The following is a 115,343-nucleotide window of genomic DNA, read 5'->3' as shown; positions in this document are numbered from 1 at the left end:
TCGTATTAAACCTAAGCCATTAAAGAGATCGTTAGGATTTTTTCACAATATTGACTATCTGCACCATGGCATCCCGAGCGGAGCGGCTCACTCCTGCGAGTTGGAAGAAGCCGTGGATCACCCCAAGATAACGGCGGCAATGGGCATTTACGCCAGCCTCTAATAGATGTCTAAATAGCTGCTCCCCCTCATCGACAAGCGGATCAAACTCAGCGGTGATGATATGGGTTTCGGGTAAGCCTGCTAAGTCATCGCGGCGCAGTGGACTGGCTTCAACGTCGGTTCTAGGGTGCCAATCGAGGTACATATCAAATCCCGTGAGCAAGGTATCGCGGGTGATAATGTATTTTTCGCCATTATCACTATAACTCTGGCTTTTGGCAGTCGCATCGAGCATAGGATAAATAAGTACTTGTTTTTGTGGCAACCATTGCTCTTTGGCTTTTAAACGCAGGCAAGTGACTAAGGCTAAATGGCCGCCCGCGCTGTCGCCCATTAGGGTGATATTGTTTTTATCGCCACCCCATTGTGAACAATGTTGATAGATAACCTCGGCGGCATGGAAGGCATCGTCGTGGGCGGCGGGGTAAACGTGTTCAGGAGCGAGGCGATAATGAACGGCAATGACCAATGCTCCTGCATCATTGGCGAGTTTTCGCAGTTGCTGATTATGGGTTTCAACACCGCCGCTGACAAAGCAGCCACCATGGTAGTAAATCACTACAGGTAAATTGGTTGCCGCCGAAGGCTTAAATAAGGTGAGTTCTGCGCCATCGATTGAAACTGAGCGAACCTCAAATACCTCTTCAGGTTCACCTGCCAGTACCGTACTGGCAATATAACCTTGGCGACGTTCTGCTATTGTTTGGGCCCGCACCGATGGACAACCTGCTGCAATAAATTCGCCGACTAATTGTTTAATTCCTTCTTCCAAATAGAGTTGGCTCATTTTGTTCTCCTAAAATTCGATTGTATTACTGCGCCGTACCGCTGCGGTAAATTGCGTCGCTTGCGGGAGTTTATCCCTCGTATCATACAAATGGTAGTGACCTTGTCAGGCCTTATAAAAAATAAATGGTAATAAAATTACCATTACAATTGACTGTTAGTGTTAATGCGCTTAAATTTCCGCCTAAATCCGGCTGTCAGTCTGGTTTTAACTGAATAACGCTTTTTTTGTGAAATTAATTTTCAAAAAAGTAACATTAAAGTGTTATTTATGGATTAGTGACGCATGTGGTCGTTCTCGGTTATTTTGGGGATTGGCGACATAAGCGGTAAAACTGAACAAAAACTCTCTTACGATTTCATTCTCCATTTAGTAGGCATTTCTGTGGCAAAAGCACCCAAAACATTGCAGCAGCGCATGAGTATCGTGGCGCTGACTTGGCCTATTTTTATCGAGACCTTGCTGCAATCCTTGCTTGGAATAAGTGACATTTTTATGCTCAGCAACTATTCCGATAATGCGGTTGCTGCGGTTGGGCTCACCACTCAGTTGATGTTTTTTATGATGGTGATGTCCATGATGGTGAGCACGGGCGCGAGCATTTTGATTAGTCAACACAATGGTGCGGGACAACCGCAGCAGGCGATTGATATTGGTGTTGCAAGCATTGCTTTGAGTCTCGGCTTAGCCGTGGTGATGGGCGCCTCAATGTTTTTAGGTGCTAAGAGCATTATCGGTTTATTCGCCCTTGAGCATGAGGTTGCAGGCTTTGGATACGATTATTTAGTCATTTGCGGCAGCTTGAGCATAGGGCTAGTGATGAACATTGCCTTCGCCGCTATTTTGCGTAGTTATGGCTTTACCCGCTCGGCCATGTTAGTCACCTCGAGCACGGGCTTGATGAATGTGTTAGGCAATTATATTGCCCTGTATTCTCCCTTTGGTTTGCCTGTATACGGGGTAACAGGGGTGGCGATTTCTACTGTGACCAGCCAGATTATCGGTGCCTTTATTATGCTGATGGTGATCCGGCATAAGCAAATCCCGCTGCCGCTGCAACGACTTAAGCTCTTACCGCGCAGCACTTATTGGCGCGTGATGCGCATTGGCCTGCTTAATGCGGGTGAGATGCTGTCTTACAATATGGCGCAAATGACGATTATCTACTTTATTAGTCAGATGGGCACTTTATCGCTGACGGCTTATACCTATGGTTTGAACATTAGCCGTTTTATCTATTGTTTTGCAGTCGCACTCGGGCAGGCGACGCAAATCCAGACTGGATATTATGTGGGTAAACAATGGTTCGATGAAATCACCACTCGGGTGCAGCGTTACTGTTTGGTGGGTTTTATTGCTTCATTGACCATAGTATTGCTCTTCTACTGGCAGCGATTCGTTATTGTCGGCTGGTTGAGTGAAAACGAAGAAGTTATCCAACTAACAGCGTTATTGCTCGCAGGTTCCATCGCCCTTGAAACCGGACGAGTGTTTAATCTGGTGATTATCTCGGCCTTAAAGGGCGCTGGTGATGTGGCATTTCCCGTGCGGATTGGTCTCTTTAGTATGTGGGGCATTGGCGTGTTATTGGCTTGGTTCTTTGGCTTGCATTTAGGTTATGGCGTGTTGGCTGCTTGGCTTGCCGTTGCGGCAGATGAGTGGGTGCGTGGATTGATTATGGTGCAGCGTTGGCGCTCGGGTCGCTGGCAGCGTTTTACGCGTATTCCGCCAGTAACCCCAGCTTAACCTGTTCTGATATCAAAAGGTCAACGCTTATTGTTTGCCCCATTTACCCGATTTCAGCAGTTCATTTTTAAATTGTAGATACCTTGGGTGCCCTTCATAGGTTTCGATTTCCATAGTGCTATAAGGGGCAAAAATAGCCCCTGGAATTTGGAATCCTCTAGTAAGAACGTCTTCTAATGAAGGCATAAAACATTCTTTAATCGGGTCAAAATGGATTTTATAACTGGCATAGCCGCGCTCAATAAATCTATCGGTTATGGTTTTGAATAGCTGTCCAAAAGGTGTATTGAGCGTCTCTGGCGTGGAGTAATAAAAGCCTTGTCCGTACCAGTAGAGTAATAAGGCGGTACCTGCATCGCAGAGTGGATGTTCGATAATCGCCCTGACTATGTCGGGATCATCGTCATCCCAATTCAAGTTGGCCGCGACAAAATGCACTTCCTCCATACTTTGTAAGTCACTGATACAGGTGATTTGTGTCGCCGCTTTGCCAAAGTAGGTACTGTCTTGATGTAAAAAGTCGTAATCGGGATCGGCGAGTAATTTGGCGAGTTGTTGTTGATTGGCAAAACAGCCAAATTCTGCGCATTCATAGGCGCGAATAAATTGTTCTTGTGAGAGTAATTTAGCCAAGGGAATCCTTTCTTTTTATAGAAAATACAGTTTATAAAAAAATACAACGCCAGCCTTTACGTAGTAAAAGGCTGGCATAGAAGAAAAGGAGCGTAAAACGTTACGCTTGCTGTTGCAGCAGGGTACGGCACAGCTTAATAAAGTCCGATGAAGTGACTATACCGAGCACTTTTTTATCGGCATCGACGACGGGCAGGCAACCAAGTTTGTTCTCGATAAAATATTCCACCACAACGGTTAAAGGCTCATCGGCAGTTAAGTGCTGGAATTCTTTTTCCATAACAGTGTTAATCGGTGTGTAGCGTTCTTTGCGATCGAGTGCCCCTTGGCCGTATTTATTGAGCATAGACAGCACGCTGGCAATCATTTTTTTGTGGGTGAGTATACCTACAAGGGTGCCATCGGTTTCAGAAATGACGGGCAGATGGCGAACATTACGGGTTTGCATGAGATGATGGGCATCTTTTAGGCTGGCGCCATCGCTAATGCAGATGGTGTTTTGGCTCATAATATCGCTGACTTTCATCATATTAAATTCCTTCCTTGCGGTTCGCGAGCATCTGTCTTATGCCCTATAAAACGGGCTGAATTGAGCGTAGTTCGATGTTAGCAGCTTCTTCGCCCACTGTGCTAGTCCTGCATCAATAAAGTAGAACGTCTAGTATAACCATTTGAATTGATAGAGATCCTAAATGGATTATTAGGATGTCACCAATATGTAACAGTTATGTCCCACAATCTTGGCCTCATTAGACCTCATACCTGTAAATGTGAAGCGTAATCTAACAAGGGAATAATAATGAATCGTACCGTGACTCGTCGTGATTTTCTGGCTATGTCGGCCAAAGGTGTTGGCGTTGCTGTTATTTCCTACGGCTTGATGGGCTGTAGTGATAATGATGATAATGCTGTCCCCGCGCAATTTCTTCATGGGGTAGCCAGCGGCGATCCAGCCCATGATGCCGTTATCCTATGGACTCGTGTAACACCCGAGTCACAAGGTGATGTGAAAGTGAGTTGGCAAGTGGCGAGTGATGCGGCGTTTTCACAGTTAGTCACTACGGGGGAAACGGTGACTAATGCCAGCCGTGATTACACGGTTAAAGTGGATGCCCGTGGTTTACGTGCAGGGCAACACTATTTTTACCGCTTTAAGACGGGGGATAAAACTTCAGCGTTAGGTCAAACCCAAACTTTGCCAGAAGGTGAAGTCAGCTCAGTAAAGTTAGCCGTACTTTCTTGTTCTAATTTCCCTGCGGGTTACTTTAACGTGTATGAGTTAGCGGCGGCGCAGGACGATTTAGCTGCTGTGGTGCACTTAGGGGATTACATTTACGAATATCCTCGCGGTGGTTATGCCAGTGAACATGCGGCAGAATTGGGCCGAGAAGTGCTTCCCGCCAATGAGTTATTGAGCTTAAGCGATTATCGTACCCGTTATGGCCAGTACCGCACCGATGCGAGTTTGCAAAAATTACATGCCAAAGTGCCTTTTATCACGGTATGGGATGACCATGAAGTGGCTAACGATACATGGCGTGATGGCGCAGAGAATCACAACGAAGATGAAGGGGATTTTACTGCTCGTAAAGAAGCGGCATTACAGGCTTATTTTGAGTGGCTGCCCATTCGCCCATGGCGTGAAGGCAACCATGAGGAGATTTACCGCAGCTTTAGTTACGGTAATTTAGTGGATCTACATATGCTCGATACTCGCGTGTTAGCGCGGGATAAACAGCTCGATTATGCTGATTATATGGATGCCACTACAGGCACCTTTGATGGCGAGCGTTTTCTTACGGATGTGACATCGACCTCGCGTACGTTATTAGGTTTGACACAGTTATTATGGTTGCAAGGTACATTATTACAGGCAACGGGTAAGTGGCAGGTGTTAGGTCAGCAAGTGTTAATGGGTAAAATGTCATTACCTGCGACGATTGCGACTCAGCAGATGAGCATTCCCCAATTTGCTATGTTAGGGGCTTTAGCTAAGTTAGCGGCGCGTGCAGCGGCCAATGATCCCACCTTAACGGCCCAAGAATTACAATATCTCCAAGCCAACCAAGCCTTATTAACTCCAGAAGTGATAGCCCTGCTGCAATTGCCATCGATTCCCTATAACTTGGATGCCTGGGATGGTTATGCCTATGAGCGTGAAGTGATTTTAGGTACGGCTAAATCGAAAAATCTCAACCTAGTGGTGATTGCGGGTGATACCCATAACGCTTGGGCGAGTGAGCTTAAAGATATGAAGGGCGATACTGTTGGTGTGGAGTTTGCGACGAGTTCGGTATCCTCGCCGGGGCTTGAGTATTATTTGAATCTCCCTGCAGAACAGATCCCGGCAACCGAAGCGGCGATTGTCGAGTTAGTGCCAGATCTTAAGTACACCAACTTGAAAGACCGCGGCTTTATGACGCTGACATTCACTCCCGATGCGGTGCGCAGCGATTGGCATTATGTGGACACGATTTTGTCGAAGGATTTCCAACTTGCAACGGCGCGTAGTTACAGTGCGGTGACGAAAGCGGGTGAGCACACGATTAATCCTGTGAGTTAATGCCTTGGCGTGTTCTATGTTGGCTACCTTAGGGTGGCCTTTTTTGTTAGTTTCATCCTAAAAATACAAAATAAATGGCTGTTACCGCCCAAGTTCTTATTATTACTGCAGCACTGCGGTTTTTTTTGGTATAAAATTCGCTCCCAAAATTCGGCGGCTGCCTACACTTGCTAGGACTCTTGTGAAGAGAATGCTGTTCTCGTGTTTTGGACGCCGAACAGACCTACTAGGTAAAAGCATTCGCTTTAGCCACCTGAAAATAAATAATCGCGATGGGGACGGTGTCATGTCAGAAAAGTATTTTGTTACCGCACAGCAACTGCTGGAAGATTCATTTTTATTAGCTTCACAAGTGTATGAGAGTGGTTTTCGTCCGCAGTTTATCGTGGGTATATGGCGTGGCGGTGCTCCAATTGGGATTGCAGTTCAAGAGTTTTTCGATTTTAAACAAGTAGAAACTGACCATATCGCCGTGCGTACTTCCTCTTACTATGGTATTGGTACCGACAAGCAAAGCAAAGAAATCAAAGTGCATGGCCTGCATTACATCGTTGAAAATGCAAATGCCAGTGATGGATTATTGATTGTCGATGATGTGTTTGATTCAGGCCGTAGCATCCATGCATTAAAGGAAAAGTTAAGCCAGCTTATGCGCTTAAACATGCCACAGGATATCCGTATTGCTTGCCCTTACTACAAACCGAAAAATACCGCCGTGCCTTTAAAACCAGATTATTACATCCACGCTTCTGAAGATTGGTTAGTGTTCCCCCATGAAGTCACGGGATTAACGCCTGAAGAAATTGCTGAAGGAAAAGGTGATTTAAAGAATATTCAGCACCTTTTCAAATAATTTTAAAATTCATATCAATACAAATGCGTTAGCGGTCGCCGTTAGCGCATTTTTGCTTATTTAGGCCAAACTTGCCAAGCTAGTATGTGACTGGATTTGAGAAATGTTAGGCCGCAGAGTTAAATTGACCTTAGTGGTATTGCAAAGCAGAGGTCGTGATGTTCAGTGTCAGAACGATAGATGAATATGTGAAGCTAACATGAATATTTTCACTCGAGCGATCTTTCTAGGCTGAAATCAAGTAAACTGCGCTCCTTTTGTTTTATGATGAGCGTTTGGTTCGCTTGATAAGACAAACGTGACAAGCATCATTTAGGAAACAGAGCAGAATGAGCAAGGGTAAAAAATACGATTTTCGCGTAACACAGGGCGATAATGGTTGGAAAACTGAAATCACACGTCGCATGACATCCACTAAAACCGTAGTGTCTAAAAGTCACGATGGTTTTGCGACCGAAGCCGAAGCACAAGCTTGGGGCTTAACTGAATTACAAGTGTTTTTAGGTACGTTAACTGAGCGCAATAAACGTCGTTCAGAGAAACAAGCTAAAGCAAAATTAGCGGCAGCATTAGCGGCTGAAGCGGCAACTGATGCCGATGATCTTGATGAGGATGATTTCGACGAAGAGTAACACTCATTCGTTTATTTTTGTCTTATCAGCGAGAGTGACCCTAAAGCGGCATTGATGCTCTGGATGAGTCATTCTGGCTATCAACAATAAAAGGCGGATCTTAGGTTCCGTCTTTTGTGTTTTTGTTCTGCGCTAATTTGTTCTGCTCTACATTGAGCTGATAGCCTCATTTCACCTCATTTCCTCTTTTTAGTGCGCTCCCGAGTATTTAGCTTGTTCTAGTCTATTCAATATCGATATCGCTATTACCTTGTTTTGATAACACTTCAGCGTGATTACGTATTCTATACCATTAATAATTAACGATAATTATTATCATTTGATTTACTTGGATTCGGGTCTGTGTTCATATGTAGGGAATTCGAACGCACGTTTAACTTTTTAACGGTAAGGACACTCCTATGAAACGACTTCAATCCAGTTTATTGCTGTGTTTGTCAGTTTGGACCTCCATGAGTTATAGCCAGACCCTAGATACAGAGGCGTTGCGATTGTTACAGGTGTCACTAGACGATTCGACGTTAAATACACAAACTCAGTTAACCAATACGAAAAGAGCTTTAGCATTAGATCTAAGCCATCAATATGCGCAGCTTGAACCTATTTTACAGATGGAAATAAACCAGTATCAGCTAGCAGTGAATGCTGATGCAATCCTATCCCAACATACGCTTAATAGTCAGGTGATGACCAAAGCCGATGCCTCTATCCGCCGGGCGAAAGGGCTAAACTTAAGTGCGCAAGCGGATTCGTTGGTACAAGTGCGTTTGGCAGATGCGACTATGTTAGGGGCTTGGCAGCAAGGAGAATTGCCCTTATTTGCCTTTGAACCTGAGGGAGACGAGCGTCAGTGGGATTATATTGAAGCCTTTGATATTTATGGACAGGTGCATCAGTTAGATGTGTATAACCTGCCGCAGCCAGTGTTTGTGGTTGGTATTGATAGTAAAAAAGCCTTTATTGCTGGATTAAAGGTGATGCGATCTACTTTTGCCGAAGCACAAGTTAAACAAGGTGACAGGGCCTTTTTGAACCGTTCATCAAGTAAAGCGGTCGCCGATAAACCGATTTCAACTACAGTGATCAAGCAGATATCTTTGAAGGATGATCATGAACCTTGGATTTCTGGGGCTGCCGAGATTTATGCCATAGTGACAGGAGTTGACCCGAGTCGCGATAAACCAGTGCTCGATATTGTCGAAATGCCCTATTTAGATTATGCAGATACGACTTATTATCCAAATCAAGTCATTATTCATTGGGAGCGTTATCGCTGGGCTGCTGCGGATGTGATTTTAATGGAGCACGATGATGGCACTAACTATAAAGTGCTGGCGACTAAGTTGTTGGAAGCGGCTGAGCAGATCTTAAAATCGATCCCAGATCCTGAAGCTCAGGGCTATGCACTGATCCCACAAATCACTAATGGTATTCTAAGTGCGATGCCAGATGCGTGGTTTACTAATGACGATGATTTTGTCGACGTATATTACACATTACAAGAAGGGCTGGATTATCCTAACTTGAATGGTGCTAATGGCAATGCGATGACGACTTTTTCCCCGCTTGTTATTCAACCTAGGCATTAAAAACTTACGGCTATCCCGTCCTAAGATAGATAAAAGCGGATCCGAAGATCCGCTTTTTTGTAAAGTGAATGCGAGCCTAGCTCAATCTATGCACTTTACGCTTTTAGTTTAAAACTGCCTTGCATAATTGCCCAGTGGCCTGGGAAGCTACAGAAAAATTTGTAATCTTCCGCGGCATCCATTCCTTCTGTACTAAAGGTGATTGAAGTTGATTCACCGCCGCCTACCAATCCAGTGTGTGCTATTACGCGAGTATCATCAGCTTTTACATAGGCCGCATCGGCACCGGCACTCATTCCATCATTAGCGGCACCTGCCATATCAGCGGCTTTTGTTAATACCCAGTTATGGCCCATGGCAGCCTTTGGTAGGGTGCCTGTGTGTGTCAGAGTGAGGGTGACTTCTTTACAACTCGCAGGGACTGACAGTTCTTTTGTGTCAAATTGCATTGCATCAGTGGCAGCAATCTTCAACTCACATTCATTGGCACTCGCTTGACTCGCGACGAATAATCCTAAACCTAAAAGACTCACACTGGTTAGGTTACGTAAAGAGGTGCTCTTTGCTTTCATCTGGTACTTCCTTATTTAAACAAGGGGAAGTTGAGCCGTTTTGGCTCAACCATGCGCTGAAATAATAGCCAATTTGTATTAAATGGGAATGAATTAGTTTAGTAAATTATGTATATACAACTTTCGACTGAAAGCCGCGCAGTGCGACAATCTGTCGCACAAATGAGTGCCTAGTTAGGGACTTCGTGGCGGTAGGGGATGGCTCTTTGTGCGCCTTGGCGAGTCACCGTTATGGCGCTGGCGGCATTGGCAAATCCCACGGCAGCATCAATCGACATTCCCTCACTTAACCCGACAACTAAAGCACCATTAAAGGTATCACCCGCCGCAACGGTATCAACGGCTTGTACATTGATGGCGGGTACGAGCCCGGTAAAATGAGGACTGCTGATATAAGCACCCTTTGCCCCTAAAGTGATAACCACAATACCTACGCCCTGTTGATGCAGCAATTGTGCGGCGAGATGCGCATCATCGAGGTGATTAATCTCGACGCCAGTCAGTGCCGCGGCTTCGGTTTCATTTGGGGTAATAATATCCACCCACTGAAGATAATTAGGTCCTAATACTTTGGCTGGAGCAGGGTTTAATACTGTCGTAACGCCCAGTCTTTTCGCCATTTGTAGTGCTTTTGCTACCGTCGTCAATGGGGTTTCTAACTGGATAAGCAGGTACTGTGCATTCGCAAATAGGGCATAATAATTTTCTAAATCTTCAGGTAACAGCTCCGCATTAGCACCTGCGGCAACGCCAATGGTATTTTCACCGTTGTCACCGATAAAAATCATGGCCGTTCCAGTACTCATATTGGATGTTTGAGTGATCCCTTCTGCACTAATGCCGTCTTTTAGCCAGCTTTGGAGCATATCATCGCCGACGCTGTCTTTGCCTAAGCGACAGATAAAATCAATGTGCGTATCTGGCTTGGCTAAACGTGCGCAGGCAACCGCTTGATTTGCTCCCTTACCACCGTGTTCAAGACGGTATTCTCGGCTCATCAAGGTTTGTCCTGCGGCGGGTAGGTATTCAAATTTCATCACATGGTCGGCATTGGCACTGCCGATAATGAGTATTTGACTCATAGACGATCCTCTGTCGATGTTATTTGCGATTGAGATAAGTGGGGTCATAAACACTGACACTTTCTACGAGCAAATCGACAAAACCTTGCCTATCGAGCCCAAATAATACCGTAGCATTGGCGGCTTTACCTGTAAGCTGATAGCGATCAACCACTGTCATGCCTAGGGTCAACTCACTTTGGGTTTCAATACTGACCCAGCAATCTTGCGCTTCAAATAGTTCAGGTTTAAGCAACCAAGCAATAGTGCAGGGATCATGCAGTGGCGCGCCAATAAAGCCCCATTTAGGATCTCTGTGGTAAATCATAAAGAAATCCAATAATTCGGCGACGCACTGAGCAATGGGATTTTGAATCGCGCGAATGCGCTCAATATCTTCATCCATGATCTGCGCCTGATGGGTTACATCGAGCCCACACATGGTAATGGGAATACCTGATTTGAATACAATATCGGCGGCTTCGGGGTCGACAAAAATATTAAACTCGGCGGCTGGGGTCCAATTACCGACACCGGCTGCGCCGCCCATTAGCACTATGCGCTCAATCTTATGGTGTAACTCGCTATGACTCGCTAGTAAAAGGGCGATATTAGTCAGCGGCCCTGTGGGAATTAATGTGACAGGTTTTGTACTGTGGCGAATTTGCTGCGCCATTAACTCCACTGCGGTAATGGGTTGAGGGCTAAAACTTGGATTAGGTAATACAGGACCATCGAGTCCTGTTTCCCCGTGAACATTGTCGGCAATAATCAGTTCGCGGGCTAAAGGTTTGATCGCACCACCGGCCACAGGGATATCACCGCGATTTAACAGCGTTAAGATCCGTAAGGCATTATTGAGGGTTTTATCTGGGGTTTGATTGCCTGCGCTAGTTGTGACGGCAAGGGGAACAAGCTCTGGGTGAGCTAAAGCTAATATAAGCGCGATAGCATCGTCATGGCCGGGATCGCAATCCAGAATAATAGGGCGAGTCATACTGTTACTCCTTTAAACAGATACTGTGGTGCATTAGAGTAGCATGCTTAATATTTTGAGGAAGTTAGATTATTCGACTCAAGAGGCAAAGTGTGAACTTTTGCGCCTTTTCGCGATAAGCTGCTAGAATCGCGCGCATTTTATTGCTGTAAAAATTGAGTGCTGTAAAAATTGAGCGATACAACAAATACAAGGAAATAGTAATGCGAGCTAATCGAATCTCTTGGCCAATGGCTGTGCTAGCGGGCATGGTTGCTGTACAACTCGCAGGCTGTAGCGACCCTAAACCTACGGCTGTAATTGAAAGCAATAACGAATCATTAGTGCAGTTTGATAACGGTAAACTCATTCAATTGAAGGAAAAACCGAGTCCACAATACCGTCATATTCCCTGTGATTTACCCACGCTAGCCTCCGTTATAGCAAATAATATGGCTATTGCAGCTATCACCCAAAATGGCGATGTGATCACTTGGGGTAACAGTTTTAGCGGCGGCGATAGCCGTGAAGTGACAGATCAACTTAAAGATGTCATCCAAATTGTGCCAGTTAAGGACGGCTTTGCTGCGCTGCGTAAGAATGGCACTGTGGTGTACTGGGGTAATGCGGGGAAATTGAGCCTCGACAAAGCACTACAAAACCGCATGACCAATATTACCAAGTTGTTCGCCAATCAAGAGGCCATTGCTGCTCTAGATGCCAATGGCAAAGTACACACTTGGGGTTATGGCCCGTATGGTGGTAATAGCTTACATGTGCAGGATCAGCTTATTGATGTAGTTGATATCGTTGCTGCAGGGCGAAGTTTTACGGCACTAAAAAAAGACGGTAGTACTGTGATTTGGGGAAAAATTGAAAGCTCTACCAATATGAAAAAGCTGCTACCGCAACTTAAGGATGTCGTCAGCGTCGAGTACACTCATGGTACCTTTGCTGCTTTGAAAAAGGATGGCACTGTCGTGACTTGGGGGCATAGTAGTGATGTTTATCCTATTCGCGGTGCGTTACAGGATGTGGCCAGTATTACGACAAATCGCTGTGCCTTTGCCATCTTAAGTCCTACGGGCGAGGTGCACTTTTGGGGTAATTCAACGAACTGCGGTATCGATTGGCTCAAGCAAACGGGTATTAAAGGTGTGAGCAGTATTGTTAGCGTAGATACAGGTTTTTTGTTATTGCGTGACAATGCTGTACCGCAAATTATCGTCGACGATACTGACTACGCTTATCTGTATGGTTTTCATTATGCCCAAGACATTCTCAATCAATATTGGCAGGAAGGGAGCCGTATTATCAACGGGCAAGCATCATTTGTGTTTATTCGCCCAGATGGTAAGGTCGTGCCAGTAGGCTATCGAGCTAATCTCGAAAATGTCCAAAAGTTAATAGCAAGCATTCCGCGATTAACTTGGTTAGGTGCAACAGATGATGGTTATGTCGGGCTCAGTGAAAAAGGAGAGTGGGTATCTTGGTCGATGAATACCGATACGTTTGCTACATCTTCTGTAAAGGTTGCCGATTCACTCGTGATTAAGCCCCTCGATTTTTCGGCTCCAACACAATGTGAAACGCAGGAGCAGCGTCAGGACATTTTGAGTAAAGAAAGACCAAAGCCTGAAGTTAAAATGTGGTCGTTTAGCGAATAGGTGCTTGTTTGAGTTTAATGGACTTTCATCCGTATAGACGTCTATAATGCTCGCGCTTGATGTAGAGTAGATAGGTATAAAGAAATGAATGACGTTTCTTTAGCCCTATATATCAAATTTTTAGTCAACCTTCTGAGGTGCTTGCGTGCTCAGGCCGCGAGATAATCGGGAAGCCAGTGAGATTCTGGCACTGCCCCCGCAACGGTAAAAGGTGAGAGAAGACCGCGTTTGATAAGTGAGTTCAAGACAGAACCCGATAATCAGAATGTGAAAGGTCAGTCTCGCGTTAATCCAACTTTTAATGGATTAACATAGCCTAAGTCCGGAGACCGGCCCTAAAGGTGTTTTTGAGATTTCGGTGGGCAGATCTCAAAATGCGATAATCACCGTCAGTATTTACGCTTAATCAACGGTATCGTGGCGTCAATGCCCCGTTTTCCTTGTAGGAGTTAAAGGTAAAATGGGAACAAATCCAACTAAAATCGCGCTGCTGATCGGCAGCCTTTGCAGTTTTTCAATTATCGCGCCCGCTCTGGCGGCCGACGATACCCATACCGCTAGAGTCGATGAGCATCTTGTCGTGATTGGCCGTACAGACAATACCCCGCTAAACATTGCTGCCAATGTGAATGTGATTGATGCCGCTGCAATTGAAATGAGCGGTGCAACGAGTTTGACTGATGTACTACGCGGTCGAAGCGGTATTCAAATTTCGGATAATAATATTGGGACTAGCTTTGCGATGCGCGGTTTTAGCGCCAGCACTGCTGTTAACAATACACTGATTTTACTCGATGGCCGTCGTCTGAATAATATCGATATCGCTGCGCCAAGCCTCAATGCGATTCCGCTTAACCTTGTTGAACGTATTGAGATTTTATCGGGCAGTGCGGGTGTGCTTTATGGCGACCAAGCTGTCGGTGGGGTGATTAACATTGTGACTAAGTCACCCGAAAATACTAGCGGTAGTGTGCAATTATCGGGTGGCAGCTTTGATACCTATGAAGGTCGCGGTGATATTTCTGGCGCCATCAATAAAGACTGGCGTTACTTTTTTACAGGTAGCTACAACCAAGGTGATAACTATCGCAAGCATAATGCCAATGAAACTGGCTCGATTTTAGGCCGTATTCAATATAAAACTGATACAGATGCTTTCTTTGTTGAAACCAGCTATTACGATGATGACCGTGAAAATCCCGGTTCACTTACCAAAGATCAATTTAAACAAAACCCTCGTCAATCTTCCAATAAAAGCGAATATGTCCATGAGATGACCACCGCGGCGCGCAGTGGTTATGAGCATCAGCTTAACCCAAATTGGGCCTTAGCGGCGGATCTGGATTATAGCGATACCTTAGTGACCTCGCTGAACTGGGGGGCTGGTAGTCATAATACCCGTTCACTCTTAATGTTTAGTCCTAAGGCCTTAGCAAATTACACCACTCGCCAAGGTGAGCTAAATCTAGTGACAGGTTTAGATCTTAGCCGTGGTAAGGCCGACTATAACACTATGGCGCGTAGCAATGTGCAAGAAATGCAAAGTGCTTATGTACAGGCCACAGTGCCATTAAGCCACAGCTTAAGCTATGTGGTAGGTGGACGTTATGCGCGGGTGACCGACGAGTTAGTCGATGGCAATGTCTATCCAAATGGTATTGATTTAGATGAGGATGCGACCGCATTCGAGTTCGGTCTAAACTATCGCCCAAGCGCCGAGCACCGATTCTATCTACGCGGCGATGAAAACTTCCGTTTCGCTAAGGTCGATGAGCAAGCCTACACCCCGAAAGATGTCTATGGCCTAAAGCCGCAGACGGGCCGCTCCTATGAGGCGGGTTGGGATTGGACTGTTGCTAGCCAAAGCCTGCGCGTAAGCTTATACCGCCTCGATTTAGAAGATGAAATTGTCTTCGACCCCAGTGCGGAAAAACCTGTTGGTGGTAGTTTCCAAGGCGCGAACGTCAATGCCGATGCCTCACGCCGTTATGGTGCGAGCGCAGACTGGGATTGGCAGATCACTCAAGCACTGCAATTAGGGCTTGAATATAACTATATCGATGCCGAATTTACCGATGGGGTGAATGATGGTAAAGCACTGTCTTGGGTGGCAAAACATACTGGACGTGGTTATATCAGTATGGATTTCGCCGAACATTTCCAAGTGTTTGCCGAGGCGATTTATACGGGAAATCGTTTTATTGAAGGCGATAATGCTAATGAAGGCGATAAGCTGGCAAGTTACGTGCTTGGTAATTTAGCCTTAAATTATAATCGTGATGCTTGGTTAGCAAGTCTACGCGTCGATAATTTGTTCGATAAAGAATATGTTAGCTCAGGTTATTATGGTGGTGGTTTGTGGGATAGTTATTATTCTGGCCGAGGTCGTGATATCCGTCTAACTTTAGGTTATCGCTTCTAATCACTTAAAAAATATATTTAGCCACCTTTAAATCATTTTTAAGGTGGCTTTTTTACGCTTAAATTATGCCTATTACTTAAGTGCAGATTGATTGTCTATATCATCAAATAAATAGTTGAAAACAAGATTTGATTCTAATGTTTCGATTGTTTCTACCGTAGATTTTTTCATTGTTTTATAGGATGCAACGATCCCATGTTTACCCAAGGTGACTTCAGAGTTGACCTTTTTGCCAGTGCCTACTTTAGCACCATCAACATACCAATCAGCATCGACATTGCTAGTCAGTGTGACGACTGTAGACTTCAGGCCAAGTTTGTCATTGAGCATAGACTCGATTTTATTGTTATATGACGGTTTAAAAGTCATATTAACTTTATAGTGTAATTCACCATTCATATTCATACTTGCATCAATTACTTTATATGATAGAAGAACACTTTTATCGCTAAGGAAAGGATCTGAATTGATAGTGTTTTTAACAGTATATTTTTCAGTGTCTTTTAAACAATCATTTATAGATTGAAACTTAGAACAGGTCATTGAGCTTTCTAAGTCAATAGATTTAACATTTTCAGCACTTGATAATTCAGTTATAATTCGATTTACGATTTTCTTTTTTAGTGAGGAAAGTTGTTCTATTTTCTGTAAGCGTTTACTATTGATAATGTCGTACTGTTTTAATATTTCTTGATAATTTTCTTTATTTTTAATTTCATCACTGACAGATTGTTTTTCAAGTGAGTCAATGTTTTTAACTAAGGTTTCAATTTGTTTGAAATAATTGCTAGCGTTATTATCTTTTAAAATTGCATTCGGTAACTCTAATATTGCCTTATTATAATTCTCTTTTTCATTTTTAATATTTGTAAGTAGTAATTTGTAATCATACTCATTTTGTTGATGCTCAGATAATCGATTATTTACAGATATCAACAAATTATCAATGTCAAATTCTTGCTTGATCTCATTTACAGCTTGGTTTTCAGTTGTTGTTATCAATTCTATGGCAAACGAGTTACTTACAAAAAAGTATAACAAAGCAATTGTAAATTTACTGTATCTCATCTTTCTCTCCGTTAAGTTATCTGAAACAGTCAAAACGCTTGCCATTTCTGAGTTTTGAGCAAAAAAAACGCATTTTATCCATAATACTTAAGTTAATTTTTCTTTTCAAATAGATTGTTTTTGTTGATTTTAGTCACATTTGATTGTTTTTTGATATGAGTTTAGCGTGTAATTGTGATCTTTTGGTGGTTTTAAACTTATTTTCTTTGATTGTTATTCAGCATTAATTTGAATATAAGTTATTTTTTAGGAAGTTAGTGGTTATTTTTCAATGCGTTATGTTTATTTGTGCTGATGTTTTTAGCTTTTGTTTTTTCAGGATAGAGTTCAGTTTAGCCGTTTATTTTTGATTAGCTTTTAGGGTTGCTGTTATCGCTGTATTTGTGTGCAGATGTTGAGCAACATGGGCTGTAACTTAACTATAACCAAGTTGGTTTTGTTGTAGAAATGGTGTTGAGGTGTTTTACTTAATGGTATGACTAATGTGGATCGGGTATAAGTTAAAGCCTTTTAAAACAGTGGATTACAAAAATTTTTTTTTGTGCGGTCACTTTGAGTTACCGACGACCATATTAATTTATGGTTATCTTCATTACACAATCAATGACTAAGTGCTGAAATTCTTTGAATTTTGGGTATGATATGGATCGTAATCGAATCATCTTAATTTTTAGTAAACAGGTGAAAAGTGTCTTATGACTGATCTTGAGCAACAGGTTTTTACTCAAGTTAGGGCGATCATCGCAAATGAAGAGCAAGTGATTGGCCGGAGAGGAATTCTCATTCCCCTTAAAAAAGCGATCCTTGCCGAAGGCGATATTCGTAATGTGATCGATATTATTTCGAGTGACCCTGCATTGGCGGCACATATGTTAATGCGTAGTAATTCTGCGCAGGCGGCCGTGGTGGCAAATCACAAATCTCGCTCATTAAAAGAAGCGTTGATCCGTTTAGGGCAGGTCAATATTTATCGTTATGCTTTCACTTTCTACCTTAAAGAACGCCTCGATGAGCTACCGCAGCCCTATAAAAAGTTAGTTCAAGGTTATTGGAAATTAACAGAAAGTATTGCGATTGATGCGGTAGACAGTTTGGTGGGTATGGAAGGCGTTGAGGTTGATCCCGATGAAGTACAAACCTTAGCGCTCTTTAGTGTTTTTGGCCAAATTATTGCGCTCACCGCATTTGCTTACCTTAATGCTAGTGCTGAGCAATCTTTCCCATTAAGTGTAATTAAGTCATTGATTGATAAACAGCAGCAAACCTTAACCATAGAAGCATTCGAATCATTAGATTTAGATCAAGATCTGCGTCAAGAATTTATGATTGCCCATAATCTACGTCAGACTCGAAATCCCAATTCTCCAGGGTTAATTCTGCGCCGTATCTTATCTATGCGTGGACTATTAATGAATCCGCTGTAATTTTTAGATTTGATAGCATATTAGCCCAATAAAAAGCCTGCATTCGCAGGCTTTTTATTGGGCTTACTACCTGAATCAATTAGATTTATGCTGGCGGGATAAACCTTCACTCGCCACCAGTTGTAACCAATTTTGGATCAATGCTGGGTTTGCGCTGTGGCGGCGATAGGCGCCAAATAGCGGGCGTTTTAAGCCTTCTTGGCCGAGTTTTACCGTAGCGAGACTCAGTCCATGTCCTTCATTTATCGACCAACTTGGCAGTGCGGCTATGCCGTCTTTACAGGCGATGCGTTGCAATAACATCATGGTTAAATCACAGGTTTTTTGCTCGCCTGCCTCTATGCCCGCAGGCTCTAAAAAGTGGCGATAAATATCTAAACGCGTCAACGGCACCGGATAACTGATAATAGGCAAGTGTGCTAATTGCTTAGGGGTGACATAGGCTTCTTTTGCTAAGGGATGATCTTTTGCAACCACTAACTTCACTTCAAAATCAAACAAATGCTGGTAGGCGAGTGAATGCCCAGGCACAGGATCTGAGGTTAATACAATATCCAGTTCACCCATTTCTAGGGCATTGAGCGAGTCGAACAGGTGACGGCTCGACAAGTCTAACTCGGCTGCCGGATGATCTTGCCTAAATTGCTCCATCACAGGCATTAACCAGCGAAAACAGCTATGGCACTCAATGCCGACGCGCAACTGATTGGTTTCGGTTTCTAGCCCATTCTTCAAATCTGTCTCGGTTTCTAACACCTTAGGCAAAATCTCTTCGGCCAGATGCAACAGGCGTGCACCTTCTTGGGTGAATGACAGTGGCTTACTCTTACGCACAAAAATGGGTGAGTTAATTCGTTGTTCCAACTCCTTAATCTGGTGGGAGAGGGCGGATTGAGTGACAAAACGTTTTTTGGCCGCGCCCGCCAAACTGCCGCTTTCTTTCAGGGCCATTAAAGTTCGCAGGTGTCTTAGTTCGATCATGTTCACTCCAAGTGAATTTCGCTCATGTTGTGCTTGAAATCAATTCGGTTGCTGGGATAGAGACTAACACAATAAACTTCTAGACGTCCAGACGCCCATTGTTATTTATCAAGGCTGAAATGCTGAAAAGTGCCAAGAGAAAACAATCTGGTGGGTGCAAGTGCCGAATATGGCTTATCTCAAATAAAGGAAGATATGGTATGCAATTAAATAGTCTTGGGTTTCCCCGTATCGGGCGTCGTCGTGAATTGAAATTTGCCTTAGAAAAATACTGGCGTGGTGAGAGTACTCAGGCACAATTGCGTGAAGTGGCGAGTGAACTTCGCCGCACCCATTGGCAGTGGCAAGCTGCTGCTGGCATTGAGCAAGTTCCCGTAGGTGATTTTGCCTTTTATGATCAAGTGCTGACCTTAAGCGCGACTTTAAATGCCATTCCTGAGCGTCATCGTGGTGAAGGAGCAATCGATCTCGATACTTTATTCCGTGTTGCCCGCGGCAGAGCGCCAACGGGCCAAGATGCGCCAGCCTCTGAAATGACCAAGTATTTCAATACTAACTATCACTATCTGGTACCTGAGCTCAGCCAAAACCAAGAGTTTTCGATTGCCTATGAGCAGTTCTTTGATGAAGTCAGCGAAGCGCAAGCACTAGGCTATAAAGCCAAACCTGTGCTACTCGGTCCTGTTAGCTACTTGTACCTAGCTAAAACTGTGGGCCAAGAGTTTGATAAGTTAAGCTTATTACCCAATTTATTAACTGCTTATGCTGACATTTTGGCGCGTTTTGCTGCTCAGGGAGTGCAATGGGTACAGCTCGATGAGCCCATTCTCGCATTGGAATTGGATGGCGAATGGCAAGCGGCGATCACTGAGGCGTATCAAGCCCTCAGCATTACGAAGGTGAAGATCCTTCTTACCAGTTATTACGGCGGTATCGCACACCATCAAGCGCTGGTATCGGCCTTGCCGGTCGCGGGGTTGCATGTCGATTTAGTCACAGCGCCGGATCAATTGGCGGTCTTTGCCAATGCGCTTGGTCAAGATCAAATTCTGTCGGCGGGTGTGGTCAATGGTCGCAACGTGTGGGCGGCAGAGGCGGATTTGATTGCCGAACGCATAGGCACGGTTGCCCGTGATCTCGGAGATCGCTTGTGGATCGGTACTTCTTGCTCACTCCTGCACAGCCCTGTGGATTTAGAGGTAGAAGCCACGCTTGAGCCCGCTCTGCGTCAACAACTCGCGTTTGCGAAGCAAAAATTACTCGAACTGGCCAATGTGCGCCAATTGCTACTGGCACCTGAATCGGTCGCGGCAAAAGAGATTGTGCAAACCTGTTTGGCACGCCGTGAGGCGAAAGCGCAGGCCGCCGACAGTCAAGTGATTGCTCGCGTTGCCGCCTTGACATCTGCCAATTATGAGCGCGTTAGTGATTTTAGCGTACGCCAAGCTGTGCAGCAGCAGAAGTATCGTTTACCTCTGTTGCCGACCACTACCATTGGCTCCTTCCCACAAACACCAGCAATCCGTGGACTACGCAGTCGCTGGCGCAAGGGCGAGCTGAGTGATGCACAATATACCGAGCAATTACAACAAGTCACCCGCGATACTATCGACCGCCAGCTTAAACTCGGTATCGATGTACTGGTTCATGGTGAGGCCGAGCGTAACGATATGGTGGAATATTTTGGTGAACAGCTTGCGGGCGTTGGCTTTACTAAAAATGGTTGGGTGCAAAGTTATGGCTCACGCTGTGTTAAGCCGCCGTTGATCTATGGTGATGTTAGTCGTCCAAAGGCGATGACGGTTGATTGGGCCGAGTTTGCCCAAAGTCTCACCGACAAGCCTGTAAAAGGCATGTTAACTGGCCCTGTGACGATTCTGCATTGGTCATTCGCCCGTGAGGATATCGGCCGCGATGTGATTGCGACTCAGCTGGCGCTGGCGATCCGTGATGAAGTGGTGGATTTACAAAATGCCGGTATTGGCATTATACAAATCGATGAGCCCGCCTTCCGTGAAGGTCTGCCATTGAAACAAAGTGAGTGGCAAGCCTATTTAGATTGGGCGGTGAATGCCTTTAAACTCAGCGCTGCTGGTGTAATTGATGAGACTCAAATCCACACCCACATGTGTTACAGCGAGTTTAACGATACAATTGCCGCGATTGCTGCCATGGATGCCGATGTGATCACTATCGAGACTTCGCGTTCACGGATGGAGTTACTCAACGCCTTCGAAGACTTTGAATATCCCAATGAAATTGGCCCCGGTGTGTATGACATTCATTCGCCAAACACCCCAAGTGTGGAGGCCATGGTGCACTTAATCGAGAAAGCGGCGCAAAAAGTGCCCGTAAGTCAACTGTGGGTCAACCCAGATTGTGGCCTAAAAACCCGTACTTGGGATGAAGTCGAACCCGCCTTAAAAAACATGGTCGATGCCACCCGCGAGCTGCGTCGCCGACTAGGTTAATTGTTCACTTATTGATTATCAATAATATCAATAAGATAGAAGGCGGATGTTTATGCATCCGCTTTAATCCTTGAGTTATCGACTTACCATGTTTCGCCTGTTTGAGGAATATAGACCCCGATAATCTACAACCCGTCGATTCGGTATCGCACTAAATTGGCATTACAGCCTAAGCACCACTCAACCGTGTTTGCCTTGTAACTATCTACACAGATATTTGCAAATCTTTACCTGTTAACGACATTTCCTTCGTCTACTGTCTTTTATTAACTCTATATACTACCTACATAATTTAATCTTTCTACGTGAGCAATATGCTTGCGGCTTTTTAGTTTATTGGATGTGAATATACCGATGAAAAAATCCTCAAAGCGTAAACTGCTGATTGTGATTAGCGGCCTTATTATCATTGGTGGGGGAGCATTTTCCCTGTGGTATAAACCAGAAACACCGCCAGCCTATGTTACAGAAGCGGTATATATCGGTGATATTGAAAGTACAGTGCTTGCAAATGGTACGTTACAGGCATTAAAGCAAGTCAGTGTTGGTGCACAGGTGTCGGGGCAGATTGACAGTTTGTTTGTACAGTCAGGTGATGAGGTTAAGCAAGGCGATTTAATTGCTCAAATCGACAGTTTGGCACAACAGAATACGATCAAAGAAGCTTTAGCCTCGCTGAAAATTATCAATGCACAATATCGTGCAAAGCAAGCACAAATACAGCAAGCCAAACTTGAGTTTGCTCGTCAACAACAAATGCTAGCAGATAATGCTAGTTCTCGAGCGTCTTATGAAGCGGCAGAAGCAACTTTGACTGTTTATCAGGCTGAAATAGAACAATTAGAGGCTCAAAAACAACAGGCTGAAATTAAAGTTGATAGTGCCAAAATTGATTTAGGTTATACCAAAATTACCGCGCCTATGGATGGCACCGTTGTATATTCTGCTGTCGAAGTTGGGCAAACCGTTAACGCGAATCAAACGACACCAACCATAGTTGAAATGGCACAGCTTGATACTATGACCGTCAAGGCTGAAATATCAGAGGCTGATATTATCAACGTTAAACCTGGCCAAGCTGTTTACTTTACGATTCTTGGACAACCTAATCGTCCCTATCACGCGACCATTAGGGCAATTGAGCCGGGACCGACTTCGATGGAGAGCAGTAGTAGTTCAAGTTCAAGCTCAAGCACGACAGAAGCTATTTACTACTACGGTTTATTTGATGTGAAAAATCCAGATCGTACTTTACGTATTGGAATGACAACCCAGATTTCAATTGTGCTTGCTAAAGCAGAGAACGCATTACTCGTGCCTTCACAAATCTTACGGATTAAGCCAAGGGATAAGCAAACTGCACCGCAGCTAGATAAAGACAAAGATACGCAGTCTAGCGAACCTAAGCGTCATCGTGGGCCTCAGTATCAAGTACCAGTATTAGTGAATAATCAAGTGCAATACGTGGATGTCACCGTAGGTATTAACAACAAAATTAATGCCGAAATTACCTCAGGTTTAAATGAAGGCGACTTAGTTGTGCTGGGTATGCCCTCATCGGAAGAGAGTAGCAAACTGCGCCGCCCACCTAGTGTGAGGTTTTAATTGTGAGTGCCACATTACTTGAAATTTCAGGTTGCTATCGCACTTTTCAGGCGGGAGAACAACAGCTTACCGTACTAAAAGATGTGAACTTAACGATTGAACGTGGCGAGATGGTTGCCATTGTCGGCGCCTCTGGTTCGGGCAAATCGACCCTAATGAATATTCTTGGCTGCTTAGATAAACCGTCGAAGGGGGCGTACTTTATCAATGGACAAGATACCTCCACCATGGATGCCGATGAGCTAGCTCAATTACGGCGTGAACATTTTGGTTTTATTTTTCAGCGTTATCATTTGCTTAGCGATCTTACTGCGATAGGTAACGTGGAAGTTCCTGCGGTTTATGCAGGTAAAGAACGAAGTGCCAGAAAAGACAGAGCCGAACATTTATTAACTCGCTTAGGATTAGGTGATCGACTCGATCATAAACCTAATCAGCTCAGTGGTGGTCAGCAGCAGCGGGTCAGTGTGGCGCGTGCGTTGATGAATGGCGGTGATGTGATCCTTGCTGACGAGCCCACGGGGGCGTTGGATAGCCACAGCGGTGAAGAAATGATGCAGTTGTTGCAGGAGCTTCACAGCGATGGTCATACCATTATTATCGTGACCCACGATATGAATGTGGCCCAATATGCCGACCGGATTATTGAAATTAAAGACGGCATTATTATCAGTGACGAACGTAAAACTAAGGCACCAAAGCAAGTCGATACGGTTGTCACTAAGATAAATAGCCGTATTCGAGTGGCCTCGTGGGATAGATATGTTGAAGCGTTCAAAATGGCGCTACTTGCCATGTCGACTCACAGATTACGCACCTTTCTCACTATGCTTGGCATTATTATTGGTATTGCCTCGGTTGTTTCCGTCGTTGCATTAGGAGAAGGTTCCCAGCGAGAAATTCTTAATAGCATTAGCTCAATGGGGACTAATACGATTGATATTCGCCCAGGCTTTGGGTTTGGTGATCGCCGTTCAGGAAAAGTGAAAACCTTAATTGTTAAAGATGCCGATGCATTGAAACACTTACCTTACGTTGACAGTGTTACACCAACCGTTGATTCAAGTATGACGTTGCGTTATGGCAATAAAGCGGTTACCACGGTCGTGAATGGTGTTGGCCCAGAGTTCTTCAGGGTACGAGGTTATGAGCTGGCTATGGGGCAGTTCTGGGATGAAGATAGTGTTTCATCGCTTGCTCAAGATGCTGTGATTGACGATAAGGTTCGTAAAGAGTTATTCCCTCGTAGTTCACCTATTGGTGAGGTGATTTTTATCGGGAATCTACCCGTGCGGATTATTGGTGTGACTGAACCTAAAGACAGCGTATTTGGTAAAAGTGATTCACTGAATGTGTGGCTACCTTATACAACGCTATCGGGACGTATTGTCGGGAAAAACTACCTGAATGGTATCACCGTAAGACTCAATGAATCGGTGCCGAGTAATGCCGCTGAACAGGGCATTATAACTTTGCTGAAAATGCGCCATGGAATAGAGGATTTTTTCACTATTAATACGGATGCAATTAGACAGAATATTGAAAAAACGACGGCAACGATGACCTTGCTTATCTCGGCAATTGCGGTGATATCCCTGATTGTGGGCGGGATTGGGGTGATGAATATCATGTTGGTTTCGGTAACCGAACGTACTCGTGAAATTGGTGTACGTATGGCAGTCGGGGCGCGTCAGAGTGATATTTTGCGTCAGTTCCTGATTGAAGCTGTGTTGGTCTGTTTATGTGGTGGCACTTTAGGTATCGCCTTGGCCTATTTAATTGGCGTGGTGTTTGCTCAAACGGGAGGTAGTTTCCAAATGATTTATTCCACTACCTCGATTGTCGCTGCTTTTGCCTGTTCGACGTTAATCGGTGTGCTATTTGGCTTTTTACCCGCCCGCAACGCGGCGCGATTAGATCCCGTTGACGCCTTAGCAAGAGAGTAATAACACCATGAATAATCTAATATTAAATCGTAAAATTATGTTACGTACTTGCGCCATCGCTGTAGGTGTTGCATTACTCGGCGGCTGCGGTAGTTTTATGCGCTCAGACTTTGAGCCCCCCGCGTTGACGATACCAAGTCATTGGCAGCATACACAGGTCAACGAACAGGTGAGAGTTGATCCTTGGTGGCAGCAGTTTCAGCAGCCAGATCTTAATAAGTTAGTAAGCCAAGTCCTAAGCAGTAACAATGACTTAGCCCTTGCAACCTTGACACTACGTAAGGCGCGTTTACAGGCAGGGCTTGCTCAAGATGCACTTTACCCGCAGTTATCCTCAAACCTTTCTGCATCGCGCAGTAACCCCCTAGATGGTGGCGAATCAACCAAGAGCTATCAGGCCAAGCTTTCAGTCAGTTATGAAGTCGATTTATGGGGAAAAGTCTCGGCAGAGATGGATCAAGCTCAGTGGTCGGCATTAGCGAGTGCGGAGGATAGAGAAAGTACCACTCAAAGTTTAGTGGCAACTACAGCATCGCTTTATTGGAAGATGGGCTATTTAAATCAAAGGATTGCTTTAAGCAGCCGTAGTATTGACCACAGTCGACAAACACTGGCATTAACCCAGCGTCAGTATGATTCTGGTGCGGTGACTCAAGTCAATGTGTTAGAGGCCAAGCGTAGCCTAGCGGGACAAGAGGCATCCCATAGTCAACTTATTCAACAGTTAACGGAGGCGGGAAATGCGCTTGCCATTTTACTGAATCAAGCACCTGGAGAGGCTTTCGTTGAGATTAACGCCTTACCTGATGTTGCTGTGCCGGAGATTGCCGTGGGGATGCCAGCGGATCTATTGGTGAGACGCCCTGATGTGAAGGCATCTTTATATCAATTACGTTCAGCACTCGCCAGTAAAGATGCGACTTATACCCGTTACTTTCCGAGTTTGAGTTTAACCGGCAGTGTGGGGGAGTCGACCTCAGAGTTAAAAGAATTATTGCGCAATCCCGTGGGTAGTTTAGGTGCAGGCTTAGTGTTGCCATTTTTACAGTGGAATCAAATGCAAATTAATAACGACATTGCTGAAATTGATTATCAAACTGCAGTCGTAAATTACCGTAAGACACTGTATTCCGCCTTTGAGGATGTTGATAATGCCATCTCGGCTAAGCAGCAATTTGCTTATCAAGGAGACAAATTACAGCAACAGTATAATGCTGCGGTAGCGGTCGAGGCCATTTATGAAAGCCAGTATCGCCATGGTGCGATAGGTATTCAAGATTGGATTAATGCCCAAGAAAATCGACGTGCAGCGGAGGCGTCTTTGCTCGAAAACCGCTATAACCAACTGACGGCCCAAGCAACGCTCTACCAAGCCCTTGGTGGGAGCGATATCGCCCCAGAGATTGCTCAGATTTCTAACTAATTTTGTTTTTATGGGTAATACTAATCGTATTAATGATAGCTATGCTCATGCTGCTGGCGATCATGTGTTGGTTAATGTCGCTAATTTATTACAGGGAGTGTTGAGGGAATATGATGTAGTTGCACGTTGGGGAGGAGAGGAGTTTTTATTGCTGTTACCCAACACGGATATAATAGAAGCGAAAGTCGCTGAGCGATTACGCGAAATTGTGTTGTGCAGGCATCAGCCCCGTGACCACACGGGGCGGTGCAGATATTAGCTTTGCAGTATCTTAAGTGGCAGGCTAAGCATATCGTCACCTGTTCCAGCTAAGTGCCAGATAATACCTACTAAGGCGCCGACAGTCAGTAAATACCAGATAGTTGAGAAGATTTGCCCATATCTATCGAGAGGTAGTAAATGGCTTTGATGGCGAGTTCGCCATTCAAAGATAATTTCCAAACTGCCTATTAACAGTAAAAAACCGAGTAATGCTAAACCAAAGGTGTAGCTAACATAAACGCCAAAAGCGGCTCCTACCGCACAGGCGATAAGCCCCATTACACTGTTCATTGAAAAGCTAATACTTTTTAAAATATGGCCGCCATCTAATGGCAAAATAGGCAATAAATTAAACAAGTTAAGTAGAGCATTAAAGGCTGCAAGCCCCGCAAAAAACACATTGCCCGTAGCGTGGTAGGCAATCAATGAGCCTATAGACATGAATAAGCCAAAAGTGGGCCCCATGATGGATATCACGACATCTTGCCAACGTGTATTAATTTTTTCATCGGAAAGAGCGAGCCCACCCATAAAAGGGATCAGGTAAATTCCCTTGGTTTTCATCCCAAAATACTTCATCGCGCGGATATGGCCGTATTCGTGAAATACTAAACAGGCGATCAATGCCAGTGCAAACTGAAACGAAAATAGCCAAGAATAGGCAGCAACACTGGCTCCGGCTAGTGCCACTTTAATTACTTTGGCACTTTTTAATAATTTAAATCCAAGGGATGCCAGCCCAACAATGCTTAACTTTTGTTGTTTAACGATAGGGATTTCAGGATGTTGTCTTTCGATATCTTTTTCGGTACGTGTTCCTTGGGCTATGACTTCATCATCCTGTAGCAGGCGATAATCGAACCGAAATGGCTGCCAAACTAAATCGGTTTCAAGGCGAATGATGATTTTAGCTTCGAGGGAACTTTGTTCTCCGCCTTCGGGAACCAGTGGGCTGTTAAATTGGCTGAGTTCAAATTCATGTATTCTGAGTCCGCCATTATCAATAGAGGCAGATTTTTGTGAGACTAAGTTGTTGTCCCAGAATAGTTGCTGCCATCCTGCGAGGGAGCCTTCTAAACGCAGTTGTTTGCCTAAGCAGTCAATCTTAAGTAGTTCCAATTTGGGTTCCATTTGTTCGTGTATCTGAGGGTGGTTTTTACCTAAGGCAATCCGTTACTGTAATTCGTATTGCTGGACCAGAAAACATGGCGTGTGCGCCGTTAATGCAATTTCGGTTCTGACAAATTATGCCTGTGAATTTATAGCGAGGATATTAGCTTTTAAGATCCAAGCGTTTTTTAGTGCAAAAAACTAGCATATATCCCATGACGTCAAAATCCCAAAGCATGAACAGATAGCTAAGATGATTAATATCAATCTATTCATCTAGGGTGCGTACGATTTCTATTCCTTGGCTAATCGTGGTGAAGGCAAGTTTAGCTACGCAGCAGTGTCCTAAGGCTTTGGCATGGTTTTGCACCCATTTGATAAATTCTGTTAATGGTAGCAGTTGCTCCTGTTGGAGTAATGTGGGGAGTTCACCGATAGGATCTTCATAAACAGTGCGGGAATTTGCATTGATATAGTAGCGGTGGCCTTTACTATCAAGCAATTGATCTTTATCAGTAAAGTGATGCTGATAAAGGCAGGCTAGCTCTAACCAATCCCGTTGGTGGGCAAGATAAAGCAGTTCATCATTTTGAATGAGCTTAACTACGGCGGGCCATTCAATGTCCGACATCTTGACGCTGGTCATTATCGCTCCTGTGACGAAAGTCCAAGCCCTAAAGTGTGAGGCCATAGCTGAGTCGCATGACAATATTGGGATCGAATAAAACAATAGGAGTCATGCCATTGCTAGGCAGTATGCCATGCTTAGATTGGATTAATATAGACGTAAGCGCACTTACGTCTATATTGGCTATTAGCTTGGTGTGGGAGTCTTGGCTTTGGCGTTATAGTCGAAATTAATTTCTTGGTTAATATTAGCTATGCAACAAGTTCCATGTTCCCTTGTTGTACGATGATTGGCAGGTCCTATATGAAACTCCACATTAAGGAATACGTGCTTAAGGGCCTCAACACGGTATTTTTCATAATAGCCTTCGACTTCTTGTTTAAGTGTATCGAACTCAAGTTCTTCCCGAGACCGCTCATTTAAAATGCGATTTTTCTCATCGAGCATCATCTTTATCTGCTCAACCATCACGGGATCATCTTGCCATTCTGATTTGGGTGGTAGCTTATTGAGGCGAGCTTCGATATCTAAACTGGCGACCACCATCGCTTGAACACCTTCTTCAAGCAATTTCAGATTTTGTTTTAGCTCAGCTTGTTCCATTGCACAATAAAGTTCTGTTTTTGTGCCTGCGGTCGCACCTATGACAACAGCTTTAATACCTTTTTCGGCTTGGGCTACACCACCCACCAGATCGCCACGGCGTCCACTGGCATCGCTTACTGTTAAGCTGGCGGCAGTTTTAGTATTACTGTGTAATAACTGTTTGGTAATGAGGATATTACCTTTAGCAATCAGTTGAGAATACTGAACAAATTGTGCACTGATTTGCCCTTGGGCATTGATCTTTGTCGAAAATTCATTTGCTTTAATCTGTCTGCCGATAATGCCTTTGCTTACAGTAACATCACCTTCTGCATCTAAGGTGGCTGAATCCACAAATCCCATTACGGTAATATCACCAGAGCTTTTGACTAGCATGCCCTCATGTACATCACCCGTAATTAAAATACTCCCCTTAAAGGTGACATGGCCTGTACTGATATCCACATCTTTGAGCTGCAGTACATCATCCACATTCATACCCGTTCGGGTTTCTACGGGTTGGCCTGCAACTGTCGCGATAAGTTTATTGGGATCTTTGGGGTGAAAATCAGTTCCTGTCCCAGCTTGCAATACATTATCTTTGCCCGGCTTTTGTTTGAGCACTTCGCCTTTAATATTGTAACCAGGAGTGCCTTCTGTCGCGGGATGTTTGACCATCAATATATCATTGGGTTTTACCATGATCATTGAGCCAAGATTACGCATATCTACGGTACCATCAGCGCGCTCTTGTGGTTGTAGTAAGCGTTCCCGAGCGAGGGCCACCTTACGTTCTAATATGGCATTTTTCCCATTAATGGGGATCTTACCTTGTGCAATCTCTCCTTGACAGCTTTCACCTGGCTTGAGCTTACTGAGTTTTTGCATTAATGCTTGGATCTTGAGTTTACTCAATCCCATACATACATTGTGTTTTTTGAGTTGAGTGAGGATTTCAGGTAAATCAACGGCTTTACCACCCCAAGCGGCTGTAAGCGTCATGCTGGCGTGCATTTTATCTGGGCTGATGTCAATCGTAACACTGCCGTTACGCCGTTCTGCTATTTCAGCAAATAGTTCAAATTTACCATCCTCTTGATGGCATAGAGCATTAATCTGAGTGATAGTTTTATTGATGGAAGGCTCTAGTGGAAACAGGGATGAGAATTCTGGTAAGGACAAGAGTTGCATGATGTCTTCACGGGTAACAGGGCCGTGGTTATTTGGGATAACACGCAATTCCGCCTTTGTTTTATCACTGCTTAACTCAAGAAGTTCAGGTGGCAACATAGAGAGCTTCCTACCAGTTTGTTTTATTATTGTTGGAAATACTGTTTCGAGTATAACAGTAGAGACTTTGTGCAAAGAAGCCTTTTTGACGCTAAAAACAGCAAATGTTGTTTTATTGTTTTTTTAGTCTATGTGCTGGTTTTTAAATAGTTTTTTATACGATATGTTTGACGTTATGCAGTGTAATCTCTGGCGGTTTATCTTAAATGAACACATTTTTCGAGGGTTATGCTTATTTTTAACTTAACAAATATTTTATATTTCAATAGTTAAAAACCTATGTTAGGTGCGATAAAACAGCGTCAATGCTGCATTAGTTGTAGCAAATCGATGGGTGAGCCGTTTCACAAATCAGTGCAAATGTTTTTAAGCGACCAGAAGATGCTGCAACGTGTTTCTTTCGGTCGCTTAGGTAGAGACTTATTGTTGCTGAAAGTAATACAGCTTGTATTTATTGTTTTCGGCGGGGACTGTTAACTGGCCAAATTCTGCTTCAATGATATCAGAGTAAGGTAAGTGGCGATTGGCAACAATTTGCCAAATACCGTTATGCTGTAATTGCTTTGCACTGTCTGTAACGAAATTTTTCGCTATATTAGTTGTGCTAGTTAGACCATCGTGAAACGGTGGGTTAGAGATAATACCGTTAAATTTTCCTGTGGTTTGAGCGAGTCCATCAGAGGGGTAAACTTTAGCTGTCATACCATTGGCTGCAAGCGTGAATTCACAAGATGCTAACGCCATGGCATTAATATCAATGCATTCCAAGGATAGATGCGGTTGTGCCTTGAGTAAGGCGGCGGCAATCACACCAGCACCGCAACCAAAATCGAGCACTCGACCTGAGAGTGTGGGCAGGTGTGATAGCAATAATTCTGTGCCGAGATCTAACCGTTTTTCACTAAATACCCCCACTAAGTTACAGATACTGATCTCACCCTGTGGCGTGCTGAGTTGATACTGGCTGACCCAGTCGCTGAGTTTCATTGCCGGGGCGCGGCCCTCTAAATTGCTACCAAATAGCAGGCAGTGGCGGGCGTTATCGAGCTTCATCCCCGTCGCAAAATACTCAGGCAAGAGTTTAACTAAAGACTTAATGCCGCCTTTGTTTTCCCCAACCACTAACAGTTGGCCGTTAGGCACAAGATAGCTGGCGGCGAGGTTAAACAGATAAGGTGCGAGGGGTTTAGCCTTGGGGAAGTAAACGATAACCGTATCGTACTTTTCTGGTTTAATTGGGTCTTGATGTGGCAATTCGTGGCCGAAGTAGCAACGCAGTTTTGAATTCGCGTGCGGCGCTAAGTGTAAATAATGGTGATAATCCAAGGCGAGGGCATCGACCGAGGCCGCGACATCGAGCAGGGCTTTGGGCAGTAGATCGGCTTCATGGTTGAGCACTAACACTTTATGTTGGTTTAGGCTGTCTTGATTGCGAATGATAACTTGCGATGGATTGGTTAACACAGTGACTCACACCAATAGATTGAAGTGTGGGCATTATACCCGTTATTCGTCATTCAGCCAGTTTGCATCCAAGAGTTTCAGCAAAGGGTGATAAAAAAGGCAACGCTATTATGCAGTTGCCTTTAGTGTCAGGTGTTGAAGGACCAAAAGCTTAACTTTTGGATTTCTTCGGTTTTGGCAATAAACTTAAGATCTTATTGGCAATATCTGTATTGTCCTGATGGCCGTTAAACAGCTCTGATGCAGGACCTGCAGCAAAGACTTGTACATCTGTACCTGTGTGGCCGTCAGTTGTCCATCCTGTATCTGTACGTTTATCGATAACATGGCGGATCGCGATGGCCATGGTTTCTAACCCCTGCATTCTGGCAACATTTAATTTGGTCACTTCTTCTTCGCTAAGCTCAAATCCTAAACCACGGGCGAGATCAGCTTGCCATTCATCTCCGCTAATGGCGGCTAAAGCTAAGGTGTCTGAACTGGCGGAAATATTTCGCAGAATTTCGGGATTCCAGTTGTAGTTACCATTGGCACCAATCGATAGACCTCCAGTATTGTGGTCGGCGGTAATGACCATTAGCGTGTCTGGATTTTGGCGAACAAATTGTTCAACCACTTCAATGGCATTAGAGAACTCATCCATTTCCCCCATCACAGTCGCTATGTCATTATTATGGCCCGCCCAGTCGATTAAACTCCCTTCGACTAAGAGTACAAACCCTTGTTCATTTTGTGAGAGTAAACTAAGGGCTTTCTGGGTTAAGGTGCTGAGTTTTTTAGCTTCTTTTTCATCAATGGCCCAAGGCAATTGCACCTCGGCAAACAGACCTAACACTTTAGGTTGAGTGATAGTGGCGAGATCATCAAAACGGGTGATGTGTTGATAGCCTTTAGCTGTAAATTGCGCTAGCAGCTCGGGTGAAAAATACTTTTGACCGCCACCTAAAAATACATCGGCATTAGTTTCTAAATAACTGAGTGCTATCGCATCGTAGTTTTTACGGCTTTCATTATGGGCCAAAAATGCCGCTGGCGTGGCATGGTTGATTTGTGATGTAACAGCTACGCCTGTGCTTAAGCCAAGGGATTTGGCTTTTTCGAGTATGGTCGGTAGTGGTTGCTTTTGAGTATCAACTGAAATCGCCCCATTGTAAGATTTAACGCCAGTGGCGAGCGCGGTTGCGGCGGCCGCAGAGTCGGTAACATAGCCACTGACACTGGCGGGATAGGTACTCGCCATACCCACCAGTAAACGGTCAAATACGGTTTGTTCGACTTCTTCGGTATCTGGATTATCTTTGTAGTAACGATAGGCGCTCGTATAAGCAGGCCCCATACCATCACCTATCATAATGACGATATTTTTCGGGCGAGATGGCGCTTTTGTTGGGCCTGTTTCGATGTTTGCCCAAGTCGAAGTCGATAGCAATAAGCCTATGCCGAGCAACAAGAGTGGCGCTTTGGTGAAACTCATATCACATCCCTAGAAAGTGGCTTGGCGCTAGCTAATTCATAGCGCCTTAGAACAACAAACTCTTATAAGTTAACATATTAGTTCAATCAAGCTGAGGCTTTAACGCGCGCCTCAATAGCATCCATTAACCTGCCAGTGATGTCGACATCAAATGCCGCTTGGATTTCACGGATACAGGTTGGGCTTGTCACGTTTATCTCAGTCAGCTTGTCACCAATGACATCTAGCCCGACAAAAATCAGTCCACGTTTTTTAAGCTCAGGACCAATGGCACGGGCAATCGCCCAATCGCTGTCGGATAAAGGCTGGGCTACACCGCTACCGCCAGCAGCTAAGTTACCACGGGTTTCGCCTTTCATTGGGATACGCGCCAAGGCGTAAGGCACTGGCTCACCATCGACCACTAAAATGCGTTTATCGCCTTGGGTTATTTCAGGGATAAAGGCTTGCGCCATGGCATATTGTTGACCATAACTGGTCAAGGTTTCGATGATGACACCAAGGTTTGGGTCATCCTGCTTCACGCGGAAAATCGAGGTGCCACCCATGCCATCTAAAGGCTTAAGAATAATATCGCCCTTCGCTTGGTGGAAAGCGCGGATACGTTTGGCATCACGGGTTACGATCGTTTCTGGAGTGAATTCGCTAAACCAGGCGGTAAACAGTTTTTCGTTAGCATCACGCAAACTTTGTGGCTTGTTAACGATCAATACGCCTTGTTCTTCGGCGCGTTCAAGCATATAAGTGGCGTAGATAAACTCAGTATCGAATGGTGGGTCCTTACGCATTAGGATCACGTCGAGTTCGCTCATCGGCGTGTCTGTAGCTTCGCCGAGTTCAAACCATTTGCTCGCATCATTGAAAACAGTTAACGGGCGCATATTGGCCATAGCCACACCGTTGACCATGGCAAGATCGGCCATTTCCATATAAAACAGCTGATAACCTCTTTCCTGCGCGGCCATTAACATGGCAAAACTGGAGTCTTTCTTAATGTTGATCTCACTGATGGGGTCCATCACTATGCCGAGTTTTATCATTAATCTGTTCCTTATTTGTCGCCGTTCGCAGGCAAAAAAGTATTAATTAGGTATTGCTTGTCGATCAGCCTAAATCACCGAATCTAAGTTGCAGTGCTGTAATGGCGGTGAGCGAGGCGGTTTCGGTGCGTAGCACTCTGGGGCCAAGTAACACATCGGTAAACTGATAGGTTTCTGTCATGGCGATTTCTTCCGCCGACAAACCGCCTTCAGGGCCAATTAATAAACGCACGCGGGTATGGGCCAAATCTAAGCCATTGATACCGTGTGCGGCACGTGGATGCAGATTGAGTTTAAGTGCCGAGGTAGGCTCACTGCACCAATCGTGTAAGTCCATTGCTGGGCGAATCAGGGGTACTTGGCTGCGTCCCGATTGCTCACAGGCGCTCACGACGATTTTCTGCCATTGTTGAATTTTTTTCTCTAGGCGTTCACCGTTGAGTTTCACGCCGCAGCGATCAGAAAACAGCGGCGTAATCGTATTCACGCCAAGCTCGACGGATTTTTGAATGGTGAACTCCATTCTATCGCCACGGGAAATCACTTGGCCTAAGTGCAAGTTGAGTGGCGACTCTGATAAATTTGCCTCACAGGAGAGCAATTTTACTGTGACATGCTTTTTACCTGTATCAACAATTTCAGCAAGATAATCATTGCCATCGCCATTGAATAGACTGATATTTTCACCGTTGCCCATGCGTAACACTTTGCCGATATGGGCCGCGCCATCTTCGTCTAAGTTCAGCAGTTGATTGATAGCTAATGGCTGAGGTTGATAAATTCTTGGGACTCTCATTGTCGACCTTACTCGGCTAATTGTTGACGCTGTGGTGGCGCATTACAGGCATTCTGCACAAAGGGGTTATGGTTGCCTTGAACCTGCGCTATGGCGTTATCGCGTTGGCACTCAATAGTATCAACTGGATAGGTTTTATCCCATGCCTTAAACAATTTTAATTGGCTAGAGGCAATTTTAAGACCATAGGTCTGCTGCATATACAGGTAGGTTCTGGCTATCTTACCGCGGGTATTCGCGGGTGGCTGTACCTGACGATTCTTAAAGTCGACAACTATAGCACATTGACCATATTGATTGGCTTTACCGTTCCATTCGCTAAAACGGAAATTACTGCGATCACCATTCACTTCACCTATGGCGGGCACTAAGTTGTGCATGTCTGCCTCCATCTTATTAAATTCATTGCTGTTATCGGCGCAGTTTTTACGACCACCCTTTTGCCAGCATTGGAGTTGATGGCCAAATTCCCAGGCGGGCACTATGTGCTCCCACTCGATACGGTTAGCACGAGTTTCCTGTTTACGGACTTGGTAACCACAACTGGTGAGATCGGGTTTCCACGATTTGCCTTTAATCTGAATGTCACAGCCGCAATAAAAGCTGACTGCGGGCAGCATACCTTGACGATTGCCAGCATAAAGCGTCTGCGACTTAGTTTTCGCTTGGCTGAAACTATTGGGGTGTGATGGTGATGCACTTGTGGGGACAGATAGGGTCACCGACCAAGTGATGAAGCACAGCAAAAGTCGCCGTGAATAAACGGTTAAAGAGGCTTTGTTCAACATTTATCCCAAAATAACAAATACAACGCGAGCCTCTGGCTCGTCTTTTATGGCGTGATGGTAAGGGAAAGACGGTCGCTTATGCAAATTGAGTCGTACTTAGGGGTGTTTAAGCTAAAAGTGGTTAGGCCAAGATTTAATTAGATAGCAGTTAAATGGGTCTTACAGCGTTTACAGATATAACGACTTTCACCGCGCAGAACCTTGTTATGGCGGCGAATACTGAGGCGTATTGGTCCGCAGGCACAGCGATATTCAACCTCTTTGCTTGCAACTGAGGTGGTGTTGAAATTGTGGGTAGTCTTTGGATTGACCTTAAATACCGTTAGCATCAAAGATTGCCATTCTTTACCGTGGGGTTTGGTTTTACCAAAAAGCTGAAAACACAGTAGATGACAAATTTCGTGAGGCACGACCTCTGTCAGAAAAGCTTCGCTGTTTTCCCGCAGTAATACGGGATTGAATCTTAATCTGTTCTGCTGTAAATGGGCTGTGCCTGCACTTTTTCCCCTGAGCGTAAATTGCGTTATTGGGCGAGGGAATGCACGTTTAAGCGTCATTTCGGCCGTTTGATAACAGGTTTCAATTCGCTCTAGTACTTGAATTTGTAGTGTCGAGAGTGGACGTGATGAACCGGTGAAAATATGCGCCTTTGCCGGATCTTGTGCTGGTGGACTCATTATCACCTGGAACTTATCTTGGCTTTGGCCTAAGGCTGAATACGTCGATTTTGTTAGCGGTGCAAGGGCTTCACTGCTGCGACGGCGTAAGGCATTGAGTAAGTCAGCGGGTTTCAGCATAGGGTGAGCTTTGGATCTCGTCGGTTAAGGTAAAAATTGCGTGCTTAAATTGGTCAATTAGAAGCGTTCGCATCATAGCGAACGCTATCTAACAATGCCAGTTTCAGTCAGTTTCAGGAAGTGTGGCTTTGTTATAAACTCGCCGCCGCTTGCATCACCATGGCCCGCACTTGTTCAACGATCACTTGCTCGGTATCTGCGTCATAGCCTTTGACTCTTGGTGTGTGAATGTGGCCGACCTTGGCATGGCTATTAAACTTTTGCTGCAAGACTATGGCGCGATAGGAGATTTCATTAGAGAGATAACCGCCGCCAGAGCCTTCGACTGAGGTTTCGTTTTGCAGTTCGTTTAATGATGTCGCGCTAAATTCACCGCGGGCAAGGGTTGTGACAGTATGGTTATCATTGACTTTCCATTGGCCATCTTTGACTTGCATGGCGGCGACGGGCAGTGAAAATTCCACAAATTCGGGGCCGATAAAATCTTTGCCATTGAGCTTAGGGGTAACGGGCGCGGTTTTCGTGCCGCCAGTGAGTACGTTTTGGTTATCGGGTGCCGCTGCGCTGCGATTGCGAGCAGGGAAGCGTTCGATATCAAAATCAGTTCGGCCCATGCTAACGGTGAACACAAATTGGGTTTTAGGATCACGATAAATCGGGCTCAATAGCGATTCGATAAGACCTTGGTCAAAATCTTCAAAACGTACAGGGATCATAGCGGTTTCGATTTGCGCCGTTTTCCCATTAATTTCAAAGCGAAAACCATCCAAGGCGAGGGCAACTAGACCGGAAGGGTTACTCTGGGTGATATCTTTGTCGAGGAAGAAAGGATCGAAACCCGTGAGGAATATTTTGATTTGGATATCATCACCATATTGAATATCGCTAAACCCCCGTGAGGCTTTTTCAACCGCACTCATTAATATGTCTTGTTGCCAATCGGCCATTTTAAAGTTGGCGCTGGTGGTTTTTAGACTATTAAGCATGGAAAGGCGAGCCCAGTATAAAGGTCGGTCGTCAAAATGCCCTGACTGTACATCGCGGACAGCTTGTTGCCACAATCTGTGCCCTTGGCGCGCTGCTAAGTGGGTGGCGTCAACTTCGTTTTTCTTTGAGCTCAGTTGAGCCAGACCATCGTCAAGTGCTTGATAGCGAGTGACTACGTCGCCTATGGTTTTTTCGGCTGTGGGTAGGCGGGAAACTTCAACGTCACCAAATAACTGCACGGCACTGGCTGTAGTCATTAAGCTGGTGGTGAGGATGAGTGTTAACACTGGCTTCAACATGTTTGGCTTCCCTGTAGTGATTAGACGTTATTCATTGGAAATAATGATTATTTTTTCGTGTAGATAGGCTCTTATGCCAAAAAGTATGCACTACAAGCTGAGGGTAATAAAGTTAAGCCCAGTGATCTTTGTGATCTTATACCAATATCTTCTATCACAAATCATGTGGATCTGGCATTAATCCATCTGCAACAGTGCAATAGGGTCTAGTCTGCCTCTTTTTTGCCACAATTGGTCAGCAGTTTGCTAGGGCATGCCGTAGTGCTAAGTGATAGCCTTAATCACTTTTTTAGTTTGTTGGATTGTTTGTTTTTTCAAGGAGATTTTATGCGTTTGTTCGTCATCTCGGCGGTATTGGTGATGTCCTCTATCTTAGTTTTCCCTGTTTTTGCTGCTAGCTCGCCCCAAAAAGAGTGGCAAGAAACCCGCAGTTGGGATGCCAGTTTTACTCAGCACCAAGCTAAAGGCGTGGTGGTGTTATGGAATGAAAATAAACAACAGGGATTCACTAATAATCTTAAACGCGCCAATCAAGGTTTTTTACCTGCATCGACGTTTAAAATTCCCAACAGTTTGATTGCTCTCGATTTAGGGATGGTGAAAGATGAGCACCAAGTTTTTAAGTGGGATGGTAAAAATCGTGATATTGCCGCCTGGAATCGTGACCATAATTTGATTAGCGCCATGAAGTATTCGGTTGTGCCCATCTACCAAGAGTTTGCTCGCCAAATAGGTGATGCTCGCATGGGGAAGATGATCGCTGTTTTTGATTATGGCAATGAGGATATCTCAGGCAATTTAGACAGTTTTTGGTTAGATGGAGGTATTCGGATCTCAGCCAAAGAGCAAATCGATTTCCTACGTCGGCTTTATCATAACAAGTTGCATGTTTCCGAGAGAAGTCAGCGTATTGTTAAGCAAGCCATGCTGACTGAAGCCAATAGTGACTATATTATCCGCGCAAAAACGGGTTATGCCGTAAGGGCCGAACCGAGCATTGGTTGGTGGGTCGGTTGGGTAGAACTCGATGATAATGTATGGTTTTTTGCAATGAATATGGATATGCCATCAGCGGATGGTTTGTCACTGCGCCAAGCCATTACAAAAGAAGTACTCAGGCAGGAAAAGATTATCCCTTAATCAACTGTGTTATGGGTGACAGATGAAAACAAAAAGCCTAGTGGGATAATCTAGGCTTTTTGTTATTAATGGGTAAACCCTTAGCCCATTAACGATTGCAGGCTTTCTTGGCTGCTAAAGCGTTTTACAAAGAAGTCCAAAAACACGCTGATATTGGTTGCCAGTTGGCGTCGACTCGAATAAACCCCATAAACCTTAAAAGGTTCAATCGGCCATTCCTGTAAGATTGGCACTAGCTGTCCATTGGCGAGTTCTGTCTTACAAGCAGAATTAGATAGCATGGCAATGCCAAAATCATCCATGGCTAACTGCTTTACCATGATAGGGCTATTGACTCGCACCTTACGTTGGAAGTTCACCATAGTTTTTCGTGGGCCTTTGCCGAGGGGCCAGATAGGTGCTGAGCGTGAAGTCCCTAATAAAATGCCACTGTGCTGACTGAGTTCCTGTGGTGTTGCGGGCGTTCCCCTGAGTTTTAGATAACTCGGACTTGCGACTAAAATGGGCTGGCGTTCAAACAATAATCTTGCCACTAAGTCCGATGATTGCAGTGGACCATATTTGATAGCGATGTCATATCCTTCTCCGACTAAACCTATATCATTGTCAGTAAACTGGACATCTAATTCCACATTGGGATATAAACGCATAAATCCGCTACAGAGGTTAGCGATTAATTCTTGGCTAAATGATACCGGGATTGCAATTCGTAATGATCCTGACACATCATCGTGAGTATTCTCGATAACTGCCTTGGCCGCTTCTACCTCATTGCGAATGGAATCACAGTGTTGATAAAAGAGTGCCCCGACTTGGGTCAAACTCAGGTTACGGGTGTCGCGCTGTAATAATCGTACGCCAAGTTGTTCTTCAAGCTGCGCGATTTTGCGACTAATGGTGGATTTTGGGTGGCCGGTTTCACGTGCAGCTTGGGAGAATCCCTTTGCTCTAACTACGGCTGCAAATAGCATCATACCGTTTAAATCTGGCATGTTTTTCCCACTGTCTCATATATGGAACATAGCGTCTTATGCAGTTTAATGGCATTTGGCGGGATAACAAAGTTATATTTATTGGCTAAAAATTTTCAGAGGCTAAGCAGAGGATCTTTTGATGACCAGCAAAAATCAGCCCACACACATGACTCAAGCCCAAACGCCCGACCCGCTTTTTTTACAAGCCGAGCATTTGGCAAAGGATTTTTCTCTGTTTCCAAAACACAGCAAACAGAGTTTAACGGAAGAAATTAAAGGTCTTTTAAGTGAAGATGCCATTCAGGCAAACTTAAAAGATTTAGCATCATTAGATGTTGATGGTTACGTTGCTAAGGTGATCCTGCCGACTCAAGATAAAGGTCGCCCAGGGGCTAAGCGTATCATCGCCGATCTTAAAGGCCGATTGATCACTGAAACTCACTTAGGCTCTTTTTACAGTGCCGAAATTGAGCTTAATTTCGGTTCTCGTACTCGCCGTGTTGGTTTTATCGCTCAAGAGCGCACCACAGCGAACGGTGCTTGGATGCCTGAGCATCACTACGCTGCCTGTAAAGCAATTCGTCATTTTGCCGAATTGTCTATGCCAATTATCTATTTAATTGATACCCCAGGAGCGGATGCTGGCGAAATTGCTAACAGCCAAAACCAAGCTCATTCTATTTCTAAGGCGATTGCCGAGAGTGCTAACGTTGACGTGCCTACAGTCGGTATCGTTATCGGTGCGGGTTATTCAGGTGGCGCGATTCCATTAGCGGCGGCGAACATCCTGTTATCGCTGCGCGATGGTATTTTCAACACGATTCAGCCACAGGGTCTGCAAAGTATTGCCCGTAAGTACAATTTATCTTGGCAAGAATGCGCAAAATCTGTTGGTGTATCGCCAGAAGAGCTTTATACCTCCGGCTGTATCGATGGCATTATCGATTTTTCACCGAGCGATCGTGATGAGCGTCAGCATAACTTGCGCCGCGCTATTATCAGTAGTATCGAAACTGTTGAACGTGCCGCAATGAATTTTGTGCGTGAATCTAAGGATTTACGTGAGCATTATGACCGTAGTTTAATGCGTTTCCTTAATCCATCTAAAAACCTGATGGCATTAGAATTGAACGCAGAATTGGCGGTAGCAACCAGCCCAACCAATCACCATAACCTGTTCGGTAGTGCCTATCGCTATCTGCGTTATCTTACGTTACGCAGTCGTATTCATTCTATTTCTCAGGAACAATATGGCCGCTTGTCGCGGGTCAGTGTGCCTGAAGGCGACTTGTTAACGCGCATCCAGCAAGAGCAGGATCGGGTATTCCAAGCTTGGTTGTCTAGCCCCGATAAATTGGTTTATGACGAAGATTTAAACAAGCTTTGGGCTAACTTTGTTGCTAAGCGTGATGAAGTATCGACCGAACGTAATATGTTGACCCGTTTAATTTTGGGTGAACCAAAAGAAAACTATAAAAAAGCCCGTAAGGCGCTGTTATTTAACATCGGTTGGTCCTTATATCACCGTTGGAAGAGCAATGCGGCCAATAACTTTAAAGGGCTTATTCAGCATTTAGAAAATCTACCTAAGTCAGTCACTCAAGCTAAATGGCCTGAGTTGAACCAGTTGACTGTGCTGGATGTGGTGGTAAACGAAGAACTGCGTGAAGATTTTATATGGCAATGCCATAACATCCTGATCTTTAACTCACTTTACGACAACGTGGTGGGCAGCTTAGCGTCAATCGCTAAAGAAGCTATGATGTCTAAGAGTTTGTCACGTAACTCAGTGAACAATCTACTGCATAAGTCAATTGACCATGCACTGTCGACGCAGGACACCGCTAACGATAAAGCCAAATTTTACAAGTGGCTTAAGTACTTTATGGGGCAATCTAACCGTGCCGACTTGTTGGTACGTGTAGAGCAGTGGAAGAGTGTGGGTTTCCCACAGCTCAATGACAGTTTGTTCGTGGTGCTGACTTACTTCTTCGAGCGCCTACTACCAGAATATTTTGATAGCGAAAGTGACACTAGCAAATACACTGGTGCAATAAACCCTGTGCGTATCGGTCGCCGTAAAGACTTCTGGAACCGCTTGACCATGGGTTATCAGGATCTATTGATCCAAAAAGTACTGCGGGACGAAAAGCGTAAAGGCAATATGACATGGGAAAATGTCATCAAGCAATTCTTTACCCGTTTTGATGAGATTAACGGCGACAAAATGTCGGCTAACTTATTGAACTTCCCAGGTTTCCGTTTATCGATTGAAGATGCTTTAGATAAAGGAATACGTCCTTGTGGTCTAATCACTGGTATTGCGGATTTTAAAGAGAAAGGCCAAAAAGTCCGTGTGGGCGTGGCTGTCTCTAACACCGCATTCCAAGCGGGTGCCTTCGATATGGCGAGCGCCGAGAAATTCTCTGCGCTGCTGATTGAGTGTGCTAAGCGTAAGTTACCTGTTGTGTGCTTTATTAGCTCTGGCGGTATGCAGACGAAAGAAGGCGCGGCAGCACTTTTCTCTATGGCGGTAGTCAACGACCGTATTACCCGTTTTATTCGTGATAACGAATTGCCAGTATTGATGTTTGGTTTTGGTGATTGTACTGGTGGTGCACAGGCGAGTTTTGTGACTCACCCATTGGTACAAACTTACTATCTGTCTGGCACGAATATGCCGTTTGCAGGGCAAATGGTGGTTCCTGCTTACCTGCCATCGACGGCAACGCTGTCTAACTATCTGTCTAAAGTTCCTGGCGCAATGGCGGGCTTAGTCCATAACCCATTTAGTGACACGTTAGACAGCCAGTTAGCAAGTATCGATCCTTTGATGCCGATGCCAACTGCAAACATTAACGATGTGATTATTAATGCACTCTCGACACTGGTGGTTGAAACACCCGTTGAAGAAGATGTTATCGTACAAAGCGATCCTCGTAAGTTAATGAAGCCAATCAATAAAGTATTGGTTCATGCCCGTGGTTGTACGGCGGTTAAACTGATCCGTAAAGCGCACGATAATAATATCAATGTGGTTTTAGTCGCCTCCGATCCTGATATGACATCAGTGCCAGCAGATATGCTTAAAGACACCGACAAGTTAGTTTGCCTCGGTGGTAACACCTCGGATGAAAGTTACTTGAACGCATATTCTGTATTGAAAGTGGCTGAGTATGAGCAAGTCGATGCACTGCACCCTGGTATCGGTTTCTTATCTGAAAGTCCGCAGTTTGCTGCATTGTGTGTGAATAACGGCGTTAACTTTGTTGGCCCTAGCGTGCATTCAATGACCACTATGGGTAATAAGTCGAACGCGATTAAAACGTCTCAAGCGCAAAATGTACCAGTCGTGCCAGGTTCTCACGGTATTCTGACCAATGCTGAGCAAGCGGTTAACGTGGCGAGTGAAATTGGTTATCCAGTGCTGCTGAAAGCCGTACAAGGCGGTGGTGGTAAAGGTATTCAGGTTGTTAAACGCCCTGAGGATATGATTGGCCTATTCCAAAAGACAGCGACCGAAGCGGCTGCAGCTTTTGGTAATGGCGACTTATACTTAGAAAAATATGTGACCTCACTGCGTCATATCGAAGTGCAGTTATTGCGTGACAAGTTCGGCAACGCCAAAGTGTTAGGTCTGCGTGATTGTTCGGTACAACGTAACAACCAAAAAGTCGTCGAAGAATCTGGCTCAACCATGTTGCCGGATGAGCTTAAAAAACAGGTGTTGGATTACACCCGTGCTTTAGGTGATGCGACTGATTATATGGGTGCTGGTACTGTTGAGTTCATCTATAACTTAGATGCAAACGAAGTGTACTTCATGGAAATGAACACCCGTCTACAGGTAGAGCATCCAGTAACGGAAGCCACTTCTGGTATCGATATTGTGAGTGCACAGTTTGATATCGCTGCGGGCCGTTCAATCGAGCATCTAGAGCCGAAGGAAATTGGCTATGCGATGGAAGTACGTGTGACTGCTGAAAAAGCGGCGCTCGATAGCCATGGCATACTGCAGCTTATTCCAAATCCTGGCAAGATCACTGAGTGTGTATTCCCAGAGCATCCTGATGTGGAAATTATCTCAATTGCTGCACCTGGCAAAGAAGTCTCGCCATACTATGATAGCTTGATTGCGCAAATCATTATGCGCGGTGAAAACCGTGAAGATGTGATTGCCAAGCTGCATGCTTATCTGGATAGCGTAGTGCTGAAAGGTATCGCAACTAACATTCCGTTACTTAAGCTAATCTTAAATGACGGTACCTTCAAAGAAGGCGTATACGACACTAACTATCTACCACGCTTTATGGCTGAACTTGATATTCCTGCGCTTATCGCAGAAATGGAAGCGGCAGCTGAAACAGTGGGTGTTGATACAGAGTCTTTACGTGTGGGCGAAAGTAACGAATTGAAAGTATTAGCCCAAGGCGCGGGTATCTTCTATACCTCTCCTGCACCGGGTGAGCCTGATTTCGTGAAAGAAGGTGATATTGTTACCGTTGAGCAAACCTTAGCGTTAACTGAAGCGATGAAGATGTTCTCGCAGGTCAACTTGGCTGGCTTTAACCGTCAAGGCGCCATACTTTATCCTGAGGATCAGAAGTATCGCATCGAGCGCATTCTGAACAGCAATGGTCAACAAGTGTCTCAAGGTGATTTACTCTTTGTGGTATCGCCCGTCGACGCTTAAACGCTAAATAAAATCTGATACTCCGAATACCCGCCTTTGGCGGGTATTTTTATCTAATTTAACCAGTATTACCATAAAGACTTGATGGTCACTCGGTATTAGTGTTGGATTTTATACTGACCAAATCTTGGGGTGATGCCCTATTTTGCTTCAAAGGATGTGCTGTCGATAAAATGCCTACCTTATTGTTTTAGGTAATGCGTCATATGATGAGCATTCTTGCTAAGTCTTAAGCCGTTCGAGGTCATATTTTTAGGCGATTTAGCTTATATACAAGGCATAAAAAACCGGAAAAACATCAATATCATTTGCAAAGCTATATTTTTAGGTATTTTTATTGATTGTCTAAAATTTAGGCTAAATTGGTTTATTTGGTTGTTTTTGTTTGTATTTGTGCAAATTTTTTTAAAATTTACCACGACTTTATCGTGAAAAATTGCAAGAGTCATTTGCGCAGAACTGGGTTCCAATTTACAATATGCGCCTAAAATAATCTGATGTGCGGTGTGTCGGTGGTTTGTCGCATACTCCGTCTACTTCTTAAACTAATCATTAAAGTTGAATCATGACCGAATTATCCAAATACAGAAACATTGGTATCTTCGCTCACGTTGACGCGGGTAAAACCACGACCACCGAGCGTATTCTTAAGCTAACTGGTAGAATTCACAAAGCTGGTGAAACACACGATGGTGAATCTACAACAGACTTCATGGTTCAGGAAGCTGAGCGCGGTATTACCATTCAATCAGCAGCAGTAAGCTGTTTCTGGAAAGAACACCGTTTCAACGTTATTGATACCCCAGGGCACGTTGACTTCACCGTTGAAGTTTACCGTTCTCTGAAAGTACTCGACGGCGGTATCGGTGTATTCTGTGGTAGCGGCGGTGTTGAGCCTCAATCAGAAACTAACTGGCGCTATGCGAACGAATCTGAAGTTGCTCGTATCATCTTCGTAAACAAGTTAGACCGTATGGGTGCTGACTTCCTGCGTGTTGTTAAGCAGACTAGAGATGTTTTAGCGGCTAACCCACTGGTTATGGTTCTGCCTATTGGTATCGAAGACGAGTTTAAAGGTGTTGTTGACCTATTAACCCGTAAAGCCTACATATGGGATGATTCAGGTTTACCAGAAAACTTCAGTGTGACAGACGTTCCAGCTGACATGGTTGATCAAGTTGAAGAATACCGTGAAATGCTGATCGAATCTGCTGTTGAGCAAGATGACGATCTGATGGAAGCCTACATGGAAGGCGAAGAACCATCGATTGAAGACCTGAAACGTTGTATCCGTAAGGGTACTCGTACAATGGCTTTATTCCCAACATACTGTGGTTCTGCGTTCAAGAACAAAGGTATGCAACTGGTTCTAGACGCTGTTGTTGATTACTTACCAGCGCCAAACGAAGTTGATCCACAGCCTTTAACTGACGAAGAAGGTAACGAAACTGGCGAACACGCTATCGTTTCTGCCGATGAGCCATTGAAAGCGTTAGCGTTCAAAATCATGGACGACCGTTTCGGTGCTCTGACCTTCGTACGTGTTTATTCTGGCCGTTTGAAGAAAGGCGATACCATTCTTAACAGTGCGACTGGTAAGACTGAACGTATCGGCCGTATGTGCGAAATGCACGCAAACGACCGTATCGAAATTGAATCGGCTGAAGCTGGTGACATTATCGCTATCGTGGGCATGAAGAACGTGCAAACGGGTCACACTCTGTGTGATGTTAAGCACCCATGTACATTAGAAGCCATGGTGTTCCCTGAGCCAGTAATCTCTATCGCAGTAGCGCCAAAAGATAAAGGTGGTAGCGAGAAGATGGCTATCGCTATCGGTAAGATGATCGCTGAAGATCCATCTTTCCGCGTAGAAACAGACGAAGATTCAGGTGAAACCATCCTTAAAGGTATGGGTGAACTGCACTTAGATATCAAAGTTGACATCCTGAAGCGTACTTACGGCGTTGAGTTGATCGTAGGTGAGCCACAAGTGGCCTACCGCGAAACCATTACTCAAATGGTTGAAGACCAATACACCCACAAGAAACAATCTGGTGGTTCTGGTCAATTCGGTAAGATTGAATACATTATCCGTCCTGGTGAGCCAAATTCTGGTTTCGTATTCAAATCTTCAGTTGTGGGTGGTAGCGTTCCTAAGGAATTCTGGCCTGCAGTTGAGAAAGGTTTCGCGAGCATGATGAACACGGGTACTATCGCTGGCTTCCCAGTGTTAGACGTAGAGTTCGAATTAACTGATGGTGCTTACCACGCAGTTGACTCATCAGCTATCGCGTTCGAAATCGCTGCTAAAGCGGCATTCCGTCAGTCTATCGCTAAAGCTAAGCCACAACTTCTTGAGCCAATCATGAAAGTTGACGTGTTCAGCCCAGAAGACAACGTGGGTGATGTGATCGGTGACTTAAACCGTCGTCGTGGCATGATCAAAGACCAAATCGCAGGTGTGACTGGTGTTCGTATCAAGGCTGATGTACCGTTATCAGAAATGTTCGGTTATATCGGTACTCTACGTACAATGACTTCTGGTCGTGGTCAGTTCTCTATGGAGTTCTCACACTACACACCATGTCCAAACAGCGTAGCTGAAAAAGTAGTTGAGCAAGTTAAAGAGCGTAAAGCTGCTGAAGCTAAGAAGTAATTCTTAACTCAACACGAATAGAGACCGCTGCTAAGCCTAGGCTAGCAGCGGTTTTTTTATGGGCGTACATTCTGGTAGACGGTAGACGGTAGACGGTAGACGGTAGACGGTAGACGGTAGACGGTAGACGGTTTCTAGGATTCGGTCTTTTGTTTACTCAATTCCAGCAGCGCATTGGCAGCGGGTGTTAAGGGTAAACTCTGGCGCCAAATTAGTGCGAGATCCCATGTCATAGCGGGCTGCATTGGTTTGAAGATTAATTTGCTGCTAGTGAGTTTATGACAGATAGGCTCAGGTAAAATGGCAACGCCCATATCGGCCTCCACCATAGCCGCTAGAAAATCCCACTGACCGCTACGAAAGGCAATATTCAATTGCACACCAGCCTTACGACTGAGGCGGTTTATCAGCTTAGCGAGGGAGAAATCCTCGTTATAAAGGATAAAAGGATAGGGTTCGAAATCTTGCCAATTGATTTGGGATTTATCGGCTAGAGGATGTCCCTCTGGCAAACAAGCGAGTAATGGATACTTGGTTAAGGGTTGATTGACTAGCTCTGTTTCATGGGTTGTTGGTAGCGCAGTAAAGGCGATATCTAAACTGTTATTCAGCAGTGCCTGCTCGCAGCCAAATCCACCGTATTCATACATCTGCAGTTCAATACCCGGATAACGCTTACGATAACTCGTCAGCAGACCGATAATCAGACTGCTCATCATAGGACATACACCTAATCGCAATCGCCCTGATTTGAGTCCACTTAAGTTACTCATGTCTTCTTGTAGCCTATGCCATTGGCCTAGGATCTCTCTCGCACTATGTTCAAAAAGCTGTCCAGCTTGGGTTAGCTCTACCTTTTGATTGTTACGGATCAGCAGGGTTTCTCCTAGACTTTCCTCTAACCTTTGGATGATCTTGCTAAGCGTTGGTTGGGTGATAAAACATTTTTGTGCTGCACGGGTAAAGTTTTCGGTTTCCACTAAGGTCAGAAAACACTGTAAGGTCTTGATTGGAATATTCATGCTTAAATGGAATCCATATTATGGCATTAATTCATTTTACTGATGATAGCCTAAGTATTACTTTGACCTTGTTAACAAAACAGGGGAATACCGATGAAATCAACTTCAAGTCTATGGGTAGGTGCTTTGTGGCAGGCGGCTATGCCTGTGGCAAAGGATGTACAAAAAGTGAAAGTGACACAAGCAGCACAAACGGCTTCAGTGGGTAATTTGCATAAAGCAAAACAACAAGTAAACCCAGCCTAGGCTGGGTTTTACTTTTTATTATCATTACGCTCTTTCCTGCCCCATTTACCTTTCCTGACACTCATATTTTCTCTGCGCTGTATTCCAAGCATTTAGCGGCTCTCATCAAGGTGTAGCTATCACAACTCAGTTCACCAAGGCTTTGAAAGTAAAAAGCCACTGAATATCAGTGGCTTTTACGGGCAGGGGAGTATCGTCTATTAGTTTGAGAACTTATTCTCGACTAAGGGTGCTTTATTTTCTGCCTGAGCGACATGGCACTGGGTACAGAAATAATTTTGTCCGTTTAAGGTGCCTTTATCATCAATAACGTGTGATTTAGCAACCGGTGTTGCTTTCATTCGCTCAGCTTTTTCCCAACTATGGCAGCTTAAGCAACCATTTTTATCTAAGGTAATTTTGTAATCATCTTTGTGAGGGATAAGCGGAGGTTGGTCGCTAAAGCTACGTTCGAGTGCTGCGCCACGAGTAGGAAAAACGGGCATAGCATCGGCGGGGCGAATATCGGTAATTGCTGAAGTACCAGCGAGTGAATTGATGGTAACAGGTGCTGAATTAGTGTCTGCTTTCTGGCCTGTGCAGCCGCCGATAGCGACAACAATGGCAGCTAAGGTGAGTATTTTTTTCATTGGTCATTCTCCGCCTTGGTGGCAATGTGTTGACGAATATTGGGTAATGTAGATTCTGTGGATGATTGAGTATTAGAGTGAGCGTTAGCAAAAGTGAAACGATGCTGATAGCTAAATACACGCTTGGCGCAGACATCGATACAGCGGCCGCATTGGGTGCAATCTTGGCTTAAGATCACCGGGTTTTGTCCTTTAAGTGCAGTTTTTAACACATGTCTTTCAGGACAAACGGCAAAACAATCCATGCAGTTGTTGCAATCTTTGGCTTGCAGTGCGGCGATCTTAATTGGACTGAGTTTGCCCAAGAGACCAAACAGGGCTCCCGCAGGGCAAAGATGGCCGCACCAAGCGCGCTCGACGATAAATAGATCGAGCAGGAAGATAGCCACAAGGAGCCACAAGCTACCGACAGTGCCAAATAATATTGCTCGATACAGTACTGGGACTGGGTTAATCCATTCCCAAACCGTTAAGCCTGTTATCAAGGGCAACAAGAGTACCAGTGCGAGTAGGTAATAACGTAAATTACGAGGTAGTTCACTAGTGCGAGGTAGATTAAGCCGACGTCTTAGCCAACTCGCGGTATCTGTAACCAAGTTAACTGGACAGACCCAACTGCAAAATACCCTTCCTCCTGCTACGCCATAAAATAAGACGATAATCCCAGCACCAATAAGCAGGCTAAATTCAGGGATATGTCCCGTCATTAGTACCTGCAAAGCCACTAAGGGATCGGCCAGAGGGACAGTATCAAGCAATAGACTTGCCGATAGGTTACCTTTGAGAATCCAAATACCTGCGACAGGCCCTAGTGCGAATAAACCGAAAAGACTTAGTTGCACTAAGCGGCGTAGCAGCAGATATTTATGGGCTCGCCACCAACCTAGTTCCGCAACTGCAGCCGCGGCAAAAGGTGTTTCCAAGATATTTGTGCTCTTAGATTGAGGCGCTGGTGTCTTCATCTTCATAGCACTAACCCCTTGTTTAACATCTCTAGGGTGGTTTCTTCTGTATTGATGTAAGTATCGTGCTCTGCGGTTTTTCCTAGGGCTAATGCCGTAGGTAGCACCTTGATTGCTGCGATATCGAGTACACAGGCATGTTCACATTTGCCACAGCCAGTGCAGGTATCGCTGTTGACTGTGGGTAAAAACATGGCGTGGTGATCGCTTTGGTTGTTGCGCTGGCGCTCTAAGGTGATGGCATTGTCGATTAACGGACAAACCCGGTAGCAGACATCACAGCGTAACCCCTTAAAGTTAAGACAGTTTTTCTCATCTATCAGTACCGCAATGCCCATTTTTGCATCGTTAATGTGTTCAAGCTGAGGATCAAGCGCACCCGATGGGCAGGCTTTTATGCAGGGAATATCCTCACACATCTCGCAGGGAATGCGCCGTGCGGTAAAGAATGGCGTGCCAGTGGCAGCGCCATCGAACCAGCGTGCCAGCGATAGTGTGTCGTAGGGGCAAGCCTCAACACATAAACCGCAGCGCACACAGGCCGAGAGAAAATCGCCTTCTTCAAGGGCACTCGGCGGCCTGCAAGCTTGAGGGGCGAGCTGGCCTTGGCTTTTTGCCGTAGCCGTTAAGCCTAATCCCACGAGTCCCATCACACAGCCAGCCTTCGCCGTCGTTGCCAAAAATTGGCGACGGTTGACTTGTTTGGCTGTGAATGCACTCTTAACTTGCTGACTCACCTTAGACTCCTTAATTGCTATCAAATGAGCTAATCGCTATCAAAAATGAGGGCTTAAGCCTTCATCACTTTGACTGGGCACTTCTTAAAGTCAGTTTCTTTTGACAGTGGATCGGTTGCATCCAGAATCAACTTGTTCACTAACTGACGCGCATCGAAGAAGGGCATAAACACTACGCCGCGTGGCGGTTTGTTACGGCCTTTGGTTTCAACACGGGTTTTGACCTCACCACGGGGAGAGGCGACAACTACTTCATCACCACGTTGTAGACCACGAGCCTTGGCGTCTTCTGGATGCATAAAGATTTGTGCATCGGGATAAGCGCGATAGAGTTCAGGCACCCGTGCTGTCATCGAACCTGTATGCCAGTGTTCGAGCACGCGGCCAGTTGACATCCACAGATCGTATTCTGAGTTCGGCTCTTCCGCTGCAGGCTCATAGGGCAGGGCGAAAATCACTGCTTTACCATCTGGTTTACCATAGAATTTAAAGCCTTCACCTGCTTTGACGTAAGGATCGCTACCCTCAACGAAACGGCGCAGGGTTTCTTTACCATTGACCACTGGCCAGCGCAGACCGCGGGTTTCGTGGTAGCGGTCAAAGTCGGCTAAATCATGGGCATGGCCACGGCCAAAGGCGGCATATTCTTCGAAAATGCCTTTTTGTACATAAAAACCAAAGTGCTGACTTTCATCGTTTAATTCAGCCTTGCAATCGGTTGTTGGAAACTTGTTGATCACGCCGTTGGCAAATAGCACTTCAAACAGGGTCTTATCTGCGTATTCTGGCTGTTTGGCGATAAGCTCTGCAGGCCACACCTCTGACACGTTAAAGCGTTTCGCAAATTCCATTAATTGCCACAGATCGGATTTTGCCCCTTCTGGCGCTTTGACTTGTTGATGCCACATATGGGTGCGGCGCTCGGCATTACCGTAGGCCCCTTCTTTCTCTACCCACATTGCCGTTGGCAGGATTAAATCCGCCGCCATGGCAGTTACCGTAGGATAAGGATCGGATACCACGATAAAGTTTTCAGGGTTACGGAAGCCCGGATACATTTCTTCATTGATATTGGGGCCTGCTTGCATGTTATTGGTACACATTGTCCAATAACAATTGAGCTTACCGTCTTTGAGCATACGGCTTTGAAGTACCGCGTGGTAACCCGGTTTTGGTGGAATCGTGCCTTCAGGCACTTGCCACATTTTTTCAGTAATAGCACGGTGCTTATCGTTATCCACAACCATGTCAGCGGGTAGACGATGGGCGAAGGTGCCGACTTCACGGGCGGTGCCACAGGCAGAGGGTTGACCTGTTAATGAGAATGGGCTGTTACCGGGAGTCGCGATTTTGCCCGTCAGTAAGTGGAGGTTGTAGAGCATATTGTTTGCCCATACGCCACGTACGTGTTGGTTAATCCCCATGGTCCAAAGACTCATAACCTTCACCTTAGGATCGGCATAGGCTTTGGCTAAGGTTTCGAGTTTTTCAGGCTCCACACCACTCATCTTAGCCGCGTATTCCAGCGTATAAGTGCTGACGAACTTAGCGTACTCGTCAAAGCTAATTGGGGTTGATTTACCATTGCCAGGGTTTTTGGCTTTCTTCTCTAATGGATGATCTGGACGCAGACCATAGCCAATATCATCAACACCTAAGGCAAATTGAGTATGTTTAGTGACAAAGTCAGTGTTTACAGCTTTGTTTTGAATGATGTAGTTGGCGATATAGTTGAGGATCACCAGATCTGATTGCGGATGGAAAACCATAGGGTTATCGGCTAAGTCGAAGCTGCGATTCTCAAAGGTAGAGAGTACATGTACGCGGCAACTCGGACTGCTTAAACGGCGATCAGATAAACGTGCCCACAGGATCGGGTGCATCTCGGCCATGTTGGCGCCCCAAAGCACAAAGTGATCGGCGGCTTCTAAATCGTCATAGCAACCCATAGGTTCATCGATACCAAAGGTACGCATAAAGCCAACCACAGCCGAGGCCATGCAGTGGCGCGCGTTAGGGTCGATATTATTGGTTAAAAACCCCGCTTTATGCAGTTTGGAAGCGGCGTAACCTTCCCAAATCGTCCACTGGCCTGAACCGAACATACCGACAGAAGTCGGGCCTTTAGTGGCAATGCTGTGTTTCCACTTAGCGGCCATAGTATCAAGGGCGACATCCCAGCTAACAGGGGTAAACTCACCTTCTTTATGGTATTTGCCGTCTTTCATCCGTAGCAGTGGCGTGGTTAATCTGTCCTTGCCGTACATGATTTTCGACAGGAAGTAACCTTTAATGCAGTTTAAGCCACGGTTAACAGGGCTTTCTGGATCACCCTTAGTGGCAACGACTTTACCCGCTTTAGTGCCGACTAATACGCTACATCCTACGCCGCAAAAACGGCAGGGCGCTTTATCCCATTTGATATTATCTGACTCGGCGGCTTCAACCATTTTCACGGGAAGCGTCACGCCAACGGCCGTCGCAGCGGCAAGGGCTGCGTTGGCCTTGAGAAACTCGCGGCGACTTATGCTCATAATATTTCCTCACTCATTTGTTCTAAGGGTTCTACTTGGTGGTAAATCAAACTGGCGGATAACACGCCGGACAGGGCATTAATAGCTTCAACATTGTCGAGAATGGCTTTTTGACTACTCCCTTCAAGGGTGACAACCAATTTACCTTCAGGTGTGATGGCATGAATATCACAGCCCAATAAGGCACTAATATCTGCTTCAACCTGCTGCAAGGCATTGGGGGCTGCATGTACCACAAGGCTAGTAATATGGTATTCCTGACTCATCGCGGGTGACCTTTAGGTGGTTTTGACTCAGTTGCGAAGATTTTAAAGGACAACTAAGTGCTGATTTCTGCGAGTCTAGACCTGATAAAAAATGTGGGTATACCTCACAAGAGGTATTGAAAGCGATAGTCGATCGGGATCAAAGTTTTTCGAGTGATCTAACTCCCAGTTTGATATTTAAGCGGTTAGTTCTGTTGTCACTGGTGGCGATGTCACTACGTCGTAAGTGTTATGCCCAGTATTGGGGAGGGGAATACTGGGCATTACGAAGTTGGCTCTCTAGGTATGGATGGCGCATTCACATTGCTTAGTATATAAGGCATTAATACCCCGTTAGTTCCATATAACCCACACCAGTATGGCTGCCGGTGAGTTGCACAGGGCCTTCCCAGTAAGGGGTTGAAAGAGGCATGGCGCTATTAGGGTTTAGTGGTCTAATCGTAAGGTCAATATTCTCACTTGGGATTTTAACTTGCCAACTAACAGGATAGTTGCCATTGACGGTTGATTGCCATTCGAGTGGCGTCATTTGAATGCCATTGGGGTGATCAGTAGAGTTAATATTGCGGCCTGTACCATCTTGAAACATGCGTCTTGCACTATAAAATGCTGAAATAGATTTATTCCCTTTTGATTCATGCGGTAACTCATCCCGTAATTGAAATAACATCAGTGCAGAACCATCGTTTAGTCGTAGGGCAAACCAGTCCCAACCCTGTTGGTTTTTAGTGAGAAATTGTGAGCTCCATTCCCTATCGAGCCAACCTTTACCCGTTACGTGCTCCACTTTGCCGTGACGGATAATTTCACCTGAAATATCAATAAAGGGCTGACTGTAATAATAGGAGGCAACTTTACCGTCACGGCTTTTTATGCTGTAACCGTTATCACCTTGATATTGCAGAGGTGCTTGGCTATCAAGCTTAAGTTGATAACTAAAATCTTCATTTTCGACGCTTAATATTGCGGGGAATAATGTCGTATTCTCACTCTTCCATGTCCAGTTATCTAAGCGGATCTGATAAGGGATTGCTTGAACATCGGCAAGCTCTTTGTGGTGGCGTGACCATTTTTCGTGAGCCATGTGAGTATGGTTTGAGGTTAAGGCGCTATGGGCGAAATATAATTGCCGACTTGCCCAAGTCGATTCATTTTCCCTATGGGCATTTGCAGCATTAAGGGCAATTCTAAATTGTGTCCACTGGGCGCCGAGTGGTTCACCCTGCTCTGTGGTTAGGTTTGCGGTCAGATACCACCATTCTTGCCTAAAATCATTATGGGCTAAGTGATCTCGCGGAAACTCGAAACGGTAACCTTGGATGACGGGCGCAAAGGATATCTCGCTATTTGAAGACGCCTTACCTGATGTACTGCTTAGCACATTCCCCATAGATTTTGAGGGATTGTTCTGTGTGGCTGGGGATTTATCGCAGCCAGTTGTCAGCATTAGCCCTATCAGAACATAAAATATGGTTTTGGCTATTGTTGGGTTCACTCGCGTTATCAGCTGCCTCGTTTTTGGCTTTTTCATCATAAAGTTTCCTGCTGTAAACTCGCCACTAAGGGTTTACGGGTTTGCCAATATAAGGGTAGAAGTACGGCCAGAGTGCAGGTAATGAGCGCAATAAGGATAGCATGACCGTAGGCGAGCCAATCCCAAATCATATGGATTGTCCAACCAAAGGCTTGCAGCGTGATTTTATGGATAAGCAGATACCCTAAAAGCGCGCCCGTTGGCATTGCGAGTAAACAGGTAATAAGTACCACAATCAACATTTGGACAAAAACCATTATACGTAATGCTCTTCGGCTTACGCCCAATGCATATAGTCGGGCCAGTGGCGCCTGCCTTGCCTGCGTTAACATTAAGCAGGCACTAAAAAGCCCAATAGCCGCCACAATTAACGTCAAACTGTTGAGCACTAAGGTAATCGAAAAAGTGCGTTTAAACATCGCAATGGCTTGGGTTTTGATTTTGGTCTGGCTGTAGATTTGTGCTCTTGATAATTCAAGCTCTTGTGCTAATTGGGCTTCGAGTTTATCAAGGTCTGTATCGCTTATCTTGGCTTGGTTTTTGCCATAAAAACTTGCCGCGAGGCTAATAGGTTGTATCGGTAATTGTGCTTTTTGCCACAGGTTTTGACTGATAATGACTTCATTTCGGGTATTGCCGTGATCATAGTAAATTCCGCCAATAATCAGCTTGTTATTATCCGATAGGCCCGTTTTATCGAGCACGTCAAGCTCGGCAGTATCCCCAAGTTGTAAACCATATTTTATCGCGAGAGGTTCACTAATCAGTAAATAGGGTTTTTCAAAGTAGGATTGCCAAAGTGTGGGTAAACTTTCTTTAAGTGCACTGGTATAACGCACTGAATAATCATCGCGACTTAATAGATTGACTGGAATCGCCTGCTCACTTGAGGTTTTATTCGCGCTATTAAGCGTAAGTTGAGCGTCTATTTGCCATTGCTGGTAAAGCCCGCTTACCCTTGGATCATTAGCCAGTTGGGCTTGTATTGCTTCAATGCGATGACTCGGTGGACGGATATAAAGATCGGCATGTAATCTGGTTTCCAGCCAAGCGCGTAGGGTTTGCTCAAAACTACCGACTAAGGTATTCATCGATACGTTGGCGCTGAGGGCAAGTAAAATTGCCATCATAGCGAGGGAGAGCGGGGCAATTAACTCGCGAGTTTCTGCGAGCAGGTATTGCCAGAGACCTTGGCGTGCAAAGGGCTGTAATATGCTGACTCCCCAATGTAGTAATAGCGGTAACAGCAAAGGGATCGCTATGGTGACTATGCCGAGTAGTACTAAACTCACATCATAACTTTGGCTAAAGGGAAATAGCAGGGCTGCAAGGCTTAATAAAATGCAAGCACAAATAAACTGTTTACTGTGGGTTTTTCGATGGGCTTGGGTGAGTTGATAGCGATTAGCCCCTTGAGCCAGTGATTGTCTCGTTAAGTCTAAATATAAAGGCAAGCAAGCGGCTAACGCGGCCACAAAAGTGAGTGCTATCGCCTCAAATAACCATGTCCATTGCCAAATACCTGGCAGTAAATGGGCGCCATACATTTGCTCTAATGTCATTGCCACCATAGGTTGTAACCAATGGCTAAGCTGTAATCCGATGATAAACCCAAGGCATGCCCCTACAACCACGAGTAATACGAGTTCAACCATCAGCGCCGCCATCACGACACTGCGTTCCATTCCTTGCTGCAGAAGCTGAACCAGTAACTTTTGGCGTTTCATCAGGCTATAGCGTACGCCGTTGTACGCGATAAAGAGTCCGACTACGAATGCCAGCATGCTCATGGCATTGAGGTTTAAATGAAAACTGCGAGTGAGAGCGATAAGCGCTTGGCCCTGATCCTGCTGATTAAAGCTGGCTTTTTGTGGTGTAATCTCCAATTTATCTAGTTGGGATTTTAGTGCAGGGAGTTTGTCTCGTTCACTAAACAGGGCGATATAGCTGAGTTTCCCGTTAAGATTAAGCAAATGTTGGGCAAGGGATATATCCGCTAAAATGGCGCTGCCTAGGCCAAATTTATCATCGATAGCGATAACCTCTAGGGTCGTTTGCGCTAGGTAAAGCTGACCATTGGGGGCAATCTGTCCAGCTAAACTTTGGCTCATCACCACCACAGGATCGCCGCTTAACAGTGCGGCAAGGGGGAGATCTTGCATGGGAGTGTGAGTATCGTTTTCTTTATTGGCTTGGGATTTCTGTAAGGTGAGTGCTGCCGCTAAATCACTGCCTTCAATTTGCCAAAACTGACCATCTTTACCAGCGACTCGACCATTAACCACGGAAAGACTTTGGCTGAGCCCTGCTTGTCTTAGGGCGAAATATACGGATTCGTCTAAGGTATCTTGTCCTATTGGCGCAGTCAGTAATACATCCGCTCGTTGGCTTAGGAGTTCGGTGGCTTCACTATAACTGCGAATCGCGTTGTCATTGGTCGCTTTGACGCCAATAAGCAGCGTTACGGCAAGTGCAATCCCTAGCAATGTGGCGCCAGCTTGGAGTGGTGCGTGGCGATAATGGGCCAAGAATAGCTGTAAACCTAGCCTTATTCGCCTTAGTTTGCCACTAATGAGCGCTTGGTTTTTGATGGTTTTTTTAGCCATGATTTGTGTTTCCAAGGCGCGTGTCATCCTGAAATTGCCACGGCACCATGGGATAAATGCCAGCGTTTTTGCATAAAGGCCGCACATTCCTCGCTATGGGTGACCATCAAAATGCTGGTGTGGCTTTCCCTTGCGAGTTCACAAAGTAGTGACATCACTTGCTTACCCGCCACGTCATCTAAGTTACCTGTGGGTTCATCGGCAAGCAGCAAACTGGGTTTGTGGGCTAAGGCACGGGCAATGGCGACTCTTTGTTGTTGTCCACCGGATAGCGCTTCAATCTGCCGTTGTAGCAGTGGTGTAAGATCCAGTTTATCCACTAAATAATCACACCAAGGCGACCATGATTGCTGGATAAGGTTGAGGGAAAACGCGATATTATCTTTTACATTCAGTGGTGTCAGTAAGTTAAATTGCTGAAATACGACCCCCAGTGATTGCCGTCGAAAGTGACTCCATTGACTATCTTGCCAGTTTTTAGTTGATTTATTTTCAAGGAATATTTCACCTGAATCTTGTGTTTCAAAGCCTGCAATAAGATTTAGCAAAGTGCTCTTTCCACTTCCGCTAGGCCCTGTGAGCGCAACTGTGTCACCTTTGTGGATCGCTAAGTCAACCGATTGCAGTACGGCATGGCGCAGTTCTCCATCGCGAAAACTTTTACTGATCTGAATGAGTTTAGCGACTTCCGTCATTTGAACTGTTCCTTATTGTTCGTGACAAGCTAAAGGATAAACATAAAGCAATTTGTATTCACATAGATACTGATATTTCTATTAAAAAGTTCACTTTAGATTTGGCCAGTGTAACCATGTTATCTCAAATACCGAAAAACAAGTGTGCTCAAAAATTCACCAAATAGGCGTGTGGGTCAATAACTGTGAGCAAACAGGCTTGAGCTCTTAACGGGTTTGTTGCATGCTGTGCGCCCTGTTAAATCAATATGCTGATATTGAGTTAACAATCCGTTCGGATGAAGGTAGCAGGAGAGTGGGGAATTAACCCCACACCGACGAGGCAACTTTGTCTTTTTATCCCACACTCGATTTTTAAAATCAGTTGCAGGGATGAGAAGCAAAGCACTCTTTCAGGTGCCGTAAGGCGTGGACTGCTACTGGACGAGCCTCTGGAGAGACTACCGCTACACTTGATAGTGTGGAAAGGTGGCGCCGAAGGCGAAAGTGTCGCCGTGTTCTTAATGAAGATGCGACGCGAAACGCTCAGGCAAAAGGACAGAGGAGAGGATGACTGCACAGTCCCTGTCGTTTGTCGTGGGCGTTTTTTAGGTTGAGTGAGTTGAAATGGGTATGTTGTCTATGCCACAGATCGATCCACACAGGTGAAAAAGCGCACTAAGCATGCCATGTGTTTGTGTCTCAGCCATTTCTTTTCCTCCTCCCTTATTAATTTAAGTTGTTTAATAATTGAGGAATATCATGAGTTTTGAAGTCTTGCTCAGCAGCCTAAACGGTATTGTATGGGGTCCTATCACACTTTGTTTATTAGTTGGCACAGGGATTTATCTCACTGCGCGGCTAAAGCTTATCCAAGTTTTTCGTTTGCCTATGGCGCTCGGACTATTATTTAAACCCGCCAAAGGCCATGGTGATTTATCCTCCTTCGCCGCACTCTGTACTGCGTTATCAGCCACGATTGGTACAGGTAATATTGTTGGCGTGGCGACGGCGATCAAAATGGGAGGGCCTGGGGCCTTATTTTGGATGTGGTTGGCGGCCTTTTTTGGTATGGCGACTAAATATGCCGAGTGTATGTTGGCGGTAAAATATCGAACAACCGATGCGAGAGGTCAGATAGCAGGTGGCCCAATGTACTATATCGAGCGTGGCCTTGGTCTGCATTGGATGGCAAAGTTATTTGCACTTTTTGGCGTTGGCGTAGCGTTTTTTGGTATTGGCACTTTTGCACAGGTGAATGCCATCAGCGATGCGCTGACGATTGCCTTTGAGGTGCCGACTTGGTTAACGGCTGTGGTGTTAACTATGCTGGTTGCGGCTGTCACGTTAGGGGGCGTTAAGCGCATTTCGAATGTGGCACAAAAGCTGGTGCCTGCTATGTCGATTGGCTATATCCTTGCCTGTTTGTGGATATTGATTAGTTTTGCCGATCAGATTATGCCTGCGCTTGGTCTTGTGATTGAATCGGCATTTACCCCATTATCTGCGGCGGGCGGATTTTTAGGCGCGACGGTTGCTCAAGCCATTCAAATTGGTATTGCTCGGGGGGTGTTTTCGAATGAGTCGGGTCTTGGCAGCGCTCCCATTGCAGCAGCTGCGGCAAAAACCAATGAACCAGTAGAGCAGGGGCTTGTCAGTATGACGGGCACTTTTTTCGACACCATCATCATTTGTACTATGACGGGCTTAGTGCTGATTATTACAGGTGTATGGAGCGGTGATACCGCGGGCGCTGCAATGACTAGCGCGGCATTTGCCCTCGGGGGCTCTGCGGTTGTCGGCCAATATTTAGTGACAATTGCCCTCGTTTGTTTTGCTTTTACGACCATTTTAGGTTGGCATTATTATGGTGAACGCTGCTGGTACTATCTGGTGGGTGAGCGCGGCTTACGTGTGTATCAAGTGGTTTTTCTTGTCTTAATCGGGGGAGGAGCATTTATCAAATTAGATGTGATTTGGCTATTAGCCGATACTGTCAATGGCCTAATGGCTATCCCTAATTTGATTGCTATTGTGGGTTTGCGTCATATCATTATTGCCGAGACTCAACATTACTTTGCGCGAATGCTCCCAAGCCGCAACGTAGAGACTATTTATTAGTGCTGTTAAAACAATAAATTACTTCACATTATTTTAACGCTAAGGATTGTCGCCTCATGGTTCTTCGTTTACTTTATATAAGTGCTGTTTAACGACGTGTGCTTTTAAACTCGATGACTTTGGGGCGATGCTATGGATAGAAGTAAACTTCGTACCTTCCGCAGTAGAATTTTATCTCACATCGCCTTGCCTTTGATTTTAATTATGACGGGTGTGTATGGCGTAAACTCTTGGTTTAAATATCAAGCATTAGAAAAAACGCTCTATGAAAAATTAGAACAGCAGGCTAGCCATTCGGCTTCTCGGTTACAACTTATCCTCGAACATGCCCAAGCGAACACCCAAGGACTGGCAGATTTTATCGGTTTTTTATCCAATAAAGAGGGATTTAATGATATCGATAACGTCAAACAGGTATTGATGAATCGTTTGGAGCGAAACCCAGACTTTTTTGGTACTGCTGTTGCGTTTAAACCCGATGTATTTCCTAATCGAAAACTCTTTTCTCCTTATGTATACCGCGCTGGCGAGGCGTTGCATTACCTCGATATTGGTGCCGAGGGCTATGATTACACCGATGGTTCTTGGGACTGGTGGACGAATGCCATTAATCAAGCCAATGGCTATTGGTCTAAGGCATATTTTGATGAAGGTGCTGGCAATGTCCTTATGGTCACTTACTCCGCCCCTTTTGGCGTTTTAGATCATTATTTTGGTGTGGCTACTGTCGATCTCGCCCTCGATAGATTACCTAGCCAACTAGGTGTTGCGTCGAATCGCTTAGTTATATTAGACGATCAGGAACGACTCATTTTTCATGCCGATAGAGACAAAATACTGTCCACAACCTCGGCGCAGTGGCTCGATAAGAGCATGAAACACAATGGGGACTTTTGGTTACTCCAAGAGAAAAATCTCGATGGACAGGCAAGGTTTGTTGATGTGCAGGGGATTAGCTATCTTGCCAGTGTTGCAACTGTGCCTAAATTGAAATGGCGCGTCGTCGTTATGGTGCCAGAACAGGAGTTATTTACGGCTTTACTCGATGATATTGCCTCCATTGTGCTGGATTTAAGTTTGTTAACCTTGCTGTTATTGCTGACCTGCTATTTAACTGCAAAACGCCTGACCCGACCATTAGAGTTACTGGAATCAGGCATTCTCGCCTTTGGTCAAGGTAAAGCACAGCAACTTGTTATTCCTAAAGGTGCGGTGAGCGAAATTGTGACCTTAAGCCAGACCTTTAATCAAATGGCCGAGCTATTAGCTGAGCGTGAACAGGCCATTCTCGACTCCCGTGGTAACCGCTTTGCTCGCTTAATTGACGGTATGAGTGATAAATCCTTTTACTGTTCACTCGAACCTTCAGGGCAGTTGGCCCAAGTGAGTGATGGTGTGACGAAAGTACTTGGCATTGCACCTGAGTTATTAAAGCGAAAATATCAACGGCTTTTCTCGGTAAATCCACTGAATGAAAAAAATTGGCAATACACAGATTTGGCCTTAAAAGGCCAAAATGTGCCTTCGCACCAAGTTGAAATGATTGATGCTCAAGGCCATTTAAGGCGCCTCGATGTCTTTATGCAGCCCTTAGTGTCAGAGACGGGCGAATTAATGTCGGTAGAAATGCTTTTTACCGATGTGACAGAGCAGTTTTCAGCGGCAGCTTGGTCAAATGCCGTGCTTGAAGCCGCACCAGAAGCCATGCTGATTGTTGATGAAAAAGGTGAAATCATCTTTAGCAATAGTCGTTGCCAACAACTGTTTGGTTATCATGCTGAGGCCATGTTAGGGCTGCAAGTTGAAGCTCTATTGCCCCAAGCACTAGGGAGTGAACATGTGCGTTATCGGCAACAGTTTTTACGTGATGGCCGCGATAGAAGCATGGCAAATGCGCGTCATGTCCGTGCTGTAAAGGCCGATGGTAACGAGTTTATTGCTGAAATTGCCTTAAGTATTCTCCCCGCCGATGTGGATGGCAGTAGACAGGTCGCTGCTTCCATTCGCGATATGACTCAGAAATTAGCCATCGAACAAAAAATCCGTGACAGTGAGCTACGTTTTCGCGGTTTGGTGGCGAATATTCCCGGTGCTGTTTACCGTACCCGTATCGGCGAGGTATGGGTGATGGAATATATCAGTGACAATATCGCCGATATTACGGGTTATGCGGCAAGTCAGTTTATCGAAAACCGCCAACGTAACTTCTCATCTTTGATTCTGGAAGAAGATCGTCCTCTGTGTCATCAGCATATTGATAAGGCATTGGCACAGCAAGAAACCTTTGAGGTGGAATATCGTATTCGCCACCGCGATGGCAGCATCCGTTGGGTGCATGAAAAGGGTAAAGCGAGCTATAACGAAGAGGGCTTCCCACTTTGGTTTGATGGCAGTATTGATGATATTACCGAGAGCAAACTCGTGTCTGTCGAGCTTGAAGCCTCACGTCAGCAGCTGACCAATATTACTGAATCGATTCCTTGTACTGTGTACCAGTTGCGTTGGCGTTCTCCCTCTGATCGCGCATTTACCTTTCTTTCTGGTGCCGCACTGCCGATGCTAGGGTTGCAACGCGATAATTTAATGAATGATTTTAATATTATTGCAGAGCGTATTTTTGATGAGGAAAGGCCTGAGGTTGTTCGTGCCTTAGCGGGTAAGAGTGACGATAAGTTGCAGTGGATCCGCGAGTTTCGTTATCGACATCCTAACGGCAGTATACGCTGGATGGAGGCTGGTGCGAGTGGTCACGTAGAGAGTGATGATGTGATCATTTGGAATGGTTACGTTATGGATATCACTCAGCGTAAAACTATGGAGCAAGAACTCGCCTTAAGTGAAGCGCACTTTAGGGCACTTTTTGATGGTGCAACCATAGGTATTATCAATATCGATGCTAAGGGCTTGATTCTGGATTGTAATGACCAATTCTGTGAAGACATAGGACGAGCCCGTGAGGAATTACGTAATATTCCCATATTTGATGTCCTTAGCCCACAGGATAGAGAGATTGCTAAAGCACAATTTAAAGATCTTGCTGATGGTAAAGTCGATCACTATCGTGGAGAACGTAGTTTTATTCGCCCCTCCGGTGAGCCAATGTGGATGACGGTTAATGTTTCCGCACTTTTTGACTGTCATCACCAATTTGAATCTGCAGTTGTCAGCATGGTGGATATGACCGAGCTTAAACTGTTGTCAGATGAACTGCTTATCGCTAAAGAAGAAGCCGATGCAGCCAGTAAGGCAAAGGGGGACTTTTTGGCCAATATGTCCCATGAAATACGCACGCCAATGAATGCCATTATTGGTATGTCACAGCTGTGTTTACAGACCGCGCTCGATAAAAAACAGAAAAACTATGTGGAGAAAATTGAGCGAGCCTCACAATCATTACTCTCAATTATCAATGACATCCTCGATTTTTCTAAGATCGAAGCCGGTAAGCTGGATATTGACGCCGTTCCTTTTCAACTCGATACCATGCTCGAAGATCTCAGTGATATGTTCTCGGAGAAGGTGGTTCACAAACAACTTGAGTTATTGTTTGCAGTTGCGCCCAATGTGCCACGGCATTTGTTTGGCGATTCGCTACGCTTAGGGCAAGTGCTGATCAACCTGATGAACAATGCGATTAAGTTTACTGAAAGAGGGGAAGTATTACTTTCTATCAACTTGGTCGAGCAACAGAATGATGATGTGACGCTGCGCTTTAGTGTACGCGATAGCGGCATAGGCTTAACCGATGAACAGCAAGCCAAACTGTTTAAATCTTTCAGCCAAGCGGATACTTCCACGACACGTAAATACGGTGGTACAGGCCTAGGTTTAGCCATTTGTAAACAGCTAGTGGAGCTAATGGGAGGTAATATTGGCGTTGAGAGTCAATTTGGGCATGGCAGTACTTTCTATTTCACGGTGAAACTGCAAATTTCCAGTGGTCAAAAGTTGACGGTAGGTCAAGAGCTCGAAGGCATGTCGGTGTTAGTGGTCGATGATAATGCGACGGCTAGAGACATTATGCGTACGGCACTGGAGAGCATGGGATTCAATGTTGATACAGTGCGCACAGGCGAAGAGGCTGTTAGTCGATGTATACAGCATGAGTATGCCGTAGCATTAATTGATTGGAAGATGCCGAGTATGGATGGGCTAGAAGCTGCACGGCAGATCCAACAGCAGGCTAAAGCCGCACCGCGGATCTTAATGGTGTCTGCCCATGCGAACCATGAATTTTTAACACAAATAGAGCAACTTGGATTAGCGGGATATATCAGCAAACCTATCAGTGCCTCACGCTTGCTTGATGGCATAATGAATGCCCTAGGTAGGGCCGGAATCTTACCGGTGAGGCGGCATAATGAAGCGTTAGATCCCCAACTCTTACTGCCACTTAAAGGAAAGCGTGTCCTCTTAGTTGAAGATAATGAGATGAATCTTGAAGTCGCCACAGAGTTTTTGGAGCAAGTGGGTATTATTTTATCCATTGCGACGAATGGGCAAATTGCCTTAGATAAACTGTCTCAGCAAAGTTATGACTTAGTGCTTATGGATTGCCAAATGCCAGTGATGGACGGTTATCAAGCGACAATGGCAATAAGGCAGCGGCCTGAGTTGGCACATCTCCCCGTTATCGCTATGACCGCAAATGCCATGGCTGGCGATAAAGAAATGTGCTTAAGAGCAGGGATGAATGACCACATCGCTAAACCTATCGAAGTCAATATTCTGTATCAAACCTTATTAAAATATCTTGGAGATGATAAGTCGCAATCGACCTTATTAGAAAACGCACAAGTTAATGATATTAAAAATAAACCTATCAATACTGATCCAGCAACTATGCTTAAATGGCCAGAGCATCCCGAGTTAGATATTGATAGGGGATTGCAACTTGTCCAGCATTCTGCACGTTTGTATCAACGGATTTTTGATCGATTTGTAAGCAGTCAGCGTAATGTTGTGGAGATGCTTCGTAAGGCTGTTAGTGCAAATAAACAGGAGGATGCCGTACGTATTGCCCACACGCTCAAAGGGCTTGCTGGTAATTTAAGTTCGAGCAAATTAGTTGAACTTGCTCGTTTATTAGAATTGCATTTGAGTGAAAATCAGCCTTATCAGGACGAGCTTGAGCAGATTGAAAAACTGGTTGCCTCTATTTGTGAAGCTATCGAAAAAGTAAAGCCTGAATTAGAGGACATTTCTGAGATTGGGATAGAGCCACTCTCCTCTGAACAGTTAATCATAGCGCTTAAACACTTACGTCAGAGTTTAGAAGAGGCCGATGCTAAGGCTGTGGAGCTGATTAATGCGTTAAAACCCCAAGTGAGCACCAAGTTATGGCAACAATTAAGCCCGGTACTGGCGATGATTAATCAATATCAATTTGATGAAGCGGTGGACTTGATTGACGAGGTTTTAGCAGAGTTAAATTCGCATTCCCAATGATGCACATCAAGATGGAAGGCTAGCTCAATAAGCCGAAACTTAATGCCATGGATGACGTGTCGAATATGTGCCTGTGTTTGATATCGGCTATGGAATAGCGTTGGTAAAAGAGCGGACAAAATAGTTTGTTATTTGGCATAAGTCGAGGTTGTGAATGGATAAGGCAACAATATTAGTCGTTGATGATACTCCCGAGAATATCGACATCTTAGTGGGTATTCTTGGAGAAGATTATAAAGTCAAAGTGGCTATTGATGGACCTAGGGCGTTGGCACTTGTCGCTAAATCCTTGCCGGATCTCATTTTATTGGATGTAATGATGCCGGGAATGAATGGTTATGAGGTTTGTAAGTTATTAAAACAAGAGCCACTGACATGCCATATCCCCGTTATTTTTGTTACCGCATTATCTGAAGTGGCTGATGAAACCCAAGGTTTTGAGTTGGGTGCAGTCGATTACATTACTAAGCCTGTCAGTGCGCCAGTTGTTAAGGCGCGAGTTAAAACGCATCTTGCATTGTATGATCAAAAGCGACTTTTAGAACAACAAGTTAAAGAAAGAACACAAGAGCTAGAAGATACGCGTTTCGAAATTATTCGTCGCCTTGGCCGTGCCGCAGAATATAAAGATAATGAAACAGGCTTACATGTGGTACGTATGAGTCACTATGCGCGGTTACTTGCGATAAGGCTTGGTTTACCAACGACTTTTTGCGACTTGCTTTATAATGCAGCACCGATGCACGATATAGGCAAAATAGGTACACCCGATGCCGTATTAAAAAAACCGGGTAAGCTAGACCCTGAAGAATGGGAAATTATGCAACAGCACGCCGCCATAGGTGCAGAAATTATCGGTGAGCATAGCGACCCTCTATTACAAATGGCCCGTCGTATCGCCTTGACTCACCACGAAAAATGGGATGGTTCAGGCTACCCCAATGGGTTAATGGGTGAGAATATCCCAATTGAAGGCCGTATCACCGCGATTGCGGACGTGTTCGATGCGCTAACATCCCAGCGACCGTATAAACAGCCTTGGACCATAGAGGCAACAATGGAGTTACTCGAAAACCAAGCCGGTAAGCATTTTGACCCTAAGCTGGTGGAGGCATTTAAACAAATCCTGCCAGAAGTCATTGCGATTCGAGATACCTATTTAGAGCATTGAGGATTAAATCTTAGTGAAAATAAAGGCGCACATGGCGCCTTTATCGTTTATAAAATAAAGGGTTATGCTTCATCTAGTGAGTAAGGTAAGGCTTGAATTGTCAAGCTTGATTGCTCATCGTCAGCAAAACGCAGTTTAGCGTCATTTTCGGTATCGTTAGCCAGTACGGCAGTCAGCAATACTTGATTACCGCGTTGCACAAATTCAATGATTTGCCCCCCTTTGCGATAACCGTCTTCCATCGCAATTTCAAGGCTAGTTTCCAGATCCACCGTTAACGAGGTTGTGCCATGGAGAATGTAAAGTGCGCGCTTATTTCCGCCGCGGTACTTCATGCGGGCGACGGTTTCTTGTCCCATGTAGCAGCCTTTATTAAAGCTGATACCATTAACAGCTTGCAGGTTACACATTTGTGGTACGTACTGGTGGGCATGACTGGCTGCAAGGTTAGGATAACCCGCTGCAATTTCTAATGCTTGCCAAGCGGTGGCATCAAATACTGTGTGCTCAGCAACGAGGGTGTTTGCGGTTTCTGGTTGCAGAACCAAAATAAATCTATCCGCGTCTTTTAAAATCGCGCCATTTTCAATGAGTGTGAGTTCTTGCTGAATATCACCAAAATGCTGTTTCACAAATTGGCAGGCCTGTTCGCCGGCAACGCCGAGTAAAGTCCACTCACCGGATGCATTGCTTAAGGTAGCTTTGCTAAATACCGCATATTTTTGTAGTTGGGGTAAATCGACTTCGATAGCACCCTTTGGCATCAACATAAAGAGTGCCTCTTGGATGGCAAAGGTTCTGAAACTGGCCAGCATTTTACCTTTAGGATCGCAATGGGCGCCCCAGCGCCATTGATCCGTGGCCAATGAGCTGATGTCTGTGGTCACTTGGCCATGGATAAAACTACGGCCTTGTTCTCCAACGACTTTGATTAGGCCCATATGAGATAAGTTGGCAAGCATAAGTGGAGGCAAGGTAGCGTCCAGATCCCAATGGGGTGTAGAAACTGAAATAGTCATAGCGAGATCCTGAAAATGAAGACGATGTGAGAGGCTAGATTGTAACGGAATTCCAGTTGGCTCAAAAGCATAAGGCGCACATATCTGTGAATGATATATGCGCCTTAATGTGTACTTTAGCCGATACGCGTATGCGGTTGGATTAATATCTTAAAACAGTACGCGGGTACGCAGTGTGCCTTCAATCGCTTTGAGCTCAACTAAGGTTTCTTCCGCTTGAGTGGTATCAACTTCCATCACGACATAACCAATTTCTGCGGTAGTTTGCAGATATTGGGCGGCGATGTTGATGCCTTTTTCTGAGAAGGCTTGGTTGATCTTGATCAGTACGCCAGGGCGGTTTTGGTGAATATGCAGTAAGCGTGAGGTGCCTTTATGCGTTGGCAGCGACACTTCAGGGAAGTTAACCGCAGACACGGTTGAGCCGTTGTCTGAATATTTCGCTAACTTACCAGCCACTTCAATACCAATGTTTTCCTGAGCCTCAGCCGTGCTACCACCGACGTGCGGCGTGAGTAATACGTTGTCTAAACCACGTAGAGGAGTGATAAACTCATCGTCATTGGATTGTGGCTCGGCGGGGAACACATCGATTGCGGCGCCCGCAAGGTGACGTTCTTTTAAGGCGACCGTTAAGGCATCGATATCGACTACTGTACCACGTGAGGCGTTGATAAAGATGCTGCCTTTACGCATAGCGGCAAACTCAGGTGCGCCTATCATATCTTTGGTTTGTGGTGTTTCAGGGACGTGTAAACTTACAACATCAGATTGCGCCAGCAGTTGCTCCATTGAATGGATTTGCTGTGCGTTACCTAGCGGCAGTTTGTCTTCGATATCGAAGAACACCACGCGCATACCTAAGGTTTCCGCCAGAATACCCAGTTGAGTACCAATATGGCCGTAACCAATTACACCTAAGGTTTTACCACGCACTTCGTAGCTGCCTGCAGCGGTTTTCATCCAACCGCCACGGTGGGCGATGGCATTACGCTCAGGGATGCCTCGCATCAGCATAATGATTTCGCCAATCACTAGCTCAGCAACACTGCGCGTGTTTGAAAATGGCGCGTTAAATACAGGAATACCAAGGGATTCGGCGGTGGCAAGATCAACTTGGTTAGTACCAATACAGAAACAACCAATCGCGATTAACTTCTCGGCACGTTTCAGCACCTCGGCAGTTAACTGAGTACGCGAGCGAAGCCCTACAAAGTGCGCATCTTTGATGGATTCAAGTAAGGCTTCATCACCTAAAGAGGCTTTGTGATATTCGATATTGGTATATCCCGCACGTTCAAATACATCGACCGCGGATTGGTGGACGCCTTCCAACAGCAGGATCTTGATCTTATCCTTGTCCAGCGAATGTTTCGCCATGATATGGGTACCCTCTAATTAATAGAAATGTTTCTTATGATATGCTGACAACCTTCACCCACCAAAGTAGCACTTTTTTTGCTCAGTGTGGAGGGCTAGATGGCTAAAGTTAATATTCTAAATTTAGAACAATATCGCATAAGAGGAAGAAGCATTGAATAACAAAATCGCATGGTGCGGTATTTACCTCTCAGTTTTAATATGGTCGGCGATAAAACCCGCAGATCTATTTACTTGGTTGCTCGAAGCCTTACCTGGATTAGTCGCAGTACCGATTTTATTTTTTACCCGTAACCGTTTTCCGCTAACACCTTTGGCGTATTTGTTAATTTTAATACATTGCTGTGTGTTGTTTGTGGGCGCTCATTACACTTACGCTGAAGTGCCGTTGTTTGACACTATTGCTGATTGGATGGGCTCGGAACGTAATAATTACGATAAAGTCGGGCATTTTGCCCAAGGTTTTATCCCAGCCATGCTCGCCCGTGAAATTATGCTGCGCAACGAAGCGGTAAAACCAGGGGCTTGGTGTGCGTTTCTTGCGACGTGTTTTGTGCTCGCATTTTCGGCGTTTTATGAACTGATCGAATGGTGGGTTGTTGTGGCAACCGGCGAAGGGGCTGAAGCCTTTTTGGGAACTCAAGGCTATGTATGGGACACTCAATCGGATATGTTCTTTGCCCTTATTGGCGCGATAGTAGCACTGACTTTGTTGTCTCGTTTTCAAGATAAGCAAATAGCAGCACTTACACCAAGCACTTAGTATGACTGGTGAATGATGCGGTTTATTTGAGTGGCAAGATTTTCCTCCCGCTAAGCACATCTGATGAAAGTATGACGAGATAGCGTTGTCATACTTTTGCACTAACCTTTATGTTTAATTTATGTTGCAACTTGGGGCGGCTCATCCTAGTTTAACAGTGCAAGTGCTGTGAGGCTGTGGATTTAACGAGTGGTTTTGACTCATAACCCGTTTTTCGATGGTGTGTTAGTCGAACTTACTATGGCTAAACAGGGAATAGTACATTTGGGTGATGTTTTTCAATCGTTAACTAGTCAGAATTAACTAGGTTAATGGAATGTTGAGAAACCTAACTAGAAGACGAGTCAAACAGACCATTTTGCAATAAGAGAATACTTTTCAGGGAGGAGAGTCATTGAGCACAATTAATGAATTGGTTTTTTTACACCAAATGGCCGCGCCATGTCATTTAGCGTTACTCGCTGAATCCATAGGTTTGAAAACGCGTATTGTAAAGCACGCAGCAGAATTGGATTTAGATAAAAGCCGTCGTAGTTTTTATCTGATCACCCAAAAAGGTTCAGCATTAGATAACAAAGGAATTCCTTTGCTGGCTTCGCGTTTAGTGTCACATTTTCCTGTGGCGCTGTATCAAGTTGAGCGAGACTCCTTAGACCAAGAATCTGCAATGTTACTCGGCATTCGAGGTATTTTATTTGCCGATCAACGTATGGATCTGATGTTAACGGGTTTACGTAAAATGGTGGCAGAGGAGCTTTGGTACGATAGAACGTTGCTAAGCAAAATGTTTCGCCGTGTCGTACAAAAGTTAGAGGGTAATAATGAGATGCCCTCCGATACTGTGGCTATGCTGCAGATGCTGACATCCCGTGAACGTACCATTATTCAATTTGTATCCAGTGGCGCAAGGAATAAAGAAATTGCCCATAGGTTATGCATCAGCGAACATACAGTAAAAGCACACATTTCCTCTATTTTCCGCAAGACCCAGTCTCGTAATCGGGTTGAGCTTTTACGTTGGGCGCAAACCTATCAAACTCACTTTGAGCTATGTAGTTAACCTGCAAAGGGTGTGGTCATTTGCCTGTTGCTTTGAGTGGTTAATGTTAATTATTGCTGGCATATCAAAATAGAAAAGCGGGAATGTTTATGTAAACATTCCCGCTTTTTTTATACCATTTTATCAAACAACACCAAAGAGTTAGCTATGGTGGTTTAGCAGTATTTATTAGTATTGCACTACAGTGGCAATGTTCATATTGCCTGATTGGTTCACGCTGATGCTGTTGTTATTGCCAGCTTGAGAGCCCAACACTAAGTTGTCATTCCCCTTTTGAGCGATCAATAGGCTGTTGTTGTCACCTTTAACTGTGAATGAGGCACTATCGTCACCACCGACCCAGTTTCTATTACCTGATTGGGCAATTTGTGCCGTGTTTTCATCGCCTTTGATAATCAAATCAATAAGGTTAAGATCGCCCTTTTGAAGTGCAGTTGCATCGGCATTATTGTTACCAGCAATAGAAATTATGCTCTCGTTTTGATTACCATTTTGCTCAACATCGACTTCGTTATCGTTACCGACTGCATCGACATAAGCAAAGTTCGCATCACCTTTTTGGTCGACTTCAATACTGTTGTCTTCACCCTCTGCGAAGGCAACGATTTCGTTGTAATTGCCTTTAGAAGATAAGTCGAAGTCGTTATCTGTACCGTATGCGCCAAAGGTGGCGAAGTTGGCATCGCCTCTTTGTTGTAAATCTACATCGTTACTATCGCCCCATACTTGGAACTCTGCACCGTTAACATCGCCTTTTTGGGTGATAGTAATATCATTATCATCACCTTGGATATCGGCCACTAAAGTATCACCGATAGTGTTGCCGCTACCATTTTGGGTAATATCAATACTGTTGTCGTCACCCGTTGTCATAGCAAGATAAGCGGTGTTGCCACGACCTTTTTGATCCATGGCAATATCGTTATCGTTGCCCGCTAGTGCATAAACAAAACCAACATGGTTATCACCCTTTTGAACCATATCAACGCTATTGTTGTCGCCTGCAATGCCTTTAGCCGCGCCAAAGTTATTGTTACCCACTTGTTCAACAGACACGTCGTTGTTGTTACCTACGTTAGCGGTTAAATCAAGTGCAATTACCCCTGCTTGGTTATTGTCACCGTATTGTTTGATGTCGCCGTCGTTATTGCTGCCTTGAACACGGAAAACTGCAAAGTTGGTATCACCTTCTTGCTCAACAGATACCGTGTTTTGAGCGCCAGTGATTTCAACTTGGCTTTCATTTAATTCGCCTAATTGACTCACTACGACGGTGTTATCGTTACCAGTAACATCGTTGCTGCTTTGGTTATAGAAACCGTCTTGGGAAACATTAACAAAGTTGCTGTTGCCCTCAACATTGGCACTTGCCACATGCCAGTCAACTTGTTGTGTTATCTGGACTTTATTGTCAGTACCTGCGGAGTTGATAGCCGCTTCATGCCATAGCCCGTCTTGGATTACGGTAGCGGTTTGATCTGTACCTGTTTGCACAACCGCAGCAGCATTAAGGGCACCCGTTTGTGAAACTAAAGTGTCTTGGCCTTGGCCTGACTGTACTACGCTAATTTCACTCACTGTACTGGCTGCAAAGGCTTGACCGCTTAAACCTGTTGCAATGGCCAAAGCAATAAGTGATTTTTTAGCTTGTGATTTCATGTGACGCTCCCTGTTTAATATTGAGTTATTGAGATTGCAGCACCGTCTGCAATCTGTTGAATCGAAAAGTTGCCGCTTCCTAGTTGGTTCAGTTGCACGAGATTGTCATTGCCAATTTGTGTCACTGTTGCCGTATTTTGACTGCCGACTTGCAGTAGTTGGACTTCATTGTTTGAACCAATCTGTGTAATTAGCGCATCGTTATCATTGCCCACTTGTGTGACATCGGCTTTGTTATCGCTACCTGATTGGAACAGTAATCCTTGGTTGGCATTACCTTGTTGAACCAGCTCGATAAGGTTATCGCGACCAGAGCGTTCTAGTAATGCTTGAAGGGTTACGGGTAACTCGTTGACATTCAGCCCTTGTGCTGAAGTCATACAACTACAGAGCAAGAGTAGCAGCACCAAAAAGCGTATAGAGGTATTTGGCACGGGTGACTCCTTGCATCAAATATCTTGGGCTGCTTAACACCGCTTACATCCCAAATTCAGACTTGAAGATACGAGTCCGATGAACATGTCGCAATTGGTCAAAAGGGTATTTATTCTAGAAAGGGTTAACGGAAGGTAAAAGAGAACTGTATTTATATCGTATTGATTAAATGAGTTTTATCTGTTTATTGACGTGTTTTTATTTATGGAGCCTAACCTAGTTGTCCTAGTAGTTAAGTTGTATTTATTGTGAAGCAGCCCTATCAATAAGGTCAAATTTTTAATAGCTCATCGATAGAATAAGTACAACATTCTATGTGAATCAGTGCTGTTTAGAGTCTTTCAAGTTTTCAGAAGAGACTTCGTTACTGATTTGACTTTTTCGGTCATTGAGTTGCTGCATTGCACTGTTATTGTTCACCATTAATGCATTGAAGCGAGAGTTAATCTCGTTCAGTTCATTGATGTATTCAGGATCATTTTTTTCTTTATTTTGCCAGTAACGTTTGCGTTCTAATTTCTGTAATTCACTGGCGCGTAGGATTTCAAAATAGCTGTTTTCCTGCTTAAGTCGATATATTTCACTATCCAGCAGTTGTAGCAGTTTTTCTTTGGTAATCGTTTGATTATTCAGTAATGCTTGTAAAGGATCGACAGGCATATCCCGTTTATCTGAATCTGTTTCTGTTGTGACGCCTAACTGGTACTCGATTTTGTGCTGACGATATTCCTGCGGGCAAGCGATTTGACTAAAAACCACTTTATCGCCCTTATAACATTTATAGATAATGCTTGCCTGAGTCATGCTTGACAACAACAGGCCTATGAGAGTCAATATCAACTTTGCCATTCGGCTACAAATCCTTGTATATTAGTGACATAGGTTATTCATCAAACCTGTGTTGTGGTTTGTTTAATACTATGGTGTAAGTTTGGCGAGAAAACCAGTTTAGGCAGTGGATCTTTTCAGTGATTAAAATGGAGGTTTCAGGGAAGTTGCAGTCACATCAAGCCATAAAGGGTAAAAAGGAGCCTAAGCTCCTTTTTTACAGATATTTATTATTAGCGATCGAATCTTAAATTATCGATAAGACGGGCTTTACCGAGATAAGCCGCCGCTAAAATCACCAGTGCTTTATCCTCTGATTCGGCGTTTGCTAAGGTGTGTGCATGGCGAATTTCTAAGTAATCAGGAGTAAAGCCTGCTGCATATAAACTCGCTTTAGCTTGTTCTGTTACTTGCTCAAATGTTTCACCTTGCTTGATGCCTGCCGCCATTGCATCCAGTGCTTTTTTAAGCGCAGGTGCTGCCGCTTTTTCATCGCGAGTTAAATAGCCATTACGCGAACTCATGGCTAAGCCAGAGGCTTCACGTATGGTATCAACACCAATAATTTCAATGGGTAATGATAAATCTTCAACCATAGTGCGGATCACTAACAGTTGTTGATAATCCTTATTGCCAAAGAAAGCGACATCCGGCTGCACTATATTAAATAGCTTGCAGACAACGGTAGCAACACCGCGAAAATGCCCAGGACGGGATGCGCCACAAAGCACCTCTGAAATACCCGGTACTTCGACAAAGGTTTGTTGTGCTAAACCTTTAGGGTAGATAGTGGCGGGGGTCGGAGTAAACAAGAGTTCTGCTCCCGCCGTAGTGAGTGCTTCGCTATCGGCGGCCAGAGTACGTGGGTAGGCATCGAGATCTTCGTTTTGCCCAAATTGCATTGGATTGACGAAAATGGATACCACCACATGGTCACATTTTTGTGCAGCTTCTTTGACTAAGGTGATGTGTCCTTGATGAAGATTCCCCATGGTTGGCACAAAGGCGACGGTTTCGCCCTTGGCACGCCATGCGCGCACTTGCGTGCGAATATCATCAATATGGGCGCTTGTGATCATTAAGCCTTACCTTGCTAAAACCTAAAATGAGTTGAATATGTGCTCGGCACTATTAGCTGAATGTGTGCTCTGCACTGGGGAAGGTGCCAGCGGCAACTTCTTCAATATAAGCGCGTACCGCAGAACGGATTTCACCCGTTTGTTTTAGGTAGTTTTTCGAAAAACGTGGAATATAACCACTTGAAATACCTAATACATCATGCATCACTAAAATCTGACCATCGGTCGATGCTCCAGCACCAATTCCAATGACTGGAATGGTTAGGGCTTGGGTGATCGCTGTGGCTAATGGTGCTGGAATACATTCTACGACGAGTAATTGGGCGCCTGCGGCTTCTAATGCTTTGGCCTCATCGAGAATTCGCTGGGCATTTTCGGCATCGCGCCCCTGAACTTTAAAACCACCAAAAACGTGAACAGATTGAGGCGTTAACCCTAAGTGGGCACAAACAGGAATACCACGTTCGGTGAGTTTAGTGACGGTTTCGAGTAACCAATGGCCGCCTTCAACTTTGACCATGTTGGCGCCAGCCTGCATCAGCTCGGTGGCGTTAATCATAGCTTGTTCTGGCGTGGCGTAACTCATAAAAGGCATATCGGCAATCAGTAACGCTCGCTCTATCCCGCGGCGTACGCAGCGAGTATGGTAAGCGATCTCTGCTGTCGTGACTGGGAGAGTATCGTCATGGCCTTGCAGGACCATTCCCAAAGAATCACCGACGAGTAGCACATCTACACCTTCGCTATCGAACGCGCCAGCAAAACTGGCATCATAGGCTGTCAGTGCAGTGAATTTTCTACCTTCCTGTTTGTATTTCAACAGGGTTGAGCTAGTAATTTTAGACATATGGATGATCTTCAAACCAAATAGAAGTGGTGTTATAAGCTAACTGGAGACGGACTTCAATGATCAATGCCCCAGTTGTTGTAACTCGGCCAACATATTTTTGTCGATAAGACTACTTAGGACTGTGTTACAGGGCAGGATAAGATCTGGAGCAATCGCGGCCAGTGGAACAAGAACAAAGCTGCGTTCTTTCATACCGTAGTGAGGTACTTTTAACCTAGGCTCATCAATAAACTCATTGCCATATAGCAGCAGATCAAGATCTAAGGTTCTTGGTCCCCAGCGTTCTTTACGTACTCGCCCTTGGGTGTTTTCGATATATTGCAATGCATCGAGTAAGGCGAGTGGAGTTAATGTTGTCTCAAAGCTTGCCACCGCATTGATATAATCGGGTTGGACCACATCGCCCATCGGGGTGGAGTGATAGTAAGGTGAGACAAGCAAACTGTTGCCCTGAGCAAGGTTGGACAATGCTATCACGGCATTGTCCAATTGCGTTTTGGGATCATTAAGATTAGCCCCTAATGCAACATAAACGCGGGTCATTATTCGGCTGCTTTGGCTTTAGTCGTACTTGATCTGCGGCGGCGACGCTGAGGAGCATTGCGATTCCCCGATGACTTATTACCACTACGAGCGATAGTCAAGCGCTCGGTTTCATCGGCTTCAACGAACTGCTGCCACCAAGCAGCACTTTTGGCAACATTCCCCCCCTCGACTTCACCTCTGAGCAAGAGTAGATCGTAGGCGGCTCTAAACTTAGGGTGCTCCATCAGTTTAAAAGCACGAGTGCCTTGGCTGCGGTCAAAGCGTAGCTGTAATTGCCAAATATCTTTTGAGGGTGTGCTAAAGCGACGTGGAATGCTAATGGTTTGGCATTGCTGCTCCATCACATCGCCCATTGCTGCGAAAAAGGCATCATATAAAGTTAAGCCACTTTCAACGGCAATATCCTCAGCACGTTGACGCAGTGGATACCAAAGCATGGCCGCATAAAAGAATGAGGGAGTAACAGGTTTATCCTCATTTACCCGTAAGTCAGTGCTTTTCATAATGGCCTGCACCATTTTCATCGCAGGACCCTTTGGATCTTCTTTTAATAGGGCATCGACCTGAGGAAATAAGGGGGCGAATAACTTGTATTCTTGCATCATTTCGAAGTTAGCTAAGGCTTTGCCAGCAAAGAAAAGTTTAAGCACTTCTTCATACATGCGTGCCGCAGGAATATCTGTGAGCAGTGGCGCCAATTGTTTAATGGGTTTTGCGGTCACGTCCTCAATATTCATACTGAGCTTAGTCGCAAAACGTACGGCCCTTAGCATACGAACGGGATCTTCACGATAACGTGTTTCAGGATCGCCGATTAATCTTAAGGTACCCGCCTTGAGATCAGCCATGCCGCCACCGTAGCTGCGGATAGAATAATCGCTGATATCGTAATAGAGGGCATTGACAGTAAAGTCGCGGCGCTCGGCATCTTCATCTATTTCGCCATAGACGTTATCGCGCAGTAAGCGGCCTTCTGCGTTGGCTTTGGAAATTTTTTCATTGCTTTCGCCATGGTGACCACGAAAGGTGGCGACTTCAATCACATCCCGACCAAAGACGATATGGGCGAGACGGAAACGGCGGCCGACGACTCGGCAATTGCGGAACAGTTTTTTGATTTCTTCTGGGGTTGCGTTAGTAACAACGTCGAAATCTTTAGGCTCGAGTCCGAGGAGTAAATCACGCACGCCGCCGCCGACCAAATAGGCTTTAAATCCTGATTTATTCAGTCTGTATAATACCTTAAGGGCATTTTCGCTAATTTGCTTGCGCGAGATTGAGTGGGCATCTCTGGGCACTAACTCTAGGCTTAAGGCGTTAGAAGAGGCTTCTGACGCTTGAGATTGGATCTGAGCTGGAGTTGGAGCGGTCGTTTTAGGCGCGTCTTCAAATAGCTGCTTGCAGAATTGGCTGATACGGCGAAAAATGGGACACCTCGAAATGTGATCTGTTATGTGATTAAAAAATCTGGCGGCTATCATATACCAAATGTCGCCTAATGGGTATATAGCGATGCTTGACTTAGCCCACTGGAGACACAAATTGCGGCATTGTGCACTTTCTCGTGTGGGGAGAATTTTATGCGATTTGGCATCATTAGGATTCGATCAATATTTCAGGCTGTTTTGGGATCGTTGATAATTGAAATTGTGCCACGGCTTGGTCGAGCATGTGTGCCAACGAACCTTGGGCTTCTACTGGGGCTTGCCCCAAAAATGCCAGTGCTGCATTAAGGCTCTTTTGTGGGTATTGTTTATCGATAGCCTGTGCATGATTTTGTTTTGAAAGCTTAAACCCAGGACTCAAGCAAGCTAAGGGCAAATGTAGCCATTCGGGAGCGGTTAAGCCAAAGGTTTGATACAAACTGAGTTGGCGACAACTGGCTTCGATTAAGTCGCAGCCACGCACCACTTCAGTAATGCCTTGATAAGCATCGTCAAGTACAACCGCTAGTTGATAGGCGTATAAGCCATCGCTGCGCTTGATGATAAAATCCTCTGCGGCAAAATGGCTATCGACGCAGATTTCTCCCATCAAATTATCATTAAATTGGGCTACTTGAGCACGGTTTACAATACGTACCGCCCCCGATAAGTGTGGTTTAGATAAGCGATGGCAGCGCCCATCATAAACTCCCCCCATAGCCTGAATATGTTTACGACTGCATTGGCAGAAATAGGCGTCGTTGTGAGTGAGCAGATGGTCAATTTGTGCTTGGTAGGCCTCAGTGCGTTGGCTCTGGTATAACGGCGAGTTATCCCATTCAAAGCCATAGGCTTCTAAGGTGCGTAAAATCTCATCTGCTGCCCCTTTGATTTCCCGCGGCGGATCGATATCTTCGATACGAATTAACCATTTACCTTTCTGTGAGCGAGCGCGTAAATAACTGCCAAGGGCGGCGATAAGCGAACCAAAATGCAGCGCACCTGAAGGCGAAGGTGCAAAGCGGCCAACATAGGGCTTATTGGCTAAAAAAGGTGTCAATGGATTTGGCATAGCATCAAGATTCAGTTTGAAAGTCGCACCGACAAAAGTGGAGGTATTTTAGGGGTATACCAAGATAAAAGCGAATAACAGAATAAAATGAAGTGAGTTGTACTCGAACGAGTTTGATGAACTCATTTTAACAAACAAGTAGGCGGGGAAATCCCCGCCTTGTTTAGCTCAGCCGATTAACCAGCCATTTGCTTTTCTTTAATCTCTGCAAGCGTTTTACAGTCGATACATTGGTCGGCTGTTGGACGCGCTTCGAGACGGCGAATGCCGATTTCGATACCGCAGGAATCACAGAAGCCGAAATCGTCTTCTTCGATTTTTTGCAGTGTCTTTTCGATTTTCTTGATCAGCTTACGTTCTCTATCGCGAGCACGAAGTTCGAGGCTGAACTCTTCTTCTTGTGCAGCACGGTCAACAGGATCGGGAAAGTTTGCTGCCTCGTCCTGCATGTGACTGAGAGTACGGTCGACCTCTTCACGCAACTGATTGCGCCAAGCTTCAAGAATAGTCTTGAAGTGACCCAGTTGCTTAGCGTTCATATACTCCTCACCCGGCTTTTCCTGGTAGGGACTTACACCTGCGATAGCGAGTACGCCAAGTTTTTTGGTGCCTTCAGGCATAACGCATCTCCTGTAATCATTTGCGTTTGTAGGGCGTCCTTAAGAACGGCCGCTATCTATATCAGAATCTTTACATCGAGGCAAATTTTTCAACTCGCCTTGAATGAATTTTATGATTCAATTCGCTAATTGAAATGAATTTCAATTTTACCGACCGTTAACATCATACTCGGACTGGACAGGCTTGGGCTAGGCGTATCTCTGTTGGTGACATTTCGCAGCGATATGCCAATACTTCAACACCCGATAAAGTCGCCTTTTTCAGTAGGTTAGCGTATTCAGGATCAATGTGTGCTGCAGGCGCAACGCTGAATATTTCTGAGTGCTGTACTACAAATAACAGCACTGCGCGGTGGCCAAGATTTGCCATATGCATCAATTCACGCAAATGTTTTTGGCCGCGTAAACTCACTGCATCGGGGAAAAATCCTTGTCCATCTTCGAGTAAAGTACAACTTTTGACTTCTATGTAACAGTCTGGTTTTTGAGCACCTTGGAGCAGAATATCAATACGGCTGTTTTCATCGCCGTACTTCACCTCACGGCTTAAAGTGTCGTAACCCGTCAGTTCTTTGATAATGCCGCTATGTATGGCTTCTTCGGCTAGGGCATTTGCACTACCTGAATGTATGCCAATAAAATCACCATTGGATGTGCCCATTAACTCCCACGTGTATGCATATTTACGTTTAGGGTTAGCAGAGGTTGAAAACCACACGGCTTCTCCGGGGAAGAGACAGTTGCGCATTGAACCTGTATTAGGGCAATGGATTGTCATCTCACTGCCATCGGTGAGCTTTATATCGGCAAGAAAACGTTTATAGCGTTTAACTAATATGCCTTGCTGCAAGGCGGGTTCGAACTGCATGCTACTACCTGTATTGAGAATACTCAGGCGGCAAGACTAGCAAATTTCGCAAATGTTTACAGATTTTACCTGAGTAACTTCCGCCAATCGCTTTGAGTCATCGCCTGCTAGCAGTAAACTGCCGCCATAAAGTTTGTTCTGATTGCTGATTGTTCTAAAACGAATCGAAAAATAAGGATCCCTAATGAGTGAACTAAAAGTAACTGAATTGATGAAAGTGCAATTAACCAAAGAAGCACCAGCCGCCCATTGGGGTAAGGCTGATGTGACTTATAGTGCCGACGGTGCACAAATTCATTTAGCGGATGGCGATGAGCTGCGTCAAATTCAAATGGCGGCCCGCAAACTACGCAGTCAAGGTATTAGCAGTGTGGTATTAGCTGGACAGCTTTGGGATCTCAATAGCCAGTGGGTATTTGCCCAAGGTTTCGCAACCGCCAAAACCGGCTATCAAATCCACTGGTGTGGTGATGAGTCTGTTCAAGCAGAATTACAACGCAGGTTCGATGTGGCAACCTTTGCTCGTCAATTGATCAACGATACGCCTGAAAACCTCTCGCCAGTAAAACTTGCTCAACAAGCAGCAAGATGGTTAGCCGATATTGGTGGCGATAAGGTGAGCTATCGGATTATCGAAGGCGAAGCACTGCTCGAAGAACAGTGGATTGGTATCCATGCTGTGGGTCGCGGCAGTGAGCGTCCGCCAGCAATGTTAGAATTAGACTTCAATCCATTAGCCGCTGATGCACCCGTGTCTGTCGCGCTTGTGGGTAAAGGGATTACCTTTGATTCTGGCGGTTACAGCATTAAGGCTTCCGAAGGCATGCTCGGCATGAAATGCGATATGGGCGGCGCCGCCACTGTGACTGCAGCACTCGGTTTAGCAATGAAATCGGGGCTGAATAAACGGGTTAAGTTATTCCTTTGCTGTGCTGAAAACTTGATCAGCGGCCGCGCTTATAAGTTAGGCGATATCCTTACCTACAAAAATGGTGTGACAGTGGAAGTGGTGAATACCGATGCTGAAGGGCGCTTAGTGTTGGCCGATGGTTTACAAGCGGCTTCTGCTACTGGAGCACCTTTTATTATCGATGCGGCGACCCTAACAGGCGCCGCAGTGATGGCGGTAGGTTCAAACTATAACGCAATTTTTTCGCCACAGGCGGATGTGCTGCAACTGGCTCAGCAAAAAGCGACAAGTGTTGCTGAGCGCGTATGGCCGCTGCCGCTAGACCCTTGGCACAAAGAAATGTGTCCATCGGCTTACGCTGATACAGCTAATAGTCGTCCGGTGAAAGGTGGCGGTGCAGGTGGTGCCTCTAATGCGGCAGGCTTCCTATGGCGCTTTGTGTCACCCGAAGCTAAATGGTTACATGTGGATCTCGCCGCCGCATTTGAAGATTCAGCTTCTGCCCTATGGGGCGCGGGTGCAACGACCCACGGCGTATTGACTATTAGCGAATTGATTAAAGGCTAAGTTAAACCATGAGGCTTAGTTGAAACATAAGGCTTAGCTAAAATATAAAACTAAGTTAAACCATCAGAAAATACGCTAGCACAGATCCATTGAGCTTCTGTCGCGTTATTTAAAACCGCCTTCGGGCGGTTTTTTGTTGAGTCACATCTGAGATCAAGAGTTTACTTGGTGATTGAGTCGCTTCATGGCATGTTATGGGGAGATATTTTATTGGAAAATCTGATGATTACGATTCGAAAAGCAACTAAAACCGATGCACAAGCATGCTGGGATATTCGTAATGCTGCCATCAATAAAGGCTGCGCCGGATTTTATGATGCGGGCGATCTGTTGATTTGGACAGCAGGCGAACTGACCGAGCAATTTAGGCGTATCGTCGAGGCGCATTTTTATGTGGCAGAGATCTCTGATAATGCGTTGCAGGTAAAGACTGTGGTCGGCACTGTTATGTTGGATGAACCCTATGCCCAGTTAGAAGCCCTGTTTGTTTCCCCTGATGCTATGGGGCTTGGGGTAGGTAAGGCACTGCTTAAGTTTATTGAGACAATGGCGTTTAATCAGGGGATTGCCCAGCTCAGGTTGGAATCGACCTTGAATGCAGTGGATTTTTATCGCCACTGTGGTTTTGGTGGTGAAGGTTTAGAAGAGGAATCAATCTACTGCTCACCTAGGGGCATCGCCTTAGAGTGTATGGTGATGTATAAGAATCTAGAACGGCCTTCGGCCTTGCCGTTACAGAGCGTCACTTCGTGACTCACGGTTTACCGAACGGGCTTTGCCCTTACGGTGAGCGCAGCGTTCTGTGAGTGAGTTTACGAACGTTCTGTTTTCCGAGAACCTCTCTTGGCATTCTCAAGGATCGAGCATAGAGGCGGAATTAACTTGCAAGTCTTAAAGAGAGGTTGCTGACATACTCAAGGAATCAACAGATCAAGCATGTAGGCGGAATTAACTGTTCAGAGAGGTTGCTGACATACTCAAGGGAATCAACAGATCAAGCATGTAGGCGGAATTAACTGTTCAGAGAGGTTGCTGACATACTCAAGGGAATCAACAGATCAAGATGGGGGAATTAACTCCCAAGAGTATGCCAACTATCGTTCTTTCGCCTGAAATCCCGATGCGAGCAAGGTTAGCGTTAATGGCTTAAATAAAACTTAATCCATTGCAAAAAAAGACTTTATTTCCTTAACCTTTGGTCAAACTCACTTGAGAATCGGTAAGGTTTTAGTTCGTTTCAGGACTATTAAGTTGTTGGCGTTTTTCCATTAAGTCTTTAATTAAGGGCGTAAGAATAAGCTCCATCGCTAAGGACATTTTACCGCCGGGCACGACTAAGGTATTAACCCGTGACATAAACGCGCCTTGGATCATGCTCAGGTAATAAGGGAAATCGACATTATTAATACCGCGGAAGCGGATCACCACAAAGCTCTCATCCAAACTTGGAATGTCTTTGGCGCTGAATGGGTTAGAGGTATCAACCGTGGGTACTCGCTGAAAATTAATGTGGGTGCGAGAGAACTGCGGTGTCATATGCTTAATATAATCGTCCATACTGCGCACAATCGAGCCCATGACTTTTTCACGACTATGACCGCGCTCTGAAGTATCTCGGATTATCTTTTGGATCCATTCTAAGTTGACAATGGGTACCATGCCGATAAGCAAATCGACATGTTGGGCGACATTGGCTTCTGGCGTGACGACACCACCGTGTAACCCTTCGTAATAAAGCATATCGGTATTTTCAGGTAGTGGCCGCCATTGGGTAAAAGTGCCGGGCATTTGATTAAAGGGGACAGCCTCATCAAAGGTGTGTAGATAACTGCGAGTTTCCCCTTGCCCTGTTGCACTGTAGTCGCTGAAGCATTGCTCTAAGCGAGCAAAGTTATTGGCTTCTGGGCCAAAATAACTAAGATTACGGTTTTCTGCTTGGGACTTACGGATCATCACTTCCATTTCGGCGCGGGTAAAATGGTGGAAACTATCCCCCTCTACGAAAGCTGCGTTGATCCCAAGTTGGCGAAAAATATGGCTAAAGGCCGTGGTTGTCGTAGTGGTTCCTGCGCCTGAAGAGCCTGTAACTGCAATAATGGGATGTTTTGCTGACATTTTTTCTACCTAGCTAGGAACCAAAAGAGCCGCTTATGGGTAAGCGATAAAACCGCGAGTTCTATTTATACGGTACAGGGGTAGGGCTGGTCAATCTTGCCGTTTTGCTATTTGATCCGCAGGTCGTATCGCGAAAGACTCGTCATCTTCGCTATATTCTAAGAGCAGCTTTCCTTGCTTAAGCGCTTGTTGGCACTGGGCTATGGCCAAGGACATTTCCTGTTCATCTAGGCTCGCAAAACTGCCATCTTCTACTTGACCAAATAGGTATTCGCGGACAAGATTTGCCAGTGTTTCCTTTGGTAGCTGTAAAAGCACATCATAGGGGATGAGCATGGTTTTTTCCTTGTTCAATGTTATCAGACAAGCGTTCGTCGAATAGGGTGTTGCCACGTAAGAAAGCTAAAATACGACGTTCAAGATAGAAGCGTGGTTTCCATGGTGTACCGCCTTCGATAAAACCAACATGGCCTCCATAGGAATGTAATTCGTATTCGACATGCTCAGATATTTGGCTTGGATGTGGGATCACATCGTCCGTCATAAAGGGATCATCCTTGGCATGTATGATCAGTGTGGGTTTAGTAATGCGGTTAACAAAGGGCAGGCCGCTAGCGCGAATATAATAATCATCAACGCCATTAAAACCGTGGAGTGGTGCCGTGACTTTATCGTCGAAGTCATAAAAAGTATTAAGCTGCTCGACTTGCCATCGGCTTAATGGCAGAGTGTTTGCCAAATCAGGATCGGCGAGTTTTTGGTTTATTTTTTTTTGTAATTGCTTGATAAGGTAGCTTTGATAAACCTTAGAGAAGCCATGTTCGAGTCGTTTGGCACAAGCTGATAATTGCAAGGGGGCTGAGACAACCACGGCCCGAGTTAATAAGCTGCTATCTTGATATTCGCCTTGGTACTTAGTGAGTACATTTCCACCTAAACTGTAACCTACAGCTAATAACGGGGATTGCGGATACGTTTGTTGTAGTGTTGATAGGCTAAACTGCAGATCGTCTGTGTCACCACTGTGGTAACTGCGAGCGAGACGATTGGCTTCGCCCGAGCAACTTCTGTGATGATGCACAACGGCTGAAAGTTGCTGTTCTTTACAGCTCAGCAGTATGCGCCTCGCATAATGGGATGCCGCGCTGCCCTCTAATCCATGGATGATCACGACTATTGGTTTACCCTGCTGCGGGACATCCTGCCAATCTAAATCGATAAAGTCACCATCGGGCAATTCGAGGCGCTGCCTTGTCAGTGCCGGTTTGGCGACTTTCGTCAATACGGGCAAAATCGTTTGTATATGTGGACTCTTGGCCCACCAAGGTGGCATAAAAGAATTTGGCATAAGAGTTTATCTAGGCACCGCTATTGCTGAAAATTAAAACGTATGTTTAATTTGAATTCGCGCTTAGTGTAACACAATTGTTTTTTATGCTGATATTCAGGAGATAGCGATGAAACGAAGAACCTTTTTACTGGGCGCATTTGCAGGTACTGCAGTGCTAGCCTTAGGGGTTAATCTCTATTCCCCTGAACTCAGTTTACCCGATGATAGTGAAGGTAAGGATTATCGTTTGCTATTTAGTGTACTCTTACCTGTGATGCTCGATGGGGCGCTCCCCGATGTGACGACTCACAAGTTAGTGGCTCAAAATAGAACCTTAGACGCTATAAAACAGTCGATTGCTGTGTTGCCAGCCGAGCAGCAAATTGAGTTGTTTGAATTACTCGATATGCTCGAGAATCGGCTTGGGCTACTGCTATTAACCTCTAGCATGACGCCACTATTAATGCGTTCTCCTGCTGAATTAACAGAAATGCTAGAAAGTTGGCGCCATAGCTATTTTTCCTTACTACAGACGGCTTATTTAGGACTACGGGAATTAGTGATGGCCAGTTACTACGCCTGCCCTGAGCATTGGAGTCGTCTGCATTATGCCAAGCCTGAGTTATTCAAATAACGATTCTGTTAATGTTGGCATTAAACGCAAATAATCAAAATGTTACCCGTAGCACTGGAGCGCTCAAGTTGGCAATCATCGATCCCATAGTGAATGGTTTAAATTCAGGTTGGCAGCATATAGATGCGAGCCTATTGCAGGCAAACCAGCAATTTGAAGCCGATGTGATTATTGTTGGCACGGGTGCAGGGGGCGGTGTCGCGGCTGAAATTCTTACCCAAGCAGGACTGAGTGTCATCATGGTTGAAGCGGGGCCGCTTAAATCTTCCAGTGATTTTGATATGGAAGAGCGCGTCGCTTACCCGAATTTATATCAACAAGCGGCCGCCATGAAAACCGCCGACAAAGCGATTGGTATCTTCCAAGGCCGCGCCGTTGGCGGTTCGACAACGGTAAATTGGACGACCTCGATTCGTACTCCGGCTGAGACGTTAGCCTTTTGGGAGCAAAATAAGTCCGTCGCTGGATTAACATCAGAAAGCTTAGCCCCTTGGTTTGAGCAAATGGAGCAGCGCCTAAATATCCACCAATGGAATTATGAACCTAATCGCAATAATGCAGCGTTAAAGCAAGGCTGCATTAATCTTGGTTGGGATTACACTGTGATTAAGCGTAATGTAGCGGGTTGCTGGAATGCCGGTTATTGCGGTATGGGTTGCCCAGTGAATGCCAAGCAATCTATGTTAGTGACCACCATTCCCGCGGCGCTAGATAAAGGTGCACAGTTGGTAAGTCGCGCAAAAGTGGTGAACATTGAGCATCATAACGGTCATGTTTTTGCATTAAAGGCACAGGCACTTGATGTGAACTTAAGGCCAACCGCCATTGAGTTGTTATTTAAGGCCAAACATTACATCTTGAGTGCTGGCGCCATTCATACTCCAGCGCTTTTAATGCGTTCTCAAGTGCCCGATCCCCACAAGCTTTTGGGTAAACGCACCTTTTTACATCCAACTTTGCTCTCTGGTGGCGTGTTTGCCGATGCGATTAATGCTCACAGTGGTGCACCGCAATCCATTTATTCCGATGAGTTTGTTTGGAAAAATGGTGCAGAGGGGGAGCTGGGTTATAAGCTCGAAGTACCGCCTGTACATCCCATACTCATTGCCTCTAAAACCTTAGGTTATGGCATGAGCCACGCTGAGCTAATGTCACAATTTAATCAATTACAGGTGACTATCGCCCTTGTGCGTGATGGTTATCACCCCGAGAGTCAGGGGGGGCAAGTGCATTTAACATCAACAGGTTTTGCCTTAGATTATCCTCTGACCGATATTTTTTGGCGTGCGGCGAGACGCGCCTTTGCCAGTATGGCCGAGTTACAATTCTCTGCGGGCGCGTTAAGAGTGTTACCGATTAGCGATGGCATGCCCTATTTGTCTTCATGGAAAGAGGCCAAAGAAAGCATTGCCCAGATGTCGCTCGCGCCACTGCGCACTGTGGTGGCATCGGCCCATGTGATGGGAGGATGTCCTTTGGGTGAAGATAAAAAACTTGCGATGGTTGACAGTGATGGACAGTCACATTATTTAGAAAACTTGTCGGTAATGGATGGTTCTATCTTTCCGACGAGCCTAGGTGCTAATCCACAATTGTCGATTTATGGCATTACGGCACGTAATGCGAGCAAACTAGCAGAGAGACTCGCGGCAAAACTCAGTGTAGGGGACAAGGTTTAGTATGACTGAAGAATTCCTTTTAGAAGGTGGTTGCCTGTGTGGGGCGATTCGTTATCGGCTCGATGGTGAACCCTTTGATGCGGATTATTGCCACTGCCGTATGTGTCAAAAGAGTACGGGTTCAGTGTTTGGCGCTTGGATGGATTTTAAGTTTGCTCAAGTCACTTGGCTTAATGGTGTGGTGACTGAATTTGCATCATCTGAGTTTGTTAGGCGCGGTTTTTGTAAGGAATGTGGTTGCTCGCTGACCTATCGGCATACCCAATACCCTGATTATGTCACCTTAACAATAGCGAGCTTAGATGATCCTAATCGCATCAGGCCACATTACCATATTTATACTGAGAGTCAGGTCAGTTGGTTGACTATTGAGGATAACTGTAAAAGGTATCCCCAAGGTCGAAGCGCCTAAGCTCTGTGAGGTAATGGCTTTATCTAGGCGTATAAATTTAAGGTGTGAGTAGCGCTAACTGTTTTACATCGGCTTCGCCTAGCCCGAATAAACTTAGGTAGCTCACTAGGTTAGTCTTTAATCCTAATGGATTAAGCCTTCTCAGAGCACAAGTGATGGTGCGCTGTGCCTTACGCTCCATCATCAACTCAACATCAAGCATTTGCTGATATTCATCTTTATTCAGACTTGCTTTGGCAAGGCGACGTAAACGGCGATAGGGAGAAAGAAACTTCTCATCCCATTCCTTTACGGCGGCAGTCAATGTTTGCCATTGCTCAGTGCTATATTGCCTTGGCCCTGTAACATCAAGCGTGAGATCTAAATATTGCGCCAGTAGCAGCAGGTTAACATTCACTTGGCAGCTATCCTGCAATTCGAGGCACAGTGCTTTATTGTGCCCATAACTCATATCACACCAATCCCAAATTTGGCCGTCTAGTCTGGATGGATTTTGCATACATTGTCCTTGTATATTGGGGGGGGTGATCATGTTTGTAGTCCCTACTGGTTTATCACTTCGAGTTCCATTGCATCAATTTCTTCTTGCAGTTCTAGCCATTGCATTTCACTGTCTTCTAAGGTTTGCGTCAAGCTCGTTCGCTCCGTTAATACAGCGGTTAGCTTGGCTTTGTTATCTTGGTCATATAATTCGCTATCGGCCAGCAAGTGTTCTAGCTCGGCGAGGCGTTCGCTCAGCTTTTGTTGATCGGTTTCTAACTTAGTCTGCTTACGCTTGAGCGGCGATACCTTTTGGCGGATCTCGGCCTCAAGGCGTTTTTGTATCTTCTTATCAGCCGCTGGTTTGGTGTCGTCGCTATTGCTCGTTTGATTGGTACTGGCTTTAGCCGCATCGAGCAGCCATTGATGGTAATCGTCTAGGTCACCGTCGAAGGCGCGCACTTCACCTTGATCGACCAGATAATAATCGCTACAGGTTAACCGCAGTAAATGCCTATCATGGGATACGATAACCATTGCGCCTTCAAAGGTTTGCAATGCCATGGTTAGGGCGTGGCGCATCTCTAAGTCTAAATGGTTGGTGGGTTCATCGAGCAGCAATAGGTTAGGGCGTTGCCAAACTAATAGCGCCAACACCAAACGGGCTTTCTCGCCGCCAGAAAAGGGGCGTACAGGTGAAAGCGCCATATCGCCGTTAAAGCCAAAACCGCCTAAGAAGTTACGCAACTCTTGCTCTCTGGCATTGGGTGCAAGACGTACTAAATGCTGCATCGGTGTATCATCGAGGCGCAAAAATTCGATTTGATGCTGGGCAAAGTAGCCAATATTGACGCCGGGATTAGGTTCATACAAACCTGTCGTTGGCGATAATTGACCCGATAACAGCTTGATTAATGTCGATTTACCCGCGCCGTTACGGCCGAGTAAACCAATGCGTGCACCCGGCACTAAGTTTAAATGCACCTTGCTCAGGATGGGCTTATCGCCATAGCCTATTGCGACTTGCTCCATCTTAATCAGCGGATTGGGTAGGGCTTCCGGAGCACGAAACTCCATATAAAAGGGGCTATCGGCTTGAGACGGCAACAACTCAGTCATGCGCTCTAGCGCCTTTAAGCGGCTCTGGGCTTGTTTGGCTTTACTTGCCTTGTAACGGAAACGGTCAACGAAGGACTGCATGTGCGCACGTTCTTTTTGTTGGCGTTCGAAGGCGACCTGTTGTTGCGACATACGTTCGGCACGAATGCGCTCAAAGGCACTGTAATTGCCTTTGTAGAAATTGAGTTTTTGATTTTCAACGTGGACGATTTCATCAACGATTTCATCGATAAAGTCCCTATCATGGCTGATTAAAATCAGCGTACCTTGATAGGACTTAATCCAACCTTCGAGCCAGTACATGGTATCTAAGTCTAAGTGGTTGGTCGGTTCGTCGAGGAGCAATAAGTCAGAGCGGCACAGTAGCGCTTGGGCTAAGTTGAGGCGCATACGCCAACCGCCCGAAAAGCTTTTCACCGGATTGCTTTGCTCGGCTTCACTAAAGCCCAAACCCGCTAACAATGAGCCTGCACGCGAATGAATCGCATAACCACCGATAGCGTCGATTTTGCCGTGTAAGAGTGCGATGGCATTGCCGTCGTTATCTTCTTGAGCCTTGTGTAATAGGGCTTCTAATTGACGATATTCGCTATCGCCATCGATCACATATTCCAGTGCCGAGACGTCGAGCGCAGGAGTTTCTTGGGCCACAGTGGCAATTTGCCAGCCAGAAGGCAGACTAAATTCACCTTTATCTAGGCTTAAGTGACCTAAAATTAATGCGAGCAGTGAGGATTTGCCTGTGCCGTTAGCACCGACTAAACCGACCTTATGGCCGGGATAAATCGTGAGAGAGGTCTCATCTAGCAGGGTTTTGCTGCCACGGATTAATTGCGCTTGGTTGATGCTGATCATTAACTACAACTTGGTTAGAACGTAAATTCGTCAGGGCACAGATAATAGCGTACAACCCCGTATCAAACCACAGCCTGACCCGATAACTCGGACAATTATTCGACTTTTCAGGATGATCTTTAGCGAATCGCATCACATCGACCTAAGGCCTCATACTTTCAGGTAACACTGGCATTCAATCATCAGTGTGGCAAAATAGCGCCAATTTCTTCGGCCGAGTCCCTTGGCCCTGCTATCTGGTCCTTTATCTATTATGACAAACACTAAAATCAAAAAGCGTTTCGTAGCCGGTGCTAAGTGCCCAAAATGCAGCGCCAAAGACAGCATTTTACTCTACAAAGAAAACGGCATCGAAACCGTTGAATGCACAGAGTGTGATTACCGTGAACAGCAAACCAATGAAAAGGTTGCTGAAAAAGCCACCGGCGCTGTGATCGGCGTGTTTAAACCGGATTAGGTTGAAGCTTCAATTCACGTGAGAATCTGAATGTGGCCACTTTAAAGGTCACATTCTAAAGCTCGGCTAACCATTCAAGATAACGGTCTCGTCAGTTGTGTCGCATGAATTGTCATTGTTTCCCCAGTGACTCGCCATAAACTCGTCCCTGATGGCTCAACTAAAACATCCTGTTTTAGAAGGTCACAGGTGCAACAATGCCAATCTTAGCTAAGTCCTTAATTCACAATCTGCCCTAAACAGCTTTTGCCCAAAGCTCGTTATAACACCTTTGGTCAATCGTAAACGGACGAATGAGTTGCCCTACAAATTCTCATATCTTTGTCTAATGTTTGACCCTACCGTAAATTGCCTAACAATGTATGGGTATACAGTCGTATTTTAATTTAAATATTTTGTGGTGGTTTGAAGACAAAATCAGTGCGCATTTATCCAATCTGGAATAAATAAAACTATATAAAATCAATAGACTATATTGACTGGCTTTTAGTTGATAGGTTTGGAAAACGCGCATGCACGCTTTCCAGATGGTGTATTTGGCAGAAAGCTGATAAGTTCTTTGCATACATATAGTTAACTGTGCGCGTTTTCACTGGTCCAACGAGGTAAACGCGCAGCTCATAAATACTAAGACGTTAGCAGGTGTTCGGGTTTTAACAGTTTTAGTCAGTAGTTTTGTTCCGGCATTGCTCGCGTTTGGTTTTCTTAGCAGCTGCGCCAAAAGGTTAAGTTCGCCAGTTTGCGGGTTTGCTGCAAACGGTGGTGACGGCAGCGTTGTTCTTTGTGGCTTCGCTTAGCTGTTTTACAGGTTCCGGTTGGCTCGCCGTATCGCAGTTAACGGGTGTAGTTTTTAATAAAAGCAGTCTGTCGTTTGTTCGGGTTTGCCAGTGCGGCAAGCCGCGCAAGTTCGGTTTAGGCTGCTAACAAGCAAAGCCCGCCGACGCATACCGCGCAGCTGCTTTGAGCGTTAGAGGGCAACCCTGATTCATTGCAACCATAAAGACTTTGATGAGAAAATTTGCTTGCTATCAAACCTGAGCTTTCAGATTGTTTTAAAGGATACTTAAATTGATAATTGAAAAAGTGAGTCTTGAAGGCTTTAGGAACTTCCGAGAAGCAACTATTCGCTTTACAGATAAGACGCTAATGATTGGAAGCAATGATGTTGGTAAAACAAATTTACTCTATGGCATCCGTTTGCTACTTGATAAGTCGTTGTCAGATAGGGATATTGAGCCAGAAGCTACGGATTTCTTCATAGATAACGATGGAATTCAGGCAGAATCTTTCTCTATTAAAATCTATTTTTCTGATATCAATGAGGATGCTGTTCTTTCTGCGCTGAAGGGGAGTGTGAGTGATGAAAGTAAGACCGTGATTGCTATTACAGCAGATAGAAAGACACTAGATTACGAGATATCTATCGGATGTTCGGATGATGAGCTTGAGCTTATTCCATCAAGATTCTATTTGAAACAGTTAAATTTACGATATGTAAAATCCAGAAGAGACCTTCAAAAGTTTATTCAAATAGAAAAAAGACAATTACTTAAACAGTCTCAAGACCGCCTTGAAGACGAAGAACTCGAGCATGACCAAGTTGAAATGGTAGCCATATCAGCCAAGTTAAACGAAGTTAATGTAAAGATTGCGGAGCTTAACTATGTGAAAGATGCTACCTCAGCAGTTAATGAGGAGTTGAAAAAACTTTCATATAAAAATGATAACTATAGTGTTCATTTAGATACTGGGGCTATAAAAGTAAATCAGTTTATTGAAAATTTAGAATTAGGCGCATCTACATCTGGCTCAAAACTAATGCTTGGTGGTGATGGTCGAAATAATCAAATATTATTAGCCTTATGGAAGGCAAAAAGTCAAAGAGAGTTTGATCCTGAACACGAGGTTACATTTTATTGTGTTGAAGAACCTGAAGCTCATTTACATCCACATCAACAACGGAAGCTGGCTGATTATTTAATCCATGATCTTCCCGGACAAACTATAATTACAAGTCATTCTCCTCAAATAACAGAACGATATAAGCCAGACTCAATAGTTCGAATTCTCTTGGCTGAAAATGGAAGTGTAGCGGCTAACGGTGGCTGTTCGGCATGCATTTCCGATGCATGGGACGACTTAGGTTATAGGATGAGTATTCTTCCTGCTGAGGCCTTTTTTTCTAGCTGTGTTTTTTTGGTTGAAGGACCATCAGAAAAACTCTTTTACGAAGAATTGGCAATACAGATAGGAATAGATTTGGATTTTCATAATATATCAATCCTGAGTGTTGATGGAGTTCAATTCAAAGTTTACAGAAAAATTTTGGATGCTATGGAAATACCTTGGGTGTTGAGAACAGATAATGATGTTTCAGGTATTAAAAATAGTGTTAACAAAAGAGCTGTCGGTATTAATAGATGCTTATCATTGGCTGGCCTAGCTATTGGCCCCGACTATACACCAACAACAACTTCGCAAGGCTTAGTTGATTCTGGATTTTGGAAAACGACTTCAGATAAAATAAATCCACACGGAATATTTCTTTCAAAGATTGATCTAGAAGCTGATCTGGCTTTAGAGCTTCCTGATGAATTGTTAAATTATTCCGGAAAGACCGCTATCAATGATGCAGTAAAATACTTGCAGAGTAAGAAAGCTATTAGAATGCGAGAATTTTTGTCACAAAATAAAAAGGCGCTTGCAGGGTTAAGTGGGGGTGAGTTAGCTAAGCCATTGCATCATGCTGTTAAGTTGGTAGGCCAATAACATGAGTGATTTCGAGTATACTCCAGATCAAAAAGCAGCGATAAGCTCAAATTCAAATATGGTCATTACTGCTTGCCCAGGAAGTGGAAAGACTACTGTTATTGCACAAAAGATAAGAAATGAAGTTAAAGAGCTTCCGTCTTATCGAGGTGTTATTGGGATTACTTTTACTGTAAAGGCCAGTAAGGAATTAAGAAAGCGATGTAAGAAGAATGCTTGCGATACAAAAATGAGCTTTTTTGGCACTATTGATCATTTTTGTTTGAGTGAGATTATACATCCTTTTTTGGCAAGAGTTCTTGATAGGCAAAAGCACCAATTAGAGTGCATTAAATTCGATGAAATACCTAAATGTGTTATGGACAAACTGAGTGTAATACCTCATTACAGCGATGAGGTAAACTCAACTACTTTTAAATGCTTAGAAGATGATATTGTCATATTATTCGATCATGGTTTTGTCTTGCTAGAACTGCTTGGTGTGATAGCCAATCATGTCATAACGGAATCTCATGCTTGTCAAAGATATATTGCAGCAAAATACAACTCGGTATACATAGATGAATATCAAGACTCCTCTGAGCCACAACATATACTTTTTCTCAAGTTACTAGAACTGGGGCTAGTAGGTGTTGCAGTTGGTGATGTACAACAATCTATCTATGCTTGGCGTGGGAGTGACCCTGAGTTTATTAAAGAGTTAACAAACAAACCTGATGTCTTCGAACATCATATCGTAAATGTCAATCATCGCTGTCACCCATCAATTACTAATTATTCTAACCGGCTTTACGACGCTGAATGTGATTTATTGCCAGCTAGTGATATCAGAGTATATAGGCGCAACTACACAGGCACTCAAGTAGATGTTACTGAAAAAATAAATGAGTCAATTGAACTTGCATTTAAGAATAATCTAGTTGAATCATACTCGCAAATAGGAATACTTGTAAGAAATAACATATCTCTAGAATTTCTTAGTAATGGATTAAATGTACCGTTTCGAATCTTTGACGAAGACCCATTGGCAGTTAGAAACACAAGGGTTTGTAATTTATTTTCTCAGCTTTTAAGGTTTCGATTCGACGAGCATCATCGTTTAAATGATGTTGTTGAGTATATACAGTCATTTACTCCAGTTTCGAATAATAGTTTATCTGTATTGCGTAAAACGATATCATCTATTGGTGATAAAGTTCAAGATGAACTATCACGTGCAATTGTGGATATCACTGGTCAAGTCTTAAATGTCGATATCAGTGCTTCAGATAAAGAGTTGATCAATACAATATGCTTGGAATCTAGGTTGCTTCAGCACTATAAGCCGATAAATGAGAATGAAGTTCAAGTTATGACACTTCATAAATCTAAAGGGCTAGAATTTGAGCTTGTCTATCACTTGGATCTATACGATTGGATTCACCCAAAAAGAAAGTTTGTTCGAGGTTGCTTCGATGTAATATATGATAATTGGGAGCAGGAGTTGAATTTACATTTTGTTGGGATAACTAGAGCGAAAAATTATTGCGTTCTAGTTACAAGTAATAGTCGTCTCAATCGAGACTATGAAACCAAAACAGGAAAACCGTCTCAATTCTTTTCGTTGCCTGGATTAGATGGATTGTATCGATAGCGCATTAAATATGCTCTTTCTTCATAGAGAGAAAAACCTGCGGCAACCCGCAGCGTATTGCTATTTGCTCTCTAACAAGTTTCTGCACACGGAAAAATTACTCGCTGCGCTCCTAATTTTCCGGTGAGCAAGGCGTTAACCCATATAAATTTTAATCCGAACTCCACGAATTAGAGTAAAAAACCTAGCTCACTTTTGTCCAAAAGTGTGTTACGTATGTCTTTTAAATCTATAGGTTACGCTAATGCCAAAAAGGTGAGTCATGGTGATTAGCGAGACGACCGTCCGCCCCATGGACGGACTGGCTGCGAGTCGACGAGCAAATGCCATGGCAAACCTGTGTGAGTGGATATCAACTGCCTACCCTTCTATTTTTTCGAATGTTTAGGCCGTGATTTCGCGTTATTCTTTTGTAAACTTCCTTGTTATTCTGCCTCTATCAGCAAAGCGTTTGCGTCTTGTGTTAGCCACATGATTTTGGCCTTTCACGCACCGCTTTGCTCAACCGATAGGAGAGCAGCAATGAAAGTATTAAGTCAGTTTTCCGCCAAAGCCGCGATGGATGGCGATGGGGTCAATATTCGCCGTGTCGCCGATTTTGTGACGACTAAATTTGATCCTTTCTTGATGATCGACGAAATAAAATCCGATGATGAACAAGATTTTATCGGTGGCTTCCCCGCACATCCCCATCGCGGGATGGAGACCTTCACTTATATTCGTAAGGGCGGTTTTGAGCATCGCGACCAAATGGGTAATGTGAAGGCGATTCGTGCGGGCGATGTGCAGTGGATGAGTACCGGGTTCGGGGTAGTGCACTCTGAAATGCCGCTGGCCGATGCAGTTGATGGTCTGCATGGATTCCAAATTTGGGTCAATATGCCCGCCAAAGACAAGCTGCGCCCTGCGAAGTATCAAGATACTGCGGGTAGCGCGAGCGTTGAAGCGACCAATGATACTGGCGCAACCTTGAAAGCCTTAGCGGGTGACTGGGGCTTTAAAGATCAACCGATTATTAGTGCGGCTATTCAAGGATTAGCGGGTGAGGCTGCGATTGCTGATTTAAGTCTAGCGCCAAACGCTGAGGCCACGCTTGATTTGTCTCAACACGAGTTTGTCGCCTTGTACCTTTACCAAGGTGGCTTATATAAAAGCGATTCGAGTAAGGGTGAGGATTCACACTGGTCATCTGCTTCAAATCAACATCATCATGGCGAGTTTTTAGTGCTCGATAGCCAAAGTGTGCTTAAGCTTAAGGTCGATGAGCGCGGCGCGGGGATGTTACTGTTTGCGGGTAAACCTATCCGTGAAAAAATCGTCCAAATGGGTCCCTTTGTGATGAACACCCAAGCGGAAATTCAGCAGGCGATCCGCGACTATCAAGAAGGGCGTTTCGGCCAAATCGCGTAATTTGTTAAATCTGCCGTGCTGAGCTAATTCTAAATCCAAGCCTAAATTTAAGTTTAAGCCCTGTATTCCTACAGGGCTTTTTGTTGCTGTTCACGCAAGCTATGTCTATTGCTTAAGGACTTGAGGCAAAAGCCGCGCTTTGTTGCTACAATAGCCGTGCTTTTGGGTTGAGCGAGCCTAGCGCTTAAATCTAAACTCAAGCTAGCCTAAAACTAACCTGAATCTTGATAGACCAGTTTAATCGATAAGTAACGCAATTTCAGTAACCTAGCAGCCGCTTCGTTACCCACCACAGGATATTCACCTTGAGCAACTCTGATACTAAGCCTAATCCATCAATGGCTTTTTCGACTCTTAAGCTAAAACCCGAACTGCTTGAGAACCTTTCTTCTATGGGTTACAACGAGATGACGCCAATTCAGGCGCAAAGTTTGCCACCCATTTTAGCGGGGCAGGATGTGATAGGTCAGGGTAAAACTGGCTCGGGTAAAACGGCCGCCTTCGGCTTAGGGTTACTGAACAAGTTAGACGTTAAACGCTTTCGCATTCAAACCTTAGTGTTATGCCCAACCCGCGAGTTGGCCGACCAAGTGGCGCAGGAAATCCGCACCCTTGCCCGTGGTATTCATAACGTTAAAGTACTGACACTTTGCGGCGGTGTACCTATGGGACCACAGGTTGGCTCGCTGGAGCACGGTGCACACATTATTGTGGGTACGCCGGGTCGTATCGTCGATCACTTAGATCGCAATCGCTTAGATTTAAGCAATCTCAACATGTTAGTGCTCGATGAAGCCGATCGCATGTTAGAAATGGGCTTCCAACCCGCCCTCGATGCGATTATCGAACAAGCTCCGCGTGAGCGTCAGACGCTGCTATTCAGCGCGACGTTCCCTGAGCAAATTCAATCGATTGCTAAGCAAATCATGTATGACCCAAGCATGGTTAAAGTCGAAGGTAATCACGACAGCTTGAGCATAGCCCAACATTTCTATCATTTAGATGATGACAAGGCGCGTATGCAAGCGCTGCAATTATTGTTGTTAGAACATAAGCCTGAAAGCGCGGTGGTGTTCTGTAACACGAAACGCGAAACTCAAAAAGTGGCCGATGAGCTTGAAGGTTTAGGCTTTAGCGTATTGGCTTTGCACGGTGATTTAGAGCAAAGAGACAGGGACGAAACCTTGCTGCAATTTGCCAACAAGAGTGCCTGTGTCTTAGTGGCGACCGACGTTGCCGCCCGTGGTTTAGATATCGATGCGCTGGATGCCGTGTTTAACTATCATGTCGCCTATGACACCGAAGTGCACATTCACCGTATCGGTCGTACTGGCCGTGCGGGCAGTAAAGGCGCCGCTTATACCTTCTACAATGACCAAGACGGTTACAAGATTGCCTTGTTAGAAGAATATTTAGAGCGCGAAATCACCAGCGAATCACTGCCATCTGAAAGTCTGCTCGGTAGCACGCCTGCAGCGCCAACCATGATCACTCTGCAGATCGATGGCGGTAAGAAGGAAAAACTGCGTCCAGGGGATATCTTAGGCGCACTGACGGGCGAAAACGGTATCGAAGGCTCACAGGTGGGTAAAATCCAAGTGACCGATTACCGCGCCTATGTGGCCGTTAATCGTAAGGTTGCCAAGAAAGCACTGAACAAACTGACTGGCGGGCGTATTAAAGGTAAATCTTACCGCGCTTGGCCAATGAAGTAAGCTTGGTTTTGCTGTGAGGTTTTGTTAATCCGCTATTGTTGATTAATCACTAAATGAAATTGAGCTTTGGGGCTCAATTTCATTTTTTATATCAAGTTGCACCTTCAGATATTCGCTATTCTCAGTTTGCACATCTATTTGGCTTTTTTTTCTAAATTAATCTTTTATGTCCTACCAAAGCCTGATTTAGCTGCTAAATTTTTATCAGTCATTCCAATCTTAAACAAAATTTAGTTGATGTAGTCCCTGTTGTGGTTCACTAAGGAGAGTGTCACAAATGCGTAAAAATTTGCCCATTACAGGAAATGAAAGAACATTTCCGAAGGAACAGCAGCTTATTTCATCTACTGATATTAAGGGCACTATCTTGCATTGTAATGATGCATTTATCTCCATTAGTGGTTTTAGCCGTGAAGAGTTAGTTGGCAAACCCCATAACATAGTTCGACATCCTGATATGCCTGAAGCGGCATTTAAGACGATGTGGAGCTATTTACAGCAGGGCAAACCTTGGATGGGGCTTGTAAAAAACCGCTGTAAGAATGGGGATTATTATTGGGTTAATGCCTATGTGACTCCAGTGACGGAACATGGACGTGTAGTGGGGTATGAATCGGTTCGCTCTGTACCAAGCCGAGAGCAGGTAGCCCATGCAGAGCGTTTATACACGGCAATCAATGCAGGAAAAAATCCTCAAAGCAGTCTTTCAACCCTGATGGCTAATCTTCGTTGGGTAAGCCTACCTGCGATCGCTATGATTATTTCATTACTGTTATGGTGGCGATTAGGCCCAACAGAAGCGTCTATTGCTTTTCTTATCACAGCGTTACTTAGCTATGGTTTGGGAGTATACCGTTTAAACAGCACACTTACTCACCTTGTGGAATTGCTGCCAACCCCTTTTACCGATCCACTTGCAGTTGCTTCCTATGCAAAACATCGTGGAATATTGGGGCAATTGGAGGTTGCGGTATTAGCGGAATCAGCCCATTTAAATACAGTGTTAACTCGGATCGAAGATGCCTCGACTAAAGTGGCCTCACAATCGGATCAAGTGATGCATTTATCTGTAGAATCAACGGACTGTATCCGTAAGCAGCAAGTGCAAACAGAACAAGTTGCGACAGCCATGAATCAGATGACGACAACGATTGCTGAAATATCGTCACATGTGCAAGATACCGCAACCAAAGCCAGCGATGTTGATGCGTTAGCCTGTTCAGGTTCTGCGGTGGCAGGACAAACACGTAGTGCAATGCAGCAGCTACAAAAAACCGTCAATGATATTAGCCAGTCGGTGGCGGATCTTGCTGATCAGACTGATAAAATTGTGGGCGCGGCACAATTAATTGAACAGATCGCCGAACAAACCAACTTACTTGCCCTTAATGCTGCAATTGAGGCTGCAAGAGCAGGTGATCAAGGCCGAGGCTTTGCTGTGGTCGCCGATGAAGTGAGGCTGCTCGCGTCGCGAACTACCGCATCAACTAAAGAAATTTACGATATTATTCAACTACTTTCGACCAAAGCTAAAGCCTCAGTATTGATTGCTCAAAATGGATGTAAAGATACTGAACAGGGGGTTGCTCAAGTCGGATTAGCTGAAAAGGCATTAGAAGGCATTAGTGTTGCAGTGACGAGTATCGCCACTATGGCGGTGCAAATGGCTGCTGCGGTGGAAGAACAAGCCCATGTTGCTGAAGATATTAATCAACAAATTGTGATTATTTCTGAGCTTGCCAGTACTTCATTAGAGCAAGGCACAGAGGTCAGTGAAAGTGGCAAAAATCTACAAATGACATCAGAACAATTGCACGAGCTGGTAGAGCGCTTCCGTAAGGTATGACATAAATAAGCAAGGATTGTAAAAATACAAACGCCCAAATTTATGTGGATTTGGGCGTTTGATTGAGCTTGATACTAAGTCGTTTTTCTTGTTAAAGACGGACTAATCTTGGGTGTTTCTTGGGCGACTTGCACCGTTATTTGGGCGACGGGTGTTTTTCTTTGGGCCATTGGCGTAAGGATTGTCACTTGATGGACTACGATTTTCGCCAGAGCCTGAACGGCCTTCACTTGGGCGATTGGCGCCAGTGCTATTCGCACGACCGTCGTTTGAACGTGGTGTACGAGGTTTAGCATCGCCGCGAGGAGCGCCACTGACTTCACCGCTGTGTCTGGGATTCTTGTCGTTTGGCTTGTGACCACGAGCGACATCACCGCTGCGTTGACCATCTTTATGCTCGTTACTTTTGGGCGATGGTGTATGTTGTTGGCGCTGCGCACCTTCTTTTTTGTCCTCAGCTTTATAGCCATCACGTCCTGAACCCGCTCTCGGTGCAGCCTGACCTGCACTTCGGTGATTGCGACGACTTGGAATGGTTTTTACTGTGTTATTTTTACTGCTCGAATTTAAGCGTGACTCAGGCAGTGGATGTACTGGATTAAAGCCTTCAACGACCTCACGGTCGAGGATACGGTTGATAAGGCGTTCAATATCATTAAGTAATTTGATTTCTTCACTGCTGACCAATGATACCGCTTGGCCCGAAGCGCCCGCACGACCAGTGCGACCAATACGATGGACATAATCTTCAGGCACGTTGGGTAAGTCGAAGTTAACGACCTGTGGCAGCTGGTCAATATCTAAGCCGCGGGCCGCAATATCGGTTGCGACTAATACACGCACTTGACCATTTTTAAAATCGGCCAAAGCTTTAGTACGAGCAGTTTGACTTTTATTACCGTGAATTGCCGCAGCTTTAATCCCTGCTTCTTCCAGATTTTTAGCTAAACGGTTGGCACCGTGTTTAGTGCGTGAAAACACTAATACTTGTTGCCAGTCGTGTTGCTTAATAAGTTGGGTGAGTAGTGCCGACTTTTGACCTTTATCAACAGGGCAAACCCACTGTTTGACTGTGGTGGCTGCGGCATTGCGCGGTGTCACCGAAATTTCTACCGGATTGTTCACTAAGCCTTTAGCTAACTCGCGAATTTCATCGGAGAAGGTGGCTGAGAACATCAGGTTTTGGCGTTGCTTAGGTAATATGGCGAGAATTTTTCGGATATCTCGGATAAAGCCCATATCGAGCATGCGATCGGCTTCATCTAATACGAGTATTTCAAGTTGATTAAATTTCACCGCTTTTTGATTATACAGATCCATTAATCGACCGGGTGTCGCGACTAATACATCGACACCGTGGCGTAATTTTGCGATTTGCGGATTGATCGGGACGCCACCAAAGACGACCGCAGAGCGTAAGGGTAAGTATTTGCCGTAGGTTTCGACACTTTCAGCAACCTGTGCCGCAAGTTCACGTGTGGGTGTTAATACTAAGGTGCGAACTTGTCCCGCTTGGGCTTTTTGACCTTTACTGAGTAACTCTAACAAAGGAAGGGTGAAGCCTGCTGTTTTACCTGTTCCAGTTTGGGCTGCCGCCATCACATCTTTGCCTTGAAGCACAGCGGGAATTGCTTGCGCTTGGATTGGCGAAGGTGTGTCGTAGCCTTGTTCGGCAACGGCTTTAAGTATCGGGGCCGATAAGCCCAGGGAGGTAAAACTCATAGATAGGTCTCTTGTGGCAACACTTTGCTGCATTTGTGGTCAATGGCCAGGGTTCGCTGGCGGGCGTGCAGCTTACAGGATCAGGCCCTTAAGTGCCATCGAATAAAGCCAAGTCCCCCTGTAATATGGCTTAGATATATAAAAGATAGCTGTTAAAGCGTGTGGCCACTTGCCACGCTTTATTCCCATTTATTGATATTTAGCGAATTTATACCAGTTAGGGTGTTGTTCAGTATTTAGTGAAAGATCACGATTATGTTAATTTGATTGCTTTTAAGTGGTTTGTCTTGGAGTAGAATTAACAAATGCCCACAATAGGTTGCAGCGATTTTATACCTAGGTTGAAATAAGTGGATATTTCCTAAGGTGAGACAGGGCTTGAGGTTGTGTTCCTTGATTGCCAAGCCATTTTACTTTTAGGATGGGATTTTCTTGAGTTGATTATACGCCTCATTACAGGTGAACTATGACAGCGATACAGCATATTGAACGCCTTGCACGAGGGCGAAGTGAGCAGGCCGTTGCCGTCATTAAAAACGTGCAACAGATGTCCAATATTCCTACGCATGAAATGCAGTTAGCACTTAAGCAATTAGTAAGCTGTGGCCGTGTCGCGTTACATTTTCATCCCGATAGAATTGATAGTCGCGGCATGACGGTAGCAGAAGGTTTGCTCCGAGATGGTCAATATCGCAGCCAGTTTGAAACCCATATTTCTAATGGTCAGTTATCCCCTGAATTAGGTGGCCCAAGGGATCATTGGGAAAACCAACTCTTTGGCAATGTGTATAAAGGAACAAAATCCCGACCTAAATATGGCGCCTTAGATTTGAGCATGTGGCAGGATGGCCCAGCTCCTCGCTTTGGCAGTTGTTATTTCTTGACTCATACAGAAGTGATGTCTCGGGCTACCTTTTCCTACCTTGACTCATATCGCAATCCAAAGGAGAAGGGAACTTTAGGTTGTTTTGAGGATATTTTAGCAGCGCTGTTAACGGAAAGCTTTGAGCGTCACTATGCCTTAGGCAAAACTGACTTCAAGCCGCTGAATGTGATCCATTATTTGGGGCATCAACTCAATGCTTCTTTGATGTCACGGTTTGAGCGGCCACTATCAAGTAACCTCGATCATTATATTGAAGCGCAGATCCACGGTGATGTATCACTCGATGAGGATATCGCCATGCTGGTGGCTGATCCGAGTTTTAAGGGGACGGATATTGGCGACACTTTGAGTAAAATGTGTGATAGGTATGATATTGAACTGCAATATCACCAAGGTTTTAGCTTACATACGGAACAAATCCCAAGTGATTTTCGTGGCCCTACTATGCCATCACTCGCTCAGTGTATTGCGATAGAAGATAGGGTTAATGCCTATGCTATTGGTGTTGCTGCGAGGGATTTATATCATTTCCCCCAACATTGGCGTGAACGCGGAAATCGCGCTCTGGTCGCCCATGAACTCAAATTGCTTTGGCATGTGTTAGTAAAATACGGTGCTTAATTTGTAAATTGTTAAATTATCTCGTTTTTGTGAATCGGTTAACAAAAGCCTCCTACAGGGTTTCATCTATTGCGGATGCCTGCGATACTGCGTTCCTATCGCAACTTTTTCTGTCTTGCAAGTGTCTTAAACTGAGTTGTTAACCTAGCGAATGTCCAATGCAAATCGCTTAATCGTTGTCTTGTTGGAGCACCATGGATAAGTCCTTAGAAAAATCCCTTATTGTCTGGCTTAAGTCGCAAAAAAAAGCCTGTGGCTTGTTTCTTAAATTATCAGTATGGCTTGGGATGCTAAGTGCAATTGCTATGGTGGCTCAGGCGTTTATTATTGCCACTATTCTCGATGGCGTGATTATCGGTAATAAGCTTCTCCCCCTTGCGGATACAGCATCGTCCGTTGCCATTAATGCCAGCAGTTACATCCCCCATTTTATAGCCTTGATTGGCTTAATCTTGCTGCGATCATTGCTTGCCTATGGTCGTGAGCGGGCAAGTTTTGAGGCGGGCAAGCGTTTACGCAGCCATATACGTACGCAAGTTTTAGATAAACTCACTAAACTTGGCCCTGCATTCATTAAAGGTAAACCTGCGGGGAGTTGGGCCAGTATAGTCTTAGAGCAAGTTGAAGATTTACAAGACTTTTATGCCAGATATTTACCACAAATTACCTTAGCAGGATTTATCCCTATTCTGATCCTTGCAGCCGTTTTCCCTATTAACTGGGCCGCAGGTTTAATCCTATTGTTAACCGCTCCTTTAATTCCATTATTTATGATTTTGGTCGGTATGGGCGCCGCCGATGCTAATCGCAAGAACTTCAATGCATTGGCCAGACTAAGTGGACATTTTATGGATAGATTAAAAGGTTTAAGCACCTTGAAACTATTCCACCGTGGTGATGCAGAACTTAAGGTGATCGCTAAAGCGTCAGAGGAGTTTCGCAGTCGCACTATGTCGGTACTGCGCATGGCTTTTTTAAGCTCGGCGGTATTAGAGTTTTTTGCAGCGGTATCGATTGCGGTATTAGCGGTTTACTTTGGTTTTAGTTATTTGGGTCACTTAGATTTTGGCTATTACGGTGCGCACGCCAATATCACTACCGATACGAGTTCTGAGCTAGGTGGTATTCCGTTTAGCTTATTTACGGGTTTGTTTATTCTGATCTTAGCCCCTGAGTTTTATCAACCGCTGCGGGATATGGGCACCCATTATCATGCTAAGGCGCAGGCCATTGGTGCGGCGGAAGCCTTAATCACCTTACTTGAACATCCAGAATCTGAGACCACAGGCAAGATGAGTCTAAAGGGTATCGATACTGTTAAAGGGGACAATCTTGAAGTCTTTAGTATTGATGGTACGCGATTATTAGGCCCTGTGAGTTTTGAGCTAAAAGCTAATGACCGCTTAGCATTAGTGGGACCAAGCGGAGCGGGTAAAACCAGTTTACTCAATGCCTTACTGGGATTTTTACCCTACAAAGGGCATTTACTGATCAATGGATATGAGTTATCTGCAATCGATCTTGCCAGTCTGCGACAGCATTTAGCTTGGCTTGGGCAGGAGCCGCAGTTATTTCACGGTACAGTGCGTGACAACGTCGCATTGGCTGATACTTCAATGACGGATGAGCAGATTTGGGATTTGTTAACTAAGGCCAATATTGCTGAATATGTTAAGGCACAACCCTTAGGTTTAGATTCGCCTATCGGTGAGCAATCTTCGGGTTTATCCGTTGGTCAAGCTCAGAGGCTCGCCCTCGCCAGAGCGTTAGGGCAAAAAGCAAGTCTATTTGTACTTGATGAACCTACCGCAAGTTTAGATAGCCAGAGTGAGCAGCTAGTGAGTTCAACCCTTAATCAGGCGATGCTAGGTAAGATGTGTATTATGGTGACCCACAGGTTAGATCAACTAGATCAAATGGATACTATTCTTGTGCTCGATAAGGGCTTAATCGTACAACAGGGTAATTTTGCATCCTTATCTACAAGTGATGGGTTATTTCGAACTATGTTGCGTGAGAATGTAGAGTCTATTGCGGATATCGAGCTTGTGCCTTTAGATACGATCACCCAAGAGGGAGCTTCATTCGATGGTGTTCTAGATACGGCCGAAGGAGATGACCAATGAAAGTGCTGATCCCTTTTATTCGTCTGTTCTCGCGTCAATGGTTGATGATGTCCGTAGGTTTGCTGCTAACGCTGATCACCTTAATGGCTGGCATAGGGTTACTGTCACTGTCAGGTTGGTTTCTTTCGGCCACCGCAGTAGCAGGTTTAACCATAGTCACCTCCCAAGCATTCAACTTTTTTACCCCTGCTGGTGGAGTGCGTTTCCTCTTCATTGCTCGCACAGCGAGTCGCTATGGTGAGCGTTTAGCGACCCATGAGGCAACCTTTAAGTTACTAACTGAGCTTCGGGTTTGGGCGTGGCGCAAACTTTTGCCCCTAAGCGCTAAGAATTTACAAGGGCTTCGCCGTGGTGACATGCTTAACCGCTTAGTTGCCGATATCGATACCCTCGATCATTTATATCTACGGCTCCTCACGCCCATGGCGGCGTCATTGATGATGACGGGGCTTTTGTATCTATTCTTAGCTTGGTTCGACGCTAAACTTGCGCTGAGTTTATGTTTATTCTTGGTTGTCGTTTGGTTGGTAATGCCCTTGCTGTTTTACCGACTGGGACATCAACCGAGCAGAACTATGCTTGAGACTAAGCGTCATTATCGGGTGCAGTTACTGGATATGTTACAAGGCCAAGCCGAACTCAGCCTATTTGGTGCGAACGACAGATATCGGCAGAGGCTCAATCAAGCAGAGGAAAGTCTGTTTAAAAGCCAGAGCGCGATGGCCAATATTACGGCACTCAGCCAAGCCATGTTGATCCTCTCCACGGGTTCGGCCCTTATTATGATGCTGTATTTAGCTGCCAATGGGGTGGGTGATGCCGTGCCGCCGGGGCCCATGTTCGCACTGATGGTGTTTGCGACCATGGCGTGTATTGAAATGATGATGCTAATTGCTGGCGCATTTCAGCATCTTTCGGGCTGTGTACTTGCCGCAACGCGGATTAATGAAATCACCGAACAAGAGGCTGATATTCAATTTGTTGCCGATAATGGCCTTCGGGCACATTCAGGCGCATTACAGATTGAAGATATTCACTTTGGTTATAGGGAAGGCCAAAGCGTGCTACAAGGTTTGTCCCTTGAGATAAAAGCCGGACAAAAAGTGGCGCTATTGGGGGCTACGGGGTGTGGTAAATCGAGTCTATTAGCGTTGATTACCCGTGAATGGCAAGCGCAGCAAGGGGATATTAAGCTTGATGGTCATCTACTGTCAGACTATAGCGAGCGTGGTCTTAGGGATGCGATAACCGTCGTCAGTCAGCGGATCTATCTGTTTGCGGGTACGCTGAGGGAAAACCTCGTGCTCGCCTTACCTGTTATTGATGGTGAAAAACGCACCGCCCACGACGCGCGTTTGGTTGAGGTATTGCAACGTGTAGGGCTAGGTGCGTTGCTTACGGGTGATAAGCCGCTGGATATGTGGATTGGTGAAGGTGGGCGCCAACTTTCTGGGGGCGAGCAGCGCCGTATTGGTGTCGCAAGGGCGCTGTTGCGTGATGCACCACTGTTATTGTTAGATGAGCCGACAGAAGGACTGGATAAACGCACTGAACGGGAAATTTTAAGTTTACTATTTGAATTTGCTAAGGATAAAACCTTATTAATGATTAGCCATCGTTTGACCGCGATGGCTAAGATGGATCAAATTCATCTGCTGGATGGGGGCAAGATTATTGCCTCAGGTAGCCACCAAAGTTTGATGCAAAACTGCCCTGCCTATCAGGCCCTTTACAAGCGTCTTGGTTAATCACCTTTAGTCGGCCGTTATTTGCGTTAAACACTGAGGCAAATTTTATGAATAGTGTGATACCTGAAAGTCTTGCACCACAAATCGATGCCCATTTTAATGGCAAGTTTGAGGTAGAACTTAAGTATCGATTGACCGATCGCGAAATGTTTTGGGCGCGGTTACACGCTAAATCCCCCGAGGTGATGCTTGAGGATAACCTTGAGCATGATTGTTACTTTGACTCGCCTTCAGCGTCTTTAAAATCTGAACATAAGAGCTTATGCATCCGTGAGATGCAGCCTTCTGGCATTATGCTGTGGATAGTTAAAGGCCCAGAAAAGGACCGCTGCGAAGCCGTGAATATTACTGATGCGACTAAAGCCAAGAGTATGTTGCATACCTTAGGCTATGAGTGTGTGCTCGAAATGAAAAAGCGCCGCAGTATTTATTTTCTCGGTGAGTTTCACCTGACAGTCGATCATCTTGAAGGTCTGGGGGATTTTGCAGAGTTGGCAATAATGACTAATGATGAATCCTTATTAGCCATGTATGAAGTTAAGTTATTGCAACTTGCTGAAGATTTAGGACTGAGTGAAACACAGCGAGAGTTTTTATCTTACCGTGAACTAAAGCAAGCACTGAACCTAAGGACATTTTGAGTTAAGTTAAGGATGCTTGCGAGGATAAAATCAAATCCTTTTGGATTTATACTCCGTGTTGCTGTGTATTGCGTAACAGTGGCTATTCAAATTAAGGAAAGCGTGAAAGCTAACCTAAGCGTTGAGAAAAAGCCAAATAACGTTTTACTTCTGCTTCAGGAAATTTCAATTCACCATTTTCTTGAACACTGGAAAGCAAATTTTCCCGTGCATAGCGTTTAATGGTCGTTGGGGTTTTATCTAGCATTTTGCAAACTTCATCTAAGGTTAATAATTGCTCACTCATGGCGTACTCTCATATGTTGGTTGAAATATAACTACAAGAGTATAGGACAAGAATAAAACCACAGTGCTTAACTGCTCGCACTGTGGTGTTCATGGGTTCAGCTTTGTTGGCGTTTGGCCTCGCGAGTTTCATACTCCTCACCTAAATGCCCCTTTGCTGCGGTAATTGCCATCACTGCGCGAGACTTAAATTCGCGGCGATATAAAGTAATAACCACAAATAAGCTAGCTGAAATAAAGAGGGTAGGGTGAACAAACCAGCAAAGCACAGCCATGGAGAAGTAATAGGCCCGTAGACCATAGTTATAGGAATGGGCGGCCTGATCTTGCACTGTGGCCATCTGCCTTGCATAGCCCCTAAGATTTTCGTTTGAACCATCAGCATCTAATGGGCCCGCACCAATCATGACGTTTACAAAGCCATATTGGCGCATTGACCAAGTGAATTGGAAAAAGGCCATCACAAAGATCCCAACAAGTAGAGCTAGCTTAACTTGCACCAGTGCATGATTGGGTGGCGCGGCAAAAGGGATGGTCGCAATAACACTTTCAAGACGCTCTACTTGCGCAAATAAGGTCAGTACACCCGCGAGTACAAACAGCGTCGTTGACGCAAAAAATGCAATATTGCGCTCAAGGTTCGCCAGTAGCGCAGCATCACCTACACGTACACCACGGGTCATCACTTCAAGCATCCAATAAATCCTGTGCTTGTGTAATCCACGGGCGATGCAGTTAGTATCCCTTGCTTTACGCCGCGCAAAAGCGGTATAGCCAGCCCAAGAAACGATAAACCATATCAATGCAGAAATATCCAATAACGAGAATGTCATAGCTACCTTAGAGTTAGGTTAGATGTGTAGTAATGCGTATGTGTGGATTTCAATTAGCAGATTATGCGGGGAGAGAAATACTGGGCGCAACTTAGAAAAACACTTTAATGATAATTTTTATGAATAGTGATTGTTTGTTCACAATCGGAAAAATGAACTTTGTTATTGGTTATCGTAAATGGCTTAGATGAGCTATTGCCTGTAAGGGTTTACATTATCTTCGCTGAATTAATATTTTGGTTACATGAGTATCAACTTTAGATTGACATTCAAAAGGTAATTTCTTCTAATTCTTAAGTTAATTTTCACATACCAAATCAAATTCTTAAATTTTAACGTTAGGGATGACTATGACGTCTAATTTCAAGCCCATAGCAGTAGCAGTCGTTACCGCATTATCATTAAGTAGTTGTGCAATTACGCAATCTGTAGAGGAGAATAAAGAGACGGTTATAGGCTGTGCCATCGGTACTGGTTTAGGGGTACTCATCGGTAATTATTTGGGTGGAAAAAAGGGGATGGCTTATGGCGGTGCTGCTGGTGCTGCGATTGGTTGTACTGTGGGCTACGATTTTCAAAAGAAGCGTGAAGCACTTGAAGCATTAGCGAAAACTGAAAATCTCGATATTCAATTCACTTCAATCAGCACATCAACCAATGCAGATAACCAACAAAATAGCTTATTGATCAGTGCTAATAATCAAGCTATGTCAAAGGAAGAACAGGAAAAATATGCTGATTATCAAGTCGTAGGTATGGCCGCGACAATTTCTAGCACCGATGAAATGATGTTTGGCTCAGGCTCAGCGGAAGCGACAGCACAGGCAAAAAAGAAATTTCAAAAATTAGCCGCTATCTATAAAGATTCTAAACAGAATACCCTTATTACAGGTCACACCGATGCCAGTGGCAGTGAATCGTTGAATCAGACGTTAAGCGAAGCGCGTGCGCGTTATGTTGCCACGCTCTTTAATCAGGCTGGCGTTCCGACAGAAAGATTATTTTTCCAAGGTGCAGGTGAATCACAACCTGTTGCGGCCAATACCGATGAAGCTGGTAAGGCTAAAAATCGTCGGGTGGAAATTGTTGAAATTGAGGGTAAGCCAGATCAGCTTCTGGCTTATTCTAACAAACAAAAAACTAATCTCAGTTATTTATCTCGTCGCTCCCAGGATAAGGTTGCCACGGTCAAGCCGAGTGAAACCACCGCAAAATCTGTTGATGTTGCAAGTAAAGATGCACAAATCACCATGACGCAATCTGAGATGGTGCAATTAATTGAGCCTGTAAAGCAGCAAAAGGCTTTAGTGGATTTTGGTGGCCAAAAAATGACGGATCCATCGACTAACTTTGCTCAATTGGTCGGAACGAAAAAAGAAAGTGGATTTGCCTTATTTAGTAATGCCTATGCATCTGAAATATCGAGCCTTAACTGTGCCGTCGAAGGGCCAAGAGTGGCTGGAGACGTGAAAAGTTTAGCGACGGGTGAGAGTTATAATCGCCAAGATTACAATACTGCCGATTACTTACCAGGGATGAATGGTACGGTTTGGGTCAATAAAGTGAATGGTCACTACATTGGTTTGTCCCCAGTTGCTGTGATTAAAGATAGCGGTACGGCCGTTGCGGCGCCTAAAGTGAATATTTGGAAAAACTATAAGGGGGCAAGTCAAGAAGCGCCTAGTTATGAGCTATCAAGCCATGTTGAAACCTATTATGGCGATAGGGGGTTGTTATATCGGATTTTTACCACAGATAAAGATTCTCCAGTACGTTGCATGGATGTGGTGATGCCGATTGACAGATCGACCACAGCGATAGCGGGTAAGTTGTATTACGAAAAAAATAAGACCGTTTATGAAGCAGGTTTTGAACCTAAATTGTTATAAGCAATACGCTTAGGAGTGGGAAATGGATTTTATATCTATTCTGTTTAACGAGTACCGTGCACTTGTTGTGTTACTGCTCTCTATGATGGCGTTAATCGTGACGATTACGATTTGGTGGGATCAAGTGAGTTTTTGGTGGCTTAATACTTGGTATGCCTTTCCGTTAATAGGTAAGGAAAGTCGCTTGGCAAAAGATTATGAAACCCAAGTTAAAAATTACGATAAAGAGTGGCTCAATAGTGAGGTCGCATTATGTGCCGATTTCGCTGCCCACTATGAAAAAGTCAATAAAGACGAGGAGCTCTTTAGTAAGAGTCAGGATTACTTAGGTAAAGTGACTGAAAATGGGCGCAATAATTTACATATTTTTGGTTGGATACTCATTGCCGCTTTAGTGTTTGTTGAAGCGATGGGGTTCAGTTATGTACTTTCTGGTTTTACGATCCCCGGTGCTTCTGAAAAACTGCAACAGCAAGGTGCTGTCGGTATCGCTTTTATCATCTCAGTTTTATTGGTTGGTTTAACACATTTTACTGGACATGAGTTACACGCTAACTCATTAATTAAAAAAGCCAAAGTATGGTGGAAAAATGCTAAAAACCGCGATAAGTCAACCCCAGAACTCGCACCTAATACTCGGATTAATTTAGATAAAACCTTCGAGGATGACGACGAGCCTCAATACAAACAGCTGATTAACCGAATTTCAACTAATGCAGAGGTAAAGCCGCGTTATTTAATCACGACCATTACCGCGGTGGCGATTATTGTGATTGCAGTACTTGCAACCTATGTTCGTGGTCAAGTATTAGAAAAAATGCACATTGATGAGGTAAACCTCAAACAGTCAAGTGGACTTTATCAAGAGCAAGATCCATATGCGGAAGCCGCTCCTGCTATGTTAGTACAAGAGGCTAAAAACGCGGATGATAAAGCGGGTAATGATTTATGGGAGCGTGAACAAAAGGGAGGATGGGGAACATTTATCTTCTTAGCTTTCCTATTTGTTTTACTACAGATTTTTGGCATTTTAATTGGCTTTAAAACTGGGTTTGCGGGTAAGCATTCTAAAGATGCACGTAAGGAAATCGGTAACTTTAAGAGTGAACGTGAATTTAAGACTCACTATTCTCGTTTAAAGCAGCAAGTTGCGCGAGTAGCCCAAAAACGCCTCACTAACTTACAGCAAAGAATGAATCAAAAGGCCGAAGTCAATTGCCAAGATCCTAAGGTGTTAGAGATGCTTGAAGGTTGTGGAAGTCGTTCATTCCTTACCTATATGGAAGATTTAGGCAATGCTGAAAATCGATATAATCAATCGGTACGTTTACGTGAGCATCAAACTATCACTAACCACCAAACGATGAAAAGTGCCACCGTTGCGACATCAAATACAGTGACGGATATTGAAACCCCTGAGGCGATGGAGGCCAGATTAAAAGCTGAAATGATTGCTGATGCGAAAGCTAAAAAAGCCGCGGAAGCCGAAACTCCAGAACAGGCAGAGCAACGCATTCGTCAGGAGTTACTGGCAGAGATGGCACAGCAGAAAAAGGTTGTCGAAACAGAAGAGCAAATGCGGGAGCGTTTACGCAAAGAGTTGCTTGGAGAATTAAGCTAATGGCTCGAATGACAAAACTCGCTCGGTTTATGCGGGGTGGTTTATTTAGCGCATTTGTCTTAGCGGTGTGTGTGCCAGCAGTGGCAGCCGAAAGAAATGACATTAAGAGCTGCTACGACTTCGCAAAAATCGAACCGTCGACGGCTAAGGTTGTTTCTGGCCGCCATTTATTTGTTGCCGTTGATGGTACGTTTTCACCGGACATTAATATTAAGAAGTTAGTCCATGAAAAAGTGCACCTCTTTTTGCAACCTGGGGATAAAATCACCATTATCAGCTTTAGTGCTTATGTGAAGGATTTTTATACTGATGTGTTATTCAGTGGAAGATTAGACACAGATATTGCAGATAGAGATGATGTTTCCAAAAAGAGTTTAATGACCTTCGATAACTGCATGGCGAAACAGACTCAATTTGTAAAAACTAAAGTCGACGCCCATATCAAAAATGCTTTTAAACCTCATGATGCGGATGTACCTAAAACTGAGATAATTACCAATTTATCTCAGGTGATTGCCCCACAAGTAGCGGTCAATCAGGCAGAACGACGTGTGCTGTTACTGGTTTCTGATATGGTTGAAAATTCCGATGTCACCAGTTTTTACAGTAAAAACACCTTGAAAGTGATTGCGCCCGAGCAAGAGATGCAGAAAGTCCAAAAAGCCAATATGTTAAGTGATTTTAAGCAAGCGGACATCTACGTATTGGGCGCGGGTTGGGTGCCAGCGACATCGAAAGGATTTAGAGGTGGTCAAGTCATGCTCCCGCTGAAACAGTTTTGGCAGCAGTACTTTGAGGCATCCAATGCTCAGTTAAAGGAATTTGGACAACCAGTATTAATGAGTGATATGTAATAAAAAAGCCAGATTCGGTCTGGCTTTTAGTATGTGTAATTGTAGAGCTATATTGTTATTTCAAAAAATGGCTTATTTAATCTATTAAGATGAGGCTATGACTTCATAGCCTCATAGTTGATTTTATTTTAAGGATATTTAATGGACATTATCTTGATCTTATTTGTGCTGTTTTGTGCATTTGCTATTTGGTCAATTTTTACCTACAACTCGTTGCAATCTAAAAAGCAATCTCTGGTTGAACAAGCCTCCAATATTCAGGTTTCTTTGCAAAAGCGAAGAGATTTGGCATCAAGAGTGATCGATATTGCACAAGGTTTCGGCGATCATGAAAAGTTAACACATCTTAAAATATCAGCAGATCAACAGGCCAGTACCCAGTCTTTGGCTGCGTTGTCACAAAGCTTCCCTGAGTTGAAAGCAAATGAAACCTATTCCAAGCTTATGAAGCAGTTGGAAGACTTAGAAGATAACATTGCGGCGAAACGTGAGACTTATAATAAGCATGTGAATATTTACAATAGTTACCGCTCTAGCTTTCCCACTATGTTAGTGGCAAATAAGCTGAGTTTTGATTCCGCACCTTATTACAATGCTGATAACGAGGATACCTTGAGCTCTCTAGCGATTTTCAATCGTGATGATTCGGAAGCAGTGAAAAATTTGATCAACACCTCGTCACAAACCTTGAAGTCCTCTGCAAAATACCTCAAAGCCTCTGCGACCACGCATATAGAGAATGCTAAACAATCGGAAACGTTTAAGTCAGTTGTTGATCAAGGTGATATAGCCATTACTAAGGTAGTTGAAGCTGCTAAAACAAAGATAGAAAAAAAGGAATCAGCCGCAGCAGAGAAAGAAGCCTAATAAAAAAGCCAGACACGGTCTGGCTTTTGTTCAACTCTCACTGGTGAAAGATATTATTCTTCACTATCACCCAGTGACAGCAATGTCGCATTACCACCGATGGCGGTGATGTTATTGGTGCGGGTCTTTTCAGTCACAAAACGGGTTAGGTAGTGTGGGCCACCGGCTTTCGGGCCTGTGCCTGACAGGCCTTGACCACC

General features: G+C 44.8%; 90 protein-coding genes and 2 riboswitches (1 of these 92 cut by a window edge). Of the genes, 41 read left to right on the top strand and 49 right to left on the bottom strand.

From position 1 onward, the window contains the following. Positions 1–31: 31 nt before the first annotated feature. A complete protein-coding gene (locus tag JEZ96_RS15890; RefSeq protein ID WP_025007541.1) occupies positions 32–949 on the bottom strand; it encodes an alpha/beta hydrolase in 918 nt (305 codons plus the stop codon). Positions 950–1,333: 384 nt separating this feature from the next. Here JEZ96_RS15890 and JEZ96_RS15885 point away from each other — a divergent pair, with 384 nt between their 5' ends. Further along, the gene (locus tag JEZ96_RS15885) at positions 1,334–2,695 is read left to right on the top strand and encodes an MATE family efflux transporter (RefSeq protein ID WP_025007542.1); all 1,362 of its coding nucleotides are present in this window, start codon (positions 1,334–1,336) and stop codon (positions 2,693–2,695) included. Positions 2,696–2,722: 27 nt separating this feature from the next. Here JEZ96_RS15885 and JEZ96_RS15880 read toward each other — a convergent pair whose 3' ends face one another. Together JEZ96_RS15880 and JEZ96_RS15875 are read right to left on the bottom strand one after the other, a co-directional pair. After that, positions 2,723–3,328: a DUF4274 domain-containing protein gene (locus JEZ96_RS15880; protein ID WP_025007543.1), complete on the bottom strand. Its 606-nt coding sequence runs from the start codon at positions 3,326–3,328 to the stop codon at positions 2,723–2,725. A gap of 100 nt (positions 3,329–3,428) precedes the next feature. Continuing rightward, positions 3,429–3,854 (bottom strand): CBS domain-containing protein, encoded by a 426-nt coding sequence (locus JEZ96_RS15875; protein WP_025007544.1) that lies wholly within the window; start codon positions 3,852–3,854, stop codon positions 3,429–3,431. A gap of 273 nt (positions 3,855–4,127) precedes the next feature. Between JEZ96_RS15875 and JEZ96_RS15870 the strand changes: the two genes are divergently transcribed. The 4 genes from JEZ96_RS15870 (at position 4,128) to JEZ96_RS15855 (ending at position 8,965) form a co-directional block, all read left to right on the top strand. Continuing rightward, positions 4,128–5,891, top strand: a complete 1,764-nt coding sequence (locus JEZ96_RS15870; RefSeq protein ID WP_025007545.1) for an alkaline phosphatase D family protein — start codon at positions 4,128–4,130, stop codon at positions 5,889–5,891. 286 nt (positions 5,892–6,177) lie between these two features. Beyond that, positions 6,178–6,744, top strand: a complete 567-nt coding sequence (locus JEZ96_RS15865) for a phosphoribosyltransferase (protein ID WP_011788139.1) — start codon at positions 6,178–6,180, stop codon at positions 6,742–6,744. Between the two features lie 329 nt (positions 6,745–7,073). Then, positions 7,074–7,376 (top strand): DUF3622 domain-containing protein, encoded by a 303-nt coding sequence (locus tag JEZ96_RS15860; RefSeq protein ID WP_011788140.1) that lies wholly within the window; start codon positions 7,074–7,076, stop codon positions 7,374–7,376. Between the two features lie 401 nt (positions 7,377–7,777). Further along, entirely contained in the window at positions 7,778–8,965 is a 1,188-nt protein-coding gene (locus JEZ96_RS15855; protein WP_061783454.1) for a DUF3103 domain-containing protein, read from the top strand. 95 nt (positions 8,966–9,060) lie between these two features. Here JEZ96_RS15855 and azu read toward each other — a convergent pair whose 3' ends face one another. The 3 genes from azu to rihA all read right to left on the bottom strand — a co-directional run bounded on the left by azu (position 9,061) and on the right by rihA (position 11,595). Beyond that, a complete protein-coding gene (azu, locus tag JEZ96_RS15850; RefSeq protein ID WP_014611302.1) occupies positions 9,061–9,537 on the bottom strand; it encodes an azurin in 477 nt (158 codons plus the stop codon). A 170-nt stretch (positions 9,538–9,707) separates the two neighbouring features. Then, complete coding sequence (gene rbsK / locus JEZ96_RS15845) at positions 9,708–10,619, bottom strand: ribokinase (RefSeq protein WP_025007546.1); 912 nt, start codon at positions 10,617–10,619, stop codon at positions 9,708–9,710. A 19-nt stretch (positions 10,620–10,638) separates the two neighbouring features. Next, on the bottom strand, positions 10,639–11,595 hold the full coding sequence (rihA, locus tag JEZ96_RS15840; RefSeq protein WP_011788144.1) for a pyrimidine-specific ribonucleoside hydrolase RihA: 957 nt from the start codon (positions 11,593–11,595) through the stop codon (positions 10,639–10,641). A gap of 203 nt (positions 11,596–11,798) precedes the next feature. Between rihA and JEZ96_RS15835 the strand changes: the two genes are divergently transcribed. Continuing rightward, positions 11,799–13,241, top strand: coding sequence for an RCC1 domain-containing protein (locus JEZ96_RS15835; RefSeq protein WP_061783453.1), 1,443 nt, complete (start codon positions 11,799–11,801; stop codon positions 13,239–13,241). Positions 13,242–13,359: 118 nt separating this feature from the next. After that, positions 13,360–13,593: riboswitch (cobalamin riboswitch) on the top strand. Between the two features lie 108 nt (positions 13,594–13,701). Further along, entirely contained in the window at positions 13,702–15,663 is a 1,962-nt protein-coding gene (locus JEZ96_RS15830) for a TonB-dependent receptor (RefSeq protein WP_025007547.1), read from the top strand. A 72-nt stretch (positions 15,664–15,735) separates the two neighbouring features. Here JEZ96_RS15830 and JEZ96_RS15825 read toward each other — a convergent pair whose 3' ends face one another. Further along, positions 15,736–16,731 carry a hypothetical protein gene (locus tag JEZ96_RS15825; RefSeq protein ID WP_025007548.1) on the bottom strand — a complete coding sequence of 332 codons (996 nt, stop codon included), beginning with the start codon at positions 16,729–16,731 and terminating at the stop codon, positions 15,736–15,738. 695 nt (positions 16,732–17,426) lie between these two features. Here JEZ96_RS15825 and JEZ96_RS15820 point away from each other — a divergent pair. Further along, on the top strand, positions 17,427–18,155 hold the full coding sequence (locus JEZ96_RS15820) for an HDOD domain-containing protein (protein WP_011788148.1): 729 nt from the start codon (positions 17,427–17,429) through the stop codon (positions 18,153–18,155). Between the two features lie 75 nt (positions 18,156–18,230). Here the strand turns inward: JEZ96_RS15820 and JEZ96_RS15815 are convergent, their stop codons facing one another. Continuing rightward, positions 18,231–19,136 carry a LysR family transcriptional regulator gene (locus JEZ96_RS15815; RefSeq protein WP_025007549.1) on the bottom strand — a complete coding sequence of 302 codons (906 nt, stop codon included), beginning with the start codon at positions 19,134–19,136 and terminating at the stop codon, positions 18,231–18,233. Positions 19,137–19,336: 200 nt separating this feature from the next. Between JEZ96_RS15815 and metE the strand changes: the two genes are divergently transcribed. The 5 genes from metE (at position 19,337) to JEZ96_RS15790 (ending at position 26,840) form a co-directional block, all read left to right on the top strand. Then, positions 19,337–21,607, top strand: coding sequence for a 5-methyltetrahydropteroyltriglutamate--homocysteine S-methyltransferase (gene metE, locus JEZ96_RS15810; protein ID WP_061783220.1), 2,271 nt, complete (start codon positions 19,337–19,339; stop codon positions 21,605–21,607). Between the two features lie 354 nt (positions 21,608–21,961). Continuing rightward, complete coding sequence (locus JEZ96_RS15805; protein WP_061783221.1) at positions 21,962–23,212, top strand: efflux RND transporter periplasmic adaptor subunit; 1,251 nt, start codon at positions 21,962–21,964, stop codon at positions 23,210–23,212. Positions 23,213–23,214: 2 nt separating this feature from the next. Beyond that, the gene (locus tag JEZ96_RS15800) at positions 23,215–25,158 is read left to right on the top strand and encodes a MacB family efflux pump subunit (RefSeq protein WP_128090245.1); all 1,944 of its coding nucleotides are present in this window, start codon (positions 23,215–23,217) and stop codon (positions 25,156–25,158) included. 7 nt (positions 25,159–25,165) lie between these two features. After that, positions 25,166–26,581 carry an efflux transporter outer membrane subunit gene (locus JEZ96_RS15795; protein ID WP_128090246.1) on the top strand — a complete coding sequence of 472 codons (1,416 nt, stop codon included), beginning with the start codon at positions 25,166–25,168 and terminating at the stop codon, positions 26,579–26,581. 10 nt (positions 26,582–26,591) lie between these two features. Continuing rightward, complete coding sequence (locus JEZ96_RS15790; protein ID WP_025007550.1) at positions 26,592–26,840, top strand: GGDEF domain-containing protein; 249 nt, start codon at positions 26,592–26,594, stop codon at positions 26,838–26,840. On the opposite strand, the gene JEZ96_RS15785 is transcribed toward JEZ96_RS15790, so the two are convergent. The 10 genes from JEZ96_RS15785 to JEZ96_RS15740 all read right to left on the bottom strand — a co-directional run bounded on the left by JEZ96_RS15785 (position 26,837) and on the right by JEZ96_RS15740 (position 38,100). Continuing rightward, entirely contained in the window at positions 26,837–27,973 is a 1,137-nt protein-coding gene (locus tag JEZ96_RS15785; protein WP_025007551.1) for a site-2 protease family protein, read from the bottom strand. The genes JEZ96_RS15790 and JEZ96_RS15785 overlap by 4 nt on opposite strands. A gap of 247 nt (positions 27,974–28,220) precedes the next feature. Beyond that, positions 28,221–28,598, bottom strand: a complete 378-nt coding sequence (locus JEZ96_RS15780) for a DUF4144 family protein (RefSeq protein WP_011788156.1) — start codon at positions 28,596–28,598, stop codon at positions 28,221–28,223. Between the two features lie 168 nt (positions 28,599–28,766). Then, positions 28,767–30,455, bottom strand: a complete 1,689-nt coding sequence (locus JEZ96_RS15775) for a DUF342 domain-containing protein (protein WP_011788157.1) — start codon at positions 30,453–30,455, stop codon at positions 28,767–28,769. 420 nt (positions 30,456–30,875) lie between these two features. Then, complete coding sequence (locus tag JEZ96_RS15770; RefSeq protein ID WP_061783223.1) at positions 30,876–31,919, bottom strand: methyltransferase; 1,044 nt, start codon at positions 31,917–31,919, stop codon at positions 30,876–30,878. A 151-nt stretch (positions 31,920–32,070) separates the two neighbouring features. Further along, positions 32,071–33,393 (bottom strand): alkaline phosphatase, encoded by a 1,323-nt coding sequence (locus JEZ96_RS15765; RefSeq protein WP_011788159.1) that lies wholly within the window; start codon positions 33,391–33,393, stop codon positions 32,071–32,073. An 86-nt stretch (positions 33,394–33,479) separates the two neighbouring features. After that, positions 33,480–34,433, bottom strand: a complete 954-nt coding sequence (gshB, locus tag JEZ96_RS15760; protein WP_014611290.1) for a glutathione synthase — start codon at positions 34,431–34,433, stop codon at positions 33,480–33,482. A 64-nt stretch (positions 34,434–34,497) separates the two neighbouring features. Beyond that, on the bottom strand, positions 34,498–35,229 hold the full coding sequence (rsmE, locus tag JEZ96_RS15755; protein WP_025007552.1) for a 16S rRNA (uracil(1498)-N(3))-methyltransferase: 732 nt from the start codon (positions 35,227–35,229) through the stop codon (positions 34,498–34,500). Between the two features lie 8 nt (positions 35,230–35,237). After that, entirely contained in the window at positions 35,238–36,017 is a 780-nt protein-coding gene (gene endA, locus JEZ96_RS15750) for an endonuclease EndA (protein WP_011788162.1), read from the bottom strand. 137 nt (positions 36,018–36,154) lie between these two features. Continuing rightward, complete coding sequence (locus tag JEZ96_RS15745; protein ID WP_025007554.1) at positions 36,155–36,814, bottom strand: SprT family zinc-dependent metalloprotease; 660 nt, start codon at positions 36,812–36,814, stop codon at positions 36,155–36,157. Positions 36,815–36,945: 131 nt separating this feature from the next. After that, positions 36,946–38,100 (bottom strand): hypothetical protein, encoded by a 1,155-nt coding sequence (locus JEZ96_RS15740; RefSeq protein WP_128090247.1) that lies wholly within the window; start codon positions 38,098–38,100, stop codon positions 36,946–36,948. 327 nt (positions 38,101–38,427) lie between these two features. Here JEZ96_RS15740 and blaOXA point away from each other — a divergent pair, with 327 nt between their 5' ends. Further along, entirely contained in the window at positions 38,428–39,240 is an 813-nt protein-coding gene (gene blaOXA, locus JEZ96_RS15735; RefSeq protein WP_025007556.1) for a class D beta-lactamase, read from the top strand. A gap of 80 nt (positions 39,241–39,320) precedes the next feature. Here blaOXA and JEZ96_RS15730 read toward each other — a convergent pair whose 3' ends face one another. Beyond that, positions 39,321–40,232, bottom strand: coding sequence for a LysR family transcriptional regulator (locus tag JEZ96_RS15730; protein WP_011788166.1), 912 nt, complete (start codon positions 40,230–40,232; stop codon positions 39,321–39,323). Between the two features lie 121 nt (positions 40,233–40,353). Between JEZ96_RS15730 and JEZ96_RS15725 the strand changes: the two genes are divergently transcribed. Then, positions 40,354–44,907, top strand: coding sequence for an ATP-binding protein (locus JEZ96_RS15725; RefSeq protein WP_014611278.1), 4,554 nt, complete (start codon positions 40,354–40,356; stop codon positions 44,905–44,907). A 565-nt stretch (positions 44,908–45,472) separates the two neighbouring features. Then, positions 45,473–47,566, top strand: a complete 2,094-nt coding sequence (fusA, locus tag JEZ96_RS15720) for an elongation factor G (protein ID WP_011788168.1) — start codon at positions 45,473–45,475, stop codon at positions 47,564–47,566. 134 nt (positions 47,567–47,700) lie between these two features. Here fusA and JEZ96_RS15715 read toward each other — a convergent pair whose 3' ends face one another. Beyond that, entirely contained in the window at positions 47,701–48,588 is an 888-nt protein-coding gene (locus JEZ96_RS15715; protein WP_011788169.1) for a LysR family transcriptional regulator, read from the bottom strand. A gap of 93 nt (positions 48,589–48,681) precedes the next feature. On the opposite strand from JEZ96_RS15715, the gene JEZ96_RS15710 reads away from it, so the two are divergent. Then, a complete protein-coding gene (locus JEZ96_RS15710) occupies positions 48,682–48,834 on the top strand; it encodes a hypothetical protein (protein WP_014611276.1) in 153 nt (50 codons plus the stop codon). A 200-nt stretch (positions 48,835–49,034) separates the two neighbouring features. Here the strand turns inward: JEZ96_RS15710 and napB are convergent, their stop codons facing one another. The 8 genes from napB to JEZ96_RS15670 form a co-directional block, all read right to left on the bottom strand. Then, complete coding sequence (gene napB / locus JEZ96_RS15705) at positions 49,035–49,463, bottom strand: nitrate reductase cytochrome c-type subunit NapB (protein WP_025007557.1); 429 nt, start codon at positions 49,461–49,463, stop codon at positions 49,035–49,037. Beyond that, a complete protein-coding gene (napH, locus tag JEZ96_RS15700) occupies positions 49,460–50,431 on the bottom strand; it encodes a quinol dehydrogenase ferredoxin subunit NapH (RefSeq protein ID WP_025007558.1) in 972 nt (323 codons plus the stop codon). The genes napB and napH overlap by 4 nt, the downstream gene beginning before the upstream one ends. Continuing rightward, positions 50,428–51,162, bottom strand: coding sequence for a ferredoxin-type protein NapG (napG, locus tag JEZ96_RS15695; protein WP_128090249.1), 735 nt, complete (start codon positions 51,160–51,162; stop codon positions 50,428–50,430). The genes napH and napG overlap by 4 nt, the downstream gene beginning before the upstream one ends. A gap of 53 nt (positions 51,163–51,215) precedes the next feature. Then, on the bottom strand, positions 51,216–53,696 hold the full coding sequence (gene napA, locus JEZ96_RS15690; protein WP_011788174.1) for a nitrate reductase catalytic subunit NapA: 2,481 nt from the start codon (positions 53,694–53,696) through the stop codon (positions 51,216–51,218). Further along, positions 53,693–53,962 carry a chaperone NapD gene (locus tag JEZ96_RS15685; RefSeq protein ID WP_011788175.1) on the bottom strand — a complete coding sequence of 90 codons (270 nt, stop codon included), beginning with the start codon at positions 53,960–53,962 and terminating at the stop codon, positions 53,693–53,695. Before JEZ96_RS15685 ends, napA begins: the two co-directional genes overlap by 4 nt. 322 nt (positions 53,963–54,284) lie before the next feature. Next, positions 54,285–55,496, bottom strand: a complete 1,212-nt coding sequence (locus tag JEZ96_RS15680; RefSeq protein WP_061783225.1) for a lipocalin-like domain-containing protein — start codon at positions 55,494–55,496, stop codon at positions 54,285–54,287. Beyond that, the gene (locus JEZ96_RS15675) at positions 55,493–58,129 is read right to left on the bottom strand and encodes an ABC transporter permease (RefSeq protein ID WP_011788177.1); all 2,637 of its coding nucleotides are present in this window, start codon (positions 58,127–58,129) and stop codon (positions 55,493–55,495) included. Before JEZ96_RS15675 ends, JEZ96_RS15680 begins: the two co-directional genes overlap by 4 nt. Then, positions 58,126–58,797, bottom strand: coding sequence for an ABC transporter ATP-binding protein (locus tag JEZ96_RS15670; protein ID WP_011788178.1), 672 nt, complete (start codon positions 58,795–58,797; stop codon positions 58,126–58,128). Before JEZ96_RS15670 ends, JEZ96_RS15675 begins: the two co-directional genes overlap by 4 nt. A gap of 421 nt (positions 58,798–59,218) precedes the next feature. Continuing rightward, positions 59,219–59,348, top strand: a riboswitch (glycine riboswitch). Positions 59,349–59,538: 190 nt separating this feature from the next. Between JEZ96_RS15670 and JEZ96_RS15665 the strand changes: the two genes are divergently transcribed. The 3 genes from JEZ96_RS15665 (at position 59,539) to JEZ96_RS15655 (ending at position 67,516) form a co-directional block, all read left to right on the top strand. Beyond that, the gene (locus tag JEZ96_RS15665; RefSeq protein ID WP_011788179.1) at positions 59,539–60,897 is read left to right on the top strand and encodes an alanine/glycine:cation symporter family protein; all 1,359 of its coding nucleotides are present in this window, start codon (positions 59,539–59,541) and stop codon (positions 60,895–60,897) included. Between the two features lie 132 nt (positions 60,898–61,029). Beyond that, positions 61,030–66,345 (top strand): PAS domain S-box protein, encoded by a 5,316-nt coding sequence (locus JEZ96_RS15660; protein ID WP_025007562.1) that lies wholly within the window; start codon positions 61,030–61,032, stop codon positions 66,343–66,345. 154 nt (positions 66,346–66,499) lie between these two features. Then, positions 66,500–67,516: a response regulator gene (locus JEZ96_RS15655; RefSeq protein ID WP_011788181.1), complete on the top strand. Its 1,017-nt coding sequence runs from the start codon at positions 66,500–66,502 to the stop codon at positions 67,514–67,516. A 62-nt stretch (positions 67,517–67,578) separates the two neighbouring features. Here JEZ96_RS15655 and ygfZ read toward each other — a convergent pair whose 3' ends face one another. After that, positions 67,579–68,535, bottom strand: coding sequence for a tRNA-modifying protein YgfZ (gene ygfZ / locus JEZ96_RS15650; protein ID WP_014611268.1), 957 nt, complete (start codon positions 68,533–68,535; stop codon positions 67,579–67,581). Between the two features lie 150 nt (positions 68,536–68,685). Then, positions 68,686–69,915: a phosphoglycerate dehydrogenase gene (gene serA / locus JEZ96_RS15645; RefSeq protein ID WP_128090250.1), complete on the bottom strand. Its 1,230-nt coding sequence runs from the start codon at positions 69,913–69,915 to the stop codon at positions 68,686–68,688. 154 nt (positions 69,916–70,069) lie between these two features. Between serA and JEZ96_RS15640 the strand changes: the two genes are divergently transcribed. Both JEZ96_RS15640 and JEZ96_RS15635 read left to right on the top strand, forming a co-directional pair. After that, complete coding sequence (locus JEZ96_RS15640; protein WP_128090251.1) at positions 70,070–70,678, top strand: DUF2238 domain-containing protein; 609 nt, start codon at positions 70,070–70,072, stop codon at positions 70,676–70,678. A gap of 394 nt (positions 70,679–71,072) precedes the next feature. After that, positions 71,073–71,738, top strand: coding sequence for a helix-turn-helix transcriptional regulator (locus JEZ96_RS15635; RefSeq protein WP_014611267.1), 666 nt, complete (start codon positions 71,073–71,075; stop codon positions 71,736–71,738). Between the two features lie 168 nt (positions 71,739–71,906). Here JEZ96_RS15635 and JEZ96_RS15630 read toward each other — a convergent pair whose 3' ends face one another. The 10 genes from JEZ96_RS15630 to sfsA all read right to left on the bottom strand — a co-directional run bounded on the left by JEZ96_RS15630 (position 71,907) and on the right by sfsA (position 81,119). After that, a complete protein-coding gene (locus tag JEZ96_RS15630; protein ID WP_025007564.1) occupies positions 71,907–73,397 on the bottom strand; it encodes a curlin in 1,491 nt (496 codons plus the stop codon). 14 nt (positions 73,398–73,411) lie between these two features. Further along, positions 73,412–73,831 (bottom strand): curlin, encoded by a 420-nt coding sequence (locus JEZ96_RS15625; RefSeq protein WP_025007565.1) that lies wholly within the window; start codon positions 73,829–73,831, stop codon positions 73,412–73,414. A gap of 322 nt (positions 73,832–74,153) precedes the next feature. Further along, a complete protein-coding gene (locus JEZ96_RS15620; protein WP_014611265.1) occupies positions 74,154–74,681 on the bottom strand; it encodes a hypothetical protein in 528 nt (175 codons plus the stop codon). 212 nt (positions 74,682–74,893) lie between these two features. Next, positions 74,894–75,739 (bottom strand): pantoate--beta-alanine ligase, encoded by an 846-nt coding sequence (gene panC, locus JEZ96_RS15615; protein WP_014611264.1) that lies wholly within the window; start codon positions 75,737–75,739, stop codon positions 74,894–74,896. 52 nt (positions 75,740–75,791) lie between these two features. Next, on the bottom strand, positions 75,792–76,586 hold the full coding sequence (panB, locus tag JEZ96_RS15610; protein ID WP_011788190.1) for a 3-methyl-2-oxobutanoate hydroxymethyltransferase: 795 nt from the start codon (positions 76,584–76,586) through the stop codon (positions 75,792–75,794). A 63-nt stretch (positions 76,587–76,649) separates the two neighbouring features. Further along, positions 76,650–77,132 (bottom strand): 2-amino-4-hydroxy-6-hydroxymethyldihydropteridine diphosphokinase, encoded by a 483-nt coding sequence (folK, locus tag JEZ96_RS15605; RefSeq protein ID WP_011788191.1) that lies wholly within the window; start codon positions 77,130–77,132, stop codon positions 76,650–76,652. Beyond that, a complete protein-coding gene (locus JEZ96_RS15600) occupies positions 77,132–78,616 on the bottom strand; it encodes a polynucleotide adenylyltransferase PcnB (protein WP_011788192.1) in 1,485 nt (494 codons plus the stop codon). Before JEZ96_RS15600 ends, folK begins: the two co-directional genes overlap by 1 nt. Before the next feature lie 115 nt (positions 78,617–78,731). Beyond that, complete coding sequence (gene gluQRS / locus JEZ96_RS15595) at positions 78,732–79,631, bottom strand: tRNA glutamyl-Q(34) synthetase GluQRS (protein WP_014611262.1); 900 nt, start codon at positions 79,629–79,631, stop codon at positions 78,732–78,734. A 176-nt stretch (positions 79,632–79,807) separates the two neighbouring features. Further along, positions 79,808–80,251, bottom strand: a complete 444-nt coding sequence (gene dksA, locus JEZ96_RS15590; RefSeq protein ID WP_007644947.1) for an RNA polymerase-binding protein DksA — start codon at positions 80,249–80,251, stop codon at positions 79,808–79,810. A 163-nt stretch (positions 80,252–80,414) separates the two neighbouring features. Beyond that, positions 80,415–81,119 carry a DNA/RNA nuclease SfsA gene (gene sfsA / locus JEZ96_RS15585; RefSeq protein WP_025007567.1) on the bottom strand — a complete coding sequence of 235 codons (705 nt, stop codon included), beginning with the start codon at positions 81,117–81,119 and terminating at the stop codon, positions 80,415–80,417. 184 nt (positions 81,120–81,303) lie between these two features. Here sfsA and pepB point away from each other — a divergent pair, with 184 nt between their 5' ends. Together pepB and JEZ96_RS15575 are read left to right on the top strand one after the other, a co-directional pair. Next, positions 81,304–82,596 (top strand): aminopeptidase PepB, encoded by a 1,293-nt coding sequence (gene pepB / locus JEZ96_RS15580; RefSeq protein WP_025007568.1) that lies wholly within the window; start codon positions 81,304–81,306, stop codon positions 82,594–82,596. Between the two features lie 222 nt (positions 82,597–82,818). Beyond that, a complete protein-coding gene (locus JEZ96_RS15575) occupies positions 82,819–83,349 on the top strand; it encodes a GNAT family N-acetyltransferase (protein ID WP_061782959.1) in 531 nt (176 codons plus the stop codon). Positions 83,350–83,823: 474 nt separating this feature from the next. Here JEZ96_RS15575 and JEZ96_RS15570 read toward each other — a convergent pair whose 3' ends face one another. The 3 genes from JEZ96_RS15570 to JEZ96_RS15560 all read right to left on the bottom strand — a co-directional run bounded on the left by JEZ96_RS15570 (position 83,824) and on the right by JEZ96_RS15560 (position 86,059). Next, the gene (locus JEZ96_RS15570; protein ID WP_011788197.1) at positions 83,824–84,711 is read right to left on the bottom strand and encodes a phosphoribulokinase; all 888 of its coding nucleotides are present in this window, start codon (positions 84,709–84,711) and stop codon (positions 83,824–83,826) included. A gap of 90 nt (positions 84,712–84,801) precedes the next feature. Continuing rightward, positions 84,802–85,047, bottom strand: coding sequence for a YheU family protein (locus JEZ96_RS15565; protein ID WP_011788198.1), 246 nt, complete (start codon positions 85,045–85,047; stop codon positions 84,802–84,804). Next, the gene (locus tag JEZ96_RS15560) at positions 85,031–86,059 is read right to left on the bottom strand and encodes a hydrolase (protein WP_025007569.1); all 1,029 of its coding nucleotides are present in this window, start codon (positions 86,057–86,059) and stop codon (positions 85,031–85,033) included. The genes JEZ96_RS15565 and JEZ96_RS15560 overlap by 17 nt, the downstream gene beginning before the upstream one ends. A 109-nt stretch (positions 86,060–86,168) precedes the next feature. Between JEZ96_RS15560 and JEZ96_RS15555 the strand changes: the two genes are divergently transcribed. The 3 genes from JEZ96_RS15555 to JEZ96_RS15545 all read left to right on the top strand — a co-directional run bounded on the left by JEZ96_RS15555 (position 86,169) and on the right by JEZ96_RS15545 (position 88,766). Next, positions 86,169–86,675: a hypothetical protein gene (locus tag JEZ96_RS15555; RefSeq protein WP_061782956.1), complete on the top strand. Its 507-nt coding sequence runs from the start codon at positions 86,169–86,171 to the stop codon at positions 86,673–86,675. A gap of 68 nt (positions 86,676–86,743) precedes the next feature. After that, positions 86,744–88,354, top strand: a complete 1,611-nt coding sequence (locus JEZ96_RS15550) for a GMC family oxidoreductase (RefSeq protein WP_198779885.1) — start codon at positions 86,744–86,746, stop codon at positions 88,352–88,354. A 1-nt stretch (position 88,355) separates the two neighbouring features. Continuing rightward, positions 88,356–88,766, top strand: a complete 411-nt coding sequence (locus tag JEZ96_RS15545; protein WP_011788202.1) for a GFA family protein — start codon at positions 88,356–88,358, stop codon at positions 88,764–88,766. Positions 88,767–88,803: 37 nt separating this feature from the next. On the opposite strand, the gene JEZ96_RS15540 is transcribed toward JEZ96_RS15545, so the two are convergent. Both JEZ96_RS15540 and JEZ96_RS15535 read right to left on the bottom strand, forming a co-directional pair. Then, complete coding sequence (locus tag JEZ96_RS15540) at positions 88,804–89,265, bottom strand: DUF2390 domain-containing protein (RefSeq protein ID WP_014611257.1); 462 nt, start codon at positions 89,263–89,265, stop codon at positions 88,804–88,806. Between the two features lie 44 nt (positions 89,266–89,309). Further along, on the bottom strand, positions 89,310–91,220 hold the full coding sequence (locus JEZ96_RS15535) for an ABC transporter ATP-binding protein (protein ID WP_128090252.1): 1,911 nt from the start codon (positions 91,218–91,220) through the stop codon (positions 89,310–89,312). A 253-nt stretch (positions 91,221–91,473) separates the two neighbouring features. On the opposite strand from JEZ96_RS15535, the gene JEZ96_RS15530 reads away from it, so the two are divergent. The 6 genes from JEZ96_RS15530 to JEZ96_RS15505 all read left to right on the top strand — a co-directional run bounded on the left by JEZ96_RS15530 (position 91,474) and on the right by JEZ96_RS15505 (position 101,050). Beyond that, positions 91,474–91,677 (top strand): YheV family putative zinc ribbon protein, encoded by a 204-nt coding sequence (locus JEZ96_RS15530; RefSeq protein WP_025007571.1) that lies wholly within the window; start codon positions 91,474–91,476, stop codon positions 91,675–91,677. Between the two features lie 1,068 nt (positions 91,678–92,745). Then, entirely contained in the window at positions 92,746–94,446 is a 1,701-nt protein-coding gene (locus JEZ96_RS15525; protein ID WP_025007572.1) for an ATP-dependent nuclease, read from the top strand. Position 94,447: 1 nt separating this feature from the next. After that, entirely contained in the window at positions 94,448–96,079 is a 1,632-nt protein-coding gene (locus JEZ96_RS15520) for a UvrD-helicase domain-containing protein (RefSeq protein ID WP_025007573.1), read from the top strand. A 522-nt stretch (positions 96,080–96,601) separates the two neighbouring features. After that, on the top strand, positions 96,602–97,489 hold the full coding sequence (locus JEZ96_RS15515; protein WP_025007574.1) for a pirin family protein: 888 nt from the start codon (positions 96,602–96,604) through the stop codon (positions 97,487–97,489). Positions 97,490–97,827: 338 nt separating this feature from the next. Then, positions 97,828–99,204 carry an ATP-dependent RNA helicase DbpA gene (gene dbpA, locus JEZ96_RS15510; RefSeq protein WP_011788211.1) on the top strand — a complete coding sequence of 459 codons (1,377 nt, stop codon included), beginning with the start codon at positions 97,828–97,830 and terminating at the stop codon, positions 99,202–99,204. Positions 99,205–99,481: 277 nt separating this feature from the next. Next, positions 99,482–101,050: a methyl-accepting chemotaxis protein gene (locus JEZ96_RS15505; protein ID WP_011788212.1), complete on the top strand. Its 1,569-nt coding sequence runs from the start codon at positions 99,482–99,484 to the stop codon at positions 101,048–101,050. Positions 101,051–101,152: 102 nt separating this feature from the next. Here JEZ96_RS15505 and JEZ96_RS15500 read toward each other — a convergent pair whose 3' ends face one another. Then, entirely contained in the window at positions 101,153–102,772 is a 1,620-nt protein-coding gene (locus JEZ96_RS15500; protein WP_061782955.1) for a DEAD/DEAH box helicase, read from the bottom strand. Between the two features lie 466 nt (positions 102,773–103,238). Here JEZ96_RS15500 and JEZ96_RS15495 point away from each other — a divergent pair, with 466 nt between their 5' ends. From JEZ96_RS15495 to cyaB, 4 genes are all read left to right on the top strand, one after another. Beyond that, positions 103,239–104,279, top strand: coding sequence for a DUF3626 domain-containing protein (locus JEZ96_RS15495; RefSeq protein ID WP_025007575.1), 1,041 nt, complete (start codon positions 103,239–103,241; stop codon positions 104,277–104,279). Between the two features lie 194 nt (positions 104,280–104,473). Further along, positions 104,474–106,405: a heme ABC transporter permease/ATP-binding protein CydD gene (gene cydD, locus JEZ96_RS15490; protein ID WP_061782954.1), complete on the top strand. Its 1,932-nt coding sequence runs from the start codon at positions 104,474–104,476 to the stop codon at positions 106,403–106,405. Then, positions 106,402–108,153: a heme ABC transporter ATP-binding protein/permease CydC gene (gene cydC / locus JEZ96_RS15485; RefSeq protein ID WP_128090253.1), complete on the top strand. Its 1,752-nt coding sequence runs from the start codon at positions 106,402–106,404 to the stop codon at positions 108,151–108,153. The genes cydD and cydC overlap by 4 nt, the downstream gene beginning before the upstream one ends. A gap of 47 nt (positions 108,154–108,200) precedes the next feature. Then, the gene (gene cyaB / locus JEZ96_RS15480; protein WP_014611249.1) at positions 108,201–108,794 is read left to right on the top strand and encodes a class IV adenylate cyclase; all 594 of its coding nucleotides are present in this window, start codon (positions 108,201–108,203) and stop codon (positions 108,792–108,794) included. Between the two features lie 109 nt (positions 108,795–108,903). Here the strand turns inward: cyaB and JEZ96_RS15475 are convergent, their stop codons facing one another. Further along, a complete protein-coding gene (locus tag JEZ96_RS15475; protein ID WP_011788218.1) occupies positions 108,904–109,080 on the bottom strand; it encodes a helix-turn-helix domain-containing protein in 177 nt (58 codons plus the stop codon). 97 nt (positions 109,081–109,177) lie between these two features. Beyond that, on the bottom strand, positions 109,178–109,912 hold the full coding sequence (locus tag JEZ96_RS15470; protein WP_025007576.1) for a DUF599 domain-containing protein: 735 nt from the start codon (positions 109,910–109,912) through the stop codon (positions 109,178–109,180). 350 nt (positions 109,913–110,262) lie between these two features. Between JEZ96_RS15470 and JEZ96_RS15465 the strand changes: the two genes are divergently transcribed. From JEZ96_RS15465 to JEZ96_RS15450, 4 genes are all read left to right on the top strand, one after another. Beyond that, positions 110,263–111,801: an OmpA family protein gene (locus JEZ96_RS15465; protein ID WP_164841989.1), complete on the top strand. Its 1,539-nt coding sequence runs from the start codon at positions 110,263–110,265 to the stop codon at positions 111,799–111,801. 22 nt (positions 111,802–111,823) lie between these two features. After that, a complete protein-coding gene (locus JEZ96_RS15460; protein WP_025007578.1) occupies positions 111,824–113,422 on the top strand; it encodes a hypothetical protein in 1,599 nt (532 codons plus the stop codon). Further along, on the top strand, positions 113,422–114,276 hold the full coding sequence (locus JEZ96_RS15455; protein ID WP_061782951.1) for a hypothetical protein: 855 nt from the start codon (positions 113,422–113,424) through the stop codon (positions 114,274–114,276). The genes JEZ96_RS15460 and JEZ96_RS15455 overlap by 1 nt, the downstream gene beginning before the upstream one ends. A gap of 141 nt (positions 114,277–114,417) precedes the next feature. Further along, positions 114,418–115,143, top strand: a complete 726-nt coding sequence (locus JEZ96_RS15450) for a LemA family protein (protein WP_025007581.1) — start codon at positions 114,418–114,420, stop codon at positions 115,141–115,143. Between the two features lie 53 nt (positions 115,144–115,196). Here the strand turns inward: JEZ96_RS15450 and putA are convergent, their stop codons facing one another. Beyond that, positions 115,197–115,343, bottom strand: the end of a protein-coding gene (gene putA / locus JEZ96_RS15445; protein ID WP_174704333.1) for a bifunctional proline dehydrogenase/L-glutamate gamma-semialdehyde dehydrogenase PutA. Its footprint extends 3,048 nt past the window's final position; the window shows 147 of its 3,195 coding nt (coding positions 3,049–3,195); the start codon falls outside the window, past its right edge — the gene reads right to left on this strand; it ends in the stop codon at positions 115,197–115,199.

The organism is Shewanella putrefaciens, from assembly GCF_016406325.1.
GTDB classification, from domain to species: domain Bacteria; phylum Pseudomonadota; class Gammaproteobacteria; order Enterobacterales; family Shewanellaceae; genus Shewanella; species Shewanella putrefaciens.
The sequence above is the reverse complement of the archived record's forward strand: the minus strand, read 5'-3'. Positions and strand labels throughout refer to the sequence as shown.

Coding starts and splice junctions, on each gene's coding strand:
- JEZ96_RS15890 (WP_025007541.1), bottom strand. CDS start 949: ATGAGCCAACTCTATTTGGAAGAAGGAATTAAACAATTAGTCGGCGAA.
- JEZ96_RS15875 (WP_025007544.1), bottom strand. CDS start 3,854: ATGAAAGTCAGCGATATTATGAGCCAAAACACCATCTGCATTAGCGAT.
- JEZ96_RS15870 (WP_025007545.1), top strand. CDS start 4,128: ATGAATCGTACCGTGACTCGTCGTGATTTTCTGGCTATGTCGGCCAAA.
- JEZ96_RS15865 (WP_011788139.1), top strand. CDS start 6,178: ATGTCAGAAAAGTATTTTGTTACCGCACAGCAACTGCTGGAAGATTCA.
- JEZ96_RS15860 (WP_011788140.1), top strand. CDS start 7,074: ATGAGCAAGGGTAAAAAATACGATTTTCGCGTAACACAGGGCGATAAT.
- JEZ96_RS15855 (WP_061783454.1), top strand. CDS start 7,778: ATGAAACGACTTCAATCCAGTTTATTGCTGTGTTTGTCAGTTTGGACC.
- azu (WP_014611302.1), bottom strand. CDS start 9,537: ATGAAAGCAAAGAGCACCTCTTTACGTAACCTAACCAGTGTGAGTCTT.
- rbsK (WP_025007546.1), bottom strand. CDS start 10,619: ATGAGTCAAATACTCATTATCGGCAGTGCCAATGCCGACCATGTGATG.
- rihA (WP_011788144.1), bottom strand. CDS start 11,595: ATGACTCGCCCTATTATTCTGGATTGCGATCCCGGCCATGACGATGCT.
- JEZ96_RS15835 (WP_061783453.1), top strand. CDS start 11,799: ATGCGAGCTAATCGAATCTCTTGGCCAATGGCTGTGCTAGCGGGCATG.
- JEZ96_RS15830 (WP_025007547.1), top strand. CDS start 13,702: ATGGGAACAAATCCAACTAAAATCGCGCTGCTGATCGGCAGCCTTTGC.
- JEZ96_RS15825 (WP_025007548.1), bottom strand. CDS start 16,731: ATGAGATACAGTAAATTTACAATTGCTTTGTTATACTTTTTTGTAAGT.
- JEZ96_RS15820 (WP_011788148.1), top strand. CDS start 17,427: ATGACTGATCTTGAGCAACAGGTTTTTACTCAAGTTAGGGCGATCATC.
- JEZ96_RS15815 (WP_025007549.1), bottom strand. CDS start 19,136: ATGATCGAACTAAGACACCTGCGAACTTTAATGGCCCTGAAAGAAAGC.
- metE (WP_061783220.1), top strand. CDS start 19,337: ATGCAATTAAATAGTCTTGGGTTTCCCCGTATCGGGCGTCGTCGTGAA.
- JEZ96_RS15805 (WP_061783221.1), top strand. CDS start 21,962: ATGAAAAAATCCTCAAAGCGTAAACTGCTGATTGTGATTAGCGGCCTT.
- JEZ96_RS15795 (WP_128090246.1), top strand. CDS start 25,166: ATGAATAATCTAATATTAAATCGTAAAATTATGTTACGTACTTGCGCC.
- JEZ96_RS15790 (WP_025007550.1), top strand. CDS start 26,592: ATGGGTAATACTAATCGTATTAATGATAGCTATGCTCATGCTGCTGGC.
- JEZ96_RS15785 (WP_025007551.1), bottom strand. CDS start 27,973: ATGGAACCCAAATTGGAACTACTTAAGATTGACTGCTTAGGCAAACAA.
- JEZ96_RS15780 (WP_011788156.1), bottom strand. CDS start 28,598: ATGACCAGCGTCAAGATGTCGGACATTGAATGGCCCGCCGTAGTTAAG.
- JEZ96_RS15775 (WP_011788157.1), bottom strand. CDS start 30,455: ATGTTGCCACCTGAACTTCTTGAGTTAAGCAGTGATAAAACAAAGGCG.
- JEZ96_RS15765 (WP_011788159.1), bottom strand. CDS start 33,393: ATGAGTTTCACCAAAGCGCCACTCTTGTTGCTCGGCATAGGCTTATTG.
- gshB (WP_014611290.1), bottom strand. CDS start 34,433: ATGATAAAACTCGGCATAGTGATGGACCCCATCAGTGAGATCAACATT.
- rsmE (WP_025007552.1), bottom strand. CDS start 35,229: ATGAGAGTCCCAAGAATTTATCAACCTCAGCCATTAGCTATCAATCAA.
- endA (WP_011788162.1), bottom strand. CDS start 36,017: ATGTTGAACAAAGCCTCTTTAACCGTTTATTCACGGCGACTTTTGCTG.
- JEZ96_RS15745 (WP_025007554.1), bottom strand. CDS start 36,814: ATGCTGAAACCCGCTGACTTACTCAATGCCTTACGCCGTCGCAGCAGT.
- JEZ96_RS15740 (WP_128090247.1), bottom strand. CDS start 38,100: ATGTTGAAGCCAGTGTTAACACTCATCCTCACCACCAGCTTAATGACT.
- blaOXA (WP_025007556.1), top strand. CDS start 38,428: ATGCGTTTGTTCGTCATCTCGGCGGTATTGGTGATGTCCTCTATCTTA.
- JEZ96_RS15730 (WP_011788166.1), bottom strand. CDS start 40,232: ATGCCAGATTTAAACGGTATGATGCTATTTGCAGCCGTAGTTAGAGCA.
- JEZ96_RS15725 (WP_014611278.1), top strand. CDS start 40,354: ATGACCAGCAAAAATCAGCCCACACACATGACTCAAGCCCAAACGCCC.
- fusA (WP_011788168.1), top strand. CDS start 45,473: ATGACCGAATTATCCAAATACAGAAACATTGGTATCTTCGCTCACGTT.
- JEZ96_RS15715 (WP_011788169.1), bottom strand. CDS start 48,588: ATGAATATTCCAATCAAGACCTTACAGTGTTTTCTGACCTTAGTGGAA.
- JEZ96_RS15710 (WP_014611276.1), top strand. CDS start 48,682: ATGAAATCAACTTCAAGTCTATGGGTAGGTGCTTTGTGGCAGGCGGCT.
- napB (WP_025007557.1), bottom strand. CDS start 49,463: ATGAAAAAAATACTCACCTTAGCTGCCATTGTTGTCGCTATCGGCGGC.
- napH (WP_025007558.1), bottom strand. CDS start 50,431: ATGAAGATGAAGACACCAGCGCCTCAATCTAAGAGCACAAATATCTTG.
- napA (WP_011788174.1), bottom strand. CDS start 53,696: ATGAGCATAAGTCGCCGCGAGTTTCTCAAGGCCAACGCAGCCCTTGCC.
- JEZ96_RS15685 (WP_011788175.1), bottom strand. CDS start 53,962: ATGAGTCAGGAATACCATATTACTAGCCTTGTGGTACATGCAGCCCCC.
- JEZ96_RS15680 (WP_061783225.1), bottom strand. CDS start 55,496: ATGATGAAAAAGCCAAAAACGAGGCAGCTGATAACGCGAGTGAACCCA.
- JEZ96_RS15675 (WP_011788177.1), bottom strand. CDS start 58,129: ATGACACGCGCCTTGGAAACACAAATCATGGCTAAAAAAACCATCAAA.
- JEZ96_RS15670 (WP_011788178.1), bottom strand. CDS start 58,797: ATGACGGAAGTCGCTAAACTCATTCAGATCAGTAAAAGTTTTCGCGAT.
- JEZ96_RS15665 (WP_011788179.1), top strand. CDS start 59,539: ATGAGTTTTGAAGTCTTGCTCAGCAGCCTAAACGGTATTGTATGGGGT.
- JEZ96_RS15660 (WP_025007562.1), top strand. CDS start 61,030: ATGGATAGAAGTAAACTTCGTACCTTCCGCAGTAGAATTTTATCTCAC.
- JEZ96_RS15655 (WP_011788181.1), top strand. CDS start 66,500: ATGGATAAGGCAACAATATTAGTCGTTGATGATACTCCCGAGAATATC.
- ygfZ (WP_014611268.1), bottom strand. CDS start 68,535: ATGACTATTTCAGTTTCTACACCCCATTGGGATCTGGACGCTACCTTG.
- serA (WP_128090250.1), bottom strand. CDS start 69,915: ATGGCGAAACATTCGCTGGACAAGGATAAGATCAAGATCCTGCTGTTG.
- JEZ96_RS15630 (WP_025007564.1), bottom strand. CDS start 73,397: ATGAAATCACAAGCTAAAAAATCACTTATTGCTTTGGCCATTGCAACA.
- JEZ96_RS15620 (WP_014611265.1), bottom strand. CDS start 74,681: ATGGCAAAGTTGATATTGACTCTCATAGGCCTGTTGTTGTCAAGCATG.
- panC (WP_014611264.1), bottom strand. CDS start 75,739: ATGATCACAAGCGCCCATATTGATGATATTCGCACGCAAGTGCGCGCA.
- panB (WP_011788190.1), bottom strand. CDS start 76,586: ATGTCTAAAATTACTAGCTCAACCCTGTTGAAATACAAACAGGAAGGT.
- folK (WP_011788191.1), bottom strand. CDS start 77,132: ATGACCCGCGTTTATGTTGCATTAGGGGCTAATCTTAATGATCCCAAA.
- JEZ96_RS15600 (WP_011788192.1), bottom strand. CDS start 78,616: ATGATAGCCGCCAGATTTTTTAATCACATAACAGATCACATTTCGAGG.
- gluQRS (WP_014611262.1), bottom strand. CDS start 79,631: ATGCCAAATCCATTGACACCTTTTTTAGCCAATAAGCCCTATGTTGGC.
- dksA (WP_007644947.1), bottom strand. CDS start 80,251: ATGCCTGAAGGCACCAAAAAACTTGGCGTACTCGCTATCGCAGGTGTA.
- sfsA (WP_025007567.1), bottom strand. CDS start 81,119: ATGCAGTTCGAACCCGCCTTGCAGCAAGGCATATTAGTTAAACGCTAT.
- pepB (WP_025007568.1), top strand. CDS start 81,304: ATGAGTGAACTAAAAGTAACTGAATTGATGAAAGTGCAATTAACCAAA.
- JEZ96_RS15575 (WP_061782959.1), top strand. CDS start 82,819: ATGATTACGATTCGAAAAGCAACTAAAACCGATGCACAAGCATGCTGG.
- JEZ96_RS15570 (WP_011788197.1), bottom strand. CDS start 84,711: ATGTCAGCAAAACATCCCATTATTGCAGTTACAGGCTCTTCAGGCGCA.
- JEZ96_RS15565 (WP_011788198.1), bottom strand. CDS start 85,047: ATGCTCATCCCCTATGATGTGCTTTTACAGCTACCAAAGGAAACACTG.
- JEZ96_RS15560 (WP_025007569.1), bottom strand. CDS start 86,059: ATGCCAAATTCTTTTATGCCACCTTGGTGGGCCAAGAGTCCACATATA.
- JEZ96_RS15555 (WP_061782956.1), top strand. CDS start 86,169: ATGAAACGAAGAACCTTTTTACTGGGCGCATTTGCAGGTACTGCAGTG.
- JEZ96_RS15545 (WP_011788202.1), top strand. CDS start 88,356: ATGACTGAAGAATTCCTTTTAGAAGGTGGTTGCCTGTGTGGGGCGATT.
- JEZ96_RS15540 (WP_014611257.1), bottom strand. CDS start 89,265: ATGCAAAATCCATCCAGACTAGACGGCCAAATTTGGGATTGGTGTGAT.
- JEZ96_RS15535 (WP_128090252.1), bottom strand. CDS start 91,220: ATGATCAGCATCAACCAAGCGCAATTAATCCGTGGCAGCAAAACCCTG.
- JEZ96_RS15530 (WP_025007571.1), top strand. CDS start 91,474: ATGACAAACACTAAAATCAAAAAGCGTTTCGTAGCCGGTGCTAAGTGC.
- JEZ96_RS15520 (WP_025007573.1), top strand. CDS start 94,448: ATGAGTGATTTCGAGTATACTCCAGATCAAAAAGCAGCGATAAGCTCA.
- JEZ96_RS15515 (WP_025007574.1), top strand. CDS start 96,602: ATGAAAGTATTAAGTCAGTTTTCCGCCAAAGCCGCGATGGATGGCGAT.
- dbpA (WP_011788211.1), top strand. CDS start 97,828: ATGGCTTTTTCGACTCTTAAGCTAAAACCCGAACTGCTTGAGAACCTT.
- JEZ96_RS15505 (WP_011788212.1), top strand. CDS start 99,482: ATGCGTAAAAATTTGCCCATTACAGGAAATGAAAGAACATTTCCGAAG.
- JEZ96_RS15500 (WP_061782955.1), bottom strand. CDS start 102,772: ATGAGTTTTACCTCCCTGGGCTTATCGGCCCCGATACTTAAAGCCGTT.
- JEZ96_RS15495 (WP_025007575.1), top strand. CDS start 103,239: ATGACAGCGATACAGCATATTGAACGCCTTGCACGAGGGCGAAGTGAG.
- cydD (WP_061782954.1), top strand. CDS start 104,474: ATGGATAAGTCCTTAGAAAAATCCCTTATTGTCTGGCTTAAGTCGCAA.
- cydC (WP_128090253.1), top strand. CDS start 106,402: ATGAAAGTGCTGATCCCTTTTATTCGTCTGTTCTCGCGTCAATGGTTG.
- cyaB (WP_014611249.1), top strand. CDS start 108,201: ATGAATAGTGTGATACCTGAAAGTCTTGCACCACAAATCGATGCCCAT.
- JEZ96_RS15475 (WP_011788218.1), bottom strand. CDS start 109,080: ATGAGTGAGCAATTATTAACCTTAGATGAAGTTTGCAAAATGCTAGAT.
- JEZ96_RS15470 (WP_025007576.1), bottom strand. CDS start 109,912: ATGACATTCTCGTTATTGGATATTTCTGCATTGATATGGTTTATCGTT.
- JEZ96_RS15465 (WP_164841989.1), top strand. CDS start 110,263: ATGACGTCTAATTTCAAGCCCATAGCAGTAGCAGTCGTTACCGCATTA.
- JEZ96_RS15460 (WP_025007578.1), top strand. CDS start 111,824: ATGGATTTTATATCTATTCTGTTTAACGAGTACCGTGCACTTGTTGTG.
- JEZ96_RS15455 (WP_061782951.1), top strand. CDS start 113,422: ATGGCTCGAATGACAAAACTCGCTCGGTTTATGCGGGGTGGTTTATTT.
- JEZ96_RS15450 (WP_025007581.1), top strand. CDS start 114,418: ATGGACATTATCTTGATCTTATTTGTGCTGTTTTGTGCATTTGCTATT.